Origin of the sequence: Alkalinema sp. FACHB-956 (assembly GCF_014697025.1) — a bacterium.
In the GTDB taxonomy this organism is placed as follows: Bacteria; Cyanobacteriota; Cyanobacteriia; order Leptolyngbyales; family Leptolyngbyaceae; genus Alkalinema.
The window spans coordinates 57672-159072 of the sequence record NZ_JACJRC010000012.1; the positions used below are offsets into that span (position 1 = coordinate 57672).

At 48.8% G+C, this 101401-nt stretch carries 56 protein-coding genes and 1 pseudogene; 18 read left to right on the top strand and 39 right to left on the bottom strand.

Annotation, left to right across the window (positions count from 1 at the left end; translation table 11 throughout):
- Positions 1-269: 269 nt before the first annotated feature.
- From H6G21_RS14265 to H6G21_RS14290, 6 genes are all read right to left on the bottom strand, one after another.
- Positions 270-5231 carry a non-ribosomal peptide synthetase gene (locus H6G21_RS14265; protein ID WP_190574096.1) on the bottom strand — a complete coding sequence of 1654 codons (4962 nt, stop codon included), beginning with the start codon at positions 5229-5231 and terminating at the stop codon, positions 270-272.
- Between the two features lie 23 nt (positions 5232-5254).
- Positions 5255-5992, bottom strand: a complete 738-nt coding sequence (locus H6G21_RS14270; protein ID WP_190574097.1) for a hypothetical protein — start codon at positions 5990-5992, stop codon at positions 5255-5257.
- 88 nt (positions 5993-6080) lie between these two features.
- Positions 6081-7139: an LLM class flavin-dependent oxidoreductase gene (locus H6G21_RS14275; RefSeq protein WP_190574098.1), complete on the bottom strand. Its 1059-nt coding sequence runs from the start codon at positions 7137-7139 to the stop codon at positions 6081-6083.
- A 43-nt stretch (positions 7140-7182) separates the two neighbouring features.
- Positions 7183-11946, bottom strand: coding sequence for a type I polyketide synthase (locus H6G21_RS14280; protein ID WP_190574099.1), 4764 nt, complete (start codon positions 11944-11946; stop codon positions 7183-7185).
- Positions 11947-12043: 97 nt separating this feature from the next.
- Positions 12044-15667 carry a non-ribosomal peptide synthetase gene (locus tag H6G21_RS14285; RefSeq protein WP_190574100.1) on the bottom strand — a complete coding sequence of 1208 codons (3624 nt, stop codon included), beginning with the start codon at positions 15665-15667 and terminating at the stop codon, positions 12044-12046.
- Positions 15668-15800: 133 nt separating this feature from the next.
- The gene (locus H6G21_RS14290; RefSeq protein WP_190574101.1) at positions 15801-17342 is read right to left on the bottom strand and encodes a 3-oxoacyl-[acyl-carrier-protein] synthase III C-terminal domain-containing protein; all 1542 of its coding nucleotides are present in this window, start codon (positions 17340-17342) and stop codon (positions 15801-15803) included.
- A 386-nt stretch (positions 17343-17728) separates the two neighbouring features.
- Between H6G21_RS14290 and H6G21_RS14295 the strand changes: the two genes are divergently transcribed.
- On the top strand, positions 17729-19060 hold the full coding sequence (locus H6G21_RS14295; protein ID WP_190574102.1) for an MFS transporter: 1332 nt from the start codon (positions 17729-17731) through the stop codon (positions 19058-19060).
- Between the two features lie 163 nt (positions 19061-19223).
- On the opposite strand, the gene H6G21_RS14300 is transcribed toward H6G21_RS14295, so the two are convergent.
- Complete coding sequence (locus H6G21_RS14300) at positions 19224-19664, bottom strand: biopolymer transporter ExbD (RefSeq protein ID WP_190574103.1); 441 nt, start codon at positions 19662-19664, stop codon at positions 19224-19226.
- A gap of 23 nt (positions 19665-19687) precedes the next feature.
- On the bottom strand, positions 19688-20302 hold the full coding sequence (locus H6G21_RS14305) for a MotA/TolQ/ExbB proton channel family protein (RefSeq protein ID WP_242041831.1): 615 nt from the start codon (positions 20300-20302) through the stop codon (positions 19688-19690).
- A 394-nt stretch (positions 20303-20696) separates the two neighbouring features.
- Here H6G21_RS14305 and H6G21_RS14310 point away from each other — a divergent pair, with 394 nt between their 5' ends.
- A complete protein-coding gene (locus H6G21_RS14310) occupies positions 20697-22742 on the top strand; it encodes a TonB-dependent receptor (RefSeq protein ID WP_242041832.1) in 2046 nt (681 codons plus the stop codon).
- Positions 22743-22825: 83 nt separating this feature from the next.
- Here the strand turns inward: H6G21_RS14310 and H6G21_RS14315 are convergent, their stop codons facing one another.
- The 3 genes from H6G21_RS14315 to H6G21_RS14325 form a co-directional block, all read right to left on the bottom strand.
- The gene (locus tag H6G21_RS14315; RefSeq protein WP_190574106.1) at positions 22826-23230 is read right to left on the bottom strand and encodes a hypothetical protein; all 405 of its coding nucleotides are present in this window, start codon (positions 23228-23230) and stop codon (positions 22826-22828) included.
- 35 nt (positions 23231-23265) lie between these two features.
- Entirely contained in the window at positions 23266-24561 is a 1296-nt protein-coding gene (locus H6G21_RS14320; protein WP_190574107.1) for an MFS transporter, read from the bottom strand.
- A gap of 249 nt (positions 24562-24810) precedes the next feature.
- Positions 24811-25575, bottom strand: a complete 765-nt coding sequence (locus H6G21_RS14325; RefSeq protein WP_190574108.1) for a thioesterase II family protein — start codon at positions 25573-25575, stop codon at positions 24811-24813.
- 414 nt (positions 25576-25989) lie between these two features.
- Here H6G21_RS14325 and H6G21_RS14330 point away from each other — a divergent pair, with 414 nt between their 5' ends.
- The 3 genes from H6G21_RS14330 to H6G21_RS14340 all read left to right on the top strand — a co-directional run bounded on the left by H6G21_RS14330 (position 25990) and on the right by H6G21_RS14340 (position 29289).
- Positions 25990-26268 carry an acyl carrier protein gene (locus H6G21_RS14330; RefSeq protein ID WP_347278022.1) on the top strand — a complete coding sequence of 93 codons (279 nt, stop codon included), beginning with the start codon at positions 25990-25992 and terminating at the stop codon, positions 26266-26268.
- 76 nt (positions 26269-26344) lie between these two features.
- Positions 26345-27901, top strand: coding sequence for a benzoate-CoA ligase family protein (locus H6G21_RS14335; RefSeq protein ID WP_190574110.1), 1557 nt, complete (start codon positions 26345-26347; stop codon positions 27899-27901).
- 62 nt (positions 27902-27963) lie between these two features.
- The gene (locus tag H6G21_RS14340; protein ID WP_190574111.1) at positions 27964-29289 is read left to right on the top strand and encodes a salicylate synthase; all 1326 of its coding nucleotides are present in this window, start codon (positions 27964-27966) and stop codon (positions 29287-29289) included.
- Between the two features lie 40 nt (positions 29290-29329).
- On the opposite strand, the gene H6G21_RS14345 is transcribed toward H6G21_RS14340, so the two are convergent.
- Positions 29330-30217 carry a DUF4351 domain-containing protein gene (locus H6G21_RS14345; RefSeq protein ID WP_190574112.1) on the bottom strand — a complete coding sequence of 296 codons (888 nt, stop codon included), beginning with the start codon at positions 30215-30217 and terminating at the stop codon, positions 29330-29332.
- 179 nt (positions 30218-30396) lie between these two features.
- Between H6G21_RS14345 and H6G21_RS14350 the strand changes: the two genes are divergently transcribed.
- From H6G21_RS14350 to H6G21_RS14375, 6 genes are all read left to right on the top strand, one after another.
- Positions 30397-31044, top strand: coding sequence for a vWA domain-containing protein (locus H6G21_RS14350; RefSeq protein ID WP_190574113.1), 648 nt, complete (start codon positions 30397-30399; stop codon positions 31042-31044).
- Between the two features lie 55 nt (positions 31045-31099).
- Positions 31100-31657: an N-acetyltransferase gene (locus H6G21_RS14355; RefSeq protein ID WP_199307221.1), complete on the top strand. Its 558-nt coding sequence runs from the start codon at positions 31100-31102 to the stop codon at positions 31655-31657.
- A 1019-nt stretch (positions 31658-32676) separates the two neighbouring features.
- Complete coding sequence (locus tag H6G21_RS14360; protein ID WP_190574114.1) at positions 32677-41028, top strand: hemopexin repeat-containing protein; 8352 nt, start codon at positions 32677-32679, stop codon at positions 41026-41028.
- Positions 41029-41111: 83 nt separating this feature from the next.
- Positions 41112-47942, top strand: a complete 6831-nt coding sequence (locus H6G21_RS14365) for a neuraminidase-like domain-containing protein (RefSeq protein WP_190574115.1) — start codon at positions 41112-41114, stop codon at positions 47940-47942.
- A gap of 89 nt (positions 47943-48031) precedes the next feature.
- On the top strand, positions 48032-49528 hold the full coding sequence (locus tag H6G21_RS14370) for a hypothetical protein (protein ID WP_190574116.1): 1497 nt from the start codon (positions 48032-48034) through the stop codon (positions 49526-49528).
- Between the two features lie 134 nt (positions 49529-49662).
- On the top strand, positions 49663-53037 hold the full coding sequence (locus H6G21_RS14375) for a hypothetical protein (RefSeq protein ID WP_190574117.1): 3375 nt from the start codon (positions 49663-49665) through the stop codon (positions 53035-53037).
- Between the two features lie 33 nt (positions 53038-53070).
- Here H6G21_RS14375 and H6G21_RS14380 read toward each other — a convergent pair whose 3' ends face one another.
- On the bottom strand, positions 53071-53523 hold the full coding sequence (locus H6G21_RS14380; protein ID WP_190574118.1) for a DUF6788 family protein: 453 nt from the start codon (positions 53521-53523) through the stop codon (positions 53071-53073).
- A gap of 21 nt (positions 53524-53544) precedes the next feature.
- Positions 53545-54126, bottom strand: coding sequence for a hypothetical protein (locus tag H6G21_RS14385; protein ID WP_190574119.1), 582 nt, complete (start codon positions 54124-54126; stop codon positions 53545-53547).
- Here H6G21_RS14385 and H6G21_RS14390 point away from each other — a divergent pair.
- The gene (locus H6G21_RS14390) at positions 54125-54292 is read left to right on the top strand and encodes a hypothetical protein (protein ID WP_190574120.1); all 168 of its coding nucleotides are present in this window, start codon (positions 54125-54127) and stop codon (positions 54290-54292) included. The genes H6G21_RS14385 and H6G21_RS14390 overlap by 2 nt on opposite strands.
- A gap of 262 nt (positions 54293-54554) precedes the next feature.
- Here H6G21_RS14390 and H6G21_RS14395 read toward each other — a convergent pair whose 3' ends face one another.
- The 8 genes from H6G21_RS14395 to H6G21_RS14430 all read right to left on the bottom strand — a co-directional run bounded on the left by H6G21_RS14395 (position 54555) and on the right by H6G21_RS14430 (position 71360).
- On the bottom strand, positions 54555-55025 hold the full coding sequence (locus tag H6G21_RS14395) for a response regulator (RefSeq protein WP_190574121.1): 471 nt from the start codon (positions 55023-55025) through the stop codon (positions 54555-54557).
- The gene (locus tag H6G21_RS14400) at positions 55018-57381 is read right to left on the bottom strand and encodes an ATP-binding protein (protein ID WP_190574122.1); all 2364 of its coding nucleotides are present in this window, start codon (positions 57379-57381) and stop codon (positions 55018-55020) included. Before H6G21_RS14400 ends, H6G21_RS14395 begins: the two co-directional genes overlap by 8 nt.
- A 155-nt stretch (positions 57382-57536) precedes the next feature.
- Positions 57537-57827 carry a hypothetical protein gene (locus tag H6G21_RS14405; RefSeq protein ID WP_190574123.1) on the bottom strand — a complete coding sequence of 97 codons (291 nt, stop codon included), beginning with the start codon at positions 57825-57827 and terminating at the stop codon, positions 57537-57539.
- Positions 57828-58233: 406 nt separating this feature from the next.
- Positions 58234-60717, bottom strand: coding sequence for a filamentous hemagglutinin N-terminal domain-containing protein (locus tag H6G21_RS14410; RefSeq protein WP_190574124.1), 2484 nt, complete (start codon positions 60715-60717; stop codon positions 58234-58236).
- An 80-nt stretch (positions 60718-60797) separates the two neighbouring features.
- The gene (locus tag H6G21_RS14415; RefSeq protein WP_199307222.1) at positions 60798-63308 is read right to left on the bottom strand and encodes an S-layer family protein; all 2511 of its coding nucleotides are present in this window, start codon (positions 63306-63308) and stop codon (positions 60798-60800) included.
- Positions 63309-63398: 90 nt separating this feature from the next.
- Positions 63399-65894 carry an S-layer family protein gene (locus H6G21_RS14420; RefSeq protein WP_190574125.1) on the bottom strand — a complete coding sequence of 832 codons (2496 nt, stop codon included), beginning with the start codon at positions 65892-65894 and terminating at the stop codon, positions 63399-63401.
- Between the two features lie 97 nt (positions 65895-65991).
- Positions 65992-68616 (bottom strand): S-layer family protein, encoded by a 2625-nt coding sequence (locus H6G21_RS14425; RefSeq protein ID WP_190574126.1) that lies wholly within the window; start codon positions 68614-68616, stop codon positions 65992-65994.
- Between the two features lie 128 nt (positions 68617-68744).
- Positions 68745-71360 (bottom strand): S-layer family protein, encoded by a 2616-nt coding sequence (locus H6G21_RS14430; protein WP_190574127.1) that lies wholly within the window; start codon positions 71358-71360, stop codon positions 68745-68747.
- 679 nt (positions 71361-72039) lie between these two features.
- On the opposite strand from H6G21_RS14430, the gene H6G21_RS14435 reads away from it, so the two are divergent.
- Positions 72040-73698, top strand: a complete 1659-nt coding sequence (locus H6G21_RS14435) for a solute carrier family 26 protein (protein WP_199307226.1) — start codon at positions 72040-72042, stop codon at positions 73696-73698.
- A 20-nt stretch (positions 73699-73718) separates the two neighbouring features.
- Here the strand turns inward: H6G21_RS14435 and H6G21_RS14440 are convergent, their stop codons facing one another.
- From H6G21_RS14440 to H6G21_RS14505, 14 genes are all read right to left on the bottom strand, one after another.
- Entirely contained in the window at positions 73719-74459 is a 741-nt protein-coding gene (locus H6G21_RS14440) for a DUF3592 domain-containing protein (RefSeq protein WP_190574129.1), read from the bottom strand.
- A gap of 160 nt (positions 74460-74619) precedes the next feature.
- Positions 74620-77997, bottom strand: coding sequence for a tetratricopeptide repeat protein (locus H6G21_RS14445; RefSeq protein WP_190574130.1), 3378 nt, complete (start codon positions 77995-77997; stop codon positions 74620-74622).
- Between the two features lie 108 nt (positions 77998-78105).
- Complete coding sequence (locus H6G21_RS14450; protein WP_199307223.1) at positions 78106-78462, bottom strand: type II toxin-antitoxin system VapC family toxin; 357 nt, start codon at positions 78460-78462, stop codon at positions 78106-78108.
- 87 nt (positions 78463-78549) lie between these two features.
- Entirely contained in the window at positions 78550-78909 is a 360-nt protein-coding gene (locus H6G21_RS14455; protein ID WP_190574132.1) for a type II toxin-antitoxin system HicB family antitoxin, read from the bottom strand.
- A gap of 224 nt (positions 78910-79133) precedes the next feature.
- Complete coding sequence (locus H6G21_RS14460; RefSeq protein ID WP_190574133.1) at positions 79134-79319, bottom strand: hypothetical protein; 186 nt, start codon at positions 79317-79319, stop codon at positions 79134-79136.
- A gap of 315 nt (positions 79320-79634) precedes the next feature.
- Entirely contained in the window at positions 79635-80654 is a 1020-nt protein-coding gene (locus tag H6G21_RS14465) for a DUF2278 family protein (RefSeq protein ID WP_190574134.1), read from the bottom strand.
- Between the two features lie 214 nt (positions 80655-80868).
- Positions 80869-81183, bottom strand: coding sequence for a hypothetical protein (locus tag H6G21_RS14470; protein WP_190574135.1), 315 nt, complete (start codon positions 81181-81183; stop codon positions 80869-80871).
- 88 nt (positions 81184-81271) lie between these two features.
- Positions 81272-83176: a hypothetical protein gene (locus H6G21_RS14475; RefSeq protein WP_190574136.1), complete on the bottom strand. Its 1905-nt coding sequence runs from the start codon at positions 83174-83176 to the stop codon at positions 81272-81274.
- Positions 83177-83338: 162 nt separating this feature from the next.
- Positions 83339-83557, bottom strand: a complete 219-nt coding sequence (locus tag H6G21_RS14480) for a hypothetical protein (RefSeq protein WP_190574137.1) — start codon at positions 83555-83557, stop codon at positions 83339-83341.
- Positions 83558-83618: 61 nt separating this feature from the next.
- Positions 83619-84407, bottom strand: coding sequence for a hypothetical protein (locus tag H6G21_RS14485; RefSeq protein WP_190574138.1), 789 nt, complete (start codon positions 84405-84407; stop codon positions 83619-83621).
- A 151-nt stretch (positions 84408-84558) separates the two neighbouring features.
- Entirely contained in the window at positions 84559-85113 is a 555-nt protein-coding gene (locus tag H6G21_RS14490) for a hypothetical protein (protein WP_190574139.1), read from the bottom strand.
- A gap of 267 nt (positions 85114-85380) precedes the next feature.
- Complete coding sequence (locus H6G21_RS14495; protein WP_190574140.1) at positions 85381-86634, bottom strand: hypothetical protein; 1254 nt, start codon at positions 86632-86634, stop codon at positions 85381-85383.
- 182 nt (positions 86635-86816) lie between these two features.
- Positions 86817-87170 (bottom strand): hypothetical protein, encoded by a 354-nt coding sequence (locus H6G21_RS14500; RefSeq protein ID WP_190574141.1) that lies wholly within the window; start codon positions 87168-87170, stop codon positions 86817-86819.
- A 24-nt stretch (positions 87171-87194) separates the two neighbouring features.
- The gene (locus H6G21_RS14505) at positions 87195-89033 is read right to left on the bottom strand and encodes an alpha-amylase family glycosyl hydrolase (protein WP_190574142.1); all 1839 of its coding nucleotides are present in this window, start codon (positions 89031-89033) and stop codon (positions 87195-87197) included.
- Positions 89034-89885: 852 nt separating this feature from the next.
- Here H6G21_RS14505 and ftsH point away from each other — a divergent pair.
- The 4 genes from ftsH (at position 89886) to H6G21_RS14525 (ending at position 96906) form a co-directional block, all read left to right on the top strand.
- Complete coding sequence (gene ftsH / locus H6G21_RS14510; RefSeq protein ID WP_190574143.1) at positions 89886-91811, top strand: ATP-dependent zinc metalloprotease FtsH; 1926 nt, start codon at positions 89886-89888, stop codon at positions 91809-91811.
- Positions 91812-93518: 1707 nt separating this feature from the next.
- Positions 93519-94385 carry a WecB/TagA/CpsF family glycosyltransferase gene (locus tag H6G21_RS14515; RefSeq protein WP_190574144.1) on the top strand — a complete coding sequence of 289 codons (867 nt, stop codon included), beginning with the start codon at positions 93519-93521 and terminating at the stop codon, positions 94383-94385.
- 76 nt (positions 94386-94461) lie between these two features.
- Entirely contained in the window at positions 94462-95748 is a 1287-nt protein-coding gene (locus tag H6G21_RS14520; RefSeq protein ID WP_190574145.1) for a glycosyltransferase family 4 protein, read from the top strand.
- A gap of 54 nt (positions 95749-95802) precedes the next feature.
- A complete protein-coding gene (locus H6G21_RS14525; protein WP_190574146.1) occupies positions 95803-96906 on the top strand; it encodes a glycosyltransferase family 4 protein in 1104 nt (367 codons plus the stop codon).
- A 65-nt stretch (positions 96907-96971) separates the two neighbouring features.
- Here H6G21_RS14525 and H6G21_RS14530 read toward each other — a convergent pair whose 3' ends face one another.
- Both H6G21_RS14530 and H6G21_RS14535 read right to left on the bottom strand, forming a co-directional pair.
- Entirely contained in the window at positions 96972-97961 is a 990-nt protein-coding gene (locus H6G21_RS14530; protein ID WP_190574147.1) for a glycosyltransferase family 2 protein, read from the bottom strand.
- Between the two features lie 102 nt (positions 97962-98063).
- Entirely contained in the window at positions 98064-99191 is a 1128-nt protein-coding gene (locus H6G21_RS14535; protein ID WP_190574148.1) for an acyltransferase, read from the bottom strand.
- Between the two features lie 702 nt (positions 99192-99893).
- Between H6G21_RS14535 and H6G21_RS14540 the strand changes: the two genes are divergently transcribed.
- Complete coding sequence (locus H6G21_RS14540; RefSeq protein WP_190574149.1) at positions 99894-100838, top strand: hypothetical protein; 945 nt, start codon at positions 99894-99896, stop codon at positions 100836-100838.
- Positions 100839-100884: 46 nt separating this feature from the next.
- Here H6G21_RS14540 and H6G21_RS26245 read toward each other — a convergent pair.
- Positions 100885-101217 (bottom strand): annotated as a pseudogene (locus H6G21_RS26245) (glycosyltransferase); the annotation flags it as partial.
- Between the last annotated feature and the right edge of the window lie 184 nt (positions 101218-101401).

The following is a 101401-nucleotide window of genomic DNA, read 5'->3' on the forward strand; positions in this document are numbered from 1 at the left end:
ATTAACTTGTCACAGTAAAGGAGTTTGTTGACGCTGTCAAGTAATAAGTTAAGACAACTTAATTGCAATAAAGTGGGAAGTTCCTAACGGGGTGAAGTCCTAAAGATCAAGGGATTCTCTGCTGGAAATCAGATTTCATGAGCTTGTGAGGCTACTGTTCCGTAACTGAAATTACCTGAGAGTACGATCGAAGGATTTTTGATTGATCAATCTATTTAGTATAGATTCTCAATATTGTTTCAATCCTAGATTGGGGATCGGAGAGAAAATTAATCAATTGACTCAGCTGAGAGGTTTCCCGTGCTTAAAGTCATCAGCGGTGTTTGGGGCTGATCGATTAGCTGTCTCAAAATCCGTTGGTAATGGCTCCACAATTCCGCCATGGCCGCGGGTGTAAACAGTTCCACGCTATAGTTCACCGTGATACTCAGGGTTTGTGCCGTTTCGATATAGACCTCTAGAGGTGTCTCATCGGAACTCAGTTCGGAGTCAACCTCGGCCCATTCGGTTTGCCTCGTTTGCATGTCGATGACCTCCCAGCCCGAGTCGCCAGCCTGTAACGTTTCCTGTACTGCTGTAGTGTGGGTCACGCTGGCCATCAACACCGACGGTAGTATCGATGGTGCTAGGGACTGAACCTGCTCCATTACCCAGGAAATTGGTAAATCCTGATGGGCGATCGCGTTATTCACCTCCGCTTGCAATTGTTGCACCCAAACCGATCCCGGTACTGTTGGCAAAAGTTGCGATCGCACAATCACATCGTTGATAAAGCAACCAATCATGGATTCGGTTTCCGGCAAAGTGCGATTGCCCACGGTCAGAAAAATCCAAATGTCCTGCTGTCCCGTCCAAGTGGCCAAGGCGAGTTTCAACACTGCTAACAACAGCCCAAAGCGAGTCACTTTTAATTGTTGACTCAACCGAGTGACGGCCTCAGCGAGGGGTTGCGGGAGTTGGGCAAAATAGTGGCGCGATCGCCGACTGCTGGGGGGCGACGGCGGGAAGGATGGCGGGGCGATCGTGGGATGACGATCTCGCCACTTGTGCTGCCAATGCTGGAGTTCCTGGGCGATCGTGGCTTCGGTGTAAACCTGGCGCTGCCACTGGGCAAAATCTGCGTACTGCCATTCCACGGGCGGTAGGGGTGAAGGGTTCCCCTGGGCAAAGGCTGCAATTAGGGCTTGCAACTCCTGTAACAAAATACCAAACGACCAGCCATCAGTAATAATGTGGTGCAGGGTCAGGAGTAACCAATGCTCCTGGGGAGCCAATTGAAAACGCGCCACACGCCAGAGAGGAGCGGTTGCTAAATCAAAGGGTTGTTCCGATAGCGCGATCGCTTGATTTAAGGCTGCCGTTTCCCGTTCCGCGAGGGGTAAGGTCTGTAAATCAAAATCACTTACTGTTAATTTTAGTTCTGGCAAAATGACCTGCATGGGCTGACCGGACACCGATGGAAAAATTGTCCGCAAAATGGCATGGCGACGGATCAATTCATTTACACTTTGGGCCACGATCGCCAGCGGTAAATCTCCCCGAAATCGCAAAGTAATGGAACTATTCCAAGCGGCCCCGTCACTGCCGGAATGGTGCAATTCCCAAATGGATTCCTGGAAAAACGAGAGCACGATCGGTTCCTGGGGGGATCGAACGATCGATTGCAATGGAGGCCGAAGGGAATGCGCGATTGGTATTGCTGGATTGCTCGCTAGGGCATTATCAGTAGAATTCTCTGGGGTAGCACGCTGTGCTTGCTGTAATGTTGTAATGTGTTGTGCTAAACCTGCTACTGTGGGAAACTCAAATAGATCCACGATCGCTAGGCTAACTGACAATGCTGGAATTAATCGCGCGAGTAGTTTGGTGGCTAGTAACGAGTGACCGCCTAATTCAAAGAAATCATCATCAATACTGACTTGCTCTAACTGCAACGCTTGGGCAAAGGCTTGGGCGATCGTGGCTTCAAGATTGGTACGGGGTGCGACAAACGGATTGGTACGATCGTCCCGTTCAATCATCGGTTCTGGCAATTGCGGGCGATCAAGTTTGCCACTGGTATTCAACGGTAGATGATCCAGAAGGATGAACGCAGCTGGGATCATGTATTTTGGCAGCCGTTGTTCTAGAAATTGCCGCAATGCACGGGGCAGAGCTGTGGGCCGATCGCTGGCTCCATCCTTCACTACAGTGGGATTTTTCGGTACCCAGTAGGCAATTAACCGGATATCCCCTGACGCTTCCTGGCGATCGAGGATCACCGACTCCTGCACTTCAGGATGTTGGTTCAACACCGCTGTAATTTCGTCTAATTCAATCCGAAAACCCCGCATCTTAACCTGATTATCCATGCGTCCCAGAAATTCCAGATTGCCATCCGGCCAATAGCGCACTCGATCGCCTGTTTTGTATAACCGTGTGCCGGGAGTGGCACTGAAGGGATCGGGAATAAATGCCTGGGCGGTCAACTCTGGACGATTGAGGTAGCCCCGCGCGACTCCGGCCCCACCAATGTAGAGTTCTCCTGGTACGCCGATCGGGACGGGTTGTAACGCCGCATCTAAAACATAGGTGCTGGCATGGCGCACGGGTCGCCCGATCGGTAACTCCCGCCCTACCCAGGTTGCTGGATCGAGGGTCGTCAGATCCGCTATTGTCGTCACGATCGTGGCTTCTGTAGGGCCGTAGCTATTCACCAGCCGCACTGGGGGCGATACCCGTTGTTGCCAGAGTTTCCAGCGATCGACCAGTGCCTTTTCCCCTCCAATAATCACTAACCGCAGCGAATCTGGTAACGAGAGTACTGGTGTTGCTATTTCCATTGCTGGATCTAACTCCGTTGCCATTTCCATTACAAGTTGATGCCAAAAGGCGGTGGGGAGATTGAGTACGGTAATCTGCCAGTCCTGACAGGTTTGTAAAAATTGCGCCATGGAGCTGAGCATCGTTTCTGTGCGTAGAACCAGCGTTCCCCCCTGCACTAAGGTGGGATAGATTTCCTCCGCTGCTGCATCAAAACTGATGGATGCAAATTGCAAACAGCGATCGCGGGCTGAAATTTGATAATTCTCAATGGCCGATTCGGTATAACTCACCAGCGATCGGTGTTCCACCATGACCCCCTTGGGCGTCCCAGTCGATCCCGAGGTATAAATCACATAGGCCAACTGATTGGGTTGCACAGGTACCGCTAAATTATCCGATCGCGCTGCTGCAATCTCAGGCCAAGCGGCATCGAGATCGACGATCGGGGTCGTCGCGAAATCCTGGGGTAATCGAGCTGCGAAATGGGCTTGGGTGAGCAAGACTGTCACCTGAGCATCGGCAACAATCCATTCCAGCCGCTGACTCGGTATTTGGGGATCGAGGGGAACATAGGCACCTCCGACTTTGAGAATGCCCAATAGTGCAACCATCATTAACCCCGATCGATCAACCCATAATCCCACCCGACTTTCCGGCTCAATTCCCAGAGTTTGCAAATAGTGGGCCAGTTGATTCGCTTGCTGATTGAGTTCGCGATAGGTCAACCGTTGGTCTTCCCATTGCACTGCAATTGCATCCGGTGTTTGCTCGACCTGTTGTTCCAGCCAATGATGAATGCATTGATCGGCAGCTTTCAAAACAGAGGTCAAATGCCATTGTAATAACTGTTGTTGGGCCTGCGGGGTCAGTAAAGGTAAACGGGCGATCGCTTGGTCAGGATCGGCTAGAATCCCAGCGAGTAAGGTCTGGAATTGGTCAAGTAACCGAACGATCGTCGATTCATCAAACAGGTCGGTATTGTATTCCAGTTTGCCAATTAATTCTTGATCTGATTCTACTAAGTGAAAAGTTAGGTCAAACTGTGCGGTCTGGTTATCAATGCGCTCGTGGTGAACGGTTAATCCTGGTAGTTCGATCGTTTCGATCGCGAACGTATTTTGTAACACCAACATCACCTGAAACAGCGGTGCATAGGCTAGACTGCGCGACAGTTGTAATTCATCGACTAACTTTTCAAAGGGTAAGGTTTGGTGCGCCAATGCCCCCAACACCGTTTCCCGCACCCGCTGCAACAGGGTTCTGAAACTGGGATTACCCGATAAATCAGTCCGTAAAACTAAGGTATTGATAAAACAGCCAATCAACGGCTCAACCTCCGGCTGCTGGCGATTGGCGATCGGGGAGCCAATGAGAATATCCTCCTGCCCGGTATAGCGAAACAGCAGGGTTTGTAATGCGGCCAACAACGTCATAAACAGCGTGGTTTCCGTCTGCTGCGCCAGGGCTCTCAGGCCATGAGTTAAGGATTGGGGAATGGTAAACGAGAGCGTTTTGCCCACGAAGGATTGGGCGGCGGGACGAGGGCGATCGCTGGGGAGAATCAGGCGATCGGGGGCTTGATGTAAGGTCTTTTTCCAATAGTCTCGATCGGCGTCAAAGCCGTGATTGTGAAAAAATTGTCGCTGCCAAATCGTGAAATCTGTATATTGTACAGGTAAGGGAGGGAGCGGCGATGGTTGACCTTGGGATAACGCAGCATAAAGTGCGCTGAGTTCCCGAAAAAACACCCCGATCGACCAAGCATCAACGGCAATGTGATGGAAAGTGAGTAGTAAAATGGATTCCCTAGGACTCAGTTGTAGTAAGGTCGATCGTAATGTTTGATCAGTCGCTAAGTTAAAGGGTAGACAAGCCTGTGCGAGGGAATATTGCTGGATTTGCGATCGCTGTGTCTCTGGATCAAGTGCCATCCAATTCAGGATAGTGAGTCGCCAATCTTCAATGCCCTCTACGGTCTGATACAGTTCCCCATTCAGGGTTTGCACCGTCGTGCGTAAGACTTCATGGCGTTGCAGAATTGTTTTTAAACTCTGTTCTAGGGCGATGATCTGGAGATCTCCCGTAATCTGCAAAGCGATCGAGATATTATTCGACACTGCACTTTGCAGCCCAAGTTGATCCTGGAACCACATACGCTGTTGGGCAAAGGACACCGGCAAGAACCACTGTCCAGAAGCATCTTGCTGTCCAACTTGAGCACGATCGCAGGGCTGGATTTTCCAAATGTTCGTGGTGGAATTGGACTGTGTGTTAGCTGATGGGTTGGTTGCGAAGTTGGTTAAGTGATTCGTTTTCTGATGGACTTGCTGCTTTAGTCGTTGCTGAAGTAAGGCTTGCTGTTCTGGTGTCAAGGCTGCGATCCGTTTCGCTAAATCATGATTTGGCAAAGTACCTTGTATCACCATATTTTTAGCCACATCATTCATTGTTACACCTGTTCCTGCTCAGTCGCCTCTGTTTCACGCCGCACTAGCCACCCTAGCGCCACCATTGCCAAACCACTGTAGAGACCGAAGATCGCCACGATCGCCCAGTCTGCTAGCCACCAATGAAGACCCATGCCTTCCCCGAACCAAAATGTTCCTAATGCGCCCAGTAGAATTCCCGCGCCTAATTTAATTAATACTTCGGGAACGTTTAGTAAATACTGATGTAACCCGGCGACGATCACGATTGCAAATCCGAAGGCGATTGCTGTTCCGATTAGTGCTTCTGGCCAAGCCTGGGAAGCCGATCCCAGGGTCACGATGAGAATGGCAACCTCAAGCGTTTCTAAGACGGCACTTTTCAGCATGGCGATGAAGTTGAAAAGACTGAACCCCACGGCTTGTGGCTCTAACGTAATGCCCTCTGCCGTCAAAGGATCGTCAGACATCCAACCCGATCGTCGTCCCTGTGCCTGCCGTTGGAGTGATTTGTTCACCCATCGTAAGCCCAACCCTAGCAAAATGGCTCCCACTAAGCGTTGCAAACACTCAAGGGGAATCCAGAGTAAAACCTGACCCAAGGGGACTGACAGGAGGCCCACTAGCAAAATGCCCCCCAAACTGCCTAGGAGCGCTTCTCTGAGGTAGCCCGATCGCGCGATCGCGTAGGCAATCACTGCGATTTCTAAAAAATCGATCGCGGCCCCTCCGATCGCGGCTAGTAAAATACTTCCGTTCACTACCTGTTCCCTCCCATTACCTGTTGCTTTCCATTACCCGTTGCCTCCCGTGTGCAGCCTTGCTTGCCAAAATCTTTCCTCCAGCCTACTAACACAGCGCAGGCACTTCGTCATAGTGCTGTTTCAGCGCCTTTAATTGCTCTAAACTTTCCATGACCCAATCAAACTCAATGCCAAAGTCAATCAGGGCCGCGACTTCATCTACCCCCGCTTGTTGCAAGTTATCCACCATTTGCTGGCAATAGTCTGGCGTTCCCATCAACACTTTGCCGTTGAAATAGCTGTCAAAACTAAACTCTAAGAGATCATCTAAATCTTGGGGTGTCAACGTTTTGGGATCGATCGAAAATCGCAATTCTCCCGCAGATTTCAGGACTAAATCAAAATGGGTTTTGAGATAGTTTTTAAATGGTTGCTTAACTCGATCGCGAACCGTTTGGCGATCATTGCCGATAAAGGTATGAATCATCATGGCGACTTTTCCACGATTGGGATCGTGACCATGATCTACTAACGACTGGCGATACAATGTGACTTTGCGGAGAATCTCATCTAGGTTCTGATACAGCGGTGATGTGAGAATGTTTGCCCCAATTTTACCCGCATCAATAAAGGTATCATCTGCCATCGCAGTAATCCAGATGGGCACTTGCGCCTGCAACGGTCGCGGAAACGTCTGAACTGCAACAGGTTGGCCATGTCCCCCCGTAAATTCGATCGCGGCTCCTTGCCACAGTTGTTGCACGACCTGAATATCCCGCCACATGATGGCTTTTCTGTCAGCATACTTTTCTGGATACAAGACAAAATCATTCGGATGCCAACCTGGCGCAAAGGAAAGACTCACCCGCCCCTGGGAAAGGTTATCTACCATCGCCCATTCCTCCGCTACCCGCAGGGGCTGTTGCAACGGAATCACCACACTGCCCGATCGAATTTCCAACTGGTTCGTGACCATGGCGATCGCGGCTCCGGCCACGGAAGGATTGGGATACAGCCCACCAAAGGCATCAAAATGGCGTTCAGGAATCCAAATGCCTGCAAACCCGTTGCGATCGGCAAATTTCGCCCCTTCGATCAGCAGTCGATATTTGTCCTGACTCGTGCTAGACCCATCCCCTGAAAAATAGAATAGACTGAATTGCATTGTGCTTTGATCGCTCCCTGGATAAATAAGTCATCTCGATCGTCTATTCCCTGGCCAACTGTGCCTGCACCTCTGTCTGGGATAGTTGTTCAATTTCTGCTAAAATCCGGGCCATTGCCTCGGCTTCTGACTCTGTTTCTGGCTCCGGTAGCAACTGTGCTCCAATGACTGCTGCCAAACCTGCCACCGTTGGTGCATCCGAGAGCAACGTGCGCAAAGAAAGTTCAACTCCGTAGCGTTCCCTTAGGCGAGACACTACCCGCACTGCTAGCAAGGAATGGCCACCGAGATCAAAAAAGTTGTCATGGATGCCAATTTGCGCGATTCCTAGCTGTTCCTGCCAGAGTTCTGCAATTTGTTGCTCAAGCTCTGTTGTAGGTGTAATGTACTGTGTTGTTTGTAATGTCCTTGCATAACCTTCTGAAGTTGAGGTCATGCTACTAGTATTTGTGATTGCTTTTAAGTTGCTGGACTCTGCTGGTTTCGGCAGATTATCAGTATTAATCCGACGATTACGATTCTGCTCTAAAACCGTTGCCCAATCTTTGGTCGAAACGATCACTTGGGAGATACCCTGCGTTTGCTGAAGCTGTAATAGACGCTGTAACACCTCCCATCCTTCCTGGGGCGAAATGCCTATTTCCAAGGCGTCTAACCGTTCCTGCCGCAAGCGATCGGGTAAGTTCGCTAAATCAGCCCCCATGCCCACGTCCTGCCAAATATCCCAGTTAATCGAGAGCGTGGGTATTGTTCCCGTAGTGTTATGCCCGTGGGCTACTGCGTCTAGGAAAGCATTAGCAGCGCAGTAGTCCACCTGTCCTAATCCGCCCAGCAACGCACTGTGGGAAGAAAACAACACCAAAAAATCGATGGGTATGAATTGCAAAACTTCCTGGAGAATCTGGGTACCCAGCACCTTGGGAGCCATGACCCGATCGGCCTCAGCTTGGGTCTTCAGTTGGATAATCCCATCTCCCGCTACCCCAGCGGTATGGAATACGCCATGAATCGTGCCAAAGACTTGCTGAGCCTGCTCGATCGCTGTTTGCATTTGGATTCGATCTGTGACATCCGCTGTAATAACCAATACCTTGGCATCCATTAATTCCAGGGTTTGAATTTTGCGAATTTTGCGACTTGTTCTATCCTGCTCATCATGATTCAGTAACCACGTATCCCACTCCGATCGATCAGGAAAAGGCGATCGACTGATGAGAACTAAGCGTGCTTGCACCGTTTTCGCGAGACATTCAGCGATCGTCAAACCGATTCCGCCTAACCCACCCGTCAGTACGTAAACGCCTTGGGTGCGTAATACACTGTTGGGAACAGCCGATTCCACGCGCAGAGACTCGTAGGTGGGCACCCAGCGATACTGCCCCCGGTAGGCAACGATCGGTGCATCACCCCGTAGCTCAGCAGATTGGGAAGCCTGTAGAATGTCCACAATTATGGAATCTGTGAGGGTGTTCATCTGGCTCGCTGCGATGGGAAATTCGAGGTCGATCTCGCGACAGGTGATGTTGGCATATTCCTGGGGAATCACACGGCAAGGCCCCAAAATTGTTGCTTTATCTGGTTCGATCGATTCCGTGCCCGTCACCTCTTGCATATTGCTGGAAACAACCCCGATCGTCACCTCCCCGGCAAAGGAGCTCTGTCCGATCGCTTGAGCTAAAGATAGTAAACTCTGGAAACCTAAAGTTTGAGTATTGGTTAGGGATAGGCTTGGTTCTACTGTCCAACAATGGACAAACAATAATTCTGAAATGACTGGTGAGATTGGATTAGCTGTGGTTTGTAGAATGGCTTGCAATAATAAATCATAGTGATTCTGCGCTTGGGGATTGATCGTGTAGGCATCTAGTTGAGATTGGCTAAATAAGTCTCCTGCAAACACCTCGATGACTCTTTGTCCCTGTTGGCGTAGCCTGCTAGCGATTGTAGTGGCAACGCCCTGGGAATCCATGAATAAAACCCAACTGCACGGTCGATCGGATGCTTTATTTAACGTCTGTGTTAGTGATTGTGTTGATTGCTGAGTCGATCGCTGCCAAGACGGTAAATAGAACCAATCAGCAAGCTCTGGTGTTTTCCGTAAAAGCGCTTGAACCGACTCAGATGAAGATCCTTGGGCGGTCGCAAGAGAAGGAGCGTCAATCCAGTAGCGTTGCCGTTCAAAGGGATAGGTCGGTAAGGGAACTCGGTGGCGGGGTTGCCCTGCATAGAAACTGGCCCAATCGATCGTGATGCCCTGCACCCAAAGCTGACCCACTGTTTGCAAAATAGCCTCGATCTCGGAAGTAGTCTGTTTGGGATGGGGCAGGGAAGAGAAAATCGATCGACCAGGAGCCTGCTGCCGTGCCAAAGTTGCGAGGGTCGTCCCAGGGCCAACTTCCAAAAAGACCGCCGCTGAATTTTTGAGTAACTCGGTGATGCCTGGGGAAAACTGCACCGTCTGCTGTAAATGCTGTGCCCAATATTCCGGATCGATCGCCTGTTCTGCCGTAATCCAAGTGCCGGTGAGATTGGAAATAAAACGCTTGGTGGGTGACTGGAGTGCGATGCGACGTAGCTGTTGGAGGAAGGGGTCGATCGCCCCTGCCATCATGGGAGAATGGAAGGCGTGGGATGTGTTGAGCCGCCGACAATCAATGGCTTGGGCGGTCAATGTGTTCTCTAGGGCCGCAATTTCGTCGATCGAACCCGAGAGAACGCTGAGAGTTGGACTATTGACGGCTGCAAGCACGAGGGTATCGGTTAACCAAGGTTGCAGGTCTGCTGCCGATCGAGAGACCGCCAGCATGGCTCCCATAGGCTGCTGTTGCATCAGACGCCCTCGCATCGAGACTAATTCAAGGGCATCCGATAGAGAAAATACGTCTGCTAAACAGGCTGCAACGTATTCACCAATGCTATGGCCAATCATAGCCTGTGGCTCTACACCCCATGCCATCCACAACTGAGCCAATGCATACTCAATGACGAATAAAGCAGGTTGGGCAATTTCTGTCTGAGTTAATTGATCGGTAGATTGCTCGATCGTCTCAGGGTCAGGGTAAAGAATCGATCGTAGATCTAAGCCAGATTGTACTTGAAGAATCGCAAAACAGCGATCGCAGGCTGTTTGAAACACGGATTCCCGTTCATACAGTTCCCGCGCCATATTGACATGCTGTGCCCCTTGCCCTGGAAACATGAAAATAACGGGATTCTCAACCTGTTCTAATGAATGGATGAAGGATTTTGGAGAACCACTGTTATTGCTCTGAGAATGCAACTGGGAATCTAGTACTGCAATCGCTTCTTCAACGGTTTTAACAACAGTGACCCAACGCTGGTTGAATTGCCAACGCCCTAAATTTAAAGTATAGGCAATATCAGCTAAAGGGCGATCGGGGGTTGCTTGAAGGGATGTTTTTAAATTTTGTAGGGCTGTGTTTAAAGCGGTGGGCGTTTTGGTAGAGAGGGTCAGGACTTGGTAAGGGCGCTCTGATTGGGACGGGGCTTCGTCGATCGTGGGGGGTGAGGCGATCGGGGCTTCCTCCAGCACTACATGGGCATTCGTGCCGCCAAACCCAAAGGAACTCACCCCCGCCCGCCGGGGTGAGCCGTTCGTTGGCCAATCCTGAAGCTGATTGTTCACATAAAATGGACTGTTGGCAAAGTCGATTTGAGGGTTTGGTGCAGCAAAATTGAGACTGGGTGGAATCTGACGATGGTGCAGGGCCAAAACCGTTTTAATAAACCCCGTAATTCCTGCTGCAGCATCCAAATGACCAACATTGGTTTTGACGGAACCGATGGCGCAAAATTGCTGACGATCGGTGCCTAATCGAAACGCTTGGGTCATGGCAGCGACTTCGATCGGATCGCCTAAAGCCGTTCCCGTGCCGTGGGCTTCTAAATAGGTAATCGTCTCAGGTTCTACCTCTGCCATCAGATGGGCCGATCGAATCACCTTGGCTTGGCCTTCCTGGCTCGGTGCTGTGTATCCTACTTTCATCGCACCATCGTTGTTGATTGCTGATCCTTTGACAACAGCATAAACGTGATCTCGATCGGCGATCGCATCTTCCAATCGTTTTAAAACGATAACTCCGATCCCATTTCCGCCCACGGTGCCGTTAGCATTGCAATCGAAGGCGCGACAGTGACCATCGGGAGAGGCAATTTCATCGGGGGATAGCGTCACTTCACTCTGGGGGACTTTTACCGCTACCCCTGCGGCCAAGGCCAGATCACATTCCCCGCTCAGCAGGCTCTGGCAGGCTAAATGCACCGCGACAAGGGAGCTCGAACAGGCTGTGCCAACACTCAGGCTGGGGCCTTTAAGGTTGAGTTTGTAGGAAACCCGCGTGGGCAAGTAGTCTTTATCCACACCGACTAACGTTTGCAGAAATCCACGGGACTCCAGTAATCCCGGCGTGGGACTGAGGTTGTACAGCAGATAGGTGCCCATGCCGACGCCCGCAAAGACCCCGATCGAGCGTTCCTCCTGTTCGGAACTATATCCGGCATTTTCCAAGGCCATCCAAGCCTGTTCTAGGAAGAGTCGGTGCTGGGGATCCATGACTTCTGCTTCCCGAGGAGTGAAGCCAAAGAAGCCTGCATCAAATTGATCAACTCCGGTTAATATGCCTCCTGCACGCACGATTGAATTCTTTGGGTTGTGGGAGGAGAAGGCTGTAACCTGTTCCTGGCCGGTGGCTAAATTCTGCCAAAACTGCTCGATCGTGTCTGCGCCAGGGAACTGGCCAGACAGACCAATCACGGCAATTTCTAAACCTGTTTGCTGAGAATTCATGGTGATTGTTGGTGTAGGAGAGACAATGATCGAGATGGCAATTGAGGCGTTGATGGATAAGTTTGAAGATAGGTCATCCAGCGAGAAAACTGATAACTTACTTTTGCATGAGTTTAGATTTCTCAAACCGTTGCTTCAAACGACTTTTACCCTGTGTGATCTTCTGTATTGATCCTTGCTCTACTTGTTCTATAGATGATTCTACAGATGATTCTACAGATGAGTTTTTTGATGGTTGCGATAGTTGCTCGAATTGTACCTGTAAAATACGCTGAGAGAGTGCTTTCACCGTAGGGTAGCTAAACAAATCCACTAGGGATAGGCTCTGCATCACATCAGGAATTGCTGAACCTAATTTGCTATAGACTGTTGTCAGCATTAGGGAATTTACACCGAGATCGAAGAAGTTATCCTGAATACCGACCCGATCGCAGTCTAGAACGTCCTGGAAAACCTGCGCGATCGCTTGTTCCATCTGGTTTTGGGGCGGTGTATGGGTTGCTTCTCGCTTGTGGAAGAGGGGCGCTTCGGTGGGTAAGGCTTGGCGATCGACCTTGCCATTGGCGGAAAGGGGGAACGCATCCAAAAACATGAATACTGAAGGTACCATGTAATCCGGTAGTTTTGGCTTCAGCCATTGAGTCAGTTCATCCACGGTTGGAACACCAGTAGACGGGATAGCAGAAACTTCAGTCGGAACATCCGCGATCGGTACGATATAAGCTGCTAAGTAAATTGCTGAATCGGTGCTTGAAGAGGCTGCTGGAGCTGGTTTAGCGGGTGATATTGCTTTGACGATCGCGGTTTTCACCCTCGAATGCTGCATTAAAACTGCTTCAATTTCTCCAGCTTCAATGCGATGTCCCCGTAGTTTAATTTGAAAATCCACTCGGCCTAAAAATTCGATCGTTCCATCGGGTAGATATCGTCCCCGATCGCCGGTTCGATAGAGCCGTTCCCCCGTGCGCGGGTGGGTGATAAAACTGGCCTCTGTCTTTTCCCTATCGCGCCAATAACCCTTGGCTAACTGGATTCCTGCGCAGTACATTTGCCCTGCAACCCAGGTGGGACAATCCTCTAAGGCATTATTCAAGATGTAGTATTTTGCATTGGCCATCGGTTTCCCGTAGGGAATACTTTTCCATTGGGGATCAATGTCCTGGATTTCATAGCCGATGTTCCAAATCGTAGTTTCCGTTGGCCCACCGATGCTGAGTAATTGAATCGCTGGTGAGTGCGATCGCAGCCGACTGGGTAAGGATACCGGCCACCAATCACCTCCTAAAATCGCTAGGCGCAAACTAGTGGGTAACTGAGAGACTGCCTGAGGGGGCTGATCCTCTAGAGTATTGAGCAACATTTCCATCATCGGTGGCACAGAATTCCACAGTGTCACCTGTTCCCGCTGGAGTAGCTCTGCCCAATGCTGGGGATCTTTCACTCGATCGGCATCGGGTAACACGATCGCGCCCCCCGCACTGAGTAAACCAAAAATGTCATAGACCGATAGATCATGATTCAGAGCCGTTACAGCTAGAATGCGATCGTGATTGCTAACCTGGAAACGCTGATTTGTATGCACCACCACATTAGTGACATTGCGATGGGTAATCATTACCCCTTTCGGTAAACCTGTAGATCCGGAAGTATAAATGACATAGGCTAGGTCATCGGGACGTTGTACGCTTTCAATCACTTGAGCCTTATCATCAATTGAATCGTGGCTCCATCCCTGTTCCGTATCCAAACTAATTCGCTGAATATCCAATGGCCAATCGATGCGGGAATCCATCCAAGACTGGGTTAATACAATCCTGACTTCACTGTGCTGAAGCAGATAGTGTAACCGTTCCAGGGGGGAATCCGGCGCGATCGGGACATAGGCAGCCCCGGACATCAGAATCCCCATCACGGCCACAATTTGTTCCCAGCCCTTTTCCATAACAATCCCCACCAATTGATTCGGTTGTACTCCCAACTGGCGTAAATGATTGCCTAGGTGAATCGATCGTGCGTAAACTTCACGGTAGGTTAATTTTTTCTGCGAAGCAATCACTGCGATTCGATCGGGCTGTTGGCGAGTCTGTTGAATAAACCATTCGTGGAGTAGTCCATTAAATATAGGGGCCTCCGTTGCATTGCTCGCTGCTCGCTGAGCTAACTGGTTGATGGGGAGTAGCTGGCGGGTGGATGTTGTCCAGAGGGCATCTAACTGCGCTAATTGCTTGAGCAACTGACAATAGGTGCTAAACATGTCTGTAATCATGCCTTCAGGAAACAGCCCTTCCACCACATCCCAGTTAAAGGTCAAAGTTTCTTTTTCTTCCCAGACTTGAACATCCATCCAAGCTTGGGAGGCTTGGCTAATTCCATAGACCAATTCCCCAAAGTGGCTAAAGGTGAGCGTCTCCTGACCCAGTCCCGCAAACCCCAGCGTACTGGTAAAAATCACAGGCATGGCATTGGGCGCTGCACCCTGCCGACGGGTCAGTTCGCGAGTCACGCGCACACCACTAAAGTAGCGGTGTTCTAAATCCTGCCAAAGCTGTTGCTGGATACGAATCGCCCGATCGCGGAAAGAAAGCGCTTGAGATTGATCGATCGCTAACAGTGTGACGGATGTAAAATCACCTAGCAAATGATTGACCTGAGAATGCAGGGGTAAGCGATTAAACAACGCTAAATTTAGCGTAAATTGGGGGTTATGACTCCACAGTGCAATCACTTCCGCAAATGCTGCTAGTAACAATCCTGAAGGCGTTAAACCCGCTTGGGTGGCTTTTTGTTTCAGTTGCTGCCAATCCTGCGGTTCCATTCGGCCATGGTAACGCTGGCAATGGTAGGTTTGTAGTTCCTTGGGATGCTTGGCTAAGGGTAAATCGGGCGCTGGCGGTAAAGCATCCAACCGCTTGAGCCAATAGTCCTGCGATCGCTGGTAAAGTTGCGTCTGGGGGAGGGACTGCTCTGCTAAAACATAATCCCGAAAAGACAGGTCTAAGGGCGTTAACTGTGCCGCTGGATTTTGGTATAGTTGAAACCATTCTTCAAACAGACGGAATAAACTCCAGGCATCAAATACGAGTAAGTCATAGCTGATGTGCAGTCGCACCCGATCGCCCGGTAAACAAGTTGCCCGAAAATCAAACAAAGGCCATTGATCGGCGGGGAGTACCTGGTGGGACATTTCCTGTCGAATGGCTTCCAGTTGTGCAGCGATCGTGGTGGGTTCCTCGTCCTGGAGATCAACCGCTTTCAATGAATATTCCGGAACCTCCCGCAGAATCTGCTGCTGTCCATTGGGGAGAACGATCGCTCGTAACATGTCATGGCGTTTAATTAAGCGTTGTAGGGTGTGATTTAAGCACTGAATATCTAAGCCTGTCCCTTCGATCTCGTAGTAGCCATGGTTGGACACATTCCCTAATTCCAAAATGCCACTGCGCCCGATCCAAAAGGCGTGCTGCATATCCGTTAGCGGAAAGGGTTCATAGCGCGATTCGGGATCTGGGACGATCGTGGGGAGATCATTGCTCTGCTGGTTCGATTGGTGCTGGCGCAGTAATGCCAAAATGTCGGCTTTGGACTGTATTAGTGATCGCCGTAGTTCTTCGGTCAAAGCCCCCTTCGGAGCATCAACTTGGAGCGATTCTCCCACCACTGAAAGCTGAATGCCCTGATGGGAAAGTTGTTGTAAAAGTGAATTTAGACGAGTGTCTTGCATGGTGTTGTTGAATTTCTAGCTAAAATGCTTCGAATAGTTGTTTTAGACTGTTATTAAAACAGTCTTCCAAGCACAAAAATTTAGTTATCAATTATGGATAAAAATACTTCTATAGCACTCTTATAGAAGACTTTTATAGAATCATTACTTCTCGATCGTTGGCTTGACTCAGTTCAGGTTGAATCGCTGGATTTTTGATTAATTCTACAATGGATAGTTGATCCATGAGATATTGGCTTAAATGATCGATTGTCTGTTCACCAAAGAATTTTTCCATGGGTACCCGAACCTGAAAGTCTGTCTCCAATTGGCTGCGCAGCACGATCGCCATCAAAGAATCTAGTAGTGTGGATAATAGGATTGTTCCGTTTAGCTGGTCTGGAGATAATTGTCGGGCTTGGGCCAGCCATTCAATTAAATATATCGTGATGGCGGAGGCTCGATCGGCTAATGATAATGACAAAAGGGACGCTACGCGATCGGATTGATCAGTTGATGTAGTTGATGTAGATGCAGTGGATATAGATGCAGTGGATATAGATGCAGTCGATAGAATTGGCGTCGGTGGACATTCCCGAGTCACCTCTTGTCCTGACTCGGCTGCCAAAGCGACCGCCCCCCATCGCATTACCGTCGCGGCAGCGGTCGCTCCAGCCCCATTGGCATAGATCAACACCAAATCGTTGTCCCGAATTTTTCCAGCCCTTGCCGCATGATCCAAATTAGCCATCGGGAACACCGGGCCAATATTGCCATAGTCGGGATATAGATTCATAACGCGATCGCTCTCCACACCCAACGCCTGGGCAAAGACCTCGGCATACCAAGCGGTTGGCGTATTGATGGCAAATAGCTGAATTTCCTCCAGTCCTACGCCTGCCGCTGCTAGCGCCGCCTGACAGCACTGTTGCATAGTCTCTGCTGCGATTTCTGCTAAACGACTCACGTTGTTCCCGGTGCGGGTCTGAATGCGGGGCTGACCCTGCTCATCCATCCCCCACTCGTGAACATAGGCTCCGGTAGTGGTTGCAGTTGAAAGGATGTACGTCCCTAAAATTCCCTGGGAAGGGGCCACGGGGCTGACCACCCAGGCTCCTGCTCCATCCCCCATTGACCAGGCAAGGGTATCCCGATCGTTGACCGATCGAGATCCAATATGGGAAACGATAATGAGAATGTTATGGTAAATGCCCGTTTGTATGAGTGATTGTGCTGTTTGCAATGCAACTAAGGCGCTAGCGCAGGTGGATTCTAAATTCCAAGCGGGACAGATTAACCCTAAAGACTGGGCTAAACGGGCGGCTGTTCCGGGGCCAACTTCATCGGGAAAGAGAGAAGCCACGATCGCGAGATCAATCTGTTCTGGCTGCAACTCCGCTGCTTGCAATGCTGCCTGTGCTGCTTGGGATTCCAACGCCTGGGAACTCTCCTGCTCCGCCAGCACCCGCCGCGCCACACTGCCGCGAAAGGGATCGGCCAAATAGGGCACGATCGCCTGTAACCAAATTTCCAAACCACTGGGATTTTCTGATAATTCCAAGGGCTGTGGCAGTCTGGTCGATCGCTGCCCAGGAGAAACGAGGTCAGGAAACTTGTCGAGCCAATATTGATTGGTGCGAATCGTGGAGGGAAAGCTGACGGCCAGCGAGCGAATCCCGACTGACGGCATAGTCATAACAGAAGTCTCAATAATTGAACTCTTTTTGAGTAAGATTCTCAAGAAGTGACCTACTAACCCTACCATGGATTTTTTCCTATGAACAAGGCAGGATGAGAAATTTTCTGGCTGGTGGGCCGATCGACTTGGCTAAATCCTTGGAAAAATTAGCTCAGCATAGTGGTAAATTATTTCAATAGCTGTTTGATTGGAAGGTAATCCCAAACGGATTTATCAATGCTACAGATCCGATCCCCCTTAAAAAAGGGGGAATTCGGTCAAATTCTTTCAAAGCTCCCCTTATTTCTAGCGCAGCGGCGCGTCAGCGCGGGGATTTAGAAGGATCGTTATGTTCAGTTAATGACGAAATTCTTGTCTGTCAAATTCTTCTGTAAAATTCGATCGTGCGTAACTTCACTATTTTTTGGAGCGGACAGATGGCTTCTGCCATTGGTACCGCCATGACTCAATTTGCCTTGACGATTTGGATTTGGCAAACCACGCAGGAAAGTACTGCGATCGCGTTGTTGAGTTTTTTCTTCCAAGTTCCGCAAATTCTCATTACCTTATTTGCAGGGTTGATAATCGATCGAGTTAATCGCAAGCGACTCATGATTGTGAGTGACGCGATCGTTGCGCTCTGTACGATTATGATTGCTTTACTGTATGCGACCCATTACTTACAAGTTTGGCATCTTTATACCCTTGCTGTAGTCTATGGCTGCTTTGAGCAATTGCAAACCTTGGCCTATTCCGCTTCCATTTCGCTCATGGTTCCGAAGCAACATTATGCCCGTGCCAGTAGCATTAGTTCCCTGGTGACCTATGGGTCGGCCATTCTAGCGCCTGCTTTGGTCGGTTTTCTCTATCCCACGATCGGGATCTTAGGCATCATGGCGATCGATGTCATTACTTTTACGATGGGCATTGCAGCCGTTTGGATCATCCCCATTCCCCAACCGCCGAAAACTGAAATTCCCCGCGATCGCGCTAGCTTATGGCAGGAACTGTCTTTCGGGTTGAACTACATTTGGGCACGTCCCAGTCTATCCGCGTTGACGGTTCTTTTCTGTGCCTTCCTCCTGACCTATCACATGGGCGAAACGCTCTATCAGCCAATGATTTTAGCCCGGACAGATGGGAATACCCAAATTCTGGGGGCGGTGGTCACGGCTGCGGGTGTTGGCGGGGTGGTTGGGTCGATCGCTCTCGGCTTCTGGGGTGGATTTCAGCGCAGAATTCATGGCGTTTTAGTTGGATTTATGGGTGCAGGTTTGGGGCGGATTTTCCTCGGTGTAGGGCAACGGTATCCCATTTGGTTCGGCTCGCAAGTGTTTTCAGCGCTGAATATTCCCTTGGCCTTTGGTTCCAGTTATGCCATTTGGTATGCCAAGGTGGAGCCGGAAGTGCAGGGTCGAGTTTTAGCCTCGGCCCATATGTTGGGCTTGATCGTCGGTGCGATCGCGACGTTGATTGCGGGGCCACTGGCCGATCGTGTTTTTGAACCGATGATGCATTCGGGCAGTTGGCTGGCCCAAGGGTTCACGCCCCTAGTTGGTTCAGGCTCAGGTTCAGGCATTGCAGTCCTATTCTTGCTGACCGCGATCGGAATGGTTGCTGTGGGTGTTAGTGGATATGTGTTTCCCTGTATTCGCAATGCGGAAGATTTACTACCCGATTACGATCACCATCATGATCAAGATTCTGATGATACTGTTCCTCCCTTATCGATCTAACTCGCATTTGAACAGGCGATCGTGGGTTTAAAGGAAGCAACATAGCTCTATTTAGAGACTTTTCCCTGGCCTGAAACCTCTCCAATTTTATGACTTAAAAGCCTCCAAGTGGTCACTACCAACCATTTAGAGGCTTCATCCTACTAGTGATGCGATAGTAAGCTTATGGAGCGTCTGCTTCCACAGGAGCCGTCTCCTTCTTGGTGGAAATGGCTACCCTCACGCCCGGTACCTGACGAACTTTATCCAGGACTTCCACCGCAGCCCCATAATTAATGGCCCGATCGGCATTGAGAATAACGACTAAGGGTTGATCCGGTTGCTGTCGCTTTTGGATCGAGTCAGCCACTTGATCTGCTTGAATCGGTTGTCTATCCAGAAATAGATTCCCCTGTTCATTAATGGTCAAAGTCACCCGATTATTATTGAGTTGTGTCTGGGAATTTTTTGCTTTAGGGAGATTGACGGATAGCGTTTCCAAGCGAGTTAGAAATAGCGTAGACATAATGAAAAACGCCAAGATTGAAAATGTCACATCAATCATCGGCACAATATTAATTTGAGTGGGTTGTTCCGGTTCGGCGATCGCGCGGCGGCGGGGCATAGTAACTCTCCTGGCATTGTCAATTAGGAGCGAGATTCAGTGGGGTTAAACGTAAACGCTTTTTGGCGACGGCGATACAGGAGTTCAATTTCTGCAACGTTTTCTTGAATCAGGGCGAGTTGCCGAGTATAGAAACTGCGGAAAATGCTCGCTACCGCAAAGGCCGCGATCGCTACAATCAACCCAAAGGCCGTCGTAATTAAAGCCACACTAATCCCAGAGGTCACCCCAACGGCTTTGCTCCCGTCTACGCCCCCCAAGGTCAAGTTGGAGAAAGATTGCATCAATCCCGTCACCGTGCCTAACAATCCCAATAAAGGAGATAGACCCACAATCAGATCAAAAAAATCATTAAACCGCTTCAGGATCGGAATTTCTGCCTGAATTGCGCCATCGATCGCCAGCGCAAATTCGTCAGAGTCTGCATCTTCGAGGGAGAGCGCTTCATGGAAAATCCGGGGAATGGGCAAGTTTAAATGCCGACTCAGTTTTTCGATCGCTAAACTGGGGTCGCTACGATACAAACTAATGACTTGCCGGACAATGGCATTTTGAGTTTTGAGCAACCGCGACCAAAAGAGCGATCGCTCAATCACCATGGCGACCGTTGCAATTGAAAACAATAACAGTGGCCACATGACTGGCCCCCCTGCCAAAAATAAATCCTTTAACGACACAAGCTCACCTCATCTCCATAAGTTATAACTGAGAAGCTTACCTGACCGGTCTCAACTCCAAATAACCTCAGTTAATCTCAAATACACATAAAAAACAAATTGACAGTCATGACGTGCGATAGCCACCAGTGATTATGACTTTCAAGATTGTTTGGTCTAAGATTCAGATCAATATACCACGATCTATTAATGCTAAAGTATTTCAATAAAAGTTTTGCAAGGGTGACAAATTGGTTTGGTGTGGGGATCAAACTCAGCCTTACAAATAACGACAGGCTGTCTTTTGACAAATTGAATGTTTTGCAACAGGTTGAGATTGAGGAGCATTCATCTGTCATTAAGATTGGTTAGAACGATGGTGAGAAAGACTGAGTTGGGGTGTGAGAGAAAACATAGTGGACATGGTCTTAAGTTAGCCTCTGAAAGGTCAGGCTGGATTTCTATAATTGGGTGGGTCAGTACCTGCACGATCGTATCTGGGCTGGGGTTATCCCCCAAGATTGCCCAAGCGCAGGAGCTAGACCCAGCCTCACCGGACGAAGAAGAAATTACGATTACAGGGGTGAAAGAAGAACTTCCCCAGGCCACCCCGACCTATCGTGTCGATCAAACGGAAATCAATAAACAAGGGGCTAATAGCGTTGCAGAGAGCCTGCGAGGACTGCCGGGATTTGCCATTAACGACGTGGGATTTGGCGCAGATATTCACACCGGAACCTATTATCGAGGGGCTTCGATCAACCAATCTGTGTTTCTGCTCAATGGTCGATCGATTACGACGAACGTCAACACCTATCACGGCAATATTGACTTGAATAGTTTGCCCGTGGAATCGATCGATCGCATTGAAGTATCCAGCGGCAGTAGCGCAACGCTCTATGGCTCAGAAGCCTTTGGGGGCGTGGTTAATATTTTTACTAAGCCCGGTAGCCAGACGCCTAAATTCAACGGTCTTGTGCAGTTGGGAGCCTACGGGCAGGAAAATTATCGCGGCAGTTACACCGGCTCCTTTGGTGATGTGGACTACGCCTTGGGCTATGAGCAGTTCCAATCTACCAGCGACTATCCTGTCCCCAGAGGTGCGGCCAACCGAGGCCCCGATGGCAATTTATTCAATGGCGACAGTGCCACCAGTAGCTACTACGGTCGCTTTGCTTGGGCGATCGATCCTCGCAATACGCTCACCTTGGATGGCACCAAAATCACTAGCCGCAAGGGTTTACTGTACTTTGGGTTTCCGCTCCAGCGCGATCGCTTGAACCATGATGCGTTTAACACCGGGCTGAATTGGCGATCGCAATTAGCAGCGGGATCGGTATTAAATGCCTCCGTAGGCTTTAACAAAGACTACTTTCATACCTTTGGGCCAACGGCCAATGTCTTTTTCCGCCAAGGCCGTTTAAGCTCCAGTAGTTTAAATTTCCGGCTTGATCATGATTGGCAATTGACTCGATCGGCGCAACTGCGCTGGGGGTTAGATGCCAAAACGGCTTACCTCACGTCAGAAACGACCAGCAATAATCCTGCTGTTAATCAATTTAACGAAGTCGTGGAAACCTCGCGGTTTACGCCTGCGCTGTTTGCTTTGGGCACGTTGCAACTCACCCCTACGCTACGCACGGAACTGGGTCTGCGCCAAAACTTTAGTGGGGATTTTGGTAGTTCCCTGAATCCCAGTGTGGGCTTAAATTGGTTGCCTAACCGCACGATCGGGTTGCGGGGCAGTTGGGTGTCGGTGCGCCGCTTACCGGGTTTAGATCAGCAATTTGCCTACGATACTGTGCATAACTGGTTCCCCAATGAAAATTTGCAACCGGAGTCGGGATCATCCTGGACTGCGGGAATTGATTTCAAACCGAGTCCCCAATGGGCTGGCCAGGTGACCTATTTCGGCAGTGCACTGAGCGATCGGATTGCCATTCAAGCCACCCCCCGCAATGGCCGCACCATTTCCCAATGGCAAAATATCGGTAAAGTGAATACCCATGGATTGGAACTCGCGTTGCAATACCAGCTATCCCCTCAATGGAAAACTTTTCTCAATTACACCTATACGGATGCTCGAATCGGCTCTGGGGTAGAAAAAGGATTGCAATTGGCTCAGGTGCCATTTTCTGTGGGGCAATTCGGCATTGGCTATGAGCATCAGGGTTGGCAGATTAATTTATATGCCAATTACTTCAGCGGGGCACGGCGAGCCATTTTTGTGAATCCGGGTGAGAGTCCGCGTGATTTTTCACCTTCATGGCTGAATGTCGATCTCAGCGCTCGCATTCCCATTACCCGTCGGTTGGGCCTGCTGCTCTATTTAGAAAATCTAGGCGGTCGCACCTACGAGAAAGTCAATCGTCTCTATCAACCGGGTACCACGATTCGCATTGGCCTGAACTCTGAGTTTTAGTCGCTCTGGGGCTAGCTCTGGACTTGTCTCTGGGGCTCGCTCTGGACTTGTCTCTGGAGCTAGCTTTGGGTCTATGCTTACCGCTATAATTGCTGTCGCAACCACTGCTCTGCTGTCGATCTCGTTGCACAAGCCTGTCCTGGGCAGCCATAGATCGCCGTAATGGTTTTGGGGATAGCCCGTTGCTTTTGGGCGAATTCCGCTGCGTCTTCGATGAGCAACACCATGCCCACACAATGCTGGGCAATCCGGTCTTTATTCTGTTTGCCCCACTGCACGATCGCGCGATGGACTGCTTGATGCACAGTTTCATCTTCGATCGTGGCCTGGGTGGGATCGCTGACCTGGGCCAAGAGCACGCCAAATGGGGTTTTGCGCCCCAGCCATTGATCAAACTGGGTTAAATATTGCTCCACATCTGCAAGGCTGATCGCATTGATAAACTGGACAGCCACGATCGGAAACTTAGAATCTTGAATGATAATCATGGGTTAACTTCCTGATCGATTCAATTGCAGTGAATTTAAACCCGTGATGATTTACTTGCCACAGAGGTATCAACGGGAGTATGACACTGAAAACTATGGGGAATGAGTAAAAGACACAGCCCTACGATCGCCGAACTTAAAAGAAAGACTCCAATATACCCGATGCCACTGACCAACAGGCCACCGACAACCCGTGCGGGAATGCTACCTAGGGTAATAAATGATGCTTGAATGGCGTAATCAGTAGCAGCACTGGCAGGATAGCTTTTATCCATCATCACCGTAAAGGCATTGGTCACCACCACGCCAAGGGCGAGGGAAGTCAATACGGTAAGGCTCACCAGAATGGGTAACTGAACCCAACCTAATGCAGGGGCAATATAGGACAGAATACTGAATGCGGCTAGACTAAAGGCCCAACGTAGCGATCTCTGGCGACCAACCTGGGCAATGATGCCACTGGCAATCAGTGAACCTAAGATGTTGGTTCCTGTAGACAATACTTCTAACCATCCAACATTTTCTAAGGAAATATTCAAATCCACTAAAAGAAGATCGAATAGGTAAGCGGAAAGAACATAGCCAAAGTTAAATAGTAGCAAAATGGTCAGCCACACTTTCATCCTAGGCCGTTGGCAAAAATCCAGAAAGATTTTGAAGTAATCAAGCATTCCCTGGAAAGGTGGCGATCGACGATCGCGCTTAGACAAAAGGGGGGCTGTGATTGGGGCAACGATTGGGGGTTTGGGGCTTTCCCGATGAAATAAAACCGGCAGGAGTGCAAGCAGCATGAGACTAGACAAAATCAGTAAGCTATTCTGCCAGCCTAAATGGTTCAGCAAAATCAGCATACCACCCCCACCAATCATGCTACCCAGCGAAACCCCAATACATTGAATCGCATTCCCAAAACCGCGTTCTTGGGGTTCTAGGAGCCCCAGGGCGAGGGCATCGGTGGCAATATCCTGGCTAGCGCAGCCGATCGCAATCACTAACATCCCAGCTAGCAAGAGAGGCAAGCTGGTCTCAAGATTGATCAAGCTGCATCCAGCCGTCACGATTGCCACTAAACTCTGGAGCATAATGATCCAAAATCGATAATGGCCCAACGCTGGAATGCTATAGCGATCGATTAAAGGTGACCAGAGAAACTTGAAGGTAATCGGTAAAATCAGCAGAGAAATCAACCCGATCGCGGTTAGTGACAAGCCTTCCTGCCGTAACATGACGGGCAATGCTTTCCCTAGGAAAATAAATGGCAATGATTGCGACAGATATAAGCTGCCCAACAACCCATACTTCTTGAAACTTGAATATTTTTGGAGAACCACAGAATTGACTCGGGTAACAACGCCATTGAGCTATCTGATTTTGAGAGATGTGATCTTGGAGAACTTGGAAGTTTCTGTTTAAAGCCTCGTCATTAATGGAGTATTCAATGAGAATTTAATCATAAAGATTCTCATTTAGAGTAGCGCGATCGCGTGTTGTTTTGAAAGAGTCAGCCGCAAATTTTGGGTATCCGGGTGGCCAAGTGGCGATGGCATTTAGGGGAAAAGATCGCTAGACCTGTCTATTTATCAGGCTTTCAGGGTTGGGCTGAGGATCTGGCGAATCAAGGTGAGTAACTGGGATTGGGCGGAATGGAGAAAAAAGTGATCCCCTGGCAAGAGTTCTAAACGAAAGGATTGCTGGGTCTGAACTCGCCAAGCTTGCAATCCTGCTAGGCTTGTTTCGGGATCGTCCCAACCGCCGAAAACCGTGATGGGACAATCCAAGGGAGGCTCTGGGGTGTAAACACTGGTTTCGACCACCGAAAAATCAGCTCGCAGGGTTGGCAGTAGTAATTGCATTAATTCTGGATGTTCCAAAATTGCCTGGGGCGTGCCATTGAGCCGATGCAGTGCTGCGAGGAACTCGGGTTCCGGTAGGTTGTAGCGCAGGGGCATCGTGGCGGCAATCTGGGGAGCCTGTCGCCCAGAAATCAATAGGTGGGCGGGCGATCGCGCCCCCTGCCGCCGCAACCACCGCGCTAATTCAAATCCAATTAGCCCTCCCATGCTATGCCCAAAGAGGATAAAAGGCCGATCGAAGGTGGGTAACAAAGCTTCACCAATTGCTTGTACCAAGGGTTGCAGTTGATCGAAAGCAGGTTCCTGTAGGCGCAATCCCCGTCCGGGTAACTCGATCGGGCAGACTTCGATCGTCGTCGGGAGTTGGTTAACCCACGATCGAAAATTGAGGGCACTTCCCCCCGCATAGGGCAAGCAAAAAAGCCGTAAAGGGGCCTGGGGATTGGGTAAGGGACAAGTGAACCAAGGATTAGTCGTTGAGATTGTTGTCATTAGTGGATGATTTGTTGATTCCGAAATAAACCCGGCAAGAGAAGATTCGAGAATTCTTGCCAAAAGTGAAGTTTATGTAATAAGCTCTTTGTAAGTTATCAGAAATTATTCTCAATTAACTAGAAAAAGTTGCCTCAGAAAATTGGGCGAGCTTAAGACTGACCTAATCAGGCTGATCTAACCAGATTGATCTAATCAGACTGACTTCAGTTGTGCCTTGTTTGACACATATTTTGAAGGCGTAGTCTACCGACATCCCCTAATGCATCAAATCTAAATCACTACAAATCTAAATCTAGCTAGATCTAGATATTGTATTAAGCTTGCATGATTGAACAATCTGGCAAAGCAGCGTTGATTTTTTAGGAGCTTTTGGGAGAGAGCAGAACAGTGCTAGAACCAGGATTAGAACCAGTGGTAGAACAAGTTAAAGAAATTTTTGCTGAGTTAGGTATTGCGGACGACGTACAGGAAGATACCTTACTTCAAGCCCACCTTGGCTTAGATTCTGTGGAAACGGTGCGGCTGGCGTTGGAATTGAAACGTAGGCTGGGAATTGAAGTGAAATTGGGCAGTCGGCAGGATGTTACGGTGGGAACCCTGTGCCGAATGGCGACGATCGCGACTTCAAATGTTCAATCAGGTGTTCAATCAGGTGTTCAATCAGGATCTTCATCAGACACAGGATCTTAATCAGAGGTGCTACAGAAGTGCCATCAACAACCAGCCAACCATCGTACAGGATTAGTGAACTTTACCAGGAAAGGGAATGGAGAGTCCTTCAGCCAGCTTACCCAAGACATTCAATGTAGCAGCGCATTTTCTTGAACTGAATTTAGCGAAAAATCGAGCTGATAAGGTGGCGTTTTACGCTCGGGATGCTGCCTATACCTATGGACAGGTACACCAAGCAGCGCGTCGATCGGCGAGGCTGTTGAGTAACCTAGGATTGGAACGAGAGCAACGGCTTGCAATTTTGTTACCGGATACGCCAGAATTTGTCTTTGCATTTTGGGGAGCAATTTGGGCGGGGATTATTCCCATTCCCATGAATACTGCCTGTAGCGTTGCTGAGATTCAATATATCCTGCAAAATTCCCGTGCTAAAGTCTTGCTGACCACGCAGGCTTGGCAAACGACACTGTCTCCCCTGCAATCCCCTAGCCTCCAGCATGTGCTGACCGTCGATGGGGTGCAATCCTTTATGACGCAACTGGAGCAACAGGATAACTCCCTGGCGTGGGTAGAAACCGATCGGGAAGAACCGGCCTTTTGGCTATACACCTCTGGCAGCACCGGACATCCCAAAGGGGTGGTGCATCTGCATCAGAGTATGGTGATTTGTGCCGACGCCTATGGCAAAGCGGTATTGAACTTACGGGAGGACGATATTGTCTATTCCGTTGCGAAAATGCCCTTTGCCTATGGTTTGGGCAATACACTCTATATGACCATGGCTGTGGGAGCATCCTCTGTTCTGTCTGATGCAGTTAATGCTTTTGATGTGATTGCGGATATTCACACCTATCGCCCAACGGTGTTCTTTGGGATTCCGGGGGTGTACGCGGGAATATTGGCCCTGCATGACTTGGAACCCCTTGACCCAGCCTCGCTACGGCTGTGTGTGTCCGCTGCCGAACAACTTCCCAAAACCCTCTGGTCGCAATGGCGCGATCGCTATGGGCTGGAAATTTGTGAAGGTATTGGTACCACAGAATTGCTGCATATTTTTCTATCTAATCGGCCTGGGGAATGTCGTCCTGGCAGTTCAGGGCGTCCGATTCCGGGGTATGACGTGCAGGTTGTCGATGCCCAGGGATTGCCCACTGCACCTGGGGAGATCGGAGCTTTGCAAGTAACGGGCGAGAGTTTGATGTTGGGCTACTGGAATCGGCTGCAAGCGACCCGTGAGGCATTGTACGGCTTCACCATGCGGACGGGGGATCAATATCTCAGGGACGCAGATGGCTATTTCTGGTTTATGGGGCGCAATAATGACTTTTTCAAGGTCAATGGGATGTGGGTATCGCCCTTTGAAATTGAAGATGTGTTGCTCCAGCATGAAGGCGTTTTAGATGCGGCGATCGTGCCGGAATTTGCCACCGATGAAACGCTAACTCAGATTACAGCCTATGTCAGCCTCAAAGTAGGGTTTCAAGCGTCGCCTCGCCTGGAAAAAAATCTTTGCCAATGGGTCAAGACCCACCTGCCCCATTTCAAAGCACCCCGCAGGATTCATTTTCTCGATCAGCTTCCCCGCACATCTACCGGCAAAGTGAATCGCAAGGTATTAAGTCGGAAAGCTTTAAGTCAGCACCCAACCTGATCCCAGACGCAATTCTTTTCCCTAAAAAACGTATTTAGTTTGATTTATTGAGGGGTTTTGTTATGTTTCAAGTTGCTAGTCCTACGATCGTCTACCACGAATTGTTTGTTCCGGTTCAAAAAAATGCTCAATCGCTCCTCCAAAACCTCTTAGATATTGGCCTCTTTTCTGATTACGTTCTCTATCACAGCGATCGCGAAGTTCGGATTGCGGGAAATGCTCTCTGCAGCATTACAGTAGGTACTGATACTGTGATGGTTAATCTGATGGGAGAGCGACAAACTCAGTCGATTTCTACCGATCCATTCAAACAGGTGGAGGCGATTCTAGCAATGTTGCCTGTGGAAGATTGGACAGCCTATGGCTATGTGGGTTTTGACATGGCTCGGTTTTACTCTTCCTACCAGAAAGCGATTCAGCAGCCGTTGCTCCATCTGCTGATCCCAGAAACGGAATTGCATTTAACGCCTAAGGGGGTGCATATCCGCAGTGTGAAGTCTCTGACTAAAATTCTGGAAGCGCTGTCGATCGAGGTTCCCCTACGGCAATATACAGCCACGCCCCCAACGGTAGATTTTAGCGATCGGGCACAATACCAAACCCAAGTGAGCCAACTGATTGAAGCCATCCAAGCGGGGCATTTACACAAGGCTATTTTGTCGCGATCGGTGACGGTTGCCGGAGAAATGGATGTCTTGGGAACCTATTGCTTAGGGTATGAGAGCAATAATTCTGCCCGTTCCTACTGCTTCCGATTGGACGATGTGAGTGCTGTCGGGTTTAGTCCAGAAATTCTGATGACGGTCGATCGCAATAACGTTGTCATTACCAATCCCTTAGCGGGAACCCGTCCCCGTGCAACGGATTTGGCGGAAGATGAGCAGCTCTACCAAGAACTGTTCACCGATGCGAAGGAAGTGAAAGAACATGCATTGTCCATTTGGTTAGCCCAGGACGAAATTTCGCAGTTTTGTGATCTGGATACGGTGCGAGTGTTTGATTTTATGCAAGTCAAGCAATATCGCTGTGTGCAGCATTTGTCTTCGCGGGTGGGCGGACAATTACGCGATGACAAAACCCTCTGGGATGCGTTGAAAGTCCTGTTCCCTGGAATTACGGTGTCTGGCATTGATAAACAAAGTGCCCTGGAATGGATCGATCGCCTGGAAACGGAGCCACGCGGGATTTATGCAGGGGGCATTGGTTGGGTGAATAGCCAAGGTCTGGCTGATTTTGCGATCGCGATTCGATCGGTATACCAGTACGGCGATCTAATTCACTTCAACGCGGGGGCGGGCATTGTTGCGGAGTCTGTTCCGCACAATGAGTATGTTGAATCGGTGAACAAGATGAATACCATGCTCACTAATTTGGTTTTGAAAGCTTAAGGCGCAAATTCAGTGTTGATTGCAGCGGATTAGGCTGGGTTTAGTGAGCAGGAGGCTGGGTTTGGAGCCAGGTTTCTAGGTCGTTGGCTTGGGCGAAGTCGAGAAGGGCTTCGCTGAGGTCTTCAATGGTGGCTAAGGGAAGGTCTGCAATGCGCGATCGGGTGGATTCGTCGAGTTCACCAAAGCGTCGGGTCAGTTGCCGCAGGACGAGGGCAATGCCTTCGGCTCGGCGGCCTTCCTCAAGCCCTTGTTGTAGCCCTTGTTGTAGCCCTTGTTGGCGGCCTTCCTGTAGCCCTTCTTGCAGGATTTCTTGATAAATGACGGATTCACGCATAAGGCTCTCCCGAAAGATTTGTTGAATGAGGGGTTGACGGAATTTTAGTCCTGCGAGGATTTGGGTGTAGCTGGAGACTTCTTGTCGTTGTTGAGTTGATTCTATCCTATTGATTTGCTGGGCGATGCTGGTAAGGAGTTGTTCTGGATTCGTGGTAGCGGCGAGGGGCGCGAGGGGGAGGAGGGCGATGTCGTTGAGGAGTGGGGTGGGATCTTGTTCCCATAGGCAGACGACTTGGTATTGGTGGCGGGTGTTTTCGAGTTCGAAGGTGTCGGCGATCGGGGTGCCGGGTGGGGGTGGGAGGAGGCAAACGAGGATTTGGGTGATGGGGAGGCGATAGAGGCGATGGAGTCTGACCCAGTAGTCCAACATGCGGAGGGGCAGGGGTGGGTCGGAGTCGAGTTTGACTTGGAATTCGAGGTGGAGAATGCGGTCTTGGGTTTGCAGGAAGGTGATGGAGTCTGCGCGGATGGGTTCGATGCTGAGTTCAGTTTTGAGGACTTTGAGGGGAGTGACGGGTTGGCCAAGAAGCCAGGTGGCGAAGCGATCGGGGTATTTTTCGGAGAGGAGTTTGCAGAGGTTGTCGAAGGCCATGGCGGGCAGGAGGAACTGAATAGAGCTATTGTACTATGTCAGTTCAAGCCGGGTATTTTTCTTAGAATGCGGACAGCTGTTGTACAAGATTGTAGTACAAGATTGTAGTACAAGATTTTTGCATAACTTCGCTTTGAGTGTCTATAACAGTGTCTATACTCCTCACCATAGGTCCGCCGATGAAACCCCACTACACCGATATCAACATCGTTCTCGATCGCTCCGGTTCCATGCAAAGTATCAAAGCGGACACGATCGGGGGCTTTAATGCTTTTCTGGAGCAGCAAAAACAAGTTCCGGGGCAAGCCACCATTACCCTGGCGCAGTTTGATGATGTGTATGAAGTGGTCTATCGGGCGATTCCGCTGTACCAAGCCCCTGAACTGAACGATCAAACCTTTGTTCCCCGGAGCTCGACTGCGCTGCTAGACGCGATCGGGCGCACGATCAACGAAACGGGTAGCCGCTTGGCAGCCATGGCAGAGTCAGATCGGCCTAGCCATGTGATTTTCGTGATCCTGACCGATGGCGAAGAAAACGCCAGCCAGCAATTTTCTGCGCTGCAAATCAACCAAATGATTCGGCACCAAAGTGATGTTTACAACTGGGAATTTGTTTTCCTCGGGGCTAACCAAGACGCCATTACCACGGCTAGTAATTTGGGAATGAAAGCAGATCAAGCCATCACCTATGCTGCGAGTCCCGCCGGAACCCAAGCTGCATTTAAGGCGATGTCCCGCAATATGGCGCGGTTTCGGGAGGGGGATTTCGAAGCGTTGGCCTTCAGTGATGCCGATCGCGAAGAACAGCAGGACGCGGGCTTGTGAGTAAGTTCGGCTGATCTACGATCGAACCTTGTAAGCTGAGGAAAGTATTAATTCCATGAATGCTATGAAGATTCGCGCAGAGCAGCCTGACGACTATGCAGCCATTCGCCAAGTGAATGAGTTAGCCTTTGGTCGATCGCAGGAAGCGGATTTGGTGGAGGCATTGCGGGATAGCAATCTGGATATGATTTCCTTGGTGGCAATTGCTCCGGTTGCAGATCCCGAACCACTGGACGTTGGGGCGATCGTCGGGCATCTTTTGTTCAGTCCAGTGACCATTACTCCAACGATCTCCCCACCGCTGGTTAATCCCATCAAAATTGCAGGTTTGGGGCCGATCGCCGTTCTGCCAGCGTTGCAACGCCGAGGCATTGGCTCCCAATTAATCCAGGCTGGCTTGGAGCAATGTCGCCAGCAGGGGTATGACGCGATCGTGGTATTGGGAAATCCGCAGTTTTATCAGCGCTTTGGCTTTGCTACTGCAAGCTTGAAGCATTTGCAATGTGAGTATGAGGTTCCAGAAGAGGTCTTCATGGTTGTGGAACTTCAGCCCAATAGCCTTGCAGCCTGTTCCGGAATGATTAGATATGCACCCGCGTTTGCTAATGTATAAAGGAATGGTTTGAGTGATCGTCGCTACAGAAATATATCAAGTCGATCGTGCCATCCAATGTTTTTCAGTTGTATAACTATCAAGTAATTAAGTGTCGGTTGATCTGATTATTCAACTATCAAGAATTAATAACTCAATTAAGAATTAAGAATTGAAAAAAGCAGTTTAATTCTTAACAACCGATGTGGTTAAAAGAATTTTGAAGAAGCATTAAGCTTTATCTTAATTTCCCGAAAATCCAAGAAGTCAGTACTAGTATCTTGTATGTAAAGTACGGGCCTTGACAAGCTATTAATTGTGATGCAGTGTTCTATTAGCTAATGCTGATGGATGCTCACCAGTGAGTCTAAACGTGAAAGCTCAAAAGTCCACAGATAAGGAGATGTGGTCAAGGACTGGGGTTGAGATTAGGCTGCAATCAAGATTGGAAATCAAATTTGAATAAAAAGGATTGAGAAACTGCAAAACAAACGATTTTAGGATAATTTTCCTGCTTTTTTGCCTTTTTAGGCTGTTGGCTTTGAGGACATTTTAAAGTGCCTTGAAGGTGTCTATTCTATTCCCTCAAATCTCTAATGTTGAAAAACGTTCGATCGTTTTCTCTTGTATTTAGTTCCTAGGAAGAGGATCAAAGTAGCATTTGATACGCTAAAGCTTCTCTTTGATACTGAGCCTACAGAGAAATAGAAAAGAACTCTGTTTGCTGCGGATGATTAGCTCCACGGTTTGCTACGGTTTGCTTTTGTTGAGTTTTGTTTTACTACGGTTTGTTTTACTACAGTTTGCTTTTGCTACGGTTCTCTATGGTTTGCCTAAGTGAATCACTAATTTGAGTGTTGGCTAAATTGCTAATTGAATTATTAGCTGAATCACTAGCTGAATTAACTAGTTGAATCACGATCATTGCCCACCTTGCCCATTTTTGATGTCAGGGCTGGTTTTATGTCAGGGCTAGATTAATTTTGTTTGGTGTTGATGCCCTGCACGTCTACTCCATCACAACCCAATATGAGGATGCTATGGCTGCTAATTCAAACTTGCCCAGCTATGAAGACATCTTTGGAAGTCTAGATTTTACCAAAGGAGAAGATGGTCGATCGGTGCTCTCCCCTGCTGCCTATCTCGTCGATCTACTCCAGCTGCTAGACGATCGATTGCCAGTACCTTCTCCGTCGCAGGTGAAAGGACTGCATCAACGTCGGAGTGATATTGAGGAGATATTGTTAAATACAGAAAATGCTTTTACCGCAGTTCCCTACCTCGATATTGTCAATAATATTTTGGAGAAACGGATCGGTGATGCTGTTTATACGCAGTTGAAGCAGCAGCAATACCCATTGCAGTTTCCCTTTAACTTTGAGAATGAACGAATTAAGAAATTTCTCCATTATTTAAATGTTTCCTCCGAATCTCTCTATAAAGCGTTTAGTTTAGACTGGAATCCCGTTGTCATTGGTCGAGAATATCTGAACCTTTCAACGGAAGAATTTGATGCCATTACGAAAAGTTGGGCGATCGCAGACTTAACGCAATATTTAAAAATCACACCTTCCTCTCAAGATCAGACCTCGTCAACGTCACGGGTGGCGGATTTTCTGGCGGCAACCCAGTTGTCTCGGGTGGAGTTACGGGAACTGCTCTATCAAAATCTGAGTGAAACAGCAACATCCTTGGAGACTTCATCTACGAACGCGGCTGCGAATTCTCCTGCTGCGAATTCTCCTGCTGCGAATTCTACCGTGAATGCGATCGTGAATGTTACTGTGAATTCTACGGTGAAAACGGAGCGTACCAGAGCCGCTGACTTTTTTATTAATCACGGATTGCAAGGCTATGCTGTCCTCGATGATCAAGAAGAATCCATTGTTTGGAAAACAGAGAATCCAACGACTCAGAATCCAACGACTACATTGATTCCCAATGCATGGTTCGATCGAGTCCAACGCCTCATCCGCCTGCATCACAAAACTGGGCTTTCCTTGACAGACTTGGACTTAATCTTGCGCACCTGTTGTCAGTCTAAGTCCGGTCAAGGCGATTTAGATGGCGTGGCGATCCAGAAAATGGCGGTGATCAAATCCTTCTGCGATCGCTACGAAATTGCGGTAGATGTTGCCTGTAGTTTGTTCAGCCCCATGAATAACCTGGGAATAGGTGATGCTGACGAACCCGCCGATTTGTTTAATCGGGTGTTTAACGGCAAATGGGCGCAGATCGATCGCAGCTATCTGCGCGGGTCTGCCTTTGTTCCCGCCAGCTATAAAAAAGACTACACACTTTTAGCTGACCCAGATGATATCCTGGCTGTTAATAACAAAGCCTATCGGCAGCGGGTGGCTCAAGCGCTGGGCATGAGCGAAGCCCAGTTGATTCTAGTGGTTACCAAATTCAGGGATCATGCGAAACAGGCCAGTGCAGGACAAGCCAGTGCGGAAACCTCTCTGCTAGATGCCCAAGCCCCGATCGATCGGTCTGCCCTCTCGTTGTTATTCCGGCTGAGTCAACTGGCGGAAATGTTCGATCTCACCTACGAAGATTTCTTCAACCTGTTTGATATCCTAGAGAAAGATCCCGCCATTCGCGTTGCCAGTGCCTTTAATCTCCTGATCCCTACTGCACCCCAGGAACTGGATTGCTACCGGATTATTGCTGGAAACGATGTGGCAGCGTCCATGTGGCTCGTGCAACTGCTCGGAGCGATCGCCCAATGGCTGCAAGCCCACGATATCAGCACGGGAGAACTCAAGCAATGGTTAACCCATGCTTACCAAACTGAGGCAGAGGCCACGGTCAGTCGGCAACAAAAAATTGCGTTTCTGAATACGCTGTATCAGCAGTTTCAGTCCGTGATGTTTAGCGCAGAGATCTTTGTTTCAGATACGGAGGAGGCCAGTGAGGCGGAGGCGATCGATCGACGCACCGCTCGGATCATTTACCAGACCTTTGTTGAGCCGGAGAGCGGGTTGGTGGCGAGCCAGGATCGGCGGTTGGTGAAATATGAGTCGCAGCGGGTGGAAAAAGCCGCTTACCGGGCCTTAACGCGGCTAGAACGGATTCAACCAGCGGACTTTACCGAGCTAGGGCTAGAGGCCAAATGGCTTGAGACCATTTTCAGTCATCTAATTTTCAAGGACTACATCAGCACCGAAGGACTTCTGCGGGAAGATCGGTTTCCGACAACGGTTGAGCAATTTCAACTGGAGACGGATTTCAGCGCCCATCGGGATGATGTGTTCCTGATTATCCATGACTTGCTCACGGAAGCCATCCAAGTTGAGGCGGCGGAAGCTTCGATCGAACCGGGAGATGACGCTTTTGAAGAGGGTGAGACGGAGGCTGAGATCGATGAATCTGAAAATGAGCTAGACGACGATGATGGAATAACAGCGGTAATGGATGAATTGCTGCAACCAGCGGAGGCTCGATCGTCTAATACAGCGGTAGAACTAGCGATTTACCCATCGGATTTTGAAGTCTTAACGGATCTGTCGGAACTGGAACGGAATGAACTCTACGATACCTTAATCTTCAACGGCTACATTGATGAAGAAGGGAACGTTCTCCAAACGGATTTCTTTGTTGATGAAGAGAACTTAGAAGGGTTTCAGGTGAACATTGGCCTAGCTCAGGATGCCCCCCGCATCTTTAACCTGATTCTGGCGCAAATGCAGCGGTTTCACCGAGCGGAACTCACACTGGATAAACAGGTTTTTGCTGACCTGCCGCTGAAGCCGTTTGAGATTGATGACCTGATGGAGAACCTCGTCTTCAATGGCTATCTCAGTGCCAATTACTTAATCCTGAATAAGGAAGCACTGCTCACCACCACAGTGCAAACCTTCAACTTGGCCCTTGCCTTCTATCCCCATCGTCGCCGTATCCTCCAAGCCATTCAGGGATTGGTTCGGGAGTTCAAAGCCACGTTCTACACCCTGAACCGAGATCTGTTTGTCACGATCGCTGATGAAATTGCTGCGAACCAGGTCTACCGGCATCTGGAACCCGACTACCTCCGCAATGGACGGCTCCAGGGCAAACGCTTGGAAGAGGAAGGTGAAAATTTCTTCCTAGATTCTGATAACTTAGGCCAGTTTGTCCTGTCGGCTCCGTTTAGCAGCAATGATACCGAGATTATTTTTAGCGCCATTCAGCGTATTGTTGCCACCGCGAAAAAGTATCAGTTGAGCCTGCAAGTCTTGGAGGAATTGGATTTTGATTGGGAGGAGCAGGAAGAACTGATCGATGTTCTGCAATCTTCGGGGTATCTCTACGATCGCACCTATTTGGTTCAGGACAAAATTAGCTATTTCCTCCGCATCGACAATGCTCTAGAGTTTACGCTGGAAGGCTTTGAAGATTACAACAAAGATATCTTTTTTGCTCTGCACACGATCGCCAAAGTGATCGATGGTGATGTGCAGACGATCGCGGCGAAATTTCAAAGTCTCGCCGAAGCCCAATCCATCACCTTATTGGAGGCTCTCCAGGATCAGTTTGGGGTGGATGCGGACATTTTACAAATCCTCTGTCAACAAGTTTTACACAGCTCCAGTAGTACCCTGGCAACTACTTCTGGGGATACTGGCGGGAATGCTGATGGGCATATTGCCGGAAGCTCTGACGGCAATATCGTGGAAAGCTTCCTTGTCCCGATTCTTGCGATCGTGGACATCCAGGATCGGATTACGGTGGAACCGGCGGACAACCGCTTTAATTTTGCCTATCGCCGCATTGGACAATTTGCCGCGATCGCAGCCAAACTGGGACTCAACGCAACGGAAACAGCGATCGTCTGGCAGGATCAAAGCTTAGTCGAAAAATTCCCCGAAAAATTGGCCCTTCCCCCCGGCGTCGATCGGATAGACGCGCTGCTGGAAACGCAACTGGCCGATGGGACTGGCGTGATCTATCTCTTCACGGGGAATCAGTATTGGCGCTATTCCGCGAAGAACTACCAACTGCTGCCCCCGGAAGGTAGCCCCCTAGAACGCCCCAAAGCCCAACCTCTGAGCACCCTGTCGCCGCTGTTGGCCGAAATCCCTAAGGTCGATGCAGCCTTTACCGCACCTAATGGCGATCGGGTGTTGATTGCCCAGGGTATCACCTATCGCAACACCAAGGGCCACGATCGTTGGGTCCAAGAGCGTTGGGTGCAGCCGGGGGCCGCCCAGCCTGACGGGTCTGGACAACCCGGACAGTCCGCTAACCCTCCCGCAAAAATCTGGGGCAAGGTGGCCAATAACTTTGACGATCCCCAGCGGGTGGATGCGACGTTCCAGGATCGGGATGGACGCACCTACCTGTTTTCTGGCGATCAATACATCCGCTACTCCGGGGAGAACTACACCTTCGTCGATGAAGGCTATCCGCTCAAAATCGATCGCCACTGGTTACGGGAAGCTTACCAGGGAGAGGCAGGCGGTGATGCTTCCGCGATCGTGCCCAAGGCGTTGCCCAAAGCGTTTCAGACATCGATCGATGCCTCATTCCAAACGGCCAACGGCAAAACCTACTGGTTCAAAGACCAGTCCTATCTCTGTTTGGAGTCAGACGCTGTTGAGAAGCCCATTCACCAAACCTGGGGCAAAGTCAGAAATAACTTTGCAAGCCTTAGCAAGATTGATGCGGCCTACATAGATGGCCCTCAGGTCTTCCTCTTCGCTGGGGATCAAGTCATCGCCTACCAGGACAGCCTAGAAAACCCTCAGGCCATGGTTCAGGAAGGCTTCCCAAAACGTCTGCGCAACCATTTTCCCAATCTGCCAGCGGAATTTGTGGACGGGGTGGAGGCGGCGTTTAAGGCCAAGGATGGAACCGTTTATTTATTTAAAGGGGGAACGGTTCGGCAATATCCTGCCAATTCGCAAGAACCCACGGAGCAGCTTGTCCGACAAACCTGGGGCCGAGTGCGCAATGTCCTAGGAACCGAGGGGACGGTGGATGCGGCCTTTGTGGGGCTGGATGGCAAAACCTATCTGTTTAGTGGCGACCAGTATGTGCGCTATTCCGGCGCGGACTATACCCAGGTGGATGATGGCTTCCCCCGCACGATCGACCAGGATTGGGGCGGGCTAAACCGAGTTCACCATGCGTTTATTCTGGATGGCAAAACCTATTTATTTGGCACAGCGGCTGATCCGAATAATATCGTCTACGTGCGCTATTCCACCCACACCTACAGCCAGGTAGATCCCGGCTATCCCAAGCCCCCCAACGATAACTGGTGGAACCTGCCCTTCAGCTTGGTGGAGGAAGGCGGCGACTTTTCAATGGTGGATGCTGTCTTCAATACATCGGATGACAAAATCTACCTGTTTTCCGGCGATCGCTTTATCTACTTTGACCAACAACAACGCTGGTGGTCAGAACCCCAAAACCTATCCACGGCCTGGAGTCTACCGTTTCCAAACCAGCGGGTGGACGCAGCCTTTGTGGGCAAGGATGGCAAAACCTATCTGTTTTCCGGGACGGAATTTATCCAATATTCCGGGCATGACTATAGCCGTCCCGACGATCGCTCCCCCAACAAAACCCATCGCTATTGGGGCTACACCACCAATAACATTGCCAAAACGGGTCGGGTTGATGCAGTGTTGCTGGTGGATTCCCATGAACTCGATGGGGCAGGCCAGATGCAAACGATGGCCCATACCTATCTGTTTTCCGGTCAGCAATATTTTCGCTACTCCATCAGCGAGAAAGATCAGCACAACTATCAGTACAGCGAGCATAACGTCGATGAAGGTTATCCCAAAACCATTGCCACGTCGCTGCGTCAGGAACCGCGTTTCAAAAATCTGGATGCGGGCACCTTGGCCAAACTGGCCGATGGCATTGATGCCGCCTTTGCCGATCGCCGTCAGATTTACCTGTTTAAGGGGGGGCAATGCTATGTCATCTCCGAAAGTCTGTACCAAGACTATGGCGATCTAGGTTTGGCGGGGGTGAGTTGTGCCTTGGTTGAGGAAGGCACGATCTATCTGGCGAATGGGGAAGGCTGGCAGCGCCACAGTAGCCTAGAAGGGATGGCGACAGGTAAAACGCCAGCACTGCCACCCTGTTTGCGGCAGGTACCGGATACGTTCAAAACTGGGCTTCAGGCGGTACTGCATGGGCGCGATCGCAATACCTATCTGTTCCAAGGCTCGACTTGCTTTAACCTGTCCCTGAATCGGGCCTATCCCCTGGCGGAAGAATGGGGCCGCATCAATAACAATATCGATACCCACAACACCGTGGATGCGGCCTTTGTGGGGCTAGATGGCAAAACCTACCTGTTCAGTGGCGATCAGTTCGTGGTCTATGGGGCGAATTCCCCAGCCAATTCCCAGGATTTCTACGCCCAGATTGAACAATTACCCCGATCGATCAAAGACCATTGGGGCGGCCTGACCCGCGTTTCCCTTGCCTTTGTCAAAGATGGCAAAACCTACCTGTTTGAACCCGCTGATGCCCTGGGCAATGCTCGCTACGTTTGCTACTCCAGCGCCGACTATCGCCAACCGGATGCAGGCTTTCCCAAACTGGGCGATCGCAGCTTCTGGGAAATTCCTAGCGAATACGTGGACGAAGACTTTAAGACGATCGATGCGGTGCTGTCGGAAGGGGAAAATCTGTTTCTCATCTGTGGGCAGCGTTATATCCAATACGATGTCGATCCGGGGCAATGGACATACCCCAAACCGCTCTCTCGTATTTGGCGGGACATTCCCTTTAACAATGACAGCTTCCGGCGGGTGAAAACGGCCTTCACCGGACGGGATGGGAAGACCTACTTCTTTGCAGAGAACTACTATGTCTCCTGTGGGAGCGCGGTTGTTTCGGGCCCTCAACCTTTTACGTCCCCCGCACCGATTAATCAACGTTGGGGCAAAGTGCGCAATAACTTTACGGATCATCCCCAGGGCAATCGGGTTGATGCAGCCTTTGTCTACCAGAACCAATTGACTTATTTATTCTCCGGCGATCAGTACATTCGCTATTCCGGCAAGGATTACCGTTACGTGGACGAGGGCTATCCCAAAACCATTGCGATCAATTTGCGCAAAGAAGCCGGTTTTCAGAATTTGCCGGAAAGTTTTGAAGATCTCCTGGCCCCGCAAAGCCGAGATGATGGACGGGTGGTCTTGGCGGTGCTGGCCCACGATCGCACCCTGGCGTTGTTACTGGGCGATCGCTGGTACGTCGTTTCCCAGAGCCTCACGGCCAGCTATCCCCTCAGCCGTCTGGGTCGGCTCAAAAACAACATTGCCCAACGCCATAGAGTGGATGCGGCTCTGTTCCTGGAATCCAGTGGCCAGACGTTCCTCTTCTCCGGCGATCAAGGGGTGCGCTACAGCGATGATACCTACACCCAGGATGAGGCCCATGCCTATGTGGATGATGGCTATCCCAAATCCCTGGCCACCATCCTGACCCAGGAACTGGGCATGGGGCATCTGCCGAATACCTTCCAGTACGGCATTGATGCGGTGCTGAAGGGCAAGGATGGCAAGCTCTACGTCTTCAAGGACAAGGACTATTTACAATCTGACCAGACAGGCTCGCAGTCGATCGCGACCTTTTGGGGCAAGGTGGATAACCAGTTTGTCTCGATCGATCCCGCCGATCCCAGCCGAGTTCCCCTGGATGCGGCCTTTATCTCACCCAACGGGAGTTTGTACGCTTTCAAAGGCACGCAATACATTCGCTACACCCACCCCGATCAAGCCACGGTGGATGAAGGATTTCCCAAATCCATCCAGGACAATTGGGGCAATTTGCCAATGGCGTTTGAGACTGCGATTGCTGATCAGCCAGCCATTACCGGGGGATTTGTCTTTGAGGGCAAGACCTATCTGTTGAAGAATAGTGAAACTAGTGAAACCAGGCAGGATTATGTGCGCTATTCCGATGCAACCTATCAAGCGATCGATGTCATCTATCCCCAAAAAGTGAAATACCGCTGGGGCCATTGGTCGGATTATCTGCTCAATGATCTGTACATCATCACCCGGTTTAAACAACTCCAGGACGGCCACAGTAGCGGAGAGCAAACCTTACTGGATTTCCTGCATCCCGAAACGGGGCCGGTGGCCGATCCCTACGCTGCATTGGCGAGTCTGTTTGAGTGGGATCTCGAAGAGGTGAAATGGCTGAAACGCAAGAATGCCTTCTTAACCGATGACACGCTGTTTGAAATTCAGTTCAAATTGGAACTCATTCTCCGGCTCTACGACATTTTCACCCTGGCGAACAAGATGGGGATTGCACCCCGCCAACTCTACACCACTGTTTGGCTGAAGCGGTATTCATCGAATGTGGCGGAAGTCAATTTACAAGATGTAGCCGATGCGTTGTATCGCTGTTTGGCCTTAATTCATAGTGCATAGCTTTTACCGCTGAATAACTCATTGCGGAATTATTGATTTTTAGTCATCCGTTCATACTTATCTACACGTTGTCAGGTTGAATTATGTCAAATAATGAGTGGCTCCAGATCGCCCAGCAATTGCACGATGAACTCAATGTCATTAAACGCGATGCGCTTGTGCCCTATGTGATCTCCCAGGATGCGGAGGTGGAAAACGAGCGGGAGTTGTATGAGCAATTGCTAATTGATGTAGAAATGGGCAGTTGTGGCAAGGCATCCAGAATCGGCGAAGCGATCGCGGCGGCCCAGCTTTATTTCCACCGCTATTTTGTCAATCTAGAAAAGATTACTCCAAACGATCCTGAAGGGACTAAGCGCACCCTCAAAACCTATTGGCAATGGATGAAAAATTATCGGGTGTGGGAAGCTAACCGCAAGGTGTTTCTCTATCCGGAAAACTATATTCGCCCAGAACTGCGAGACACTAAAACCCCCGCCTTTAAAACCTTAGAAGACGATCTCTTGCAGGGCGAAATCACTGAAGATGCCGTGCAACGAGCCTATCAAAAATATTTGGATGAGTACACAGAAGTGTCTCGCCTCACCATTGCCGGGGGCTATGTCTACGACTCGGTGGACATGAATGTGGACATGAATAATGAGTCGGCGAAAGGTCTGGTGCTGTTTGGGCGGACTAAAACCGATCCGCGCCGCTACTATTACCGCATGGCGCAATTTTTAGGTGGTGGTAAAGCAACCACTTGGGGGCCTTGGCTGAAGGTGAATACTCAGATTGAAGCAGATAAAGTCTATCCTGTCCTTGCCTTCAATCGCGTATTTGTCTTCTGGGTGAAGCTAGAGGCGATCGCCAATAATACTAATTCCACTGCCCTCACCACCACTACCAGCGGCAACACCCAAACCGTTAGCGCCAATTCCCAGTCTGCTACCTATGTTCTTCGCATCTTTTACTCGTTCTATAACCTCAACAAAGAATGGATTCCGCCCCAGACCTTTCAGCCTAAAGATGAAACCGCTGAAAAGATCGAAATTAAGATACCAGCCGGAATCGATGTTCAAGACATCAAGAATGTTGGATTATTGGTGGAAACATCCAATAAACTGAGCGGCTTTGCTGATAGAAGCGATGTAGACCATGCAAATATTATTATTCGTTGCACCTATGAAGTTCCTGTCACGGAATATGATTTGAATTTGTATCCCTCTCTGGTCGATACACCCTTGCCAGAAACGGGAGAACGCTTGTTTGCGATCGGGAAAGATACGAACGGAGCCTTGATTTTCCGTGCTTTTGATCACCAAGAACAGCGATCGCTCGATCTGCGAGAATCGGCAATCCCGGAAGCGAAACAGGCCCAACTCGGTGAACTCAAAGGTTTGCTGCTGGGGTTCTGGAATGGAGCCATGACCCCAGAAAACAAGAAGGCAGTAATCGATGCCATCACCGACTTAACGGGTTATCAGCCGCTGCGACCGGAAGTCGGGAAAACCAAAACGGTTGCCTGCTATCGTACCTTTAGCCTGACGCCGGAACTGTACACGGTCAAATTATGGGGGCAGTATCCCTTTGAAAATGCCCGAACCGTTTTTCGAACGATTTTTGATGAACCAGATATTCCTGCGGATCAGATGGTGACCTTGAACACCGGCGATCAATCGACGGAAGCGCCCTGGTTTAGTTTTGACTATAAGGGAGGGAGTTTCCTCTGTAAGCCAGATATCGGCGTTTTGGGCGGGGATCTGTGGCCTAAGTCCATTCCCAGCAATACTGATGGGTTACCGAAGTGGCCCATGATTGACGCAGCGGTACAGTTACCCCCACGCGGCACCACTCGCAAAACCTTCTTCTTTAAGAACGATCGATCCAATAGTCGCCGTCGTACGCCCCAAACCTACGTGGCCGCCGATACGTTTTCCACCGCCTCTACCTTTTCTGCAGAAACGCCGATCGCGAATACATGGGGCAAAGTAGACAACACTATTGAAAGAACAGGCATCATCAACGCAGCCTACGTCCATAAAGACGCACAACGACTGCTAGAAATTCCCCAGGACATTGCTATCCCAAGATATCGAGACGTTCAAACGACCTATTTATTTAGTGGCAATCAGTACGTTATTTACTCCAATAACGGTGGATCGAGGTCCTACGAATGGGTTGATGAAGGCTATCCCAAACCGATCGCCGATCACCCCTATTTCCCAGGTCGGAATCTACCCAGTTGGACTCAGATTGATGCTGTGTTTCAAGCAAAAGATCAAAAAGTCTACTTCTTTAACAACACAACAAAAACCTATCTGGTCTCTGGCTCGTCCACGGAGCGATCTATCAAAGACGATTGGGGCAGTGTAACCAAGTCAGCATTTATTAAAGATTTTAGAGCGCCCGCAGAGGACTCCGGTGCGCCCTCAGTGGATGGGGCCTTTATCGTGGGCTCGGGGGCCACTGCGACTACCTACCTGTTCAATCGTTTTCAGTATGTCAAATACACCACTGGGGCTGACTATAGTTTGATCAATGGTGCGCCCAAGCCCCATAACTTTCTAGATCTCTTGATTGATTTGGGATTTAATGCCAATAGCAAAAATGCTGCTGAACAAAATACTCTCAGAAATGACCGAGTGATTGCATCTTACAATAAGGGATCAGAGGTCTATTTCTTCACGAGCACTCGGAATAACTACAAGTACGATCTCTCCAGTCGGCAGTTAACGGCTCTCTCAGAGGATAAGACGGAATGGTCAGCGGGTTTTGAATTGGACGGTGTGGTCTACCTGTTCGCCGGACAAAAATTAATCACCCTACGATCGATCAGAAATGATAAAGGCGAGGTCTCCGTTGCCAGGGAGGAGGTGACGGTCACGCATAGCATTCATGGGGCCTTTGCGGGAGCGCATACTGACAGTAATGTCTACCTGTTCCGGCAGAATGAATATATGGTGCTGCCCAAAGCGAATCTTTCAGTGCAGTCTCTTGTGGCGGCGATCGCGGCTTGGAATGGCCAACTCAATGAGGAAAAATGGGGCAAGATCGGTGACAACATTGCCCGTACTGGACAAATTGATGCAGTATTTTGCGATGGGAGCAAAACCTACTTATTTAGTGGTGATGAGTATGTCGTCTATTCGGGGAATCGCTATGGTGTGCAGCGGGAGAACTACCCCGATGCAGGCTATCCCAAAAAGCTAAAAACCAATGACGAAAAGTTTCCCCAATGGGACAAAATGCAACCACTCCTGCAAACGTTGACGCCAACGGGTAGCCGAAGCACGATTTATTACTTTGACAATAGTAATCAAACATATGTCCAAGCGAATAATCCTGCAACGGGTGCTTTATCCAACCCCGTAGCCACCCGCTCAACTTGGGGACGAGTCCGAAATAATATTGCTGCGCAGGGTATTGTGGATGCAGCATTTGTCAAAGGCGATGCCAGCGGTAATTACCTGTTTTTAACCAGTGGCGATCAGATTTTCCGCTATACGATCTCGACACAACTGAATGCAAACCCAACGCTGGATGCGGCCCTGAGTAATTTTGTCGATCGTGGCTACCCCAAAAAATTTACCTGGAATCGGCCTCGCATTGATGCTGCATTCACCCTGGCTGGAAAAACCTATTTGTTTGCAGGAGATCACTATTTCCGCCTAAGCGATCTCCAGAATGGCGAAATTCAGGAATTAACCAGACCGCCTAAGCTCAATCCGATTCGCCGTAATTGGGGGAACCTGCCCAGGGAGCTACTGGCGGGTGTGGATGGTGCGTTGCAGGTGGATGGTGAGGGCGAATCCCAGGACTTGTACTTGTTCCAGGGCGATCGCTACATCAAATACACTATCCAGGATGACACCAGTGCTCAGCCTTTTGAACTGGACAATGTCACCTATGAAATTGTCCGCCTGACCACTAGTGTTGCCTATCGCCTTAATCAAGAATTTTTTGTGGGAGGGCTGTCGAGGTTACTCAGTCTGGCGACGCAGCAAATTGATGATACGCCTGCCTTCAAGTTGACAGACACCTCGATTCCCCCAGGGGAGATAGCGACTACGATTAAAGTCTGGCGGGGCAAAGTCAAGGAAGAGAAATTACCCAGCAGTTTGCACTTGGACTTCTCTAGTGCCAATGGTATGTATTACTGGGAGATCTTTTTCCATGCGCCGTTCCTGATTGCCCAGGCGCTGAATTTAGGGCAACAGTTTGAATCCGCAAAGCGGTGGTATGAGTATATTTATGACCCGACGGGAGTCTTTCCGTTCTGGAAGTTTCTGCCCTTTAACCAGCCCGATCGCCCGCCGAGCGAGGCGGTTGACCAGGCGTTAATTGATGCCTATTTAACCGATCCCTTTGACCCCCACGCGATCGCGGCCCTGCGACCGATGGCCTACCGCAAAGCGATCGTCATGGCCTATCTGGATAACCTGCTGGACTGGGGCGATATGCTGTTTCAGCAATACACCCAGGAAAGCATCAATGAAGCGCGGATGCTCTATATTCTGGCCTACGATTTGTTGGGTGAGAAGCCAGAAAATCTCGGTAGCAAGCTACTGTCGGAGGATCAAAAGTATGACCAATTGCGCGCAGATGCAGGGCCGCAACGGGATGACCAATTGATTCAACAACAGTTAAGCCAATCCCATGGAGAGCAAGCCGCAGATCAACCCACCCGAAATCAACCAAGCCAAAATCAACCAAGCCAAAATCAACCGCCGATTCGGTTAACGTTGAAGAATTTAACCGAAGGCGATCGGGACTATGACTTCCTGGTGTATCCCCTTGAGACCGAAGTAGGGACAACGCCCCATGCCAGTGTGCTCCATCCCTATTTCTTTGTGCCCGAAAATACGGTACTGCTGGACTATTGGGAGCGGGTGGAAGATCGCCTCTACAAGATTCGCCATTGTTTGAACATTCTGGGCATTAGCCAACCGTTACCTTTATTTGAACCGCCGATCGATCCGATGGCCTTGGTGCGGGCGGTGGCTACGGGAGCGGGCCTCAGTAGCGCGATCGCGGGTCTGAATGTGCCGGTGCCCCACTACCGCTTTGAGTTCATGCTGCGGAAGGCCCAGGAATTGGCGCAAAAACTGAGTCAGTTTGGCAATGATCTGCTGTCAGCCCTGGAAAAGAAAGATGCTGAAGAACTGAGCCTGCTGCAAAATCGCCAGGAAGGCATCATCCTCAATCTCACCCGTGCGACCAAAGTGGAGCAGATCGAGGAAGCCAAATACAGTCGGCAGGCGCTGGAAGAAAGCCTCACGTCCACCACCCACCAAGCCAACAAGTACCAAGAATGGATCGATGGGGGATTAACGGAGCTGGAATCAGCGCAAGCTGCCATGATGATTTTGGGATCTGGGTTGATGACCGCATCAGGGGTTCTCAAAATTGCGGGAGCGATCGTCTATGGCACGCCTGAGTTTCACATTGGGCCTTTCTGCTTTGGTACCACTACCGGTGGCAAAAGCTGGGGTGAGTCGATTAGCAAGATTTCGGAAGCTCTGGAAACCTCTGGGGATGGCATTAGCATGATTGGTGACGCGATCGGAATTTTTGCTCAGCACGAGCGATCGAAGGAGGACTGGAAACTGCAAAAGGCGATGGCTGACAGCGAAATCATTCAACTGGGGCTGCAAATCCAAGGGGCAAAGCTCCAGGAAAAAATGGCAGAGCGGGAATTGGTCATTCTGGATCAGCAAATCGCCCAGAACGAATCCATTAGCACTTTCATGCGCGATAAGTTTGCCAATGCCCAGCTTTATCAGTGGATGGCTAGCCGTCTATCAGGGTTGTATTACCAGACCTATCAAATGGCCTTTGACATGGCCAAAGCGGCTGAAAAAGCCTTCCAGTTTGAGCGGGGCATGAAGGAAAGCGAGGCTAATTTTATCAGTGGTTCCTATTGGGATAGTCAACGCAAAGGCTTGATGTCTGGCGATAGCTTGGCCTTTGATTTAGACCGCATGGAAAAAGCCTACATTGACAGCAATCGTCGGGGGTTTGAAATTACCCAAAATATTTCTCTGCTTGACCTTGACCCGGTGGCGCTGCTGCGACTGAAGACGAAAGGCGTTTGCGAATTTGCCCTAACGGAAAGCCTGTTTGATTACGATTTTCCGGGGCACTATTGCCGCCAGATTCGCACCATTTCGCTGTCCTTTGACTTTGGCGACAATGCCCAACCCATCCTAGCGACCCTGACCCAGCTAACCCATAAGACGGTGCTGGAACCTGACCCCAAAGCGGTGAAGTATCTGCTTGATCCGAAGGGGCAGCCACCGGAGTCTCTGCGGAGTGGCTGGAAGGCAAGCCAGCAAATTGCCCTGTCCCATGTGGATGAGAATGAAAAGAACAATGGTTTGTTTGAGTTGCGCTTTGATGACGATCGCTATTTGCCCTTTGAAAATACGGGGGCGGTTTCGACTTGGCGATTGGAATTAAATGGTAAGAAAAACAGTTATAACATCGCTGCACTGCGGGATGTGGTGATTAATCTGAAATACATGGCGGAACAGGGGGGACAGGTGTTTGCCAGTGCTGTGAAGGGATTGCTGAAACCCTATCCCACGGCGCGGTTCTTGGATGTGGCCCAGGAGTTTCCTGATGAATGGGCCGCGTTTTTAGAGGGTGAAGGGGATGAGTTAATCCTACCCATGAGCCGTGATCTCTTCCCCAACATGAGCAGCAGCAAGATTACGGGAATTTTTGCTAGCTATGATCTCGTGGAACCGGGGGCGATAAGCATGATGTTGAATGGCGATAAAAACCTGATGCTCAAGGATGGGAAGTTGTTGCTAACCAATGGTCTGAGTATCAGCAGTCGAGGTTCGGATTGGCGGTTTGTGATCAATGGCGATCGATCGATTCTCAACAACATCGGTCTTGTCTTCAGCTACAAAGCCAGCGTGACCTAATCTGACAACGAGACGTTGTGCTCGCATCATGCCGCTTACTGCGGATACAAATGCCAACAGTGAAGACATTAACTGGGAAGGTAATCAAAATGCCGAAAAAGAAAGGTACCAATCGAAATCGGAAAAATCAAGAAGAAAATAAGTCAAAGGTGCAAAAAGAACACAAAAATCTTGCTTCACTGAAAAGACAGGGGGTGAATTTGTCGGAGATAGGTGACGGATCATTGACGGTCGATCGCCCCCTGACCACCCGCACCCAACGCTCGGCTCCCGCGCGCCAAACCCGAACCGATGACAGACCAACGTCTCGGCGAGATGTATCCCAGATGGGAAAAGTGCCCCGGAAAACGCGGCCCATTCAGGACGATGTTGATGCACGCTTGGATGAAGATCAAATTGCTGCCGATCTCGCTGCTGAACAGGAGGATTTTGATAGTCAAAATGAGGATTTCGATGCCGATCTGAACGCTTATCTCTTCACTAATCAAGCGCAAGCAGAACAGCAAGCCGAGATAGAACGGCAGGCCGAGGAAGCTCGCAAGGCGAAAGAAGAAGCAGAACAGAAGGCTGAGGAAGCCCGCAAGGCGAAAGAAGAGAAAGACCGACAGGACGAAGAAGCTCGCAAGGCGAAAGAAGAAGCAGAACGAAAAGCTGAGGAAGCCCGCAAGGCGAAAGAAGAGAAAGACCGACAGGACGAAGAAGCTCGTAAGGCGAAAGAAGAAGCAGAACAGAAGGCTGAAGAAGCCCGCAAGGCGAAAGAAAAAGCGGAACAGAAGGCTGAAGAAGCCCGCAAGGCGAAAGAAGCAGCGGAACAGAAAGCTGAAGCAGAGCGTCAGGCCCAAGAGCAGCTCGCCAAAAACGACTTGCGGCAACGCATCAGTAGTCACGCAACCGCTAGTGCAGATTGGTTGCTCCTGACGGTGCCCCAACGCGATGCGATCGTCGATGCCGCCTATCAGGCCGCCTTTCTTTCCGACCAGCAGCGCAAGCAAATTCTCTTAAACGCGCGTCCCAAAAAAGGAACCGCCACAGAGAAGGATGCAGCTGCACAGACCAAGCTAGCTCAGACTATTCAGAGCCGTACTACCAACGCCATTAACAAGGCAATGGACGAGGTTAAAAGAGTCGCAAAGCCGGCCAGAGACGCGCAGCGGCAAGCGAAGCTGGTTCAAGACCAAAATCTTCTGCGGAACTATATCAACGGACTCCCTGGGCCGCAAAACAATGCTAACGTCAAAGCGATCCTGCTCAGGGCCATCGACCAATTCAGCTTCAGTAACCACGCCTACGGCACCGCCATCAGTAAGGCATACCCAGCGGATGATATCAAGCAGGCTGCTCTCCAGTGGAATGACATGCAAACTCGTGTGAATAGCCCGATTCACCCGATTCAAGTCGTGGCCAATATGCATGTTCCTGGCGGAGCGCAAACCGATCTCAAGTGGAAGGATCGAGGCAAAAACTGGGAAAGGACGAAGAATCTCGTGGCTGAAGTGGATGGTGTGAAGAACAATATTCACCTCTACACCACTGGTGGGTGGCAGGTATCCAAAAGCCAACCAAAACCCAAGGATTATTCGGATTAAACCACTCCGATCGGGCGAATACAAACCGAATTGCTTGAGATCTAGACTCAGTGAAAATGTAGCCGATTCTTCTTATTTCTCTTTCTCTCCAGACGTTTAATCTTTACCTATCTAAAAAGCAGCCCATTAAATCTATGTCCACCAGCAAACGAACTAAAAGTCGAGGAAAGCGCAAAAGTGACTCTCGCTCTAGCCTGACTAACTCCGATCGGAGTAGTTCCCAACGCTCCTCGCTAGATACCCGCCGGGAAAAAACGAAGGACAAAGAAACGGACGACTTGGGAACCGATCGCCCGATCGTGCCTACCCGTCGTGCTTCAGCCCCAGAACTCCGCCGAGGAACAACCGATACCCGATCGCGATCGACTTCAGAAGATCGATCGAGCAGCCGTCCAACCACCACATCCGATAATTCCTCGACTCAACCGACTCGCAGCCGCTTACAACGCCAGAATGCTGAGCGGCAATTGGTTACCCCACCCAAAAACGTTGAAATCGAGGCCCCGCCTAAACCCCAGATTGACCTCAATAAGCTGACTAACCCCAGTGTCCGACGAGAAGCGGCCAAACTTGCGGCGCGGGTGGATAAATTCCAAACCGGGTTGGACATTGCCCAAATCGGCGGCTACAAAGTTCTCTCGGGCATGAGTGTAGAAGGCACCTTGCAACAAATCTTTGAACTGGCCGATGCCAACGGTGATGCCAAACTGCTGCGGCAACTCTCCGATGCCACCTCCTTTAAAGGGAAGCTCTCCCTCTTCCAACCTACGACCGAAGGGGGGCGAGCGGTCACGCGCCTCGTCCAACTCTACAACGCGATCGCGGGTGATGGCAGTTACCTAACCGTCAAAAGCAACATTACCAACCTTGCCACCGATGCCACGGCCCTGCGGCAAATGGCACGGGATGTCAATGTGCTGCGAGGGTTGGATAATGCCCAATACGTCGATGCCAACCGCCTGCTCAGAACCGTGGCAGGGGTTCCGGCCCAGCCCATCAGTGAAACTAACCGTGAGTGGTATCTCGAACAAGCCACGCTGATGAAGGCGTATCGGGATTTAAACAATACCAATCCCGCCCTGCAAAAGAAATTGGCATTGGCAATGCTGCAAAGCTACGCCAAGGCTGCGCCCCTGGGAGCCACCAAAGCCGAGGAAATCCAGGCACAGGCGTCTCCTGTCATGAATAACCCCGCTTTCTATCACCGTAGTGCTTCGGCTAATCCGCTGTTGACAGCTGTGCTCACCGACTTCTGCAAGGATATGGGCGTGAATATGGGCAGTGCTCACCTGGTAGATAATGCGCGCTTTCGGGAGGTGCTGGCTCGTGAGTATGGTATGGAAGGGGTCAATACCCAAATCAACACCCGATCGGACTACACGACCGCCTTGCAAGATCTCTTCAACAAAGCGGCAAACGGAGAATTCCCAGCGGGCAAAGTCGTTCTCGACATTACTGATCTGTTTAACCAAGTGCCGAGGCAACCTCAAGATATCACTCAGACAGTCAGGGATCTAGAGAGAATCTTTCTGGATGAGGCGGAACGGTTTTTGGCGACCCATACCGACATAGACCAGGGCCAGTTTGCTTCTCTGATGAAGAATCTCCAAGTGGTGGCGATGTCTACCCACAAAGGGGTCGATGTGCTGCTGACGCCCCCCTTTCTAGGACGAGCAGCCGTCACGGAGGATTCGCAATTTCAGAAAGATCTGCTCAAAAAGGCAGAACATCAAAACTCGGAATTTTTCGATCCGATCGAACATAGCATGATCCATTCCGGTTATCGGCTCGACCCGATCCAAGCGCGGAAGGCATGGCTGGAGGTGACTGATCCCACAGTCATTCTCAAACATTACAAAATCATTGGGGATGGCAAGGATTCAAGTAGAACAATTCAGATGACGGAACTGGCAACTTCGGATAAGCCCACGCCAAAGGTATTTACCAGCTTTGCGGATTTGATTCAGCATCCTACGTTCGATCGGTTCGAGAAACTCGCCAACGATCCTACGGCCCCCCCCTATCTCAAAGCCCTACCCCAAGCGACAACGAAACTCTTGCGGGGGCTCCTGGAGTACAACAAAACTAGCGGTGGCGTGGACAAAGCCATGGCCGATCAGGGACTGGATGAAGTGCTGCAAACCAGCTATTTCCGGATGCTGAATGCGATGGCCAGCGCGATTCAAAATAGTGGCGATCTGGTGGGCTTTATGAACCAGATCGAAGTCCTTCAGCAGCAGGTTGCAACCCTGGTGTCTCTCTTGGAACCCCACGGGACTGATGACTTTGGGGATAGTCTGCGCACCCGATTAACCGATCCGAAGGGTCCCAACAATCGCCCAGTCATTCCCGCTGGTTTAGATGAGCCGAGTGTGCAGCTTAAGCCTTCGGCGATGCATTGTTTAGCCAGTATTTTGTCCAGTGTGGAAGCGTTGAAAGGGGGTAACGATCTTAACGTGTGTGTGGTCGAGGATCACTACTACGAGTCTGCTGGCGCTATTTCCACTGCCAAGACCTATAGCGTTTCCCAATTTGATGGCGATGCTATTCGCGATACTGATGGTACTGGACTTAAGCCCCTTGACCCAAATAGCATTAAGGGTAAAAAGCCCTTGGATCTATACGTCTGCGATTTTCACCACAATATTTCCCTCGATCGGACGCACTATCAGATCGAAAATCTCCAGCACCATGTGGATGAGTTGTATCGCAATAATTTGGTTGCCGATACGTTTACAGTGGCGATCGATTGCACGATCGACTTTGTGAACTCCGAAGATGTGCAGGCATTTTTAGAGCACAATAAAGCTCGCATCGAATCCGGCCAGCTCAATGTTGTGCTGTTCCGCAGTGCCCAGAAATTTGATATGTTCGGCATGGATAACTACTACGGCGGTTTTACCGTCAGTATTAACGACCACGCCACCTTTGCAGATTTCAACGATCGCATGGAGACGCCTGAAGACCAACTGAAAGGAACCAGTCTCCAAGGGCTGACTCACATTGGTATGTACGCCTCCGAAGACACCGACACCTATCGCAAGGCGTTGATGGCCAATACCAAACGCTTCTATGATGCGTTACCGGCTGATTTGATCTGGAGTGAAGATTCCACTTCCGCCATGCAGGTTGCCAAGACTGACGATCCCAATGCGGTCTTTCTCGATATTAAATTTCCCGGCAACCCTCAAGCCTCTGACGCCTTTATGGATCGGCTCAAACAGTTTGCGATCGATGAGAAGCTTCCCTTGACCGGACGGGCCAGCTTTGGTTTTGCGACCACGAATTTGAACCTAATCCATGGGGAAAAGACGCGACTGACGCCGGGATTGGAAGGGCCGGACATCCAAGATCAGTACATCGCCTTTTTCAAAGCGGTTCACCAAGTCACTAACGATGCCGATGCAGAGGGCAGACAACAAGGGCTAACTGGAACTCCACTGAATCAATTTGTTGCAGACAAAATCAAAAAGATGGTGGTTGCCAAACCATCTGATAGCGACAATTAGTCCGCCTAGCCCAGATGAATCTGTGGTGTAACGTTACTCCACGATCGCATCAGGCTTTGCTTCCACGACGTTTGCTGTCTCAGCGTTTGCTGCCTCGGTAGAGGTCTGTTGAGCACGCAGGTAGCGACCCCAATATTCCTTGGTGACTTTGCCCTCCTTGCGCACCGATCGATACCAGTAGGGGCCATGGGATTTTTCCCCCTGGGCACACCAACAGTTGGGTTTGCCACATTTGCGATACTCCTCCCGCCAACCGTGGAGAGGATTGGGACGTGCCTCAGCGCTAGGGGCTACCGGAGATTCTGGACTGGGTTCCGGGGCAATTTCCGGGAGGGATTCGTTAGGCGTGGGCAATTCGACCGTCTCCGCCTGCGATCGCCGTTGCAGCAGTAATGCTTCAATGGACTGACTCAAACTTTCCAGCTCCACGATCGAGAGGGCTTCGGCTTGTTTCAGGATGGAGCGGAGGGGAGAGCGAGGCGGCATAGCGGACGGGGAACGGTGGGGCTAGTCATCATCATCGATCGCAGGAATCGCTTGCAGCATCTCTACCACCGTCGAAAATTCTTCGGGGCTGAGTTGTGCTGTCGTTTTGCGAAACTGCTCCATGACAAACCATTTATACTGCGGTAATGACCATCCCAAACGATAAAATTCCCGATTCAGCGATCGCATCAGTTTGGAATAGTCTTCGATCGGCAGGTCGTAGGCAAAATCCGGGACGAGGTTGGGGGGCTGTTGTTTAGCGGTGAGTTGGAAGCCGTCGATCGGGTAGTCTGCCATCACAGCTTTGAGTAAGCGAGGGGGTTGATCCCAAAAGTGATCGGGCCGGAGGTACCAGTCCCAAGCTTTTTTGACCTTTTCTGATTCGGGGGGAGCCGCATAGACGATCGCCTCTAATCCGTCATCATCGGGGCAGATGTATTCTGTCAATGCTGCCCGTTCTAACCAGTCCAGTTCTGCGTCCGTGAGTCTGCGGGGGGCCATTCCTTTAGGGAGGGGGGGGAAGCCAAAGCCCGCTTCCCAAGGATCGTGCAGCGGCAGATCCAGGAGATCTAAAGACAACTCAGACTCTAGCGGATTGACCATGGCAAAACAGCAAGAAAGGTCAGGTCGGCAAAAGCCGTGTCCCTATTATAAGCCCGGACTAATGCGCCCACGGGATGTCGTCCTAGGCTGGTGCGATCGTCTGCCAGAATCGCACTGGATGTTTGCGATCGATCGGGATAGGTTCGATCGTCCGGTTGTCAACTAGCAGAAAGCTGTGCGTAACATAGGTGTGGTTACTGCGGAGAATGATTTTGCGATCATGACTTTACGATCGTTATATTGAAGTATCAGTAACTACTAACTGATGAATGTGAAATGCTAGCCAAGCATCTATGAACTGCGTATAGCAATGTATAGAATAAACTCAGCAATTGCTTGATGTAGATTATATGAAACAGTTAGTAATATCAAAAACAATGATTCCTAATAATCAATTGATTAGTCAATATTACAGATCTATTGTTGGTTTATAATTCATCTTCCACAGGCAAAAAAACAGTCTCAAACCAATAGTCCATAAGCATAGGTAATAGCTCTTTCATTCGATCGATATTCATGGGTTTTAACACATAGCTATTGGCGTAATGTCGATAGCAAAAATCGACATCTTTGGGATTGGAAGATGTTGTAAAGACAACGACTGGAATTGTTTTTAAATCTTCATCTTGTTTGATTTGAGCCAAAACTTCCCGTCCATCCGTTCCCGGTAAGTTGAGATCTAAAATCACTAAATTAGGGCGTTGAATGTCTGCATCGTCACTGTAGGAGCCTCTCTTATACAAGAAATCTAGTGCCTCTTCTCCATCTTCACACCGTAATACTGATATCGGCATGGTGCAGGTTTTCTTCATAATGCGTTCAAACGTAAAAAAATCTTCATCACTATCTTCAACGACTAAGAGAGTGGGGGTAAGACGGCCAGATAGATAGCTAGACATTGAAAGTCACTCCTAACGTGAAATAAAACGTACTCCCTACTCCATAGGTAGATTCAACCCAAATTTCACCCCCATGACGTTCAACGATTTTTTTTGCGATCGTTAAGCCTGCCCCGGTTCCTCCCCCAAAGCGACCAGGTGGGTGTAATCGCTTGAAAATTCTGAAGATCGATTCAATATGCTGCGGTCGAATTCCAATTCCGTTATCTCGCACATACATAACTAATTGCTTCGCCACCGCAGGATTGATCGTCAAGTTACTTGCAGTGACTTCTTCCGGAGTTAAGTAGCCTACCTCGATCCATGGATCAGGTTTGTCGTTGTATTTAACGCCATTACTGATTAAGTTAATCAATAGCTCAATCAGCTGATTTCGATCGCCTTGGATGTGGGGTAACGATCGCGGAACGCGAATTTCGATCGGGTCTGATTGACTCATGTTCAGGATTTCCACAACGCCCTCAACTAAGTCATTTAAATCTACCATTGTGAGGGAAAGTTCTACCCGTCCTAACCGCGAATAATGTAATAAGGAACTAATCAGGTTTTCCATGCGCTGGGTCAATCGCATGAGGGTTTGTAATTTCTCGGTGCCGTCTGCATCCAACAGAGTTCCATAATCCTCTAGGAGGAAGCTAGAGTAATTATGAATTCCGCGTAAGGGCTCCTTAAGGTCGTGGGATGCAACGTATGCAAAGGAATCTAATTCGAAGTTCCGACGCTCTAGTTCTTGGTTCAATAGGGTCAGTTCATGGGCTTTTTGCACAACTAAACCACTCACAATGGTACTGCGTAGCTCGATCGCGGCTTCGAGATCGTAGGGTTGCCAAGGTAACGATCGACCTCTCACAGTTTCTTTCCACCGTTCAAAGGACTGCCGGGGCGATAAATAGATCTCACCCGTTTCATGAATTGTGATCGGTTTCGTGGGATCTCCTGCCCAGTGTACCGTTTGGATGACCTCGGGCCTAAACCACAGAATGTAGAATTGCTGGGCCTGGGAAATGGTAACCGCAATGATTCCACTGGCCGTTTTTTGCATCTGAGCCGCTGCGGGATAGACCTGGGTGAGATGATCGGTATGGTAGACGCCAGTGTCAGTGAACTGATCCTGTAACCATTGCACTAAATCGAGCACTTTAGATCTGGAGGGCGTTTTACCGATCAATGTGATATTTTTTTGCTCACACACGGCAAGCCCCTGCGCACCCACTAGATCCAACAAATGTTGGGATTCTTGGTGCAATCCTGCTGCTAGGGTAGGGCTATTGGACAGCGTGTTCATGAATTGATTTTGTAGATCCTGCAATCTGATGCGATGGCTGGTTTTTTCTTGGGCTTCTCTGGCTGCTAGTTCCAGGGAAATCACCTGGCCCAAAAATTCGCAAATGGTTCGAGCTGCGTAGGATAATTTACGCGGACTGTTGTGATGGCAGGCAATTAATCCCCACAATGGATGGACTGATAAATCCGATCGATGACGGAGTAGGGAAATTGACATCGATGCTTTGACGCCCATATTGTGCAAATATTCAATATGGATAGGTGAAACGCTGCGTAACGTTGATAACGTCATATCCAGGGGCTGACCCGCACCGTCACTAATCGTCCTTAAGGGCACAGGTTCATAGGCTACGTCTGGAATGAGCCGTAAGGGATTTAAGCTATAGAGATATTTTGCTTGTTGAGGAATATCAGAGGCAGGATAGTGGAGTCCCAGGTAGGGAGAGAGATCTTCACGGCAGACTTCAGCGATGACGCTTCCGACGCCATTGTCATCAAAGCGATAAACCATGACGCGATCGAAGCCCGTAATCTGTTGAATTTCCTGGGTGACGGCTTGGCACAATGCCTGAATCGTTTGTGTTTGTAAAAATTTCTGGATGGGTTGTTTAACGAACTGATAAAAATCAAAAAAGGTTACATTTTCTGCCGATTGATATTGTTCTAGTTCCAAGATGATGATCTCACCACTGCGGTGCACAACGCCTTCCAGGAGTCGCGGGGAACTTTCTCCGTCGATAGTTAACTGCAGTGGATTAACATATTCAAAATCCCCGGCTAAACAGGCTTGAATGGATGCGATTTGGGGGGGACTCAGCAATGCTGAAAGGGGTTGATCGAGGAGGGTTTCTGGGGGATATCCTAGGTATTCAGCAGAATTTTGGCTAATTTGTACAATTCTGAGATCAGCTTCTCTGATGGCCAATAAGATGCCATGGGGCTGAATTGCAGAGGGAATGTGAATGGGTTCACGATCGCAATTGCTAACATCGACCACTGAAGGAGTGAATTCAGGATTCGTCAGTTCTGCGATCGTAGATTTGACTTGGGCAGCTAAATCAGGAGGCAGCATAGACAACGATGACGAGGGGGGCTAATCCCATTATGAAGGGTCTTGTCAGGAACAAAACTCCTTTTCTTTTGCCCCCCTCGTTACGGTTTCTAAACAACTTTAGTTTGCGCTAGGCTAGTTTGGGGATTGGGTATCCATTTTCTAGCGGTTCCAGCCTAGCTGTTCCAGCGGGTACAAAGGCTCATGACGCTACCTGTCGGTAAGGTTAGGAGTTGTTCGCGAATGGCGTTTTCTGTGGCTAACCAAGGTAGAGGACGGCTCCACTCTCCCATGGGTGCAAAGCCCCGCTGATGCAGGTTTTTGATGGTTGCCAATACGTCCTGCCGATCGCCGATGACTAAAACCCGCACGGGGCGTCGTTCCTGGCTGGAACGATCGCGGGTCAGAATGGCAGCAGCTTCCTGCGATCGGGCGTCATGGGCGCGATCGTCTCTGTACTCAGTCATTGGAGCATCTCCGATTTAATTTTTGGTTTCCTGGTAAGAAAACCGAAAATCTAGCCATCCTGCCTCTTTGCAGCGACGAACAGGAAGGCTTTTGGAGTGCTAAAATCTCCAAAGCCTCTGCGTTGCCTCAGACAACGGAGGGGTCAGTCATCCAGGGTTGGTTACGACAACTCTGGGTGACGATGACGACCAGATTTTTGGGTTCCTGCTATTCCCCGCCGTCATGGAAGGAATAACTTAATGGACAACCTTACGGGATTTTTTTGAGTCCGTCAACTCTTGATTTGTTAACTTTTTTCAGCCAAAGTTGCGCCGGTGGTTGACATTGACTGTTGACAATTACCTCCCCTACCTGTGACGATTTCCATCCGCTCGATCGTGGTCGGGAATTTGAGGATTGATATTATCAATGCATTCCATAGGCAGTTGTGATGCTTGGCCCACTACAATTGGCGATCGCGGGTGTATTCACAGGCACAGGACTGGCAACAAGTTCGATCGAACCATCATGCTTGCGCTTAAATCCTGAAGCTTGTACGAGAGCTGATGGATCTGCGGGGCTGGCCGCAACCGAGCTTTGACTGCTACGATAGGTGAAGAGATCGCGCAAGTCACTCCAAAGAAGAAAAACAGATATGTCCTGATTGGGGTTCTGTGGCAAACCGCCTTTACCTGAAACAACAAAACTACTGTCCGATGTTGTTCCACATCCCTTAACAATTTGCTGACTAGCATCACTCAAAGTTGTAGGCAGCTGACCTAAATTAGAGCTAGGAACGACCTCTATACCATTGATTTGTACAGTACCATTTATCCCAAACTGAGAACTAGCATTAATGTCATTTTCGGGTGTACGTTGTGCTCGATATTGCAAGCCAAAAAGACCTTTCGTTGTAATTTGAATCTGACCTCCGTTCCCTTTAATTGCATCAGCTAAAATATCGCTATTATTTAAACCTAAAATGATTGGTGAATTAATAATAATATTTCCCCCACTACCGTTGTCAGTCCCAAAGGATGTTGTACCAATGATTGATCGATGATTTAAAACAAGTAAGTTACTATTAATTTGAATGTCACCACCATTACCGACTAAATTGAAAGCACCAATATAAGAATAGTCATCTAATTTAATTTCGCCTGCATTAATATCAATTTTTCCAGCTCGATTACTTCCGAAATTCTCTATAGTGACACTTCCTCCGTTATAGAGCGCTAAAAACGGGGTATTGATAATAATATCTCCCCCTGCCCCAGATGGAACGGCGGGTAATCCAAACAGTTTTTGATAAAGGGGTAGGGGTGGAACTACAGCAGAAGCAATGCTACTGGTGTAGAAGTCAGATTCACTGTACCCATTCACTGAGACTGATTCACTAGCGTTGATGATAAGATTTCCTGCATCGCCTGCGCTAATTGTTGAAGTGCCAACTTGACCACCATTACTGACTTGTAAGATACGGGAATTGATTACCACTGTGCCCGACTGTTCAGCTTTAGCCAAATTATATGACCCAATTATACTAGGAGCTTTTAAACTGGATAAGCCCTGGATGTCGATCGTGTCGGCATTGATAAAAACATCACCCGATCCCGATCCCTGTAAAAAATTAGCTGAGCCAATAAATCCTCCCTCTTTAACAGCTAAAGATTTACTTGTAATGAGTACTTGACCTCCTTTTCCACCAGCAGTTGCTAATGTTCCAATTCGACTAAAATTCTCAGGAGAGTTGACATCATAACCAAAAACTGTAAGCTTGTCAGTGTTAATAGCAATAGTCGTTCCTAATCCAGATCCATAGTTTCGGCTATAAACAACGCCACCAGATAGGGTCAATAGTTCAGGTGTCTGGATAATAATTTGACCACCGCCAACTGGCCCAAAGTTATCTTGAAGTATGCCACCCAAAGCATTGGAGTTAGGAACAGTGTCCTGTATTACGAGACGGTTAGCAGCAGATACTGCAATGGCTCCCGCACCACTGATTCCTAAGTTTTTGCTATGTATGAGTGAACCTTGTTGAATATTGATCTGTCCGCCTTGAATTTGAACATTTCCTGGAATAATGTCTCCGACCTCAATGCTAGACTGTTGCGTCAGATTAATTGAGCCAAATTTTGTAATTCCCACAGTTTGGGTAGAAAAGCCTTGGTCAACTGGTTGCAGCTGAATCAATCCTGGTTGGGCTACGCTATTCAGTTCAATCCGCCCGCCCGGAGCTTGCAAAACACCGCCCTTGAGGTCGATATCCCCGCCGATTAATGCTAATGTTTGATTCGCTGCAATATTTAGACCAGAATAAGGTGCAGAGGCAAAGTAAGGAGAAATTGTTGAGGTTGTTGTTAATTGATGACCTGTTCCTTGGACTGTAATTGATCCTGAAGTTTCTCCCATTTGCAAGCCGATCGGTGCGCTCATCGTCAGCACAGGCGGATTGCTCGGATTGACTGCGCTAAATTCTGTCCCATCGCCAAATTTAACGCTATTTGCTGTTGTTCCAATAAACGATCCCCCAAGATTCAACGAGGCATTGGGGCCAAATAAAATCCCACTGGGATTCAACAAAAATAAGCTAGCAGAACCATTCGCTTTAATCAGTCCATTGATGTTGGATGCAGTGCTTCCTGTCACCCGCGCAAAAATATTCTGCACATCCAGTGCGTTGTTGAAAAAGGCAGAACCGCCTGTGGGCACTGAGAACTGGCTAAAGCTATGGAATAAATTGCCGCCCGATCGTGCACCGTTATCGATCGTGAAATCTAATGCGTTGGGGCTGGTTGCAGTTGTGGATAATGTGCCATCAGGAATGACTTGAGCTTGGGCAAACTCTACGCTAGACAGTAAACCGACTCCCCCACCCAAGACACTAACGATCAACCGAACGTTCATGAGAGCACTCCATTCACTGCTACTCTAGACTACCCAGTAATCATGTCTTGGAGTTCCGCCAATTAACGGAATTCAGGATGTTAGCTCGATCTCGTCTTGGTTGCAACAGTCGTCATTGCTGATCCGGCACAGGTGGCGATCGCGGCTACGGGAACAGGTGTAGAACTGGCAACAAGTTCGATCGATCCATCAGCATTACGTTGAAACCTAGAGGCTTGCACAAGAGTAGAGGAAGTTGCAGGACTGGCAGCAACTGTGCCGGAATGGCCACGATAGGCAGAGAGATCCCGCACATCATTCCAAGTGTGATCACTCACCACTTGTTGACTCGGGTTCTGGGGAATGCCGCCCCGGCCCGTCGCCACAAACTGACTCCCTTGAGTCGTTGAACAGCCCGTCGCTATTTTTTGACTCGGGTCAAACACATTAACCAAAAATTCCGTTAATCCAGCACCGGGATCAGTCCCGATCGTATTGACTTTCACAATCCCATTCACACCAAATTTAGAACTCGCCGTAATGTCATTTTCAGGCGTTAAGCGATTACGATACTTCAATCCTAAAATTCCTTGCGTCGTAATATTAATATTACCACCACGACCTTTCACAGCATTGGCGATAATGTCACTATTTTCTAATCCTAAGATGATGGGTGAAAAGATTGCAATGTTACCTCCATTACCCTTTCCACCAGCTTTAGCACTCATAAAACTATTGTGACGCAATAGCAAGATATCTCTTGCTGTGATTGTCATATTTCCACCTTGTCCAACAATGGTAGATGTTTTGATTTGACCTTGTTGATCTAATATAATTTCGTTTGCATTGAGTATTAAACTTCCTGCATCACCACTACCCACATTTTCCGCCGCAATATATCCCTGATTCCGCACTTGAATACTGGGTGCTGTAATAGATAAATTGCCTGCATTTCCACTAGGTAATGGGGGTAACCCAAAAATTTGCTGGAGTCGTCCTGGCGGGTTCTGTCCAGAGGCGATGATGCGACTCCGTTCTGAGAGAACTGACCCGGCTCCATCAATCTCAATCGATTCACTAGCTTTAATAGTGAGGCTCCCTGCATTACTACTTCCGGAGGTACTAGCAGAGATCACGCCACCAGCCTTGAGTAAGAGTCGCCCTGTCTGAATATTGATTGTTTTCGATGCGCCGCCCCAGAAAGAGGTGGTAGCAATGACAGAACCCACACCAGTTCCTTTGTTTTCGCCAATGAGGGAAATTTGCTCGGCGTCAATGTTTACCGTACCTCCGCCTTGCCCCCCAAACACACTAGAGCTGATCACAGCACCATCCCGCAACATTAGATCTGAAGTATTGACTATCAGATCACCACCCTTCCCAGCACCAGCATTAGAGGGTGTTATGATCCCACTGGTGGCTGCCACATCCAGGGGGGAATAGCCACTCAAATCGATCGATTCGGTTGCATTCACCGTGAGATTGCCTCCAGCACCTCCATTTCTGAAGGTTGTGGTAATCAGTCGGCCACCGTCACGAGCCACTATCTGGCGCGCTGATACCTCGATATGGTTGCCCTGTCCTCTCCCCAGATTTTCCGACAGAATTAAACTGGGATCTCGGTTGGGCAAGACACCGCCGAGTTCAAGTAAATCCGCATTCACCTCAATCCCACCTAGGGCATTTTGGCTACCGCGCTGTTGCACCATGACGATGGAACTATCCTGCAACTGAACGGTTTGACCTTGCAGATGAATAGACCCACCTGGACTACCACTGGCATCGACCAGCGCGGCCTGTGAGAGCCGAATGTCGGCCAAGGTAGGCAGTGAGGTATAGTCAAATGTCCAACGGGATGTCGTGGTATCCAACGCCACAGTACCCGCTTGCCCGCTGCCCAGTTCAACGTGACCGCTTTCAGCCAGCAAAACGCCTCCTGTCAATTGAATCCCATTTCCAATGAGTGCCAAGGTGTTTCCAGGCTGCACCCGTAAGCCTTTAATGGAGGGATTGCGGGTTGCTGGCCCGAGGAAAGAGGGGGCATGTTTGAGGGTATGGCCTGACCCGTTGACTTGGATGTTGCCAGGATTGGAACCCATCTGCAACCCGATCGGGGCACTCATCGTCAACAAGGGTGAATGATTTGAATTCACTGCGCTAAATTCTGTTCCATCGGCAAATTTAACGCTATTTGCTGTTGTTCCAATAAATGATCCCCCAAGATTCAACGAGGCGTTGGGGCCGAATAAAATGCCACTGGGATTGAGTAGGAATAAACTGGCAGTGCCATTCGCTTTAATCAGTCCATCGATGTTGGATGCAGTGCCCCCGGTCACCCGCGCAAAAATATTCTGCACATCCAACCCATTGTTGAAAAAGGCTGAACCGCCCGTGGGAACTGAGAACTGGCTGAAGCTATGAAATAAGTTACCCCCCGATCGCGCACCACCATCGATCGTGAAATCCCGTGCGTTAGGACTGGTCACTGTCGTAGGTACGCTACCGTCTGGAATCACTTGAGCACTGGCACTGTTTATCCCTGATAGAACTCCTGCTAAGAATCCCAGCATACCTACGATCGACTGAGCTTGCATCCGAACCCACACTCCCATTCGAGCCCACACTCCAGAGATTTCTGCCCTAGGGTGCCCGGATACCGTTGCAGCTAGCTCAGTGAACTGACGTAATCCAGTTTTGCACCTTTAGAGGGCGTTGGCTGTTTTCATGCTTTGTCCACTACAGGTCGCGATCGCAGGTGTAGTCACAGGTGCAGGACTAGCAATCAGGTCGATCGTGCCATCCGCATTGCGTTGAAATCCTGAGGCTTGTACTAAAATCGGCTGTATTGCAGGCATTTGAGCTACGGTTGATGAAGTGCCACGATAGGCAGACAGGTCGCGCAAATCATTCCAAGGGAGATCGCGCATCATTTCTTGATTCGGATTAGGCGGCAATCCTCCCCGGCCTGTTGCAATGAATTGACTGCCTTGGGTGCTCGAACAACCCGTTGCAATTTTTTGACTCGGATCAGTAACGTTAACAGGTAATTCTGTTAAGCCTGCATTCGGATCAGTTCCGATCGTGTTCACTTGCACAGTGCCGTTGATTCCAAATTCAGAACTCGCGGTGATGTCGTTTTCGGGGGTCAGTTGGGGCCGGTATTTGAGACCAAAGATACCCTCAGTCGTAATATTAATATTTCCACCACGCCCTTTGAATGCATTGGCTACAATGTCACTGTTTGATAAGCCAATAATGACATCTGAATCAATGTTAATATTGCCACCATTGATGTTGCCACCAGAATTTGTTGTAATGCTTGAACCTAATCGCAATACTAATGCATCACTCGTAATTTTGATATTGCCTTCTCCACCTAAATTTGTATTGGCTTGCAGTGTGCCCTGATTTTTGAGCAAGATTTGTTTGGCATCGATGCTGATGTTACCTGCATCACCTAAACCTGTGCTGCTAACCGAAACCCGTCCGGAGTTTTCCACAGTTAAGCGATCGACCTTCATGTTGATCGATCCTGCGGCAACCTGTCCACTAGAGGTTGCTGTGATTTCACTGCGCAGATTAGGGCTAAAGTTGCCTGAGATATTCGCTTCCCGTGCCCAGATTTCTAACTTACCGGCATTCCCACTGGCCTGCACAGCATCAATAGAGGTAGAAATTCGGGCACCATCGCCGATCAAAAGCCGATCGGTGTTGATCCGAATATTTCCACCCCGTCCCTTGGCATCACTAAAGACAGAGGCTTCTAGCGTACTTGGGGTGATTAGTCCAGTTGACGCAATGTTGACACCTGATACCTCAAGTGAATCTCGGACATTGATCTCAAGATTTCCAGCCCCAGCAGTACTGGTCGCATTTTCGCCTTGAACGAGACTGCCAAAACTAGACCGCGAAGAGACGGAAATGCTCCCACCATTGAGGACGCGTAGCCGTCCAGCATTCACCACCACATCGCCACCTTGGCCCGAAGCACCATTGGTCATCCAGCCCGAAATGCCACTCGCAAAGTTCGCTAGTTTACTAAATCCAACAATGTCAAGAGTGTCCGCTTGAATCACCGCTTTACCACCCATACCGGAGGCCCCTGTGCCCCGTGCGCCAAGCACCAACTGTCCTCCATCGATCATCTGAATATCTGGGGCAGTCATGACGACTGTGCCTGCATTCCCCTGACCTTGGGTTGTATTGGAGATTAAACTACCACAAATTTGAGCTGTGCAACCTGAGCCTGGAAAAGCAAATTGACCCTGAATAACAATGGACTGACTGCCCTGGACTTTAATATCATCGCGCGCATTTTGAGTGCTTCCTGGCAGATTACGCGCCATCAGTCTGCCACCCTCTTGGATGGTAATATTGCGGCCTATGACGTAAATACCGCCTGCACCATTCCCATTCACATCGAGCATCGATCGCTGCACGGTGATGTCATTAAATCCTGTCACCTGTCCGTAATCAAAAGACCATCGATTGCCCCTAGAGTTGAGACCGACATAACTGTTTCCAGCAACACTCCCCAGTTCAATATGTCCTTCGGTGGCCCTTAGGTTACCCTGATCGAGCAAGATTTCTCCACCAAGTAAGGCAAGGGTTGTTTGATTTGGAACCCGTAGTCCGATCGGGTAGCCTTGATAGCCAGGGGCCCCTTGGGCATGGTTGACGATCTCTCCTGGATTAGCTCCCATCTGCACTCCTACGGGGACACTCATGGTTAAAAGTGGTGGACTGGAAGGATGGACAGCACTAAACTCTGTCCCATCGGCAAATTTGATGCTATTGGCGGTCATTCCTAAAAATGAACCGCCAAGATTCAATGAGGCATTGGGGCCAAATAGGATGCCACTGGGATTGAGCAGAAATAAGCTGGCAGTACCATTCGCTTTCAACATGCCATCAATGTTGGATGCCGTGCCCCCCGTCACCCGCGCAAAGATATTTTGCACATCTACAGCATTATTGAAAAAGGCAGATCCGCCTGTGGGTACCGAAAATTGGCTGAAGCTATGGAATAAATTGCCACCCGATCGCCCACCTCCGTCGATCGTAAAATCCCGTGCGTTAGGACTGGTCACTGTCGTAGGCAAGCTACCATCGGGAGTCACCTGAGCATTTGCTGCTTCGATTCCAGACAGCAAACTAAGGAAATACCCTAAAACAACGACGATCGACTGAGCTTTCATTAGAGGATCCCAGAAACTTTATATGTCAAGGTACCCACTCTCTAAGACAAATGTAACACCAATCCTGTCTTTACAAAGCGTCTATTATTTTCAGGGTTTATCCACTACAGGTCGCGATCGACGTTGCGGAAACAGTTGTGGGACTGGCGATCAGCGCGATCGTGCCATCGGCATTACGTTGAAATCCCGAGGCTTGAACGAGAGTAGAAGGAGCCGCAGGACTGGCCGCAACGGTGCTGGACTGGCCACGATAGGCGGATAAATCCCGGAGGTCATTCCAGGTTCGATCGCTCATCACTTGCTGATTCGGATTCTGGGGCACTCCCCCTCGTCCCGTCGCCACAAACTGACTCCCCTGGTTTGCAGCACAACCCGTCGCGATTTTTTGACTCGGATCAGCCACATTCACGGGTAATTCCGTTAATCCTGCGTTGGGATCGGTGCCGATCGTATTCACCTGCACATTACCATTCAATCCAAACTCAGAACTGGCAGTGATGTCACTCTTGGGTGTCAGCTTTGGTCGAAATTGCAATCCTAACAGTGCTTGAGTAGTAATATTAATATTCCCACCACTGCCCAAAACGGCATTAGCAACAATGTCACTATTTTCGTTTTCCAGGCCCACGATCGCTAATGCCCTAATGTTGATATTTCCTCCTGTAGAAGCACCTTGAGCATTGGTTGTGATGTGACTAGCACGACGAAGTAGTAAGACTTCCTTTGTAGTCAGATTAATATTTCCTTGACTACCATCGTTGACCTCTGCACGTAAGCTGGCACCATTATCTAAAAAGATATTCTTAGCATTAACATTTAAGTTTCCTGCGTTCCCTGTACCGGTATTGCTGACCGTGATTTGGCCCGCATCCCGCACCTGTACAGTATCGGCAGTGATATTGATAGACCCAGCATCAAAAGATGTGCTAGAAGATGCCGTAATCGCACTGGGGAGATGCTGACCATTGACCAGAGTTTGAGAAATACCTTGAATATCCAGAGTTTTAACATTCAAGTTGATATTTCCTGCGGAACCTTGCCCTTGGGTGGAAGAGGCAATCTGCCCCCCATTAAAAAGCCGCAGGCTATTAGAAGTTAAGGTAATCTTCCCCCCTGAACCCACGGCATTGGCATTGACAGCAACCGTAATACCACCGGGTGCCTGTTCGATTACATCAACCACCGGATCGCTGACACTCACATCCATCGCGTGAATCGTGATGTTCCCTGCTTGCCCGCTTCCCGTTAGAGTAGAGCGAATCGTCCCGCCGTTAGAGAGATGCAAATGTCCCACGTCAATGGTGATATTGCCCGCTTGCCCTTCCGTTGGGCCAATTCCTGTAGCGATACCCGACAACAGATAATTAGGTGTGTATCCCGATATTTCTAGGCTTTCACTGGCGCGAATCGAGATGTCTCCCGCCTTGCCCGTGGGCGCAGAGATTGGATCAAAAGCCACCAGAGCCGAACTAACAATGCCACCATCTACCACTCGGATGCGATCGGCATCAATGCTAATCTTGCCACTCTCATTATTCTTGCCACTAAAGAGGTTGGTGGTAATGGAAGTGGGTGCAGGAAAAAAAGGATTTGCACCGACGACCTCCACGTCTTTAGCTCGCACGGTGACATCCCCTGAACGCGAATTGTTTCCGGCAGAAGAGGACTGGAGCCAAGCACCATCCGCTAGGCGCAGGCGAACCGTTTCAACGGTCACATTCCCTGCTTGCCCGCTGCCTGAAGGCCCAAAAAGAATACCCACATTAGTGCTGATACCAGGGCCAATTTGTCCTGGCAGAGAAGCTCCTAATAGATCCACAAATTCTGTGGTTTGAACCGTGATTCCTTTACCTTGCCCAGCAAAAGTAATCGAACTAATGTTTGAGCCCTCCTGCACGGTTAGGCCACGGCCACGGATGTTGATGGCTCCCCCATTAAGGCCACTCGCATCGACGGTGGAAGCTTGTTGGAGGGTAATGTTGCCCCAGTTAGCTGTTGCTGCTGAACTGGCTAGTTGCCAGGGCTGGGAGTTCATAGTGATCTGTCCATTCTGCACAGCCCATAGCTCAACCCGACCATCGGGAGCAGAAAGGGTTGCACTATTGACATCGATGAGGCCAGCGACTAGCGCTAATGTCTTCGTAGGGACGACAGAAAGCGTAGGAGGACGGAAGAAGGGGTTCGCAGTTCCAGGGCCTTGGACTTGAATTGGGCCAGCATTCGCTCCCATTTGCAAGCCTACTGGTGCACTCATCGTCAAAAGTGGTGCTCCAGAATTCGCTGCACTAAACACAGTCCCATCCGCAAATTGAATACTAGTCGCCGTAGTGCCAACAAACGAACCCCCAATGTTCAACGAGGCATTGGAGCCAAATAAAATACCACTGGGATTGAGCAAAAATAAGCTAGCAGCGCCATTGGCCTTGATGAGTCCATCAATATTGGAGGCTGTTCCCCCTGTCACCCGCGCAAAGATATTTTGTACATCTAGCGCATTGTTGAAAACAGCAGACCCGCCTGTGGGCACTGAGAACTGGCTGAAGCTATGGAATAAATTGCCGCCCGATCGCGCGCCATTATCGATCGTAAAATCCCGTGCATTGGAACTGGTTACCGTTGTGGGTAACGTTCCATCGGGAATGACTTGAGCTTGAGCAAGCTCTAAGCTAGAGAGTAAACCGACTAAACAGCTGAATACACTGATGAAAGATCGGACGTTCATAGGATTACCCCATCGACTTCTGCTCTAGGGTTCCCATCAATCACGAGTGGAGTTCAGATTATTCCAGGGACTTATCCCAGGGACTTAGTGTTTTAGCTCGATTTTGCTTGTTTTGCGGGATTTATCCCTTACCCGGCACAGGTGGCGATCGACGCTGCGGGAACGGACGCAGGACTGGCAACTAGTTCGATCGATCCATCATCCTTGCGTTGAAATCCAGAAGCTTGGACTAGGGGCTGTGGTGTTGCCGGAACTTGAGCCACAATTGCTGGACGACTACGATAGGTAGATATATCTCGGAGATCATTCCAGGTATGATCGTACACCACTTGCTGATTGGGATTCTTGGGAATACCACCCCGTCCCGTGGCCACAAATTGACTCCCTTGATTAGCATCACAGCCCGTTGCAATTTTTTGACTCGGATCAGTAACGTTGACGGGGAGTTCTGTTAATCCGGCATTCGGATCAGTGCCGATCGTATTGACTTGCACTGTACCATTCACACCAAATTCGGAACTCGCGGTGATGTCATTTTCGGGAGTTAAGCGATCGCGATACCTCAATCCAAAAATGCCTTGCGTTGTAATATTAATGTTGCCACCCCGACCTTTGTTTGCGTTGGCAATAACATCACTGTTTTCCCAGCCAACTATAATAGGAACATTAAAGCTGAGATTTCCGCCATTAGCAGTTTGCGTAGCATTGGCAGTAATGACACTACCCTGACGCAATAACAAAGTATTAGCCCTAATATCGATATTGCCTTGGCTCCCAGAAGTTGCTTCTGCCCGAAGTTTAGCAGCCTGATTAAGCCGAATCGCATTTGCTTGAATCAAGATATTTCCTGCATCTCCAAGTCCTTGGCCAGTCACAGTAATTTCGCCGCGATCGCTAAGATTCAAGCTCTGGGTCGATACATACACGGATCCTGCATTTCCTGGCCCCGTGGAAGAGGCCGATAGCCCACTTGGGCCTGTAGCATCTAGGGAATATAAAAGACTTTCTGCCGGACTCCGACTCACCCCTGCAATGTTGACTGATTGGGCTTGAATGGCTAGTTTGCCAGACTGACCATAGGTTTCAGTAGAAGTTGAGATTCGTCCTCCATCTAATAAATTGAGGGTGTTGACATTAAATGTAATATCACCACCACTGCCTTTACCCAGACTAATTAATTGCTGGGTGTTGAAATTATAGTTGCCATTGGTAGAGGAGAAGAACCGACTAGATACACCTGTGGAGGAACTGCCTGCGATCGTCACTTCATCAGCATTGACAAAAATATTCCCCGAATCCCCTTCTCCATAGGTTCCAGTACGAATCCCTGGGCCGTTTAAAACTGCAATCTTTCGAACATTAAGGGTAATGTCTCCGCCTCGCCCTGTGGCATATTCTCGGTTACTGGTGGTGATGCCGGTTAAGAAAGCAGGTTCGCCAGTGGCGGTTTCTCCAGTGACATTCAATTGATCCGCAGTGATTCGGATATTGCCCCCGTTTCCTTTGCCCCTTGCACTAGCCCGCAGTTCAGCCCCATCACGAAGATTCACCTCAGTAGCCTCGATCGTAATATCTCCGCCACGCCCTGATGAACCGAGAACCGTATTAGAAGCAAGGGTGCTAATGCTGACCCGTTGTTTGGTGACTGGATGAAGCGCTTCCCCAACAATATCCACTTTACTGGCCTTGACAATGATATTCCCCGAATCACCGGCTCCTATGGCTCTTAAATCAACCACTGCACCATTCGTCATCCGAAAATACGGTGCTTCCAAGGTTACATCTCCACCCTGTGCTGTAGCATTGACTTGGGAGTGGGCTGCAATTGCAGTATTGGCTGAACTGGTTGGAACACCTTGCAGATCGATCGATTCACTGCCCTTTAAGTAGATTCCTTGACCTGATATTGCGCCCGCTGTGTGGGATGCCAGGATTGACCCCTGGGAAAGGGTAATGGCTTTACCCTGCAAAATAATTGGACCACCATAGGTGCCACTGGTGTTGATAGTTGTGGAATTGTTTAAAGTAATGTTGCTAAATTGATTCACATCACGATAATTCAACTGAAAAGGATTACCAGAAAGTCCCAAGTTGTTACCTGGTGCAACGCTACCAATGGCAACATGACCATCCACTACAGTTAGCCTACTTTTGGTCAACGTGACTCCATTGCCCAAGAAGGCCATTGTCTTGCGGGACGGTAATCTGAGCTGACTGCCATTGACTGTAATTGCCGCAGAGGTCTGCCCCATTTGTAACCCGATCGGGGCACTCATGGTTAAGAGCGAGGAACTACTCGGATTTGTTGCGATAAATGTAGTTCCATCTGCAAACTGAACGCTATTGGCGGTTGTGCTAAACAATGATCCGCCAAGGTTAAGGGTTGCATTGGGGCCAAATAGGATGCCGCTCGGATTCAAGAGAAACAAATTGGCAGTTCCATTTGCTTTCAGGAGACCATCAATATTAGAAGCAGCCCCACCTGTAACCCGTGCAAAGATATTCTGCACCGTTAATGCATTGTTGAAAAAGGCAGACCCGCCGGTGGGGACTGAAAATCCACTGAAGCTATGAAATAGGTTGCTTCCGGCCAAGTTACCCTGGTTAATCGTAAAGTTATTGCCACTGGAGGTGACTGTGGTTGATAAGCTTCCATCGGGTACAACCTGAGCGAGTATTGGAGGTGCGCCTAGCATCATCAAGCCGATCGCGAGGGATAGACCATAAGTCAGTTGGCTGTGCATAAACTCAACTCTCCATCAAAGCTGTGTGCGTCAGATTTTTGGACTACATCAAGATAGTTTGCCCTAGGAATACAGTGTGATCATGAGTTAGCAGATTTTGCTGAATATATTTACAGGATTTTGCTGAAATTCGAGCTGAAATCTGGTTGATTTGGCGGATGGTAGGACTACGGATGGGCGATGGTCATTGTTGTAGTAATGGTAGTAATGGCTGTGCCCATGGAGATCTTGAGCCATCAAGTGGGTGAGAGTTGGCCTTCCTAAATCCAATGACCCTGAGCCGTTGAAGCGAGGAATTGATAGGAGATCTGGTGAACATCGATCGCTGTCTAGCTTCACAAGTTACTCAAAATTTTTTCCTAGCCTGTAAATAGAACAGACAACCCCGATCGAAGGGTCTCAGGAGGTCGTTATGACAAGCGTTTGGCTGACCTATGCAATTCCTTGGTTTTTAGTGTATCTAGATGTTGTCGTTATTCTTCTAGCCTGCGGCTGGATCTTGTTTGCGGCTTGGATGGCCCAATAGTTTGAGCCTAGGTGCAGTGGGATGATAGTGTGAATGGAAACCTGTGCTGAGTTGGGATAGCCTGTGGCGAAATCAAATCGTGGGGCAAACTCGAATCCCGTTAAACACACCCTACACCAGGGCTGGCAGACCGCGCGATCGCGATTACCCGGATTGAACCGTCTGCTGGCCTATCAACGATCTTGGTGGCGGGGGGATGTCCTGGCTGGGATCACCGTGGCGGCCTACTTGATTCCCCAGTGCATGGCCTACGGGGAACTGGCGGGTGTGGGCAGTGTGGCTGGGCTGTGGGCGATTCTGCCACCCATGTTAATCTATGCGGTCCTGGGGTCTTCGTCCCAACTGTCGATCGGGCCAGAGTCTACTACAGCCGTAATGACAGCGGCAGCCATTGCCCCCCTGGCGATGGGGAATCCGGCAACGGGAGCGACCTTGGCGGCGGTGATGGCGTTGCTGGTGGGGGGCTTGTGTTTGGTGGGTTACGGGGCGCGGTTGGGCTTTTTAGCCAACCTCCTGTCTAAACCAATCCTAGTGGGGTACATGGCCGGGGTGGCGCTGATTATGATCGTGTCGCAACTGGGCAAAGTGACGGGACTGAAGCTGGAGGCCGAGAGTCTGCTGGGCACCGTCCAGGAATTTTTGACCCATCTGGATGCCGTCCATCCGCCAACGGTTGCTGTGGCAGGAGTGGTTTTAGGATTTTTAATCGTGCTGCAACAGCGCTTTCGGCGTGCGCCGGTGCCGTTGTTGGGCGTGTTGCTGGCCACTGGCATTGTTGCAATCTTTCAGCTCGATCGCCAGGGTGTAGCGGTCGTAGGCGAAATTCCAGCGGGTTTGCCCCATTTTGTGGTGCCGCAATTGATGGTGGGAGATTGGGTCACGTTGTTGGCCTCGGCAGTGGGCATTGCGATCGTCGGCTATTCCGATACGGTGCTGACGGCAAGGGCCTTTGCTGCTCGCAACCGTTACAAAATTGATGCTAATCAGGAATTGTTAGCGTTGGGCGTAGCCAATATAGGCAATGCTGTTTTCCAAGGATTTCCCATTAGCAGTAGCGGTAGTCGAACCTTGATTGGGGATGCGCTGGGGAGTCGATCGCAGGTCTTTTCTCTGGTTGCATTTAGTATTCTTATTTTAGTTTTATTATTCTTTCGGCCTATTTTAGCGCTCTTTCCCAAGGCGGCCTTAGGCTCGATCGTTATTTTTGCTGCGTTACGTTTAATCGATCTTGCGGAGTTCCGTCGGCTGGCCCACTTTCGCCGGACAGAGTTTGTCTTGGCTATCGTGACAACCGTGGGGGTGCTGTTGACCGATCTACTAGTGGGCGTGGGGGTTGCAGTGGCCTTGTCAGTCGTTGATTTGTTTGCGCGTATTGCGCGACCCCATGATGCAATTTTGGGGCGGGTGGAAGGGTTAGCGGGACTGCATGACATTGATGATTGGGAAGGTGCCACAACCATTCCTGGGCTAGTGATTTATCGCTATGATGCGCCGTTATGTTTTGCCAATGTGGAGGATTTTAAACGTCGGGCTTTGGCGGCAGTGGAGGCTGAAGCAATGCCAGTGCAATGGTTTATTCTCAGTACAGAAGCGATCGCGGAAATTGATATTACAGCAGTGGATGCGCTGGCAGAATTACAGGAAGCCTTGCAAGCTAAAAATATTCGATTCGCCCTGGCCAGGGTTAAGCAGGATCTCTACGCTCAGTTACGGCGATCGGAATTGCTGGCACTGATTGGAGCTGACTACATTTTTCCGACGCTGCACACCGCGATCGAACAGTTTTATCAACAGAATGAGATCCGTGAGTAAGTTGTGGAATCGCCTGGATTTTAAAATTCTGAATTTTTAGGGGTGCTGAAGACTTTGCGAATCACTAAGGCAATGATAAAGAAAATACTGCCTAGGAAACCAAAAATTCCAGGAAGAATCCACAGTGCCACCGTGTTGCCAAAGGAATCAATGCGGGCTTGGCTGGGGTGGGCAGGATTGTACAGAATGGTGACTTGTTCGCCTTTTTCGTAGGCTGGTGGCTGGCTGGCTTCACTCATTTCAATCCGATGGGACTGACGATCGGCGGATTGGAAATCCACCACTGGCGCGTAGACCATATAACCCGTAGGGCGACGATTGCGATCGAGGACATTCCGCCCCACGAGGTCAACCACTTGGCCGGATGCTCGTTGTTCTTTGGCAAGGGTTTGTTGATTGCTGTAGGTGGCGATCCCTGCGATCGTGAGGAAACTTACGCCAATGGGGAAGAAGATCCAAAAAATAATCCGTTCAACGGGCCAGGTTTCTGGCTGGCTGGGCTGGGGAACGTGGGACTGTTGCAGATGTGGCCAAAGGGAATCTGAAGGGGGAAAGGGGTCGGCATCGGCAAAGTCAAAATCGTCATCCAGGGCCGTTGGGTTGGCGACCCGCGCCATTAACTTCAGTACTTTTTTGCGATCGTCGTCGTTGGGAATTTCGTCGGGATGGCTGTACTGGATACCGTTCACTTCGATCGACGTGATTTCGTCATTGTTCCAGTTGATGGAAATTTTGGAGTTATGGGGGGACTCTTGGCTCATACAGGCAAATGAGAGGATCGGATTGGCAACAGTGGAGGATCTGGATACTGCCATCTATCTCACACGATCGCAGCCTATGCAGGACGACAATTTTACATTTTTTGATTTTTACAGTGTGTTGATCTTGCTTCTTACCGGACAAAACCTGTGCAACGTCTAATTACAAACTGTTGCCGATGAGAATAAATGGTGCCCAGTAGTAGGGATGGATGAAGGAATTGGGGGGTGGTTGACCTTCGATATCGCGATAAGCACCAGCCCGATCGAGAGCTTTGGCGTCTTTGGCGGTGAGGTTGCCTAGCATGAAATCTTTCTGTACCTGTTGGATGGCTTGGGCTTTGGTCATGCCATTGGCGAGGTGTTTGTAAAACTGTTGCATCATGAGGGCGGTGCTGGCATCGTTGACGTTCCAGAGGGAAGCCATCACGGATTTCACGTCATTTTTCAAGAAGAAGTAGCTAATCCCCGGAATTTCCATACCGTCGCTAGCACGATCGCCCACAGCGGTTTGGCAGGCTGAGAGAACCACCAAATGAATCTTGCTTAAGCCATAGTTGCCTAACTGGTCGATTAACTCCGTGGTTAAATTTTGTCCGCGTCCCGGTACTAGATAGGAATCTTCTGGACGACCTGGTTTGAAGGCTCCATGGGTCGCAAGGTGCAAAATGCGATAGGTGCCCTTGTGGAGATTGGTTTGTAATGCTTCATAGTTAAAGCTGGTGTTGAGAAATTCACGACCGGGGTAGATGCCCTGAAGGTCTTTAGGTTGTTGTGTTCGGGTGATGGCATCCAATTCGGCGGGCACATTGACTAATGGATTTAAGTTGGGGAAGTTGGATGCGCCCATGGCGAGTAGCAGGGGTTGGTTACCTGTGGGTCGGGGTGTTTCTTCCTTGGTATCTGTTTCGCTGGCGGCGGTAATGGTGCTGACGGTGAAGCGTTGAATCAGGTACTGGTTGCCATCGTACAAGGCGGCTAGGGGAAGATAGCGGGTTATACTATCCGGCGCAAAGACGAGGTGTTTGACGATCTCTGGGTTTAATTCTGACTCAAGGGGTTTGATGAGCCATTGGTAGAGCTGCTGGCTGCTGGCTTGGAGGGTTGTTAGATCGCTGGTGGCTACGCCCAGTTGCTCCCGAAAGGTTTTGATGGTTTTAAACAGTTTCTCAGCAGAAACTTGGCTTTCAAAGGGACGGAAGGTGACGCCTCCATCGCCTGTTTTTACGGCCAACAGAAACTGAATTTTGTCTTTGAGAATGAGGGGATAGATCAAGACGGTGCCTGGTTGGGCATTGACGATTTTGCGGGCTTCGGAGTTGAGTTTGGCAGGGGTGAGGGTGCTTGATTCGGTGGAGAAGTGTTTGGCGAGAATGGCGCGTTGCTGTTTGAGTTCCTGAGTGACGACTGTGTAGAGGGTGTCGCGCTGTTTTAGTAGGCTTGGTAAGTTGGAGCAGTTCTCTTTTTCGCAGAGATCGATGGCCTGTGCAAATTTACCCAAGTTGGCAAACTGGTTGAGGATTTGCTTTAAGGCAGCTTCTTCGATTTTGGCTAGACTAATGCCGGGACTATCGATGCCAACACTATCACGGGTGAATTCGCGGAGTTCGTGCAATTTCAGCAGTTCTAGGACAGCTTGGGCTTCAGGCAAACGTCTTTGCTGGATTAGCAGATCAGCCAGGGCGCGATAGGTGCCTGCAACGGATTGGGTGTAGGCTTCTTGGGATTCTCGCGGTAGTTTACGAATGTCCTGCCGAATGGTTTCCCGCACATTCACCGATTGCTTGTAGAATACAATCGCTAACTCTGGATCTTTGCGTTGTGAAAATAAATTACCAAGGTTGCTAAATAATTTTCCTTCACTTTCCCGGTCTTTGACCTGTTGAAGGATGGGTAGTGCTTGCTCATAGTAGGCGATCGCTTTTTCATACTGCGACAGGGAGCCATAGGCATTGCCCAGATTCATTAGCACTTTTGCTTCGCCATTGCGGTCTTTGACTTGTTGATAGATGGGTCGTGCTTGCTCATAGTAAGTGATCGCTTTGTCATACTGAGATAGGGAGCGATAGGCTTCACCCAAATTATTCAGCACTTTTGCTTCGCCATTGCGGTCTCTGACTTGTTGAAAGATGGGTCGCGCTTGCTCATAGTAAGCGATCGCTTTCTCATACTGCGACAGGGAGAGATAGGCATTGCCCAAATTATTCAGCACTTTTGCTTCGCCATTACGGTCTTTGACTTGTTGAAAGATCGGACGCGCTTGCTTATAGTAGGTGATCGCTTTGTCATACTGAGATAGGGAGCGATAGGCTTCACCCAGATTCATCAGCACTTTTGCTTCGCCATTGTGGTCTTTGACTTGTTGAAAGATGGGTAATGCTCGCTCATAGTAAGCAATCGCTTTTTCATACTGGGATAGGGCGGCATAGACATTGCCAAGATTCATCAGCAACAATGCTTCGCCATTACGGTCTTTGACTTGTTGAAAGATGGGTAATGCTCGCTCATAGTAAGCAATCGCTTTTTCATACTGGGACAAGGAGTCATAGGCATTGCCAAGATTCATCAGCAACAATGCTTCGCCATTGCGGTTTTTAACTTGTTGATAGATTAGTTGTGCTTGTTCGTAGTAGGCGATCGCTTTTTCATACTGGGACAGGGAGAGATAAGCAGTGCCAAGATTCATCAGCACTGTTGCTTCGCCATTGCGGTCTTCGACTTGTTGAAAGATCGGACGCGCTTGCTCATAGTAAGTAATCGCTTTTTCATACTGAGATAGGGAGCGATAGGCAGTGCCCAAATTATTCAGCACTTTTGCTTCGCCATTGCGGTCTTTGACTTGTTGAAAGATGGGTAATGCTCGCTCATAGTAAGCGATCGCTTTTTCATACTGGGATAGGGCGGCATAGACATTGCCCAGATTTATCAGCACGTTTGCTTCGCCATTGTGGTCTCTGACTTGTTGATAGATCAGTCGCGCTTGCTCATAGTAAGCGATCGCTTTCTCATACTGGGACAAGGCGCGATAGGCAATGCCCAGATTCATCAGCACGTTTGCTTCGCCATTGTGGTCTCTGACTTGTTGATAGATCAGTCGCGCTTGCTCATAGTAAGCGATCGCTTTCTCATACTGGGACAAGGCGCGATAGGCAATGCCCAGATTATTTAGCACTTTTGCTTCGCCATTGCGGTCTTTGACTTGTTGAAAGATGGGTAATGCTTGCTCTAAATAGGCGATCGCTTTTTCATACTGGGATAGGGAGCGATAGGCAATGCCCAGATTATTCAGCACCTTTGCTTCGCCATTGCGATCGGAAATAGTGCGATACAACTTTAAGGCTTTCTCAAAGGATTGCAGTGCAGCTTCATACTGACTTGTCTGAGCTTGTTGAATACCCTGTTCTCTGAGCCGATCGGCTTCTGCTTTGCGAGGGTCTACCGCCTGCGCCACCGTCTGCGCCCGCACCACCCGCACCACCGGAGCCAGCCCCACCAACCCCAGTACCAATCCCACCACCACGATCGACCTTCCGTACCGCATCTGCCTACTCCTAGGGGATAACCAAGCAGTCAAGTCTCATTCTAGACCGATCGAGCCTATGGAAAATCCTGATACAACACATCGCAATCTACACTTCAGAAGGCGCGATCACAACGACCAATCCTCAATTTGTAAACCTGGAACTTGGCCAAAATCTCGACGATTGCGCGTGACGATTACACCATCGACTGAAAGTACGATCGCGGCAATTCGTAAATCCTGCGTGCCAATCCGCAGCTTCTGTTGCTGGAGATAGCTATATTCTGTAGCAACAGCTTCTGTAAACTCCAAAACCTGCTTATCACAGAAAAAGTTTAATGATTCCTTCAGTTTTTGATAGCCCACGATCAACTGAGCCTGATCCGAAGCTCGACGGATATAATTGAGCCATCCTCGAAGTTGTTCTTCATAGGTCACAACAGTAATTGCTAATTCATTGGGGCGCGTCCTCTGAACATTTTGCACAACTAAAGGATTTCTACGCTGAAATAAAGAAACATGATCCGTATCTAAAACCCAGAGCATTACGTAACCTCACCCATTCATGTTGTCTTACATCAATTCCTCTCTGGAACTATCTAATTCCCGCCGATAAGCATCGATTTCCGTTAACACTTGCTCAAATAGTGGATCATTTTCATACATACCCGCGTACTTCATCCAAGGATGCTCCGTCTCTGGATCAACCTGAATCGGCAGGTTAACATAAATAACTTCCACAGAGGCTAAGCGATCGCTCAAGTTTTTCTGTAAGGCAGCGATCGCGGCTTCCCGACTGGTTCCTTCTGCCCGACACTCCGTCCAGCCAATCACCTGGGCAATCCAGTGTTCCTCCGCCTGTTGTTCAACCAATACAGGGTAGGGAAACGGGGTTGTCTGGCTAGATGAAGCATGAATTACATCCGTCGTCATAGCTACCTCTGCAATGTGAATGTGTTTTCATTTTATTGTGTATTTCTTACCACGGTCTAATCCCAAGTTGATTTGTCAATGCTACAGATCTGATCCCCCTGAGGCCCTGCGCTACGCTATAAAAAAGTAGTAATTGACCAAATTTCCTCTAAATCCCCCTTATTTCTAGCGCAGCGGCGCGTCAGCGCGGGGATTCAGGGGGATCGAGATTTATAGATCGAAGATTAGCCTTCTAGCATAATCTCCCGAGCGGCCACGCGCACGACGGTGGGTTCGCCCCGTTTACGGACGGTTTGACTCCATTCGTGGGCGCTGATGAAGTTGATAACGTGCAAAATGCCAATTGCAGCATCGACGGCATCGGCGTCACCACTCAGTTGTAGCTTGATTTTCTTGGTATAGCGAGTCATAGGTTTTCCTCCAAATGTGAAATCAATGGACGAGGAAAACCCAAAAAGCTAGCCGCCCCGTTTTCTGACATGGCGAAACAGGGCGGCTTGGGGTGCTAAAATGCAATCCAGGCAACCATGCTGGGATCATCAGCTTGGGGGCTTAGCGATCGTTCTGAGGCCCTAATCTCATTGCGATCGCGCTAGTTTTTTGGGCGTATCAGCAGCAAGGGTTGTGTCTCCGATTGCTGCTTAACTATAGCAATGTAGCGGCGATCGTTCTGTCCGTCAACCGTATAGGGGCGTTAAATTTTGTAGCGCGATCGTTCGCAATTCCTAGAAAACGATCGTCCAACCTTGCTTTTGGACTTGGTCTTTGGTGTAAGAAACGCCGTGGATTTTGATGCCTTGGGCATTCAGTAGAGTGATAATGCCACCATCGTTGGAGAGTTGCACATCTTTGCCACTTAAGGGAACTGTGACGGCACTTCCAGCGGCGATCGGTAGATCCGGTAGGGAATACTTGTGTTTCTGTTTATCTGCCAAGGCCCAATCTTTGAGATTGACTTTACTGGGGGACAGATTCATGAGCGTGACCGATTCCTTGCCGGGATCGGCTCCCAAGGGATTAACCAGTGCAGCTACAATTTTCACGGCAACTTCTTCGGGTTGTGGTTCAGGTTTAGGTTCACAGACTTCTTTGATAGCGTTGCCGGTGCGATCGTCGGTGTGGAAACACTGGGACTGGAATGCTAGGAAAATAGCGACCCATTGGCTGCGTGAGGGGTAATGAATCAGCAGGGCTCCATCTTGGTAGACGCCGTTATCCTGCTGAAATTTGCCGACACTGCCTTGGTTCATATGAATGTCATGGATACCGCTACCGGGACGGAAACCGAAGTATTTATCCGGCGTAGAGGGTTCTGGCCCCCAAGCGACACCAAAGGCATAGACCACAGCATCCTCAGCTTGAATGGCCCGTTGAATATACAAGTCAATCAGTTCTTTCAAGTCGTTATCTGGGCCAGGAACATCGGGGGGAAGCAGCTTCATCTCCTCCCGGCGAAACAGGTTGCTGCGAATAAAGTCCAGGGCAAGGCCACCGGGTTTGGAGTCCAGGGTTTGAAATCCCAGCCGGAGGTTAGGTAATTGATCCAAAATGCCATGCTGGAAGCGATCGTTAACGAAATAGAGTAAATCTGAGGGACTTTGTTGGGATTTGACGTTAATGGCAATGCGATGTTTCTTCTCGCCGTCGTCAATTAGGACTTGATAGTGGGGCGAGGGATCACTAGCGGGATCAATTTTACGTTCGATCGCCCGACCTTTTAAAACGCCGTAGTTTGCTAAACTCATGGTCTACAATCTCCTTGAAAAAGTTTACGCTACAATTTGTGTGCATCAATATGATGTGCGTTCTGGGAATCGTCTCTGTGAACCAAGAATGAAAAGCTAGGCTTTCTCCGGTAGTTTCACGAACAACGATCGTCATTACGGAGTTTTCTCATACAGTTTTCTGATGAAGTTCTCTCGTAAAGTGCCTCTCGTAAAGTGCTCTCATGAAGTGCTCTCATGAAGTTTCCTCTTCTCCGGTAGGTTCTGAGCCTGTCTTCAGGGCTGCCCAGTTGTATTGCTCGTTCACTGAGAAATAAACGGGTTTTTCATTTCTCAAAAGATCTAGCATGGGATGTAATTTATCCAATGGCATGAATGCGTTAATAATCCCATTGGGATAAACAATGAAATTTTGTGTTCCAGAATAATCTTCAATGAAGTCAATATATCCACGATATCGATTACTATCATCGGTTAGATAGACTCGAACGGGTTGACTCTTACCTGCAAACGCCATAACTTCGTAGGTTGCGATGGAAAAAGTAATCATTTTGACCTCGTTTATTCCATGGATAGTAGAAGCCCCTGACCGATCGACTAATTACATAACTAATTACATAACTAATCACATGACTCAATCATGGCTCGTAATAGAATGAGGTTTGCACCCAATTGGGAGTGACAGCAGTATCGCCATTATGTAGCCGCCGCAATACCTCTAGGGTAACGATGTAGGTACATTTAATCAGTCCAGCTGGTAGCGCAACCGCAGGATTGTGTAAGTGGTTCACACCAGAGGAGTTGGTGTTACCGCTGAGTGGAACAGCTGCATCACTGGTAGCAGGTTTGGAAGCAGCATCATTTAAGTTTTGATTGTAGACTCCATTGTTGCTATGAACGTTGATGCTAACATTGGCAATGTGGGGATGATAGGCGGTGAAAGCAACGTGGGGACTGCCGGAAAGGGGGGTACAGGCTGTACTGGACAGATGTTCTGTCATGGCTACTTTCATGTAGGTGACGTTGTTATTCAGCACGATCGTATTTAGGGTAGTACCACTCCCTGGCATTGGATTGAACAAATTGGCAGCTTTGTTAATGACCTCGCGAATTTCAAAGCGAATCGCCTTTCGCTCGATCTCAATTCGATTTGCTGGGGGAACCCCCTCGCCGGGATTGCCAACCCCAGATGGCACATTAGGTTGCGTTGTGAGAGCATTCGTATTAATGGCCATCAACGCATCTCCATCGACCCAGACAAAGTCTGGAATATCTGCTGGAGAAAGCAGCGGATCGGCAGCAAAGGTGCGGGTAATGGAGGTGTTAATATCCAGCCAACCTTCGCTATCGAGATCGGCTTGCTCGGCATAGATGTCTACGATCCTGTAGGGAGAATAGCGAACCATTTGACCGATCTGGGTTCTCGCAAAGAGGGGCACGTTAGCTCCGACTCCAACAATGCGGGAAAAATTCGGATCTGCGGGTGGGGCTGTCCCGTTGGGCGTGGTAACATCACTCACTAAGAAGCGATACTCCACGGAATTCCCAGAACTGGTCAATCGAGGTGCACTTCCTAGCAGCCGAATCGTGCCGTGGAATGCATATTTAGCGGTGCCCGCATAGCCATCGGTATCAAAGTCATTGAGTACAGCAGCATCTGGAATGGTGAACTGCGTTCCAACTTTAGTCCATACACTGGGAATGCTGGGATCCTGCGGAATGGGAACCTCTACGCAAAGATTGACGCAGAAGCAGGGGCCTCGATCCCCCCGACCTGCGGCCCGTCCTCGCATCGGGGGTTCGTCTAATAAAACGTGGCCCTCGGCATCTTCAATCTTGAAATACACATCCGGCCCACCAAATAATTCCACATCAATCCAAGTACCTTGCCGAAAGTTAGCCCCCGGATAGTCAATGCGGAATACCCCCATCGCATTCGTGACCCCTGTGCCCAGGAAGTCAGGCTGAACAATGTCCACATCCCTGGCGGTTACGGTAAGGGCTCCAAGACCCACCGTTGGTTTATCACAAGGGGTCACCCGACCGACAATTACCCAGAGATCGGCTTTGCGTCGGATGCGGCACCAAATCCCTGCTGGAATGACCGCGATCAAATACCAACGATCGCCGAACTTGAAAGGTTTATACGTTCCTAGGAATAGACACAGGGGACGTTCCAGTTCAACACTGCCCTGCTCAAGGGTGGGAGCCGGAATCCGATGAATGCAGGCAAATAGGTCGATTAATTGCCCTTGATAATCGGGATTTAAAAGACAAAAAGCCCCCCGATCGTCGGTGGTCGCTCGCATGATACTGCTGGGTGCAATCAGGTTCTGTAAACCAGCCTCTTCGATCTCTTCTACCACTGCTTTCAGGCTGCTTTGATTGGGGCGTGCCAAACTGTCAGTGATGGCCTCTTGGCGCTCTGAGGTACGAGCATAAATTTCAGCCCCACCAATGGCATCCCAAACCAAGAAATTGGGACAAATTGCGCCGTAGAGATATCCGTAAATAGTACAGCGTTCATTAATGATTTCACTCATAGCAATAAACCTCTGATTAAATTGTGGATAGTTAAGTAAATGCTGCCCAAACTGTTTTCTACAAAATGGTTCGATTGCATAGAATCCAATGCCTAGAATTCAATACTGTATGGATGACTACGATCGCTAGAATTCCTAGCGATCGTAGTTGGCAGATTCTAGTTATTCCGGTTTTGCGATAGTTCCTGTTTCTGCGATTGCCTTACGATTGCTGACAAAGGCAGCGACGGCCAAGGCGACTAATAGGACACCCAGTAAGGGGTTAAATCTGCCACACTGAGGACAGATGACGATCGGGATCCCATCAATGTCAACGATCGAAATGAGACCAATTAACCCTAAAGCAGCCCAAGCCAATTGTCCAATACGATTACTACCCATATTGCCTTCTAGTTTGATGTACTTTTATACGGTGTACTTAGCGGGAAAGGTGTGAAATGAACTAGCGTAAAGTGACTGAGTTGGAACGGTAAGCTGTATTTGTTCTGCGATCGGTCAGCACTACATAGACCTGTCGAGGAGGAGCAGTGCCGCGTTCTACAGCAAACCAGAGGGAATCCAGATCCTGCGGCGAGGAAAGGGCACAGAACCCGTAGATTCGTTGATTATTCGCGGTGTTGAAGATATCAACCCAGGTGCGAGAAGCTTGGGTATTGGAGCCGCAGGGGGGCAAGTCCGGTGCAGGTCCAAAGAGTTCTGCTGGAAAGATTTCTTTGTTGGCGATCGCCAGCTTGTATCTGATCCACTGCTTGCCATTAGCGGTATAGGCTTCTGTTCCCTTGAAAACTAGGCGAGGGGTGAGGGCAACTTGTCGGAAGCTTTCCTGGGTGAAGTAATTTTGACGACCGCTGTTATCAACGAATTGAGTAAAGTTTTGCAAGTTAATTTGGCTGCCCCTGGCTCCCTGTAAGTTCAGTACCAATGTATTTCTAGCAAAGGATGGTGAATAGGTGGCAGTTGCCGCAGTATGGTTGGGATCTTGGACATTTCTACCATAGGTCACTAGGGAGGCTGAACCCCAGTCACAGTCTGTTGGATGGCACTTGCCAAAGACTTGAATACGAAGTTCCTTACCTTGTTGTGTAATGACAAATCGAGTGATTCCACTGGTGTTGGAATTGACGTTAATCCAATTACCAACAAAGTTTTGAGGTGTGGCGTTTGCAGCGCTGACTAGACTACCTGCAAGAGCTGTACTTAAAGCTGCGATCGTAAAAGTTTGTTTTAGCATATTGTTTTCTCTTTGTAGTATGATTTAGAAATAGCATCTGTGAAAAAAATTAAGTTTTCACCGAAGATGCTCCTCATAGTCAATCCTGTTTGATTTTGGAGATCGCTTGCTTGCAAGATTATTCATGACGGTGTGGACGTGGCGATCACTACTAGCTTTTTAAGATCTGTGCTTCGGGGAATACAAAAGGAGGTCTTCTGATCATCCCAAATGTGATTACGGCTCCAATTAAGTCAATGGCTAGCATGACGATTTCTAACACGGAAAATTTGAGTCTGGGCAAGGCAATGATGATGGCAATCAGTTGTGTACCGATAAAGGTACCGCGTGTAAACAGGGTCGTTAAATTCCTCTGGTAAATCGGAGATATACTTTTTCTGTAACTTTCCCAGCCACCACCTGCGACTCTGCTCTCAATGCGATCGCGGATGTATGACCCCAGTTGGCGGATGACGATTGCGTTTTGCTGCCAGCCGATTGCTAGGAATAGAGCAATGATGGGATAAACTAGCAGAACGATAGGGGTGGTGTTGGTTTGTGAACCTAACGATAGAAATGTACCAGCTACAATCAGAGTAAGGGCAATAAATTGATACTGGATTTCCAGACGCTTTACAATCTCGGTGTTGAGGGCGTTAAATTCGTTGATCGCAAAGGTAGCACTGTCGATGTCGTGAGGTGGTGGGTTGGCGTTAAGGTCAGACATAATTCCTCCCCTGAAACTTGGAAAAACTGGATGGATGAGAGGGCAATCGCTGGATTCAACGCTTCTGATATAGCCAACGATCTCAGTCCTTCTTCGCTAGAGATGCAATAGAGAGCAAAGCGATCGCGCCTTGTTCATCAAATGGTGGAATGGATGCGATCTCTCCTGGGCAGCTTGCTTCCAGAATTTCTAGGTTGACCTGTGCTATACGAGGCTAACGCGTCTTGCTAATGCTCCACTCTGACTAAGTCTTACGTCAATAAAGATCTACAGTATAGATCCCACCAGTGCAACAAATTGAGGACCATACTTACTCAGAAACCCGGCAACAGTTTCTATGAGACCACCCCAATCGTCCTGGACATGCAGAGTAGTATATACAGTACTCAATGCAACTGATTCCCAATTGGCTGAAATCCACGGGTCTTGTCCACTGATGTCGAAGGTTCCATTTCTAGCCCCACCAGTAAGTTGAGCGCCAAGCTCTCCTCTTGCAATAGCCCCATGCCCTGTACTATCGAAAACAAATCCGAGTGCCCATTTGTCTCCGTACAAAGTACTATTATCGTAAAGTGAACCCCAAAATTGCCATGTACCATCGCTTTTGGCAAGGATTCCTCCTCCATTGAAATCTACCTTGCCTGCCGAGAGTCTAGTCAAAGACCACTGTACAGTTCCCGGCAAGACGCGAGGACGGCTATATTGCTGTCCTGCTGATTCACTTGCAATATTAGTCCAGGTACTAAATGATCCAACACCATACCCTTTGAGCGTGAAGAAATTATGTGCGGCATCCATGGTACCAACAGCCCCCGCACCTGTAGTGCTGTTATAAAACAAAATGCCATTGGATGTGTTGACAATGTGGCTCCAACCAGTCGAAAAATTGTTGTAAACTTTGCTCGTAGAGAGACCACCTGAGGTATCAATGGCACCAACAGCCCCCGCACCTGTATCAATGTTATAGAAAAAAATGCCATTGGATGTGTTGACAATGTGGCTCCAACCAGTCGAAAAGTTGTTGTACACTTTGACCGTAGAGAAATTACCTGTGGCATCCAGTCTTCCAGTAGCACCCGCACCTGTGTTGGTGTTATAGAAAAAAATGCCATTGGATGTGTTGACAATGTGGCTCCAACCAGTCGAAAAGTTGTTGTACACTTTGCCCGCAGAGAGCTTACCTGCGGCATCTACTTTGACAGCATTAGCGGCACCTGTATTGGTGTTATAGAACAAAATATAATCGTGGGGTAAGTTGACAATATGACTCCAATTCTTCGCAAAATCGCTGTATGCCTTGACAGTGGAGAAATTACCTGCGGCATCCACTTTGCCAATGACCCCCGCCCCTGTATTCGTGTTATAAAACAAAATTCCATTCGATGCTTGGACTACATGGCTCCAGCCAGTCGTAAAATCACCATAGTCTTTTAAGGTAGCGTGATTGCCTTGGCTATCAAGTAGACCAACAGCACCAGCACCCGTATCACTGTTGTAGTAAAGAATAAGATTTGTGGACATAATACTGTTCTCCAGAAGGTGTATATTTTCAGGCAGGCAGGCTCCCCAGGAAAAGATTTCATCCTAAAAAGTGCTTTAATCGACCAGGGGAACAATTTTTCCTGTTTTAAGTTACAGATTGAGTTACAAGCTTTCCTCCCTAAACTACTCAGAAAGTTCTTCCTTCTAAACCCTCAATTCAGCTACTTCATGCCGTAGAGAATCACCCCATCCATGCTGTAAACCTCTACCACCCAGGTGCCACCCCTCGGCGTTGGCGGATGGGAGAGCTTCTGTCCCCAAAATGCCATCAGGTTGCCCGTTGCTAATGCCGTTTCTAACAAACTCTGCAACCTCGGTTCAGCAGTCATCATAGCCACCGTCTTGCCCGGTGTATCTCGCAGCGCCACTAGGGCATGACATCCCGTATAGGCAGACAGAGCATAGCCCTCCACCAACGTGACATGCCCAAATAACTCCACCGTGGGAGCTGCTGCCAAAGCTGCCGTATCCACTTTAATGCCCCGTTCCAGAGGCTTTTCTACTGACGTTGTCATACTGTACTCTTACTCTCCTTAAAATTACTCAAAAATGACAAACCCTGCGGCAGGAACGGTAACCAATATCGCTTTTCCATTCCGCGCTTCCACGGTCACCAACTCACCCATCTGTGACGCATTCGTCGAGTAAATGCACTTCAACCCATCCCCTGTCTGGTGCAGTTCATTGTCTATCGTTACCCAAGCTGTTCTAGGCTGGTCATAATCCGTGTTAATCGCCAGCAACATCTCCTTACCGTTAAAAATCCGTGACCAGGGCACCACCGATCTCATTTGGTTGCCGACCATTTGTGGAAAGCTGAAGCGCACCCCATCATTGGCGGCTGAAATGGGTCGTAGGTATTGCCGACCCCGCCGTAGAACCATATTTTTCCGGCGAATGTCGAGCACCTTAGCAAGCTCCTGATAAACCGGATTGTCTTCGTTAAAGAAATGTACCCCCCGACTTCTAAATGCACCAAACTCTCCACCAAACATGGATTCTCGAATGTAACGATCGCTGCCACCCTCGCCATCAAAGCATTGCTCACTGCCGTAATAGATGCAGGGAATCCCCAGCGTCATCGCATTCAGTGCCAATACATTGAGTACGACCTTTGAGGCATTGGCATCGGCACAGAAGCGAGCTTTATGATTGCCCTTGCGTACCTGATCGTGATCATCAAACGAAGTCACGACCTTATTGCGGAACCAGATATGAGATCCTTTGTTGACCAAATCAGAGTTGCGGAACAGACTGAAATAGTCATTGGGATTGCGATAGCCCTTGACCAGGTATTCCAACTTATCGGGGATGTCATCAATCCCCAGCGCCGCACTCAATCCCGTTAACTCCAAGGTCTCATAGGCACGCTGACGACCGCCCGTGATTTCGCCCAGCAAGAAAAAGTTTTCCTTGCCGATACCTTGGGCAAACTCACGAATCATCGAGACAAAGTAACGGGTTGCGCCAATGTCCATATGCTTTACTGTATCGATTCGAAAGCCATCAATATCTGCATTCGCAATCCAATACTGATAAGCCTTACAGAGATTCTGCAATGCTTTGGAGACTTGGTACTCATCCGCAGAACCGTAGCCGTGGTGAACATCCTTCAGGTCACCAAAATCACCCTCGCGGAATTCGGGATCGTAATCCCAATTTTTGATATAGCCCTTGCGGGTAAAGGCATCAGGATCTTGAAATTCAACAGGCCATATGGCTCCATCAGTGTCTGGCAGATGTTGGGGATCGGCCTTGGCAAAGGGAATCGTGGGATTGCCCTGGTTGTCATTAAAGCCATCGATCGGATAAGTTCCTCCTGTCCAGGGTCGATCGCGATCGACCGCGTAGGAAAAAACATTGCCCGCATGATTCAAAATAATATCCAGAATCACATAAATGCCGTGGGCATGGGCCAGTTGTACCACTTCTTGCAAATCTTCACGAGTGCCAAAGTGGGGTTCGACCTCCAGAAAATTCTGGATGCCGTAGCCGTGATAGGTTTCCTGAAATCGCACTTGTTTGAAAATTGGGCTAATCCAGAGTGCTGTTACCCCTAACCGCTGCAAATAACCAATTTTACTAGCGAGTCCCTTGAGTGTTCCCCCGACATACTTAGTTCCGGCTTCTCGCCAGTGACTAGCTGCTGTTTCGTTGGTTATTGCATTTCCCCGATCGGCGAGAGAGCCTAACGGCGTTGTTCCATTCCCGACGATATTTCCAGTGTTATCTTTGTATCCCTTCTCATTGCCATTGGAAAAGCGATCGACGAGGAGAAAGTAAAAAACTTGATCTTCCCAAGCAGTGGGAGATGGAAAAAAATTTTTAGCTGAAGTAAGTGAGTTTAAGTTTATATTTTCCAGTCTTTGCTCAGTCATGATTCTTTCTCCAAAAATGACTAATTTATGTCCTGAAAATAAGTTAGCTAGCTCAATCAATTAAACATTGATGTAGGCCAGGACTATATTCAATACCATCTTGAATCTCTTCAGATTTATTGCTCGATAGCTTGCAGTAGAATACCTACTGATGGTTGCACCGGGGGTGATATCTTTGATTAGGATGTGGCGTAGTCATAACCCAACTCCTCTTCGTTGTTATCGAGTGGTCAAACACGAAATCCTTATGCTTCTTATGCTGTCAGGGACTCTACTTCCAGTGCATCTAGCTTCATCCATTGTCTGGATTGAGATTGGACAATTTCCCTAGTAAAAATATTCGTTAGATTCCTAAGCCATTGTTTGCAAATGGCTATTCAAACAACAGTCAAATGACTACAAACAGCTAGTCAAACGACTAGTTAAAATAATATGTAATCAATAATGCTTCCCCTAAAAAAATCTTTGGAAGGTAATCAATCGTCCCAGCCGTGTAAATCCCATCTTGCACCTTGCTTTTTACACCATAAATCCTATTTCTGGGATTCTGTGTCTTTTATCAATTTTTCCTAAATAAAAAATGATTTTTTGCTGATTTGAATCTGTAATAAATCTGCTGGGAGCCTTGCTAAATCACTGTTCAAGGAGCGATGAATAAGGTGACTAATTTGCCCGTAAAGTTAAATAATTGTTTCATTTTTAGAGGATAATTATCCAATTCACTGAATAGCATTTTGCCTTACGGTAATCATCTGAGAGATCATTACCGGGGAATGGCTGACTTCACAAGTTTCTCAACTTTGTGGAGTAGGGTGCAAGTATCGATCTCGATCGCGTTGAAGGAGTGTCTCTATGCCTGTCAATACCCAAGGCGATCGCCCATCTCAACTCCCTAAACCTAAACAAATTGGTGGCAGTCTGTTGTTGTGGTTAAGTTTGCTGCTGCTCATTAACTCCTTACTGTTCCGACAACCGCCCTATGTCCGTAAGCCCTACAGTGAGTTTATTCAACAGGTACAAGCCGGACAGGTGGCGAAGGCGGAAGTGGGTAGCGATCGAATCATCTACACCCTGAAAGGATCGCAGGAGAATGCAGCTAAATTAATCACTACACCTGTGGTGAATGATCTCGAACTTCCTAAAATTTTGCGAGATCATCAGGTCGAATTTTCTGCCCTCTCTAGCAGTGAACTGAACTGGATTTTTACATTGCTGGGTTGGATTTTACCGCCCCTCCTCTTTTTCTCCCTCTGGAGTTGGTTTATGGGCCGGGGAGACTTGGGAGGAAGTGCGTTAACGGTGGGTAAAAGTAATGCCAGAATCTATGCAGAGGGAAACACGGGTGTAACCTTTGACGATGTGGCCGGAGTGGATGAAGCGAAGGTTGAATTACAAGAGATTGTTGATTTTTTGAAAAATGCTGAAAAGTACGCTCGCTTGGGGGCCAAAATTCCGAAGGGTGTTCTGCTAATTGGCCCACCGGGAACGGGCAAGACGCTACTGGCCAAAGCGATCGCGGGAGAAGCGGGGGTTCCGTTTTTCAGTATTTCCGGTTCCGAATTTATTGAATTGTTTGTCGGGGTGGGGGCTGCGCGGGTGCGGGATCTGTTTGACCAGGCAAAAAATCAAGCGCCCTGCATTGTGTTTATTGATGAGTTGGATGCGCTGGGCAAATCCCGCGCCACTGGCGGCCCGATGCTGGGGGGGAATGATGAACGGGAACAAACCTTGAACCAATTATTATCGGAAATGGATGGGTTTGACCCGAATACCGGGGTGATTCTGCTGGCTGCAACCAATCGTCCCGAGGTGCTTGATCCGGCCTTGCGCCGTCCAGGACGGTTCGATCGGCAAATTCTGGTCGATCGACCAGATAAATTGGGGCGGGAAGCGATTTTGTGTCTCCACGCAAAGAGTGTCAAGCTGGCAGATGATGTGAGTCTAAGTATGATTGCAGCCCGGACTTCTGGCTTTGCGGGGGCAGATCTGGCAAATTTGGTCAATGAAGCAGCCCTGTTGGCGGCGCGGCTGGAGCGATCGGCGGTAACCATGGCGGATTTTAATGAAGCGATCGAACGGGTGGTAGCAGGTCTGCAGAAGCGATCGCGGGTGCTGAATGAGATGGAAAAACGGACGGTCGCTTACCATGAGGTAGGCCATGCCCTAATTGGTGCAGTTATTCCCCATGCCGGTAAAGTTGAGAAGATTTCTATCATTCCGCGTGGGCTGGGAGCGTTAGGGTATACACTACAGATGCCGGAGGAAGATCGGTTTTTAATGACCGAATCGGAAATCCGGGGTCAACTGGCGATGCTGTTGGCTGGGCGAACGGCGGAAGAGTTGATTTTTGGAACGGTCTCTACAGGAGCCAGTGACGATATCCAAAAAGCCACGGATTTAGCGGAACGCTTTGTGACGCTGTATGGCATGAGTGCCAAACTTGGGCCGATCGCCTTTGACCGGAGTCAACAGAGCTTTCTAGAAGGATATCCGACTCCTCGACGGACTGTGAGCGATCGAGTAGCAGAAGCGATCGATACGGAGGTGAAGTTACTCATTGAAGGTGCCCATGGGGTCGCTAAAACCGTTTTGGCAACCAACCGGGGATTGCTGGAGACAATGGCAGAAACTCTACTCAAGTCGGAAGTTCTGGAAGGGGCAGATCTACAAACTCAGCTAGCTCAGGTGGTCAACTCCCCTCAAATGAAAGCTTGGCTAGCCAAGGGGACTGCCCAAACCAGTCTGCCAGATTTAGTGAACACGTACGGGGGCTGGTAGCAGGGTTGGGTTGAGAGGGAGGTTGTCTCTGGGATTGTCTGTTTGCACGGTAACTCGGCTCCTCCCTTCAGGATGATGGAGGTGAGATAAGGAGGTCAGTTAGTATGCCATTCTATTCCACCAGTGGTTTTCTTTATATCATTGTTCAAATTCTGTTCCTGATCAGTGTGTGCCTCGTTTGGTACTTCAATGGAGGTGGCGTGTGATGCAAAATCTATGGAAATCAGATAATCTCATTACCTATGTTCTGATTAAGTTGTTCGTGATCCTGCTACTCCTGTCAATTTTGTACCTGATGAGTTCCGATGGCTCGTTTTTCCACCCGTTCTACTTTTCTCCGTTCTTCGCTAGCTAGGGTGTTGTCTTCCAGGATCGAATCCTGACCCTGTAGTCCCTTCAGTCCCCCGATCGCTTCAGTTCCTCGATCTAAGGAGTATCCTCGAGCAAAATTAAGGATGCTGCCCCCGGTCTAGTTCGTCGATCGGTTGTTGGATGGCGTGACATTTTCTTTTAGACGTAACTTGACCAAACTTGACCAATGCTGTGCCATTTTATAAGAGTTTGAGCTGGCTGATGGGACTCAAGGCAAGAGAGGAATGGTGCGGCCTCCAGTTGTTTAAAAAACTTTTGCCACTAAATTTTGCCACTAGATTTTGCCACTAAATCTATTCGAGCTTTGCATGTCCAACAGCAATTGTTGGACATGTTCCTGTGTTGGACAGGCTCCTAGCATAGGTGCAGAAATAGAAATAGAGTACGGCTGCGGGGATTTGATGGGTCCAGGGTCGTTGGGGGCTCACCATTCATATCAGTATTCATGTCAGTATTGTTTTACTCACGGGTCCCATCTGCGTCATGCTGGGATACATCTTCCTTAATTCACCCTGATCCCCAGTCGTTGATTTATATTTTTTCAAAATTCTTATAGACTCGATTGTCATTGTATGGAAACTTTTAATGAATTAGTGATAGGAAGACGTAGCAATGGACTTAATGGAATGTGTATTTCTGTCATCATTCAGATTGGCTAATTCGGATCTAAAAGTTGGCCCCTTCGACATTTAAACTTGTGCTTGATCAGACTCCGTCCCACCATTAACTAATCTTCTAAAGAAATTCTTACCATGATTTAAGTGATGATTCAATTACTGCCTTACTTCATTTTGATCTCAATCTTACGACAGATTGACTGCCGCTCCAATCCTTCTTTAGTTGGATAAAAGATGGGCTACTCTTATAGATAAATTTGATGCTTAACTATTTAATAGATGAAATATAATGGGTTGGTCAATTATTTAACTATAAAGCGTTCTTGGTTGTAAGCCCAAAAAACTATAGTTAAGCAGGATTTTGCTGGATTGCTTCTTTTTTGGCTGATACAGTCAAACTGCTTTTTAAATTGTTCAAGAATCAGTCTCATGGTTTCTATAATTCTTTCGCTGGTTATATTTTTAGTGCGTATTGATGTCTCTTAAAACTTCTGCGGTATGCTGATGAAATCAATTTCATGAAATCAATTATCAAGCGCACTAAACAGTTTCAAGATTGTTATTAGAAGATTGCAAAATAAACTAAATATCATCAGGGAAAACACCATCCAAAGGTTTAAGAAACCGTAAACAGAGGTCTAACAATAAGATGCTGAAAGACTTCAAACGCATGCCAGTTTCCTCCAACCAGAGACCCAATAGAAGTATCAGATCTCGAATGTTGCAGTCATCTAGACCAAGCTCAGCACTGGCTAAACAGCACAGTGCCGAACTCGATAATTCTCTTGAAATTCAGGATAGTCAGGCATCTACTACCCACAGTCATGTGACTATTCTCAATGTCAATATCCACAATTTGACCTTTGATGATTTCCTGAAGCAGCTTCAGTGTGGGGTTGTTTTCACCCCCAATGTTGATCACATTATGAAGTTACAGCGAGATCCAGAATTTTTTAGAACTTATCAGTTGGCGGATTACAGGATTTGTGATAGCCAAATTTTGATCTATGCTTCAAAGTTTCTAGGCACTCCTATTCAAGAGAAGATTTCTGGGTCAGATCTGCTCCCGATTTTTTGCCGATATCATCGGGACAATGAAGAAATTAAAATCTTCCTTTTAGGGGGCGGTAAAGGTGTTGCCCAGGGTGCTCAGCAGAAGCTCAACCAAAAAGCCAGACGTTCTATTGTGGTTGCAGCTCATACCCCTTCCTTCGGATTTGAACAAAATGAAGCGGAGTGTTTAGAAATTGTTGACCGGATCAATCAATCCCAGGCCAATGTATTGGTGGTGGGTGTTGGGGCTCCTAAGCAGGAATTTTGGATTGTTAAGTATCGGGATCAACTGCCGAACATTGATATTTTTCTGGGACTGGGAGGTGCGATCGATTTCGTAGCGGGTGCCAAACCCCGATCGCCCGAGTGGATCAGTGAAGTTGGGCTGGAATGGCTCTATCGACTGATCTCGGAACCGAGGCGGTTATGGAAACGCTATTTGATTGATGATTTGCCATTTTTGGGACTTCTCCTCTTACAGAAACTGAAGCTTTATCGATCCCCCTTTAAACCTCAATGGTTCCGTCCCTAATCCCCACACCCATAATCCGGATCCCATCGAATAGTTTTCCGGTGTAATCAACAGCATCTACAGTGTGAGTGATCCTATGCGCGTCATTATTGTGGCTGAACATGCCTCGGCAAAGTTTGGTGGAGAGGCATTTTTGCCGCTCCATTATTTCCGTCTCTTGCGTCAACGGAATATTGACGTTTGGTTAGTGGTGCATGAACGGACGCGGTTAGAAATCGAACAGTTGTTTCCGGATGCCCACGATCGAACATATTTTGTGCCGGATACGTGGGTGCATTTGTTGCTATTTCGCCTGAGTCAGTTTTTGCCGCGGCGCATTGGAGAAGCCACTACAGGATTGCTCATGCACCTCCAGACCCAAGCTTTGCAACGCCGAGTAGTTCGTCACTTGGTTCACCAGCACCAAATTGATATCGTCCATGAACCGATTTCTGTATCTCCAAAGTTGCCGTCCTTGATGTACAACGTCGGTGCGCCGGTAGTTATGGGGCCGTTGAATGGGGGAATGAATTATCCCCCAGCCTTTCGAGATCGTCAAAGCCGAGTGGTAGATGCATTTTTAACCGTTGGACGTTGGGCTTCTACTGTAGCCAATTGGCTAATTCCTGGGCGACTACGGGCGAAAGTTGTCCTTGTTGCCAACGATCGCACCCGCAGATCGTTACCCCAGGGTATCCAAGGCAAAGTTCTGGAACTGGTGGAAAATGGGGTTGATCTCACCATTTGGCCCGCTACAGAGCAGGCCAGTCCCCCGCAATCATCCGTTCCCAGATTCGTCTATGTTGGCCGTTTAATTGATTGGAAAGGTCTTGATTTGCTGTTGGCAGCCTTTCGCCCCGTTGCTGATGCGACCGGAGCTACTCTGGAAATTATTGGCGATGGTGCAATTCGGGAAAGCTTGGAGGCCCAAGCCCAAGCTTTTGGCTTACGGGATCAGGTCATTTTCCAAGGTTGGTTATCGCAGCCAGCCTGTGCCGCACGACTGCAACAGGCGGATGTATTTGTTTTGCCAAGCTTGCTGGAATGCGGTGGAGCGGTTGTTTTGGAGGCTATGGCGATCGGGTTGCCCGTCATTGCAACAGCTTGGGGCGGGCCGATGGATTATCTCACCCCCGACTGTGGCATTTTGGTGGAGCCCACTTCGCCTGGGGGCTTTGTGCAAGGGTTAACCGAAGCTATGCTGCACTTAGCGCAATCTTCTGAACTACGATCGCACATGGGTCAAGCGGCTCGGCAACGGGCAGAACAGCAGTTTGATTGGGAGCGGAAAGTCGATCGCATGATTGAGATTTATCAGCAGACCATTGAACTTCCACAAGCCACACCTCGTCTTGTGGCTACCATGTCCTCCGACAGGGTCTAATTGTGCAAGGTGCAATCTGACTCTTTTAGCCTCTGAATATTTGGGAGATTCCCGTTGAATTATCACATTGCCCTTAGCCGATCGATCGATTTCGCAACTATTGCCCAGGAAGCAGCGACCGAACAAGGCCCGCGCCATGCTATGGGTGTTTTATGTGACAAATTAGATGCGGTTGTGCATCATCCCAACCATAAATCAATTGGACTCTCAGATAAACTGTGGTCAAAAGTTGCAGGTACGCCGCAAAGCTGGTCGTTGGCGCGTCGTTTGGCCAATACATTAACCTCGGAAGATGTCATCTTTTGTACTGGGGAAGACATTGGGATTCCGATCTCGGCCTGCTGTGGGAACCGTGCTGATCGACCTAAAATTGCGATGTTCATTCACAATCTCGATCGACCTCGGGGGTTTCTCTCCGCCAAGCTTTTTGATCTTGGCCATCGAGTTGATTTATTCATTACGAATGCCCCAGCCCAAGCTCGTTTTCTTCAGCAGCGTCTAGGGATTCCCACTTCAAAAATTTTCCTGTTAACTGAGCATATTGATACGCAATTCTTCGTTCCTGGAAAACCCAATTGTCAGACAGCTAAGCCTGTCATTGCCAGTGTGGGGTTAGAAAATCGGGATTATCGAACGATCGCCCAAGCCACCCAGGATTTACCTGTTGATGTGCGCATTAGTGGGTTTTCCCGTGATGCCAAAGTGTTGGCCCGCGCATTTCCCAAAGTTATGCCTGCTAACATGAGCCGAAAATTTTATCCATGGCCGGAGTTACGACAGCTTTATTGGAATGCCGATTTAGTCATTGTCAGTTTGGTGGAAAATAAATTCTGCGCAGGCTTGACGGCCATCCTGGAAGCAATCGCCTGTGCTAAACCTTTGATCATTACTCATACCCAAGGCTTATCAGGCTATCTCCAACAAATTGCCCCCGTTTGCGTGGTCGATCCAGGTGATGTTATGGGGATGCAGCAAGCTATTTTAAGGGTTTTAAGCAATTTGGATCACGAACAGGAGCTGGCGCGGCAACGAAGAGTAAAGCTGCTTCAACAACACACTATGGAGCATTACATTGACACATTGGCTGCACAACTTATGTCCATTGCTCCGACATCTTTTTTCCCGAAAGGTCAGGAGCTACTAAGGGATATGACCTAGTCATACCAATTAGTAGCCAATTGTAGCCAACCTTCGCACTACGCTTGCCTAAGATCCCCAAAGTTCTAACTTCCTGAGCCTTTTAAAAAGACACTATTACTCCAAAAGTCTAAGAACAAATGTGGGGGTTCGTTATTGGGTGCTCCCTTCATTGCATCCTTCAAACGGCGAATTAAGTATGCTCCCATCCACAAGGCATCCGTGGCTGCTGCGTATAGCCAACCATGGTTTTTTAGAAAGTAACGACGACGGGAATTAAACCAGTACTGGGGACGACGTTTGGTCGGTTTGGTTGCCACCATGCCAGAGCTTTGCCCCACAAGGTGAATCACCCGACTTTGGGGAACATACCAGCAAGACCAGCCTTGCGTTTGGGCTTGACGACAGAAATCGACTTCTTCGAAGTACATGAAGTACTTTTCATCGAGTAAACCTGCGGTTTCAAAGACTTCACGCCGCACTAAGATACTTGCCCCAGACAACCAATCGGTTGGACAGGTTTCTGTCACGATCGGCGGCGCAACTTCCCAAGCTTTCAAAAGTCGTGTCACAAACCCTAAATGCAAGCCATAATCCAGTTCACTCCACAGGCTGGGAAAACGAAAGGCAGAATGTTGAGGCGTGCCATCTAGATTTTCCAAGCGACTTCCCGCTAGTCCTACCGTGGGATGCCGATCCATAAAGTTAATCAAGGCGGTTAAGCCGTTTGGATGGACGATCGTATCTGGATTTAATAGCCAAATGTACTGCGGAGGACGCGGAGCTGCTAAGGCAACTCGAATGGCTGCATTATTACCAAAGGCAAACCCTCCATTGCGATCGAGAGGCATCAGGGAAACCCAACTGGCCCATTGATATTCAGCGATCGCTGCTGCAATTTTGTCTACGGAGCCGTCCTGGGAATCATTATCCGTTACCACAACATGGGCACCAGGAACTGCCTCGATTTCCGGCTGTAGCGATCGTAGACTATCGATCGTTAACTCCGGTGTGCGATAGTTGACAATCACAACTAACAGACGGCTACAATCTCGTTGGCTAAGTAAAATGGTCATTGAAAGAATCCTGTCAATTTATCAAGAGTTCCATCACTGAAGGTGGAAGTACGGATAAAGATATTGAAGTCAAGCAGGAGAACAGTTCATCAAACACCACAGCTACCAACTAAACTTTTTCTTGAGATTCAGAAAAGGCATTTCGTAGAAACGATAACTTAGCTCAGAGATCGCAATCGAAGCCAGAGAGCCTGTGATAAAAAGTGGTAGTGGTAAAGTTATCTGCATGTAACTCTGAGCTACTTGTACAATAGCCCCAACAATTGAAAAGATCCAGAGATGATAGAGATATATTCCATAGCTGATTTGTCCAACCCTAACCACAGGTGGATAGCTGAGTAGAGATTTTAGACAATGGTCTTCCCTCATAACTAAACTGCCCAGCAACAGCAGCATCAAAACTTGGATAGACAAGCGTGGCCAACCAAAAATATCACTAGGGGATATATAGAGGGTGACCAACAATAAGCCTAACCACATCAGTGGAGCGTGTCGCCAACCCATCAGCGGCAATAATTTATTAAAGCTAGAAGCATGATGGAAGGCATGAGCCAGACAAATTCCTAAACAAATAGGCGTAAACGTTGCATCCGGAAACCAATGGGGTTTATTAAAAGCCCCATTAGCCACACCCATATTGATAACTTGGTTAATTACAACCCCAACTCCCAAAATGCCATAGATCAAGCGAGGCTTCAGATACTTTTCAAATACTGGCCAAATCAGATAAAACTGTTGTTCTATAGCTAATGACCACATTGAACCAAGACCATTAGCTTGTACCAATACACAATTTGAAAGAAATGCAAGGTTCCAAGGCAAAGTTCCAAAGAAGAGGAGGCTACTCTCTGTCCCAATTCGTAGAGTACTATACAGAATTGTCAAACACAGGAGAAGGCCATAGTAGGCAGGAAAAATTCGCAAAAATCTTCGACTATAAAATTTTTGCAATGCGACAGTTTGAGTTTTGGATTTTTCGCGCAGCAGTAACGTAACAATTAAAAAGCCACTTAGCACAAAAAACATGTCAACCCCTAAAAACCCTCGAGTCAATAGGAGGGGAAGATTATTAGGCTGGGAATGATGCCACAGCACTGCCACAATACAGAAACAACGAACCCCATCCAATGAACCAAAATGCCGATTGCTAAGAAAACGATCGTGGCGGGATTGGGAAACGGGGTATGAAGTTTGTCGATCCGATGTATCTAAAACGCTAGGGAGATGCATGAGTTATCAAAATGTAAAGAAACAACAGCCATTCAAACACCAATCTCCAATTGCGGGAAACTTAATCCATCAAACACATCTTGAATGATTTTATAAACTTTCAATTAGAAGCTACTGCCCTTCAAGTAACCTTGACTTTGAAGCTTGATATTTCGGATTGATAGCGACTCTGTCTATTCTAGTCCGCTTAGAGATCTAGACTTAGAGATCTAGACTTAGAGATCTAGAAAGTGGGTGAACAGTCGAATAGGGCTTTGTGAGCTAATTTTATCAAAAATAGGATGGAAGATTAGATGAATTTTGTGAGGAAATGACAAAATATCAAGTAAGTTTAAGAGTCCCCACCCTACCAATTTTTTTCCATCGTTTTTTGAAAATCTTTGAAAATATGTAGACACCAGCAATTGCAGAGATCAGCTAGGTTGTGTAATCAATTGACTGAGGACGAACTTCATAGGTCAAATTTTAGCTTGACACTCAACATTTTCAGCTGAGACTCAAGATAAAGCTATACTTTCTCAAGATAAAGCTATACTTTTTAGTCACTGTCAATATGAGGTTTGATGTCAATCTTTCTAAGGCTGGATATCAGCTCACAGGCATCGATGATTAGAGAAGAGTATTTTTGATTATTTTGTAAGATTAGTGACTTGATTAGTGGCTTCAGAGAGTCATAACGTGCAAGACAAAGGAGTTCATTCAATGCGGCAAGTTTTTTCGGTTCTTTCTGCTCGATCGTTGCCCTATGCTGAAAAAGCGATCGAAAGCTTATTTCAACATGCGATCGAGCCTCTAAATTTAACCCTGATTACGGATGACTTTACTGATCAAGAACAAATTTTCAACGCAGTGGCCCAACTCAATAATCCGTTTAATCATCCCTGGCGGGTTTTTGACAAGGTAGCTGCTGACGAACGAGCCAAAGAACTATTTAGGGACTATCCCTATCTTCAAGCATTTCGGAATGGTCATCCCTGTTGGCGTAAAATCACCGACCCACTCCTCTTTAGCGCACCGGATGAAGAGATGATAATTCTCGATCCCGATCTCTATTTTCCTAATTCCTTTACCTTTGAACCAACCCCCAATCTACAACTACTGCTAATGTGGCAGCCCCCCAGTTGTCTATTTCCGCCAGAAATTGTACAAACAGCTATGCAGGCATCAATTCCCCTGGCACACCATGTTGACATTGGCGTAGCTCAAGTGAAAAATAAGCTAGACTTGGCGTGGCTCGATTGGTTAATTGGTCAACTGGGTGGACAATCTTTGCCTCGCATTGCCCATGTCGAAGCAATCGTCTGGGCTGCCCTTGCGATGCGAATGGGGGGGGGGTACCTGAATCCCCAACATTGGCATTGCTGGCAACATCGCCAGTGGAAGCGATTACTACTCAAATGTGGTGTACCGGGGAGACAGTTGCTGCGGCTACAGAACTGGGATCAGATGAAATGTTTCCACGGTGGTGGGATTGCCAAGTGGTGGATTATTGATGCGCATCGTCAAGGGTGGATCGATCGCCCCTACCGTCTAGATGTGCCTAGTCAAACTATTCCCTTTGTACAGCTTAGGCATGCTCAGTACCAGCGCAATCAGAAACTTAAGCAACTTATGCGTAAGATGGGATACTACTCATTCTTAAAATGATCCCTGTTATCCTCTGTACATGTGGATCAAGCATCATATTCGCCCACTAAAGTGGAGATAGACCAAGGGCTTGCTCGAGGATAGCTAGCCCTTGGTCCTGGTTCTGGATCAATGGATCAGTAGGAAGACGACAAGAAAGCGGAGCTGTAGAATTTGCAAGTTGGGCCAGTACCCCTTCTAGACTCTTTTGATCAGGAGCTACGCTCAAACCAAGTTCCCCCCCTGCTTCCACCATTGAGGGATGATGGCCATGCACCACTGCCGCACCACACATCTGAGCCTCCAAAATGGGCATCCCAAATCCCTCGTACAACGAAGGCATCAGAAAGACTTCACACGCTGCATACAATGCTGGCAGGTCACGATTACTAACAAATCCTAGTCGCCGTAAGGTTCCCTCAGCCTCACCCTAAAGCAGTAAGGGAACGCACCATTTACTGGAGTTTGGACTAACAAAATGAGAAAAGGGCAGTCCTAAAACACCGGGGCTGCCGTAAGGTCAATGATGATGTATTGCATTGACCTTATGATCTTCGAACAACTGAGCCAATTTCGTCAAAGTT

Bases quoted from the DNA above. Each gene is read 5' to 3' on its own strand.
- H6G21_RS14440 (WP_190574129.1), bottom strand. From the start codon at position 74,459: ATGAGCCAAGAGTCCCCCCATAACTCCAAAATTTCCATCAACTGGAAC.
- H6G21_RS14520 (WP_190574145.1), top strand. From the start codon at position 94,462: ATGCGCGTCATTATTGTGGCTGAACATGCCTCGGCAAAGTTTGGTGGA.
- H6G21_RS14275 (WP_190574098.1), bottom strand. From the start codon at position 7,139: ATGCAATTCAGTCTATTCTATTTTTCAGGGGATGGGTCTAGCACGAGT.
- H6G21_RS14480 (WP_190574137.1), bottom strand. From the start codon at position 83,557: ATGGGTAGTAATCGTATTGGACAATTGGCTTGGGCTGCTTTAGGGTTA.
- H6G21_RS14265 (WP_190574096.1), bottom strand. From the start codon at position 5,231: ATGGTGATACAAGGTACTTTGCCAAATCATGATTTAGCGAAACGGATC.
- H6G21_RS14490 (WP_190574139.1), bottom strand. From the start codon at position 85,113: ATGTCTGACCTTAACGCCAACCCACCACCTCACGACATCGACAGTGCT.
- H6G21_RS14415 (WP_199307222.1), bottom strand. From the start codon at position 63,308: ATGGGAGTGTGGGTTCGGATGCAAGCTCAGTCGATCGTAGGTATGCTG.
- H6G21_RS14475 (WP_190574136.1), bottom strand. From the start codon at position 83,176: ATGAGTGAAATCATTAATGAACGCTGTACTATTTACGGATATCTCTAC.
- H6G21_RS14455 (WP_190574132.1), bottom strand. From the start codon at position 78,909: ATGACGACGGATGTAATTCATGCTTCATCTAGCCAGACAACCCCGTTT.
- H6G21_RS14400 (WP_190574122.1), bottom strand. From the start codon at position 57,381: ATGCTGCCTCCTGATTTAGCTGCCCAAGTCAAATCTACGATCGCAGAA.
- H6G21_RS14430 (WP_190574127.1), bottom strand. From the start codon at position 71,360: ATGCACAGCCAACTGACTTATGGTCTATCCCTCGCGATCGGCTTGATG.
- H6G21_RS14515 (WP_190574144.1), top strand. From the start codon at position 93,519: ATGTTGCAGTCATCTAGACCAAGCTCAGCACTGGCTAAACAGCACAGT.
- H6G21_RS14390 (WP_190574120.1), top strand. From the start codon at position 54,125: ATGGCAAAACAGCAAGAAAGGTCAGGTCGGCAAAAGCCGTGTCCCTAT.
- H6G21_RS14310 (WP_242041832.1), top strand. From the start codon at position 20,697: ATGGTGAGAAAGACTGAGTTGGGGTGTGAGAGAAAACATAGTGGACAT.
- H6G21_RS14340 (WP_190574111.1), top strand. From the start codon at position 27,964: ATGTTTCAAGTTGCTAGTCCTACGATCGTCTACCACGAATTGTTTGTT.
- H6G21_RS14485 (WP_190574138.1), bottom strand. From the start codon at position 84,407: ATGCTAAAACAAACTTTTACGATCGCAGCTTTAAGTACAGCTCTTGCA.
- H6G21_RS14420 (WP_190574125.1), bottom strand. From the start codon at position 65,894: ATGAAAGCTCAGTCGATCGTCGTTGTTTTAGGGTATTTCCTTAGTTTG.
- H6G21_RS14355 (WP_199307221.1), top strand. From the start codon at position 31,100: ATGAATGCTATGAAGATTCGCGCAGAGCAGCCTGACGACTATGCAGCC.
- H6G21_RS14285 (WP_190574100.1), bottom strand. From the start codon at position 15,667: ATGCAAGACACTCGTCTAAATTCACTTTTACAACAACTTTCCCATCAG.
- H6G21_RS14380 (WP_190574118.1), bottom strand. From the start codon at position 53,523: ATGCCGCCTCGCTCTCCCCTCCGCTCCATCCTGAAACAAGCCGAAGCC.
- H6G21_RS14335 (WP_190574110.1), top strand. From the start codon at position 26,345: ATGGAGAGTCCTTCAGCCAGCTTACCCAAGACATTCAATGTAGCAGCG.
- H6G21_RS14500 (WP_190574141.1), bottom strand. From the start codon at position 87,170: ATGACAACGTCAGTAGAAAAGCCTCTGGAACGGGGCATTAAAGTGGAT.
- H6G21_RS14530 (WP_190574147.1), bottom strand. From the start codon at position 97,961: ATGACCATTTTACTTAGCCAACGAGATTGTAGCCGTCTGTTAGTTGTG.
- H6G21_RS14425 (WP_190574126.1), bottom strand. From the start codon at position 68,616: ATGAACGTCCGATCTTTCATCAGTGTATTCAGCTGTTTAGTCGGTTTA.
- H6G21_RS14365 (WP_190574115.1), top strand. From the start codon at position 41,112: ATGTCAAATAATGAGTGGCTCCAGATCGCCCAGCAATTGCACGATGAA.
- H6G21_RS14360 (WP_190574114.1), top strand. From the start codon at position 32,677: ATGGCTGCTAATTCAAACTTGCCCAGCTATGAAGACATCTTTGGAAGT.
- H6G21_RS14495 (WP_190574140.1), bottom strand. From the start codon at position 86,634: ATGTCCACAAATCTTATTCTTTACTACAACAGTGATACGGGTGCTGGT.
- H6G21_RS14385 (WP_190574119.1), bottom strand. From the start codon at position 54,126: ATGGTCAATCCGCTAGAGTCTGAGTTGTCTTTAGATCTCCTGGATCTG.
- H6G21_RS14465 (WP_190574134.1), bottom strand. From the start codon at position 80,654: ATGAGTTTAGCAAACTACGGCGTTTTAAAAGGTCGGGCGATCGAACGT.
- H6G21_RS14345 (WP_190574112.1), bottom strand. From the start codon at position 30,217: ATGGCCTTCGACAACCTCTGCAAACTCCTCTCCGAAAAATACCCCGAT.
- H6G21_RS14505 (WP_190574142.1), bottom strand. From the start codon at position 89,033: ATGACTGAGCAAAGACTGGAAAATATAAACTTAAACTCACTTACTTCA.
- H6G21_RS14395 (WP_190574121.1), bottom strand. From the start codon at position 55,025: ATGTCTAGCTATCTATCTGGCCGTCTTACCCCCACTCTCTTAGTCGTT.
- H6G21_RS14350 (WP_190574113.1), top strand. From the start codon at position 30,397: ATGAAACCCCACTACACCGATATCAACATCGTTCTCGATCGCTCCGGT.
- H6G21_RS14305 (WP_242041831.1), bottom strand. From the start codon at position 20,302: ATGTGGCCACTGTTATTGTTTTCAATTGCAACGGTCGCCATGGTGATT.
- H6G21_RS14470 (WP_190574135.1), bottom strand. From the start codon at position 81,183: ATGATTACTTTTTCCATCGCAACCTACGAAGTTATGGCGTTTGCAGGT.
- H6G21_RS14375 (WP_190574117.1), top strand. From the start codon at position 49,663: ATGTCCACCAGCAAACGAACTAAAAGTCGAGGAAAGCGCAAAAGTGAC.
- H6G21_RS14460 (WP_190574133.1), bottom strand. From the start codon at position 79,319: ATGACTCGCTATACCAAGAAAATCAAGCTACAACTGAGTGGTGACGCC.
- H6G21_RS14315 (WP_190574106.1), bottom strand. From the start codon at position 23,230: ATGATTATCATTCAAGATTCTAAGTTTCCGATCGTGGCTGTCCAGTTT.
- H6G21_RS14540 (WP_190574149.1), top strand. From the start codon at position 99,894: ATGCGGCAAGTTTTTTCGGTTCTTTCTGCTCGATCGTTGCCCTATGCT.
- ftsH (WP_190574143.1), top strand. From the start codon at position 89,886: ATGCCTGTCAATACCCAAGGCGATCGCCCATCTCAACTCCCTAAACCT.
- H6G21_RS14410 (WP_190574124.1), bottom strand. From the start codon at position 60,717: ATGAACGTTCGGTTGATCGTTAGTGTCTTGGGTGGGGGAGTCGGTTTA.
- H6G21_RS14290 (WP_190574101.1), bottom strand. From the start codon at position 17,342: ATGACTATGCCGTCAGTCGGGATTCGCTCGCTGGCCGTCAGCTTTCCC.
- H6G21_RS14405 (WP_190574123.1), bottom strand. From the start codon at position 57,827: ATGACTGAGTACAGAGACGATCGCGCCCATGACGCCCGATCGCAGGAA.
- H6G21_RS14325 (WP_190574108.1), bottom strand. From the start codon at position 25,575: ATGACAACAATCTCAACGACTAATCCTTGGTTCACTTGTCCCTTACCC.
- H6G21_RS14370 (WP_190574116.1), top strand. From the start codon at position 48,032: ATGCCGAAAAAGAAAGGTACCAATCGAAATCGGAAAAATCAAGAAGAA.
- H6G21_RS14535 (WP_190574148.1), bottom strand. From the start codon at position 99,191: ATGCATCTCCCTAGCGTTTTAGATACATCGGATCGACAAACTTCATAC.
- H6G21_RS14445 (WP_190574130.1), bottom strand. From the start codon at position 77,997: ATGCGGTACGGAAGGTCGATCGTGGTGGTGGGATTGGTACTGGGGTTG.
- H6G21_RS14300 (WP_190574103.1), bottom strand. From the start codon at position 19,664: ATGCCCCGCCGCCGCGCGATCGCCGAACCGGAACAACCCACTCAAATT.
- H6G21_RS14280 (WP_190574099.1), bottom strand. From the start codon at position 11,946: ATGAATTCTCAGCAAACAGGTTTAGAAATTGCCGTGATTGGTCTGTCT.